The organism is Variovorax paradoxus, assembly GCF_029919115.1.
In the GTDB taxonomy this organism is placed as follows: Bacteria; Pseudomonadota; Gammaproteobacteria; order Burkholderiales; family Burkholderiaceae_C; genus Variovorax; species Variovorax paradoxus_O.
In genome coordinates this window covers 4972984-5083621 of the sequence record NZ_CP123990.1, presented here as the reverse complement: position 1 = coordinate 5083621, position 110638 = coordinate 4972984, and the positions used below count along the sequence as shown (strand labels likewise).

General features: G+C 65.8%; 102 protein-coding genes, 1 tRNA gene and 1 pseudogene (1 of these 104 cut by a window edge). 54 read left to right on the top strand and 50 right to left on the bottom strand.

Annotation, left to right across the window (positions count from 1 at the left end; genetic code table 11):
* Window positions 1-68: 68 nt before the first annotated feature.
* The 4 genes from QHG62_RS24305 to QHG62_RS24290 form a co-directional block, all read right to left on the bottom strand.
* Window positions 69-1082, bottom strand: a complete 1014-nt coding sequence (locus QHG62_RS24305; RefSeq protein WP_281148176.1) for a Bug family tripartite tricarboxylate transporter substrate binding protein — start codon at window positions 1080-1082, stop codon at window positions 69-71.
* 27 nt (window positions 1083-1109) lie between these two features.
* Window positions 1110-1493 carry a cupin domain-containing protein gene (locus QHG62_RS24300; protein WP_281148175.1) on the bottom strand — a complete coding sequence of 128 codons (384 nt, stop codon included), beginning with the start codon at window positions 1491-1493 and terminating at the stop codon, window positions 1110-1112.
* Window positions 1494-1500: 7 nt separating this feature from the next.
* A complete protein-coding gene (locus tag QHG62_RS24295; protein WP_281148174.1) occupies window positions 1501-2238 on the bottom strand; it encodes an IclR family transcriptional regulator in 738 nt (245 codons plus the stop codon).
* Window positions 2239-2344: 106 nt separating this feature from the next.
* The gene (locus tag QHG62_RS24290; RefSeq protein WP_258502482.1) at window positions 2345-3265 is read right to left on the bottom strand and encodes a 2-hydroxyacid dehydrogenase; all 921 of its coding nucleotides are present in this window, start codon (window positions 3263-3265) and stop codon (window positions 2345-2347) included.
* Window positions 3266-3410: 145 nt separating this feature from the next.
* On the opposite strand from QHG62_RS24290, the gene QHG62_RS24285 reads away from it, so the two are divergent.
* Window positions 3411-3725, top strand: coding sequence for an EthD family reductase (locus tag QHG62_RS24285; RefSeq protein WP_281148173.1), 315 nt, complete (start codon window positions 3411-3413; stop codon window positions 3723-3725).
* Window position 3726: 1 nt separating this feature from the next.
* Here QHG62_RS24285 and QHG62_RS24280 read toward each other — a convergent pair whose 3' ends face one another.
* The 6 genes from QHG62_RS24280 to QHG62_RS24255 all read right to left on the bottom strand — a co-directional run bounded on the left by QHG62_RS24280 (window position 3727) and on the right by QHG62_RS24255 (window position 12208).
* A complete protein-coding gene (locus QHG62_RS24280; RefSeq protein ID WP_281148172.1) occupies window positions 3727-5730 on the bottom strand; it encodes an acetyl-CoA carboxylase biotin carboxylase subunit in 2004 nt (667 codons plus the stop codon).
* Window positions 5723-6394 carry a DUF4126 domain-containing protein gene (locus tag QHG62_RS24275; RefSeq protein ID WP_281148171.1) on the bottom strand — a complete coding sequence of 224 codons (672 nt, stop codon included), beginning with the start codon at window positions 6392-6394 and terminating at the stop codon, window positions 5723-5725. The genes QHG62_RS24280 and QHG62_RS24275 overlap by 8 nt, the downstream gene beginning before the upstream one ends.
* A 9-nt stretch (window positions 6395-6403) precedes the next feature.
* The gene (locus tag QHG62_RS24270) at window positions 6404-7195 is read right to left on the bottom strand and encodes an enoyl-CoA hydratase/isomerase family protein (protein ID WP_281148170.1); all 792 of its coding nucleotides are present in this window, start codon (window positions 7193-7195) and stop codon (window positions 6404-6406) included.
* A 385-nt stretch (window positions 7196-7580) separates the two neighbouring features.
* A complete protein-coding gene (locus tag QHG62_RS24265) occupies window positions 7581-9206 on the bottom strand; it encodes a carboxyl transferase domain-containing protein (protein WP_281148169.1) in 1626 nt (541 codons plus the stop codon).
* A complete protein-coding gene (locus tag QHG62_RS24260) occupies window positions 9203-10885 on the bottom strand; it encodes an AMP-binding protein (RefSeq protein WP_281148168.1) in 1683 nt (560 codons plus the stop codon). The genes QHG62_RS24265 and QHG62_RS24260 overlap by 4 nt, the downstream gene beginning before the upstream one ends.
* Window positions 10886-11035: 150 nt before the next feature.
* Window positions 11036-12208, bottom strand: coding sequence for an isovaleryl-CoA dehydrogenase (locus QHG62_RS24255; protein ID WP_157616060.1), 1173 nt, complete (start codon window positions 12206-12208; stop codon window positions 11036-11038).
* Window positions 12209-12348: 140 nt separating this feature from the next.
* Here QHG62_RS24255 and QHG62_RS24250 point away from each other — a divergent pair, with 140 nt between their 5' ends.
* The 6 genes from QHG62_RS24250 to QHG62_RS24225 all read left to right on the top strand — a co-directional run bounded on the left by QHG62_RS24250 (window position 12349) and on the right by QHG62_RS24225 (window position 20062).
* Window positions 12349-13377 (top strand): AraC family transcriptional regulator, encoded by a 1029-nt coding sequence (locus tag QHG62_RS24250; protein WP_281148167.1) that lies wholly within the window; start codon window positions 12349-12351, stop codon window positions 13375-13377.
* A 469-nt stretch (window positions 13378-13846) separates the two neighbouring features.
* Window positions 13847-15373 carry an ABC transporter ATP-binding protein gene (locus tag QHG62_RS24245; RefSeq protein WP_281148166.1) on the top strand — a complete coding sequence of 509 codons (1527 nt, stop codon included), beginning with the start codon at window positions 13847-13849 and terminating at the stop codon, window positions 15371-15373.
* Window positions 15366-16511 (top strand): ABC transporter permease, encoded by a 1146-nt coding sequence (locus tag QHG62_RS24240; protein WP_281148165.1) that lies wholly within the window; start codon window positions 15366-15368, stop codon window positions 16509-16511. The genes QHG62_RS24245 and QHG62_RS24240 overlap by 8 nt, the downstream gene beginning before the upstream one ends.
* 1 nt (window position 16512) lies before the next feature.
* A complete protein-coding gene (locus QHG62_RS24235) occupies window positions 16513-17433 on the top strand; it encodes an ABC transporter permease (RefSeq protein ID WP_281148164.1) in 921 nt (306 codons plus the stop codon).
* A 50-nt stretch (window positions 17434-17483) separates the two neighbouring features.
* On the top strand, window positions 17484-18659 hold the full coding sequence (locus QHG62_RS24230) for a BMP family ABC transporter substrate-binding protein (RefSeq protein WP_281148163.1): 1176 nt from the start codon (window positions 17484-17486) through the stop codon (window positions 18657-18659).
* A gap of 218 nt (window positions 18660-18877) precedes the next feature.
* Window positions 18878-20062: an amylo-alpha-1,6-glucosidase gene (locus QHG62_RS24225; RefSeq protein ID WP_281148162.1), complete on the top strand. Its 1185-nt coding sequence runs from the start codon at window positions 18878-18880 to the stop codon at window positions 20060-20062.
* A 1-nt stretch (window position 20063) separates the two neighbouring features.
* Here QHG62_RS24225 and QHG62_RS24220 read toward each other — a convergent pair whose 3' ends face one another.
* A complete protein-coding gene (locus QHG62_RS24220) occupies window positions 20064-21077 on the bottom strand; it encodes a zinc-dependent alcohol dehydrogenase family protein (RefSeq protein ID WP_281148161.1) in 1014 nt (337 codons plus the stop codon).
* A 140-nt stretch (window positions 21078-21217) separates the two neighbouring features.
* Here QHG62_RS24220 and QHG62_RS24215 point away from each other — a divergent pair, with 140 nt between their 5' ends.
* A complete protein-coding gene (locus tag QHG62_RS24215) occupies window positions 21218-22120 on the top strand; it encodes a LysR family transcriptional regulator (protein ID WP_281148160.1) in 903 nt (300 codons plus the stop codon).
* Between the two features lie 44 nt (window positions 22121-22164).
* Window positions 22165-23709: a serine hydrolase domain-containing protein gene (locus QHG62_RS24210; protein WP_281148159.1), complete on the top strand. Its 1545-nt coding sequence runs from the start codon at window positions 22165-22167 to the stop codon at window positions 23707-23709.
* Between the two features lie 14 nt (window positions 23710-23723).
* Here QHG62_RS24210 and QHG62_RS24205 read toward each other — a convergent pair whose 3' ends face one another.
* Window positions 23724-24962: a glycosyltransferase gene (locus QHG62_RS24205; protein WP_281148158.1), complete on the bottom strand. Its 1239-nt coding sequence runs from the start codon at window positions 24960-24962 to the stop codon at window positions 23724-23726.
* Window positions 24959-25603, bottom strand: coding sequence for a TetR/AcrR family transcriptional regulator (locus QHG62_RS24200; RefSeq protein ID WP_281148157.1), 645 nt, complete (start codon window positions 25601-25603; stop codon window positions 24959-24961). Before QHG62_RS24200 ends, QHG62_RS24205 begins: the two co-directional genes overlap by 4 nt.
* Before the next feature lie 146 nt (window positions 25604-25749).
* Here QHG62_RS24200 and QHG62_RS24195 point away from each other — a divergent pair, with 146 nt between their 5' ends.
* Window positions 25750-27450, top strand: coding sequence for a PAS domain-containing protein (locus QHG62_RS24195; protein WP_281148156.1), 1701 nt, complete (start codon window positions 25750-25752; stop codon window positions 27448-27450).
* On the opposite strand, the gene QHG62_RS24190 is transcribed toward QHG62_RS24195, so the two are convergent.
* Window positions 27437-28333: an amidohydrolase family protein gene (locus QHG62_RS24190; protein ID WP_281148155.1), complete on the bottom strand. Its 897-nt coding sequence runs from the start codon at window positions 28331-28333 to the stop codon at window positions 27437-27439. The genes QHG62_RS24195 and QHG62_RS24190 overlap by 14 nt on opposite strands.
* A gap of 108 nt (window positions 28334-28441) precedes the next feature.
* Here QHG62_RS24190 and QHG62_RS24185 point away from each other — a divergent pair, with 108 nt between their 5' ends.
* Window positions 28442-29503, top strand: a complete 1062-nt coding sequence (locus QHG62_RS24185; protein WP_281148154.1) for an adenosine deaminase — start codon at window positions 28442-28444, stop codon at window positions 29501-29503.
* On the opposite strand, the gene QHG62_RS24180 is transcribed toward QHG62_RS24185, so the two are convergent.
* Window positions 29464-30774, bottom strand: a complete 1311-nt coding sequence (locus QHG62_RS24180) for an MFS transporter (protein WP_281148153.1) — start codon at window positions 30772-30774, stop codon at window positions 29464-29466. The genes QHG62_RS24185 and QHG62_RS24180 overlap by 40 nt on opposite strands.
* A gap of 95 nt (window positions 30775-30869) precedes the next feature.
* Here QHG62_RS24180 and QHG62_RS24175 point away from each other — a divergent pair, with 95 nt between their 5' ends.
* Window positions 30870-31814 (top strand): LysR substrate-binding domain-containing protein, encoded by a 945-nt coding sequence (locus QHG62_RS24175; protein ID WP_281148152.1) that lies wholly within the window; start codon window positions 30870-30872, stop codon window positions 31812-31814.
* 88 nt (window positions 31815-31902) lie between these two features.
* Window positions 31903-33003, top strand: a complete 1101-nt coding sequence (locus tag QHG62_RS24170) for a BMP family ABC transporter substrate-binding protein (RefSeq protein WP_281148151.1) — start codon at window positions 31903-31905, stop codon at window positions 33001-33003.
* Here the strand turns inward: QHG62_RS24170 and QHG62_RS24165 are convergent.
* Window positions 33000-33881: a LysR family transcriptional regulator gene (locus tag QHG62_RS24165; protein ID WP_281148150.1), complete on the bottom strand. Its 882-nt coding sequence runs from the start codon at window positions 33879-33881 to the stop codon at window positions 33000-33002. The genes QHG62_RS24170 and QHG62_RS24165 overlap by 4 nt on opposite strands.
* A 104-nt stretch (window positions 33882-33985) precedes the next feature.
* Here QHG62_RS24165 and QHG62_RS24160 point away from each other — a divergent pair, with 104 nt between their 5' ends.
* From QHG62_RS24160 to QHG62_RS24135, 6 genes are all read left to right on the top strand, one after another.
* Complete coding sequence (locus QHG62_RS24160) at window positions 33986-34591, top strand: short chain dehydrogenase (protein ID WP_281148149.1); 606 nt, start codon at window positions 33986-33988, stop codon at window positions 34589-34591.
* On the top strand, window positions 34588-35571 hold the full coding sequence (locus QHG62_RS24155; protein WP_281148148.1) for a hypothetical protein: 984 nt from the start codon (window positions 34588-34590) through the stop codon (window positions 35569-35571). The genes QHG62_RS24160 and QHG62_RS24155 overlap by 4 nt, the downstream gene beginning before the upstream one ends.
* A gap of 77 nt (window positions 35572-35648) precedes the next feature.
* Window positions 35649-36935: a guanine deaminase gene (gene guaD / locus QHG62_RS24150; RefSeq protein WP_281148147.1), complete on the top strand. Its 1287-nt coding sequence runs from the start codon at window positions 35649-35651 to the stop codon at window positions 36933-36935.
* A 78-nt stretch (window positions 36936-37013) separates the two neighbouring features.
* Window positions 37014-37580, top strand: a complete 567-nt coding sequence (dcd, locus tag QHG62_RS24145; RefSeq protein ID WP_281148146.1) for a dCTP deaminase — start codon at window positions 37014-37016, stop codon at window positions 37578-37580.
* 149 nt (window positions 37581-37729) lie between these two features.
* Window positions 37730-38608: a KPN_02809 family neutral zinc metallopeptidase gene (gene ypfJ, locus QHG62_RS24140; RefSeq protein ID WP_281148145.1), complete on the top strand. Its 879-nt coding sequence runs from the start codon at window positions 37730-37732 to the stop codon at window positions 38606-38608.
* A gap of 131 nt (window positions 38609-38739) precedes the next feature.
* Window positions 38740-40206, top strand: coding sequence for a DEAD/DEAH box helicase (locus tag QHG62_RS24135; protein ID WP_157615040.1), 1467 nt, complete (start codon window positions 38740-38742; stop codon window positions 40204-40206).
* 98 nt (window positions 40207-40304) lie between these two features.
* Here the strand turns inward: QHG62_RS24135 and QHG62_RS24130 are convergent, their stop codons facing one another.
* The 4 genes from QHG62_RS24130 to QHG62_RS24115 are packed head-to-tail and all read right to left on the bottom strand — an operon-like array spanning window position 40305 to window position 44768.
* On the bottom strand, window positions 40305-41930 hold the full coding sequence (locus QHG62_RS24130; protein ID WP_281148144.1) for a rhodanese-related sulfurtransferase: 1626 nt from the start codon (window positions 41928-41930) through the stop codon (window positions 40305-40307).
* Complete coding sequence (locus QHG62_RS24125; protein ID WP_281148143.1) at window positions 41927-42547, bottom strand: cysteine dioxygenase; 621 nt, start codon at window positions 42545-42547, stop codon at window positions 41927-41929. The genes QHG62_RS24130 and QHG62_RS24125 overlap by 4 nt, the downstream gene beginning before the upstream one ends.
* Entirely contained in the window at window positions 42544-43527 is a 984-nt protein-coding gene (locus QHG62_RS24120) for an ABC transporter substrate-binding protein (RefSeq protein WP_281148142.1), read from the bottom strand. Before QHG62_RS24120 ends, QHG62_RS24125 begins: the two co-directional genes overlap by 4 nt.
* The gene (locus QHG62_RS24115; RefSeq protein WP_281148141.1) at window positions 43524-44768 is read right to left on the bottom strand and encodes an acyl-CoA dehydrogenase family protein; all 1245 of its coding nucleotides are present in this window, start codon (window positions 44766-44768) and stop codon (window positions 43524-43526) included. The genes QHG62_RS24120 and QHG62_RS24115 overlap by 4 nt, the downstream gene beginning before the upstream one ends.
* 109 nt (window positions 44769-44877) lie before the next feature.
* On the opposite strand from QHG62_RS24115, the gene QHG62_RS24110 reads away from it, so the two are divergent.
* The 8 genes from QHG62_RS24110 (at window position 44878) to QHG62_RS24075 (ending at window position 53068) form a co-directional block, all read left to right on the top strand.
* Window positions 44878-45882, top strand: a complete 1005-nt coding sequence (locus QHG62_RS24110; RefSeq protein ID WP_281148140.1) for an ABC transporter substrate-binding protein — start codon at window positions 44878-44880, stop codon at window positions 45880-45882.
* A 35-nt stretch (window positions 45883-45917) separates the two neighbouring features.
* Window positions 45918-47027, top strand: coding sequence for an LLM class flavin-dependent oxidoreductase (locus tag QHG62_RS24105; RefSeq protein WP_281148139.1), 1110 nt, complete (start codon window positions 45918-45920; stop codon window positions 47025-47027).
* A 147-nt stretch (window positions 47028-47174) separates the two neighbouring features.
* Window positions 47175-47999 (top strand): class II aldolase/adducin family protein, encoded by an 825-nt coding sequence (locus tag QHG62_RS24100; RefSeq protein WP_281148138.1) that lies wholly within the window; start codon window positions 47175-47177, stop codon window positions 47997-47999.
* A 25-nt stretch (window positions 48000-48024) separates the two neighbouring features.
* The gene (locus QHG62_RS24095; RefSeq protein WP_281148137.1) at window positions 48025-49026 is read left to right on the top strand and encodes an ABC transporter substrate-binding protein; all 1002 of its coding nucleotides are present in this window, start codon (window positions 48025-48027) and stop codon (window positions 49024-49026) included.
* A complete protein-coding gene (locus tag QHG62_RS24090) occupies window positions 49023-50105 on the top strand; it encodes an ABC transporter permease (RefSeq protein ID WP_281148136.1) in 1083 nt (360 codons plus the stop codon). Before QHG62_RS24095 ends, QHG62_RS24090 begins: the two co-directional genes overlap by 4 nt.
* On the top strand, window positions 50099-50887 hold the full coding sequence (locus QHG62_RS24085; protein ID WP_281148135.1) for an ABC transporter ATP-binding protein: 789 nt from the start codon (window positions 50099-50101) through the stop codon (window positions 50885-50887). Before QHG62_RS24090 ends, QHG62_RS24085 begins: the two co-directional genes overlap by 7 nt.
* Before the next feature lies 1 nt (window position 50888).
* A complete protein-coding gene (locus QHG62_RS24080) occupies window positions 50889-52052 on the top strand; it encodes a c-type cytochrome (protein WP_281148134.1) in 1164 nt (387 codons plus the stop codon).
* A 35-nt stretch (window positions 52053-52087) separates the two neighbouring features.
* Window positions 52088-53068 carry an ABC transporter substrate-binding protein gene (locus tag QHG62_RS24075; RefSeq protein ID WP_281148133.1) on the top strand — a complete coding sequence of 327 codons (981 nt, stop codon included), beginning with the start codon at window positions 52088-52090 and terminating at the stop codon, window positions 53066-53068.
* Here the strand turns inward: QHG62_RS24075 and QHG62_RS24070 are convergent, their stop codons facing one another.
* Complete coding sequence (locus tag QHG62_RS24070; RefSeq protein ID WP_281148132.1) at window positions 53069-54550, bottom strand: PLP-dependent aminotransferase family protein; 1482 nt, start codon at window positions 54548-54550, stop codon at window positions 53069-53071. It abuts the gene before it with no gap.
* Between the two features lie 114 nt (window positions 54551-54664).
* Here QHG62_RS24070 and QHG62_RS24065 point away from each other — a divergent pair, with 114 nt between their 5' ends.
* On the top strand, window positions 54665-55381 hold the full coding sequence (locus tag QHG62_RS24065) for a GNAT family N-acetyltransferase (protein ID WP_281148131.1): 717 nt from the start codon (window positions 54665-54667) through the stop codon (window positions 55379-55381).
* Window positions 55382-55402: 21 nt separating this feature from the next.
* Here QHG62_RS24065 and QHG62_RS24060 read toward each other — a convergent pair whose 3' ends face one another.
* Complete coding sequence (locus QHG62_RS24060; protein ID WP_281148130.1) at window positions 55403-56245, bottom strand: symmetrical bis(5'-nucleosyl)-tetraphosphatase; 843 nt, start codon at window positions 56243-56245, stop codon at window positions 55403-55405.
* Between the two features lie 23 nt (window positions 56246-56268).
* Here QHG62_RS24060 and QHG62_RS24055 point away from each other — a divergent pair, with 23 nt between their 5' ends.
* A complete protein-coding gene (locus tag QHG62_RS24055; protein ID WP_281148129.1) occupies window positions 56269-57579 on the top strand; it encodes a hemolysin family protein in 1311 nt (436 codons plus the stop codon).
* Window positions 57580-57626: 47 nt separating this feature from the next.
* On the top strand, window positions 57627-58298 hold the full coding sequence (locus tag QHG62_RS24050) for an FABP family protein (RefSeq protein ID WP_281148128.1): 672 nt from the start codon (window positions 57627-57629) through the stop codon (window positions 58296-58298).
* A 23-nt stretch (window positions 58299-58321) separates the two neighbouring features.
* On the opposite strand, the pseudogene QHG62_RS27845 reads toward QHG62_RS24050, so the two are convergent.
* A pseudogene (locus QHG62_RS27845) lies at window positions 58322-61680 on the bottom strand (autotransporter outer membrane beta-barrel domain-containing protein).
* A gap of 266 nt (window positions 61681-61946) precedes the next feature.
* On the opposite strand from QHG62_RS27845, the gene QHG62_RS24030 reads away from it, so the two are divergent.
* Window positions 61947-62291, top strand: coding sequence for a hypothetical protein (locus QHG62_RS24030; protein WP_281148126.1), 345 nt, complete (start codon window positions 61947-61949; stop codon window positions 62289-62291).
* Window positions 62292-62315: 24 nt separating this feature from the next.
* Here QHG62_RS24030 and QHG62_RS24025 read toward each other — a convergent pair whose 3' ends face one another.
* Both QHG62_RS24025 and QHG62_RS24020 read right to left on the bottom strand, forming a co-directional pair.
* Window positions 62316-62807 carry a GNAT family N-acetyltransferase gene (locus tag QHG62_RS24025; protein WP_281148125.1) on the bottom strand — a complete coding sequence of 164 codons (492 nt, stop codon included), beginning with the start codon at window positions 62805-62807 and terminating at the stop codon, window positions 62316-62318.
* Between the two features lie 54 nt (window positions 62808-62861).
* Window positions 62862-63911: a LysR family transcriptional regulator gene (locus QHG62_RS24020; RefSeq protein WP_281148124.1), complete on the bottom strand. Its 1050-nt coding sequence runs from the start codon at window positions 63909-63911 to the stop codon at window positions 62862-62864.
* 109 nt (window positions 63912-64020) lie between these two features.
* Here QHG62_RS24020 and QHG62_RS24015 point away from each other — a divergent pair, with 109 nt between their 5' ends.
* From QHG62_RS24015 to QHG62_RS23995, 5 genes are read left to right on the top strand one after another with little or no spacing between them, the layout of a single operon-like run.
* Entirely contained in the window at window positions 64021-65064 is a 1044-nt protein-coding gene (locus QHG62_RS24015; protein WP_281148123.1) for an SAM-dependent methyltransferase, read from the top strand.
* Window positions 65061-65612 carry a DUF2878 domain-containing protein gene (locus QHG62_RS24010; protein WP_281148122.1) on the top strand — a complete coding sequence of 184 codons (552 nt, stop codon included), beginning with the start codon at window positions 65061-65063 and terminating at the stop codon, window positions 65610-65612. Before QHG62_RS24015 ends, QHG62_RS24010 begins: the two co-directional genes overlap by 4 nt.
* Entirely contained in the window at window positions 65605-66411 is an 807-nt protein-coding gene (locus QHG62_RS24005; RefSeq protein ID WP_281148121.1) for a DUF1295 domain-containing protein, read from the top strand. Before QHG62_RS24010 ends, QHG62_RS24005 begins: the two co-directional genes overlap by 8 nt.
* Window positions 66408-67049: a DUF6134 family protein gene (locus tag QHG62_RS24000; protein ID WP_281148120.1), complete on the top strand. Its 642-nt coding sequence runs from the start codon at window positions 66408-66410 to the stop codon at window positions 67047-67049. The genes QHG62_RS24005 and QHG62_RS24000 overlap by 4 nt, the downstream gene beginning before the upstream one ends.
* Before the next feature lie 45 nt (window positions 67050-67094).
* Window positions 67095-67505 (top strand): DUF2177 family protein, encoded by a 411-nt coding sequence (locus QHG62_RS23995; protein WP_281148119.1) that lies wholly within the window; start codon window positions 67095-67097, stop codon window positions 67503-67505.
* A gap of 9 nt (window positions 67506-67514) precedes the next feature.
* Here QHG62_RS23995 and QHG62_RS23990 read toward each other — a convergent pair whose 3' ends face one another.
* Window positions 67515-68171 (bottom strand): ChrR family anti-sigma-E factor, encoded by a 657-nt coding sequence (locus QHG62_RS23990; protein WP_281148118.1) that lies wholly within the window; start codon window positions 68169-68171, stop codon window positions 67515-67517.
* Complete coding sequence (locus tag QHG62_RS23985) at window positions 68168-68728, bottom strand: sigma-70 family RNA polymerase sigma factor (RefSeq protein WP_281148117.1); 561 nt, start codon at window positions 68726-68728, stop codon at window positions 68168-68170. Before QHG62_RS23985 ends, QHG62_RS23990 begins: the two co-directional genes overlap by 4 nt.
* Window positions 68729-68953: 225 nt before the next feature.
* On the opposite strand from QHG62_RS23985, the gene QHG62_RS23980 reads away from it, so the two are divergent.
* Genes QHG62_RS23980 through QHG62_RS23970 form a run of 3 tightly spaced genes read left to right on the top strand, consistent with a single transcriptional unit; the run spans window position 68954 to window position 72419 of the window.
* The gene (locus tag QHG62_RS23980; RefSeq protein WP_281148116.1) at window positions 68954-70330 is read left to right on the top strand and encodes an NAD(P)/FAD-dependent oxidoreductase; all 1377 of its coding nucleotides are present in this window, start codon (window positions 68954-68956) and stop codon (window positions 70328-70330) included.
* Entirely contained in the window at window positions 70327-71121 is a 795-nt protein-coding gene (locus tag QHG62_RS23975) for a DUF1365 domain-containing protein (protein WP_281148115.1), read from the top strand. Before QHG62_RS23980 ends, QHG62_RS23975 begins: the two co-directional genes overlap by 4 nt.
* Window positions 71118-72419, top strand: a complete 1302-nt coding sequence (locus QHG62_RS23970) for an SAM-dependent methyltransferase (RefSeq protein ID WP_281148114.1) — start codon at window positions 71118-71120, stop codon at window positions 72417-72419. The genes QHG62_RS23975 and QHG62_RS23970 overlap by 4 nt, the downstream gene beginning before the upstream one ends.
* Here the strand turns inward: QHG62_RS23970 and QHG62_RS23965 are convergent.
* Together QHG62_RS23965 and QHG62_RS23960 are read right to left on the bottom strand one after the other, a co-directional pair.
* Window positions 72391-72738 (bottom strand): GFA family protein, encoded by a 348-nt coding sequence (locus QHG62_RS23965; protein ID WP_157615012.1) that lies wholly within the window; start codon window positions 72736-72738, stop codon window positions 72391-72393. The two genes, QHG62_RS23970 and QHG62_RS23965, sit on opposite strands and share 29 nt — an antisense overlap.
* A gap of 64 nt (window positions 72739-72802) precedes the next feature.
* Window positions 72803-73567 (bottom strand): helix-turn-helix transcriptional regulator, encoded by a 765-nt coding sequence (locus QHG62_RS23960; protein WP_281148113.1) that lies wholly within the window; start codon window positions 73565-73567, stop codon window positions 72803-72805.
* Between the two features lie 75 nt (window positions 73568-73642).
* On the opposite strand from QHG62_RS23960, the gene QHG62_RS23955 reads away from it, so the two are divergent.
* Window positions 73643-74203, top strand: a complete 561-nt coding sequence (locus QHG62_RS23955; protein ID WP_281148112.1) for a peroxiredoxin-like family protein — start codon at window positions 73643-73645, stop codon at window positions 74201-74203.
* Here the strand turns inward: QHG62_RS23955 and QHG62_RS23950 are convergent.
* Both QHG62_RS23950 and QHG62_RS23945 read right to left on the bottom strand, forming a co-directional pair.
* Window positions 74175-75134: a Bug family tripartite tricarboxylate transporter substrate binding protein gene (locus QHG62_RS23950; RefSeq protein WP_281148111.1), complete on the bottom strand. Its 960-nt coding sequence runs from the start codon at window positions 75132-75134 to the stop codon at window positions 74175-74177. The two genes, QHG62_RS23955 and QHG62_RS23950, sit on opposite strands and share 29 nt — an antisense overlap.
* Before the next feature lie 74 nt (window positions 75135-75208).
* Window positions 75209-76126: a dihydrodipicolinate synthase family protein gene (locus tag QHG62_RS23945; RefSeq protein ID WP_281148110.1), complete on the bottom strand. Its 918-nt coding sequence runs from the start codon at window positions 76124-76126 to the stop codon at window positions 75209-75211.
* Window positions 76127-76236: 110 nt separating this feature from the next.
* Between QHG62_RS23945 and QHG62_RS23940 the strand changes: the two genes are divergently transcribed.
* Together QHG62_RS23940 and QHG62_RS23935 are read left to right on the top strand one after the other, a co-directional pair.
* Complete coding sequence (locus QHG62_RS23940; protein WP_281148109.1) at window positions 76237-77139, top strand: LysR substrate-binding domain-containing protein; 903 nt, start codon at window positions 76237-76239, stop codon at window positions 77137-77139.
* A 54-nt stretch (window positions 77140-77193) separates the two neighbouring features.
* Window positions 77194-78387, top strand: a complete 1194-nt coding sequence (locus tag QHG62_RS23935) for an acetate/propionate family kinase (RefSeq protein WP_281148108.1) — start codon at window positions 77194-77196, stop codon at window positions 78385-78387.
* 47 nt (window positions 78388-78434) lie between these two features.
* Here the strand turns inward: QHG62_RS23935 and QHG62_RS23930 are convergent, their stop codons facing one another.
* Window positions 78435-79931, bottom strand: a complete 1497-nt coding sequence (locus tag QHG62_RS23930; RefSeq protein ID WP_281148107.1) for an MFS transporter — start codon at window positions 79929-79931, stop codon at window positions 78435-78437.
* Between the two features lie 63 nt (window positions 79932-79994).
* Here QHG62_RS23930 and QHG62_RS23925 point away from each other — a divergent pair, with 63 nt between their 5' ends.
* A complete protein-coding gene (locus tag QHG62_RS23925; protein WP_281148106.1) occupies window positions 79995-80963 on the top strand; it encodes a LysR family transcriptional regulator in 969 nt (322 codons plus the stop codon).
* A 16-nt stretch (window positions 80964-80979) separates the two neighbouring features.
* Here the strand turns inward: QHG62_RS23925 and QHG62_RS23920 are convergent, their stop codons facing one another.
* From QHG62_RS23920 to QHG62_RS23895, 6 genes are all read right to left on the bottom strand, one after another.
* A complete protein-coding gene (locus tag QHG62_RS23920; RefSeq protein WP_281148105.1) occupies window positions 80980-81909 on the bottom strand; it encodes an SMP-30/gluconolactonase/LRE family protein in 930 nt (309 codons plus the stop codon).
* Window positions 81910-81978: 69 nt separating this feature from the next.
* Complete coding sequence (locus QHG62_RS23915; protein ID WP_281148104.1) at window positions 81979-84984, bottom strand: transglycosylase domain-containing protein; 3006 nt, start codon at window positions 84982-84984, stop codon at window positions 81979-81981.
* 171 nt (window positions 84985-85155) lie between these two features.
* The gene (locus QHG62_RS23910) at window positions 85156-86124 is read right to left on the bottom strand and encodes a bifunctional enoyl-CoA hydratase/phosphate acetyltransferase (protein WP_281148103.1); all 969 of its coding nucleotides are present in this window, start codon (window positions 86122-86124) and stop codon (window positions 85156-85158) included.
* Between the two features lie 29 nt (window positions 86125-86153).
* Window positions 86154-86453, bottom strand: a complete 300-nt coding sequence (locus QHG62_RS23905; protein ID WP_038107555.1) for a helix-turn-helix domain-containing protein — start codon at window positions 86451-86453, stop codon at window positions 86154-86156.
* A 338-nt stretch (window positions 86454-86791) separates the two neighbouring features.
* A complete protein-coding gene (locus QHG62_RS23900) occupies window positions 86792-88669 on the bottom strand; it encodes a DUF2075 domain-containing protein (protein WP_281148102.1) in 1878 nt (625 codons plus the stop codon).
* A 1-nt stretch (window position 88670) separates the two neighbouring features.
* Window positions 88671-89084, bottom strand: coding sequence for a nucleotide pyrophosphohydrolase (locus QHG62_RS23895; protein WP_348638672.1), 414 nt, complete (start codon window positions 89082-89084; stop codon window positions 88671-88673).
* Window positions 89085-89317: 233 nt separating this feature from the next.
* Here QHG62_RS23895 and QHG62_RS23890 point away from each other — a divergent pair, with 233 nt between their 5' ends.
* Window positions 89318-90517 (top strand): restriction endonuclease, encoded by a 1200-nt coding sequence (locus QHG62_RS23890; RefSeq protein WP_281148101.1) that lies wholly within the window; start codon window positions 89318-89320, stop codon window positions 90515-90517.
* Between the two features lie 217 nt (window positions 90518-90734).
* Complete coding sequence (locus QHG62_RS23885) at window positions 90735-91139, top strand: very short patch repair endonuclease (RefSeq protein WP_281148100.1); 405 nt, start codon at window positions 90735-90737, stop codon at window positions 91137-91139.
* On the opposite strand, the gene QHG62_RS23880 is transcribed toward QHG62_RS23885, so the two are convergent.
* The 3 genes from QHG62_RS23880 to QHG62_RS23870 are packed head-to-tail and all read right to left on the bottom strand — an operon-like array spanning window position 91136 to window position 95362.
* Window positions 91136-92308 carry a PP_RS20740 family protein gene (locus QHG62_RS23880; protein ID WP_281148099.1) on the bottom strand — a complete coding sequence of 391 codons (1173 nt, stop codon included), beginning with the start codon at window positions 92306-92308 and terminating at the stop codon, window positions 91136-91138. The genes QHG62_RS23885 and QHG62_RS23880 overlap by 4 nt on opposite strands.
* Window positions 92308-94263, bottom strand: coding sequence for an ATP-binding protein (locus tag QHG62_RS23875; protein ID WP_281148098.1), 1956 nt, complete (start codon window positions 94261-94263; stop codon window positions 92308-92310). The genes QHG62_RS23880 and QHG62_RS23875 overlap by 1 nt, the downstream gene beginning before the upstream one ends.
* A 1-nt stretch (window position 94264) precedes the next feature.
* Complete coding sequence (locus tag QHG62_RS23870) at window positions 94265-95362, bottom strand: DNA cytosine methyltransferase (protein WP_281148097.1); 1098 nt, start codon at window positions 95360-95362, stop codon at window positions 94265-94267.
* Between the two features lie 302 nt (window positions 95363-95664).
* Here QHG62_RS23870 and QHG62_RS23865 point away from each other — a divergent pair, with 302 nt between their 5' ends.
* Window positions 95665-95841, top strand: a complete 177-nt coding sequence (locus QHG62_RS23865; protein ID WP_281148096.1) for a YodC family protein — start codon at window positions 95665-95667, stop codon at window positions 95839-95841.
* 127 nt (window positions 95842-95968) lie between these two features.
* On the opposite strand, the gene QHG62_RS23860 is transcribed toward QHG62_RS23865, so the two are convergent.
* The 6 genes from QHG62_RS23860 to QHG62_RS23835 all read right to left on the bottom strand — a co-directional run bounded on the left by QHG62_RS23860 (window position 95969) and on the right by QHG62_RS23835 (window position 102617).
* Window positions 95969-96044 (bottom strand) — tRNA-Thr (locus QHG62_RS23860).
* Between the two features lie 25 nt (window positions 96045-96069).
* On the bottom strand, window positions 96070-97089 hold the full coding sequence (locus QHG62_RS23855) for a class 1 fructose-bisphosphatase (protein ID WP_281148095.1): 1020 nt from the start codon (window positions 97087-97089) through the stop codon (window positions 96070-96072).
* 23 nt (window positions 97090-97112) lie between these two features.
* Window positions 97113-99827, bottom strand: coding sequence for an aminopeptidase N (gene pepN, locus QHG62_RS23850; RefSeq protein WP_281148094.1), 2715 nt, complete (start codon window positions 99825-99827; stop codon window positions 97113-97115).
* Window positions 99811-100500 carry an HAD family hydrolase gene (locus QHG62_RS23845; RefSeq protein ID WP_281148093.1) on the bottom strand — a complete coding sequence of 230 codons (690 nt, stop codon included), beginning with the start codon at window positions 100498-100500 and terminating at the stop codon, window positions 99811-99813. The genes pepN and QHG62_RS23845 overlap by 17 nt, the downstream gene beginning before the upstream one ends.
* Before the next feature lie 3 nt (window positions 100501-100503).
* Window positions 100504-101608, bottom strand: a protein-coding gene (prfB, locus tag QHG62_RS23840; protein ID WP_125964635.1) for a peptide chain release factor 2 whose coding sequence is annotated in 2 segments (ribosomal slippage) — window positions 100504-101526 and window positions 101528-101608 — 1104 coding nt in all. Because the reading frame shifts where the segments join, the coding sequence is not laid out codon by codon here.
* 190 nt (window positions 101609-101798) lie between these two features.
* Window positions 101799-102617 carry a MetQ/NlpA family ABC transporter substrate-binding protein gene (locus QHG62_RS23835; RefSeq protein ID WP_281148092.1) on the bottom strand — a complete coding sequence of 273 codons (819 nt, stop codon included), beginning with the start codon at window positions 102615-102617 and terminating at the stop codon, window positions 101799-101801.
* Window positions 102618-102855: 238 nt separating this feature from the next.
* On the opposite strand from QHG62_RS23835, the gene QHG62_RS23830 reads away from it, so the two are divergent.
* From QHG62_RS23830 to QHG62_RS23815, 4 genes are all read left to right on the top strand, one after another.
* Entirely contained in the window at window positions 102856-103728 is an 873-nt protein-coding gene (locus QHG62_RS23830) for a methionine ABC transporter ATP-binding protein (protein WP_281148091.1), read from the top strand.
* Complete coding sequence (locus QHG62_RS23825) at window positions 103721-104383, top strand: methionine ABC transporter permease (protein WP_047783086.1); 663 nt, start codon at window positions 103721-103723, stop codon at window positions 104381-104383. Before QHG62_RS23830 ends, QHG62_RS23825 begins: the two co-directional genes overlap by 8 nt.
* A gap of 46 nt (window positions 104384-104429) precedes the next feature.
* The gene (locus tag QHG62_RS23820; protein ID WP_281148090.1) at window positions 104430-105251 is read left to right on the top strand and encodes a MetQ/NlpA family ABC transporter substrate-binding protein; all 822 of its coding nucleotides are present in this window, start codon (window positions 104430-104432) and stop codon (window positions 105249-105251) included.
* Between the two features lie 72 nt (window positions 105252-105323).
* The gene (locus tag QHG62_RS23815) at window positions 105324-106031 is read left to right on the top strand and encodes an aspartate/glutamate racemase family protein (RefSeq protein ID WP_281148089.1); all 708 of its coding nucleotides are present in this window, start codon (window positions 105324-105326) and stop codon (window positions 106029-106031) included.
* A 13-nt stretch (window positions 106032-106044) separates the two neighbouring features.
* Here the strand turns inward: QHG62_RS23815 and QHG62_RS23810 are convergent, their stop codons facing one another.
* The gene (locus tag QHG62_RS23810; protein ID WP_281148088.1) at window positions 106045-106974 is read right to left on the bottom strand and encodes an alpha/beta fold hydrolase; all 930 of its coding nucleotides are present in this window, start codon (window positions 106972-106974) and stop codon (window positions 106045-106047) included.
* A 115-nt stretch (window positions 106975-107089) separates the two neighbouring features.
* On the opposite strand from QHG62_RS23810, the gene QHG62_RS23805 reads away from it, so the two are divergent.
* The 4 genes from QHG62_RS23805 to QHG62_RS23790 are packed head-to-tail and all read left to right on the top strand — an operon-like array spanning window position 107090 to window position 109709.
* Complete coding sequence (locus tag QHG62_RS23805; protein ID WP_281148087.1) at window positions 107090-108151, top strand: aldo/keto reductase; 1062 nt, start codon at window positions 107090-107092, stop codon at window positions 108149-108151.
* Between the two features lie 22 nt (window positions 108152-108173).
* On the top strand, window positions 108174-108665 hold the full coding sequence (gene ybaK / locus QHG62_RS23800) for a Cys-tRNA(Pro) deacylase (RefSeq protein ID WP_281148086.1): 492 nt from the start codon (window positions 108174-108176) through the stop codon (window positions 108663-108665).
* Between the two features lie 41 nt (window positions 108666-108706).
* Window positions 108707-109342 carry a glycerol-3-phosphate 1-O-acyltransferase PlsY gene (gene plsY, locus QHG62_RS23795; RefSeq protein WP_281148085.1) on the top strand — a complete coding sequence of 212 codons (636 nt, stop codon included), beginning with the start codon at window positions 108707-108709 and terminating at the stop codon, window positions 109340-109342.
* Window positions 109343-109355: 13 nt separating this feature from the next.
* Window positions 109356-109709, top strand: coding sequence for a RidA family protein (locus QHG62_RS23790; protein ID WP_042582160.1), 354 nt, complete (start codon window positions 109356-109358; stop codon window positions 109707-109709).
* A 12-nt stretch (window positions 109710-109721) separates the two neighbouring features.
* On the opposite strand, the gene QHG62_RS23785 is transcribed toward QHG62_RS23790, so the two are convergent.
* Window positions 109722-110363 carry a retropepsin-like aspartic protease family protein gene (locus QHG62_RS23785; RefSeq protein ID WP_281148084.1) on the bottom strand — a complete coding sequence of 214 codons (642 nt, stop codon included), beginning with the start codon at window positions 110361-110363 and terminating at the stop codon, window positions 109722-109724.
* A gap of 7 nt (window positions 110364-110370) precedes the next feature.
* A protein-coding gene (locus QHG62_RS23780; RefSeq protein ID WP_028259207.1) for a YajQ family cyclic di-GMP-binding protein crosses the window boundary here: on the bottom strand, window positions 110371-110638 show its 3' portion. The gene runs 218 nt beyond the window's last position; only the last 268 of its 486 coding nucleotides appear in the window; the start codon falls outside the window, past its right edge; its stop codon occupies window positions 110371-110373.

Sequence of the window (110638 nt, the reverse complement as noted above, 5' to 3'; positions counted from 1 at the left end):
GATGGATACGCCGCGTGCCCCCACCCCCGCCCTCCCCCGGGAGGGGAGGGAGAAATTCAACAGCACGGTCATTCCGGTTGAATGCCCGCGGCCTGGATCAGCTTCTTCCACTTGCCCAGCTCCGCCACAGTGAACGCCCCCAACTCCTCCGGTGTGCTGCCGAACGCATCGAAGCCTAGCTTCGCGACGCGTTCCCGGAACACCGCACCGTTCGCCATTTCCGACAGCGCCTTGTTGAGCTTCAGCACAACGTCCCGCGGCGTTCCGGCCGGCGCGAACACGCCGTTCCACGAAGTGATGTCGAAGCCCTTGAGCTCCGGCGTGTCGGCCAGTGGCGGCAGCTCAGGAAAGAGCTTGGTGCGCTCCTGCGTGGTGACCGCAATCGCGCGCATCTTGCCGGCCTTGACAGTGGCGAGCCCCGCGGCCAGGTCGACCACCATCATCGACACCTGCCCGCCGATCAGGTCGGCGATGGCCGGCGGCGTGCTCTTGTAGGGCACGTGCAGCATCGGCACGCCGCTCATGCGCGACAGCGTGGCGCCGCTCACGATGCCGGTGCTGTTGCCGCTCGCATAAGTGAGCTTGCCCGGATGGGCCCGGCCCCATGCCAGCAGCTCGGCCACGCTCTTCACCGGCAGGTCGTTGTTCACCACCAGCATGAACGGCAGGTTGCCCATGCGGCTCACGGGCGCGAAGTCTTTCACGGGGTCGTAGGGCAGCGACTTCATCAGGCTCGGGTTGGCCGAGTGCGTGGTGTTGGTCGTCATGAAGAGCGTGTAGCCGTCGGGCGGCGCCTTGGCCACGAACTCGGCGGCAATCACGCCGTTGGCGCCCGCGCGGTTGTCGACGATGACCGAGGTCTTCAGCGCCTCGCCCAGCATCTGCGCGGTGATGCGCGCCACCGCATCGGTGCCGCTGCCGGCCGCAAAGGGCACGATGAGCTTGATGGGCTGCTTCGGATAGCCCTCTTGCGCAAAGGCCCACGGCGCCACGCCGGCAAGGCCCGCGGCGGCTCCGATGGAAATGAAACGGCGGCGGCTTGCCACCGCGACTGTTTCTGTCGCGTTCTTCGTCGTCTGCATGTTGTCTGTCTCCGGGGTTGTTGTCGGTCAGGGCCGGATCACGCGCTCCGGCAATTCCTCGTACGGCGGGCTGTAGATGACCAGCACGCGCACCGGCTCGTCGCTCACCACCGTGAAGGTGTGCATTGCGTCGGCCGGGAAAAAGCAGCTGTCGCCGGGGTGCAGCTCTTGCCGCTGGCCGCCCACTTCGGCCACCGCGCGGCCTTCGAGCATGTAGCAGACCTGCTCGATGCCGGGGTGGGCGTGGGGCAGCGCGCCCTTGCCCTTCCGGATATGCCCGACCAGCACCTCGAGCTGCTTCGCGCCGACGGTCTCGGGGCCGATGAGCCGCTTGTTCAGCGTGCCGGTGTGATTGGCCGGGTGGTAGCCGTCAATCTCGCTTTCGCGGACGAAGTAGCGTGGAGAGGTCATTTGTTTTTCAACCTTTGTGTTCGATGGCCAGGCAGGCCGAGCGCAGCATGGCGGCCACGTCGTCGATGCGGGGCTCCAGCCGGTAGCGCGGGCCCGCCACAGAGATGGCGTAGGCCTCGCCGCCGATGCGCAGCGGCCATGCAAGGCCGACCAGATCGGGAATGCTTTCGCCCAGGTTGCCGTACCAGCCGCGTGCGGGCGAGCGCTCGAGCTCTTGTTCGATGGCTTCGGCGGTGGTCAGCGTGGCATCGGTCAGCGGCTGCAGCCGGGTCGCTTCGAGCAGCTTGCGGCGCGCCTCGGGCGCGAGCGTGGACAGCAGCGCGCGGCCCATCGAGTTGGCATAGGCCGGGCGGGTTTCGCCCGACTCGGCGGAATAGCGAATGCTCTGCGGCGCGCTGAGCACCTCCAGGTAGACGACCGTGTTCGGGTCGCGGAACTTGCCGAACAGCACGGTTTCGCGCGCGCCGTCGCGCAGTTCTTCGAGCGCAGGCCGCACGCGGTCGAGCACCGGGTCGTGCGCCGCGATGATCTGCGCCATGGCGAGCAGCCGGCCGGTGGGGTAGTAGCCCTGGCGCCGCCCGGTTTCGTACATGTAGCCCTGCTCTTCGAGCGTGCGGATCAGCCCGAGGCAACTGGACACGGGCATTTCGAGCAGGCGCGCCATTTCGGACAGCGCCAGCGGCTGCTTCTCCCGGGCGAAGAGCTCGACGATCTCGATCACGCGAAAAGCAGTTTTCACAACCATGAAGGAATTTTCTCGTATGTGAAAAACAATCGCGTCGGGGTTTGCCCTGCCTGCCCCTCCTTTCGCCGGATTGCCGCCACTTCTGGCGGGCGGCGAACGCAGTCGGTCAGTAGCCCCGAACGGGATCGACCACGCCGCTGACCGGCAGGCCCTGCTCCATCGCGCGGATCTTTCCGGCGATCTGGGCGATGGATTCCTCACGCAGCGTGCGCGCCGAGCCATGCGGCGTCACCGTGATCTTCGGATGGCGCCAGAAGGCATGGTCGGCCGGCAGCGGCTCGACCTGGAACACATCGAGCGTGGCGCCCGCCAGCTGGCCCGCGTCGAGCATCGGGATCAGGTCGTCTTCGACCAGGTGCGCACCGCGCGCGATGCTGATGAGATAGCCGCCCGGCCGCAGCTTGCCGAGCGTGTTGCGGTTGAGAATGCCGCGCGTGGCATCGGTCAGCGGCAGCAGGTTGACCAGCACGCGCGTGGACGACAGGAACTCGTCGAACTGCGCCTCGCCGCTGAACACCTTCACGCCGTCGATGGCCTTGGGCGAACGGCTCCAGCCCAGCACCGGAAACTCGAACTGCGCCACGGCCTTGGCAACTCTTTCACCCAGCACACCCAGACCCATGATGCCGACCGGAAAGTCGCGCCGCAGCCGCGGCTTGCGGTAGCTCCAGCGCCCTTCGCGCGCATCGGCTTCGTAGACGTCGAATTCGCGGAAGTGCCGGATCAGCGTGTGGCACACGTACTCGGCCATCTGCACCGACATGCCGGCATCGTCGAGCCGCACGATGCGCGTCTGCGCCGGCACCTTCAGCTTGAGCAGCGCATCCACACCCGCGCCGATGTTGAAGAGGCCACGCAGCTGGGGTTGTTCGTCGAGCAGTTGCTGCGGCGGCGCCCACACCACGGCATGGTCGGCTTGGGCAGCACCCGGCTGCCAGGTCTCGATCTGCGCTTCAGGCAGCTCGGCCTTGAGGCCTTCGATCCACGGTTCGGGGCGGTTGTCGGTGAGGGAGACGATGATTTTCATGGCCCAATCTTAGAGGGGCCGTTAGAGGGGGCCGGCCCCTCGGCCGCATGCCGGCCCATACCAATGGCCGCTTGTGGCGCCCCTGGCCTTCTTCTATGCTGGTGCGCGACCACCGAAGACATCGAAACACCAGGAGACCGAAGCAATGATCAAAGTCAGCGTGATGTACCCCTACACAGAGGACGCCCGGTTCGACCACGCCTACTACCGCGACACGCACATGCCGCTTCTGAAGGCCCGCATGGGAGACGCCTGCAAGTCGTACACCATCGACAAGGGCCTGGCGGGCGGCGCACCCGGTACGCCGCCGGCCTATGTCGGCATGTGCCACGTGTTCTGCGAATCGACCGAAGCTTTCCAGGCGGCCTTCGGCCCGCACGCCAAGGAGATCCTCGGCGACATCAGGAACTATACGGATATCGCGCCTGTGATGCAGATCAGCGAAGTGGTGGTGGGCTGACTCAAGCCGCCGCCGCGGCCATTCGCAACAACTCGTCGCCTTCGGCCACCTGCTCGCCGGGCGAGAACATCAGTTCTTCCACGGTGCCGTCGGCCGGCGCGGCGATGGTGTGCTCCATCTTCATGGCTTCCATCACCGCGAGCGGCTGGCCGCGGCTGACCTTGTCGCCGGCCTTGACCGCGAACGACACGACCTTGCCGGGCATCGGCGCAGTGAGCCGGCCGCCTTCGGCATGGGTGTCGCCGGCATGGGCCAGCCGGTCGACGGCCGTGATCCTGGTCGCGCCCTTCGACGCGAACACATGGGCCGTGGCACCGTCCAGATGCACATCGAGCGTCTGCCGCGTGCCCGCGAACTCGACTTCGAACTCGCCCGTCGGGAACTGGCCCACGACCAGCGGGCCTTGCACGCCGCCGGCTTCGAGCCACAGGCTTCCGTCTCGCTTGTAGGTCAGCAAGGCGGTCTGCTCGGCACCGCGGAATTCGAAGTCGAAGTGGCGGCGGTACTCGCCCATCGCGCGCCAGCCGTCGCGACGCTCGAACGGGTCGGGGGTACCGGCCGGACGTTCGGTGATCAGCGTGCGGGTGATGGCGGCGGCAGCGGCCAGCGGCAGCCCCAGTGCCTCGCGGTCGAACAGCACGGTGCGCTCGCGCTCGATCAGCGCAGTGTCGAGGTTCGCCTTCGAGAACGATTCGGTCGCCAAGATGCCGCGCAGGAACTGCACGTTGGTCGAAACGCCGACGATCTGTACCTGCGCCAGCGCCGCATCGAGCCGCGCCAAAGCCTCGTCGCGCGTGCTGCCGTGCACGATGAGCTTGGCAATCATCGAGTCGTAGAACGGCGATATCTCGCCGCCCTCGCGCACGCCGTCGTCGATGCGCACGCGGCTGCGCTGGAAAGCCGTGGCCTGCGGCTTGCGGTACACGCGCAATGTGCCGGTGGCGGGCAGGAAGCTGTTGTCGGGGTTCTCGGCGCAGATGCGCGCCTCGATGGCATGGCCGTGAATCTGCAACTCCTGCTGCTTTGCGGGCAGCGGCTCGCCCGACGCCACGCGCAGTTGCCACTCCACCAGATCGAGGCTCGTGATGGCCTCGGTCACCGGGTGCTCCACCTGCAGGCGCGTGTTCATCTCCATGAAGAAGAAGTTCATCTCGCCGCCTTCGCGCTGCTCGACGATGAATTCGACGGTGCCAGCGCCTACGTAGCTGACGGCGCGCGCCGCAGCCACGGCGGCCTCGCCCATCTGCTTGCGCATGGCTTCAGTCATGCCGGGGGCGGGCGCTTCCTCGAGCACCTTCTGGTGCCGGCGCTGCACCGAGCAATCACGCTCGAACAGGTAGACGTAGTTGCCGTGGGTGTCGCCGAACACCTGAATCTCGATGTGGCGCGGGCGTTGCACGTACTTTTCGATCAGCACCGCATCGTCGCCGAAGCTGTTGATCGCCTCGCGCTGGCACGAAGCGAGCGCCGCCGCAAAGTCTTCCGCCTTGTCGACCGCGCGCATGCCCTTGCCGCCGCCGCCCGCGCTCGCCTTGATGAGCACCGGGTAGCCGATGCGGTCGGCCTCGCGCTGCAGCAGCGCCGGGTCCTGGTCGTGGCCGTGGTAGCCGGGCACCAGCGGCACGCCGGCTTTTTCCATCAGCTGCTTCGACTCGGCCTTCAGGCCCATCGCCTTGATCGCCGAGGGCGGCGGGCCGATGAAGACGAGCCCTGCGTCGGCGCAGGCCTGCGCGAATTCTTCGTTCTCGCTCAGGAAGCCGTAGCCCGGATGCACGGCTTCGGCGCCCGTGGCCTTGGCGGCTTCGAGGATCTTCTGCCAGCGCAGATAGCTGTCTTTCGGTGCACTGCCGCCCAGGTGCACGGACTCATCGCAGGCGCGTACGTGGTTGGCATGCGCGTCGGCGTCGGAGTACACGGCCACGGTGCGGATCGCCATGCGGCGGGCAGTCGCTGCAACACGGCAGGCAATCTCGCCTCGGTTGGCGATCAGGATCTTCTTAAACATTCGGAGTGTCTCCCGGAGGATTCTTTTTCAGTTGAAATGCAGGGACGACGCCCGGATCGGGTCGGCCGCTGAAGATGCGCGCAACGCGGCTGAACAGTGCCCTCAGAAAGCGCCAGCTCTTGCGGATGAGCCACGCGCTGAGCACAAGCACCAGCACGAAAAGCACCAGGAAGACCAGCGGATGCGCCACCGCCAGCCACAAGCCGGCGGGCACCATGCTGTCTTCGACCAGCGAAGCGCCTACGTTGGAGAACGGCTCGGGCGATGTATTGATGGCCGCGCGCGTGGTGGCCTTGGCGGCATGCGCGGTGGCCGCAAAGCCGCCGCCGAGCAGCGCCGCAACCACGGCCATCGCGCCATGGTCGGCGCCGAACACGCTGGCCGCGAGCGCCGCGCCGGCCGGAATGCGGATGGCGGTGTGCACCACGTCCCAGAGCGAATCGAGGCCGGGAATCTTGTCGGCGAAGAACTCGATGAACACCATGAAGCCGCTGGCCGCAATGACGACCGGATGCGCAAGCATCTGCAGTCCGCCGGGCAGAGGCACCCAGCCGAAGTAGCCGGCCAACCCCGTGAGCAGCACGACCAGGTACAGCCGCACGCCGCTGGCCCAGCCGACCGCAGCGGCCAGGGCAAGCAGTTGGGGCATGTCGAGCGCGTTCATGGCGTGCACTCAGCGGCCGAGCCAGGACGGCTTGCGCTTCTGCAGGAAGGCCTGCACGCCTTCGCGGCCTTCGTCGCTCGCGCGGATGTCGGCAATGCCCTCGACGGTCTTGGCAATCAGCGCATCGTCGATCTCGCGTCCGTCCACATCTGCGATCAACTGCTTGCAGGCGCGCACCGCGGCCGGGCTGGCACTGGTGAGCGCCTTCACCAGTTCATCGACCTTGGCATCGAGCGCGTCGGCGCCCGCGACCACTTCATGCACGAAGCCGATGCGGTGCGCCTCGGCGGCGGTGAAGCGCTCGGCCGTAAGAAAGTAGCGCTGCGATGCGCGTGTGCCCATGGCGCGCAGCACATAGGGGCTGATGGTTGCCGGCACAAGACCGATCTTCACTTCGCTCAGGCAGTACCAGGCTGTGTCGACGCTCACCGCCATGTCGCAGGCCGCCACCAGGCCCATGCCACCGGCGTACACATCGCCCTGCACGCGCGCAATGGTGGGCTTGGGACATTCGGCAATGGTGCGCAGCATGGTGGCCAGCTTGCCCGCGTCGGCGATGTTCTCGTCGCGGGTGTAGTCGGCCATGCGGCGCATCCAGTTGAGATTCGCTCCGGCGCAGAAGGCCGGGCCGTTCGCGCCGAGCACGATGGCCTTGACCTGCGGCTGGGCGCCTGCTTCGGTGAAGGCCTGGGTCAGCTCGGCGATGACGATGTCGTCGAAGGCATTGCGTGCGTCGGGCTGGTCCAGCCAGATGCGCGCTACTGTGTCCTGGACTTCCAGTTTCAGTTTGGTGAAGGTCATTTATGTGATCCGTGGCGTGGTGCGCGTTTTTTCCATGGCGTGTGCAAAGGCCACCGGGTACTCCTCTCCGCGAATGTCCCCCGGGGCTGCGCCCCTCCTCCTTTATTTCGCTGCGCAAGGCACCCCGCCAGCCCTCCTCCTTTATTTCGCTGCGCGGAGCACCCGATGCCCTGTGCACTTGGGCACGCTGCTGGTGTACAGCCGATCAACGACCGACGTTCATCACGCACACGTCGATGGGGTGCCTTGCGCAGCGAAATAAAGGAGGAGGGGGAGGAGGCCGCAGGCCGGGGGACATTCGCGGAGAAAGGTACCCCGTCGGCGGGTGCGCCCCCCGAAAGGCGACGCCGATATCCACCCGAAGCGAAAGAAAGCCGTGCCATGGCTACATCCGGAAAATGCCGAACTTCGGCTCCGGAATCGGAGCATTGCGCGCAGCAGCAAGACCCAGAGCCAGCACCCGCCGCGTATCCGCCGGATCGATGATGCCGTCGTCCCACAACCGCGCCGTCGCGTAATACGGGTGGCCCTGGTCTTCGTACTGCTGGCGGATCGGCGCCTTGAAGGCTTCTTCCTCGTCCTTGCTCCAGCTGCCGCCCTTCAACTCGATGCCGTCGCGCTTCACCGTGGCCAGCACGCTCGCGGCCTGCTCGCCGCCCATCACGCTGATGCGCGCGTTGGGCCACATCCAGAGAAAGCGCGGGCTGTAGGCGCGGCCGCACATGCCGTAGTTGCCGGCGCCAAAACTGCCGCCGATGATGATGGTGAACTTGGGCACATTGGCCGTGGCCACCGCAGTCACCATCTTGGCGCCATGGCGCGCAATGCCTTCGTTCTCGTATTTGCGGCCCACCATGAAGCCGGTGATGTTCTGCAAGAACACCAGTGGAATCTTGCGGTGGCAGCAGAGCTCGATGAAGTGCGCGCCCTTTTGCGCCGACTCGCTGAACAGGATGCCGTTGTTCGCGATGATGCCCACGGGCATGCCCTCGATCTCCGCAAAGCCGCAGACCAGCGTGGCGCCGAAGCGGGCCTTGAACTCGTGAAACTCGCTGCCGTCGACGATGCGCGCGATGATCTCGCGCACGTCGAAGGGCTTGCGTGTGTCGGTGGGGATCACGCCGTAGAGCTCTTCGCGCGGAAACGCGGGTTCGCGCACGGCGGCCTTGTCGGCGCCTTCAGCGGCGGTCTTCGCATTGAGGTTGGCCACCGCCGAGCGCGCAAGCGCCAGCGCGTGCAGGTCGTTCTGCGCCAGGTGGTCGACGACACCCGACAGCCGCGTGTGCACGTCGCCGCCGCCCAGGTCTTCGGCTGTGACGACCTCGCCCGTGGCCGCCTTCACGAGCGGCGGGCCGCCCAGGAAAATCGTGCCCTGGTTCTTCACGATGATCGATTCGTCGCTCATCGCCGGCACGTAGGCGCCGCCTGCCGTGCATGAGCCCATGACCACCGCAATCTGCGGAATGCCCTGGGCGCTCATGTTGGCCTGGTTGTAGAAGATGCGGCCGAAATGGTCACGGTCCGGAAACACCTCGTCCTGGTTCGGCAGGTTGGCGCCGCCCGAGTCGACCAGGTAGATGCAGGGCAGGCGGTTCTGCTCGGCGATTTCCTGCGCACGCAAGTGCTTCTTCACCGTCATCGGGTAGTAGGTGCCGCCCTTCACCGTGGCGTCGTTGCAGACGATCATGCAGTCGACACCGTTCACGCGGCCGATGCCAGCGATGAGGCCGGCGCCGGGTGCCGATTCGGCCCCCTTGGCGTCGAGGTACATCGCATGCGCGGCCAGCGGTGCAATTTCCAGGAACGGCGTGCCCGGGTCCAGCAGCTCGGCCACGCGGTCGCGCGGCAGAAGCTTGCCGCGCGCAGTGTGCTTGGCGCGCGCGGCCTCGCCGCCGCCCTGCTCTACCTTGGCGAACTGCGCGTGCAGGTCGTCGACCAGTGCGCGCATCGCCGCGGCGTTGGCCTGGAAGTCGGCGGAACGCGCATTCAGTTTGGTTTCGAGTTTGCTCATGCTGTCTTTTCTTGCGTAAGACCGAGCTGCTCGGTCATGGCTTCTCGGATCTTGAATTTCTGGATCTTGCCGGTCACCGTCATCGGAAACTCGGAGACGAACTGGATGTATTTCGGCACCTTGTAGTGCGCGATCTGCCCCTTGCAAAAATCGCGTATCTCGGCGTCGGTCGCGCTCTGGCCGGGCTTGACGATGATCCAGGCGCAAAGCTCTTCGCCGTACTTCTTGTCCGGCAGGCCGACCACCTGCACGTCCTGCACCTTGGGGTGGCGGTACAGAAACTCCTCGATCTCTCGCGGGTAGATGTTCTCGCCGCCGCGGATCACCAGGTCCTTGATGCGGCCGACAATGTTGACGTAGCCCTCGGTGTCCATGGTGGCCAGGTCGCCGGTGTGCATCCAGTGCTCGGCGTCGATGGCCTCGCGGGTCTTGGGCTCGTCTTCCCAGTAGCCGTGCATCACCGAGTAGCCGCGCGTGCAAAGCTCGCCCGATTGGCCGGTCGGCACGATGGCGCCGGTCTCGGGGTCGACGATCTTCACTTCGAGGTGCGGCTGCACGGTGCCCACGGTCGACACGCGCTTGTCCAGAGGCGTGTCGGTGCTGCTCTGGCAGCTCACCGGGCTGGTCTCGGTCATGCCGTAGGCAATGGTGATTTCGCTCAGGTGCATTTCGTTCACCACGCGCTTCATCACCTCGATGGGGCACGGCGAGCCGGCCATGATGCCGGTGCGCAGCGTGGAAAGGTCGAACTCCTTGAAGCGCGGATGGTCGAGCTCGGCAATGAACATCGTGGGCACGCCGTGCAGCCCGGTGCATTTCTCGGCCTGCACGGTCTCCAGCACCGTGAGCGGATCGAAGCCGTCGTTCGGATAGACGATGGCCGAGCCATGCGTGAGGCAGGCGAGGTTGCCGAGAACCATGCCAAAGCAGTGATACAGCGGCACCGGAATGCACAGCTTGTCGGCGGGCGAGAGCTTCATGCACTCGCCGATGAAGAAGCCGTTGTTCAGGATGTTGCGGTGCGTGAGCGTCGCGCCCTTCGGAAAGCCCGTGGTGCCGCTGGTGAACTGGATGTTGATCGGGTCGGCGGCCTTGAGCGTCTTCTGCACCTCTGCCACACGCGGGTCGGCTGCATTGCCGCTTGCAAGCAACTGGCTGAAGCGCCGCATGCCGGGCTCATCCACATCGGCGGCCGCGTTGCCGTCGATCCAAAACGTGTGCTGCAGCTGCGGCAGGCGCTTGGGGCCCAGTTCGCGCAGCATGCCGAGGTAGTCGCTGGTCTTGAACCGCGCCATCGTCACCAGTACCTTGCAGCCGACCTTGTTGAGCGCGTATTCGAGCTCTGAAGTGCGGTAGGCCGGGTTGATGTTGACGAGGATGAGGCCGGCCTTGGCGGTGGCGATCTGCATCAGCACCCAGGGCGCGTTGTTGTGCGACCAGATGCCGACGCGGTCGCCGGGTGCGAGGCCGAGGTTCAGCAGCGCGCTTGCCAGCTTGTTGGATTCAGCCTGCAGCTCGCGGTAGGTGAAGCGCTTGCCTTCGTGGCGGCTGATGAGGGCTTCACGGTCGGGTTGCCTGGCGACCATGTCGTCGAAGAAGTCGCCGATGGTTTGCTCGATGAGGGGGACGTCGGTGGCGCCCTTGCCGTAGCTTTCGGTCAACGCAGCAGTCATGCTCATGTCCTTCCTTGTCTCCGTCTGGTCTTGCTCCTTCCCCCTCTGGGGGAAGGTTGGGATGGGGGCGAGCGGCGCTTGTTCGGTGCAGTGCTTCATCGAACGCCGCTTGCCCCCACCCCTGCCCTCCCCCAGAGGGGGAGGGAGAAAAACATCCTAGGCGGTTTCCGCAAACAGCTCGCGCCCGATCAACATTCTTCGGATCTCGCTCGTCCCCGCGCCAATCTCATACAGCTTGGCATCGCGCCACAGCCGCTCGACCGGAAACTCCTTGGTGTACCCCACCCCACCCAGCGCCTGGATCGCCTCTCCGGCCATCCATGTCGCCTTCTCGGCCGAATAAAGAATGGCGCCGGCCGCGTCCTTGCGGAATGTGCGCGCATGGTCGTTGCGGTCGCAGGCCTTGCCCACGGCGTACACATAGGCGCGCGTGGCCTGCCACGTCGAATACATGTCCGCCAGCTTGCCCTGCATGAGCTGGAACTCGCCGATGCTCTGGCCGAACTGCTTGCGCTCGTGGATGAAAGGCAGCACCGCGTCCATGCATGCGGCCATGATGCCCAGCGGGCCGCCCGAGAGCACGGCGCGTTCGTAGTCGAGCCCGCTCATCAGCACCTTGGCGCCCATGCCTTCGCCGCCGAGCACGTTTTCTTCCGGCACTTCGCAGTTGTCGAAGAACAGCGGATAAGTATTGGAGCCGCGCATGCCGAGCTTGTCGAGCTTGCTGCCGGCCGAAAAGCCCTTGAAGCTTTTCTCGACGATGAAGGCCGTCATGCCGCGCGCCCCCATTTCGGGCTCGGTCTTGGCGTAGATGACCAGCGTGTCGGCGTCGCCGCCGTTGGTGATCCACATCTTGCCGCCGTTGAGCACGTAGTAGCCGTTCTTCTTCTCGGCCTTGAGCTTCATGCTCACCACGTCGGAGCCGGCGTTGGGCTCGCTCATGGCCAGCGCGCCCACATGCTCGCCGCTCACCAGCTTGGGCAGGTACTTTTTCTTTTGCGCGTCGCTGCCGTTGCGGTGGATCTGGTTCACGCACAGGTTGGAGTGCGCGCCGTAAGAAAGGCCCACCGAGGCCGAGGCGCGCGAGACTTCTTCCATGGCCACGATGTGCGCCAGGTAGCCCAGCTCGGTGCCGCCAAACTCTTCTTTCACCGTCATGCCGTGCAGGCCGAGCTCGCCGAGCTTCTGCCACAGGTCGTGCGGAAACAGGTTGTCGCGGTCGATGTCGGCGGCGCGCGGCGCGATTTCGTTCGCGGCAAAGTCCTGGATGGCGCTGCGCAGCGAGTCGATGTCCTCGCCCAGGTCGAAGTTCAGGCCGGGATCGTGCATGTGTGTTGTCTCCTCTGAGGGGGTCGGCGCGCAGAGCTACCCACGCGGATTGGCGCTTGGAAGAACGCAGCTTACGCCTCGCCGCGCCGCAATTGGCGCCACAATGGTTGCAAATTGCGCCACGCACGCCTCGCTGAATCATGACCTCGCCCGCCTTCCTGAAGCCCGCCCGAGCGGTCACCCCCATGGCCTTTGTGAGAGCCATCGTGAAGGGATACGAGCGCTACGGCGTCGACGCGGCCGAGGCCTTGAAAGCGGCACAGATCACGCCGCGCGAACTGGTGCGGCCGGGCGCGCGGGTCACGGCGGCGCAGTTCGAGGCACTCTCGGAACATGCCATGCAGGAGCTGGACGACGAGGCGCTGGGCTGGTTCTCGCGGCGCCTGCCCTGGGGCAGCTACGGCATGCTGTGCCGCGCATCGCTGAGCTCGCCCGACCTGGGCGTTGCCATCAAGCGCTGGTGCCGCCACCACCGGCTGCTGACCGAGGACATAGGCCTCGCGCTCGAGGTGGCGGGCGGCGTGGCCACGCTGCGCATCACCGAGAACCACGCGCTCGAGGAGGCTTTCCGCGAGTTCTGCCTGGTAACCAGCCTGCGCTTCATGCACGGCTACATGTGCTGGGCCATCGACTCGCGCATTTCCCTGCGCAACGCCACCTTTCCGTTCGCAGAGCCGCCACACCGCGACGCCTACGCGCCGATGTTCACGCCGGAGGTGCGCTTCGACGCGCCGCAGGCCACGATCAGCTTCGACGAGCGCTACCTCGCCCTACCGCTGCAGCGCGACGAACGGGCGTTGCGCGCCATGCTCAAGCGCGCGCTGCCACTGACCATCCTGCAGTACCGCCGCGACCGCTTGCTGGGTCAGCGTGTGCGAGAGTTGCTGCGTTCGCGCGCCGGCGAGGCCACCACGGCGGAGGCGCTGGCCACGCTGCTCAATGTGTCGGGCCGCACGCTGCACCGGCAGTTGCACGAAGAAGGCACATCGCTGCAGGTGCTGAAGAACGAAGTGCGCCATGAGATGGCGGTGGAGCAGCTGCGCCGGACCAATCGTCCGATCAAGCAGGTGGCACTGGCGGTGGGGTTTCGCAACGAGAAGAGTTTTTCGCGCGCGTTCCTGCAGTGGACTGGGCACGCGCCGCGTGACTTTCGGGCGCTGGGGTTGTAGGTTTTTTGCTGCTGTGCGAGGGGTGTTGTGCGAGGGCTGTTTTTCAGGGCGCGTGCAAAGGCCACCGGGTACTCCCCTCCGCGAATGTCCCCCGGGGCTACGCCCCTCCTCCTTTATTTCGCTGCGCCCCCCCCCCCAACGCCGAGTGGCCCGCCCTGGCATGCCTTCCCTTCGGGTTGGCCGGCAAAGGGGTCGTCTGCGGCGTTGCCCGCGCTTGCAAGTCACAAGCCTTGCTGCGCGAGGGCGCCTTGCATCCAACCCCTTTGCCGGCCAACCCGAAGGGAAGGCATGCCAGGGCGGGCCACTCGGCGTTGCGCTCCTTGCCTGTGCGGACGCACAGGCGGCGTCGCGCGCCTTGATTGGCCCGCCCTGGCATGCCTTCGCGGAACCGAATATAGCGCTTACAGGCCCTAAACTCATAGCTGCCCCGCTTGTTGCTGTTGAACGAGACAAACCCACGAAACCCGGCATGACAACCCCCAGACTCCAGCTCGCGAACATCACCAAGCGCTACCCTGCGGTGGTCGCGAACAGCGACATCTCGCTGGCCGTGGCGCCAGGCGAAATCCACGCCGTGCTCGGCGAAAACGGCGCGGGCAAGTCGACGTTGATGAAAATCATCTACGGCTCGGTCAAGCCCGACGAAGGCACCGTGGTCTTCGACGGCCAGGCCGTCAACCTGCGCAACCCGCAGCAGGCGAGGGCGCTGGGCATCAGCATGGTTTTCCAGCATTTCAGCCTGTTCGACACGCTCACCGTGGCCGAAAACGTGTGGCTGGGCCTCGACAAGTCTCTGCAGCTGGCCGAAGTGGCCCGCAGCATCACGGCCAAGGCGAGCGAATACGGGCTCGACATCGATCCCTCGCGCCCGGTGCACACGCTCTCGGTGGGCGAGATGCAACGCGTGGAAATCATCCGCGCGCTGCTCACCAACCCCAAGCTGCTGATCCTGGACGAGCCGACCTCGGTGCTCACGCCGCAGGCGGTCATCAAGCTGTTCACGGTGCTCAACAAGCTCGCCTCCGAAGGCTGCAGCATTCTCTACATCAGCCACAAGCTGCACGAGATCCGCGAACTGTGCACGGCCTGCACGGTGCTGCGCGGCGGCAAGGTCACGGGCGTGTGCAATCCGCAGAACGAGAGCAACGAGTCGCTCTCGCGGCTGATGATCGGCAGCGAGCCGCCGCCGCTCAAGCACCGGCCGGTACATGCGGGTGCGGTGGCGCTGCATGTCGACAGGCTTTCTCTTGCGCGTGAAGACCAGTTCGGCGTCGACCTCGACGGCATTTCGTTCGAAGTGCGCGCCGGCGAGGTGGTCGGCATTGCGGGCGTGTCCGGCAACGGCCAGAAGGAGTTGCTGTACGCGCTCTCGGGCGAAGACGTGCGTGCCGAGCCCGCGATGGTGCGGGTGTTCGACAAGCCGGCCGGCCGGCTCAGGCCCCGTGCCCGGCGCGCGCTCGGCCTGCACTTCGTGCCCGAGGAGCGGCTCGGCCGCGGTGCGGTGCCTACGCTCGGCCTTGCGCACAACCTCCTGCTCACGCGCGGCAATGCGGTGGGCAAGGGCGGTTGGATCCGCACCTCGGCGCTCGAAAAGCATGCCCGCGGCATCATCGAGCGCTTCAACGTGAAGGCCGGCGGACCGAACGCTGCGGCGCGGTCGCTGTCGGGCGGCAACCTGCAGAAGTTCATCGTCGGCCGCGAGATCGACGCCAACCCCAAGCTCTTCATCGTCGCGCAGCCGACCTGGGGCGTGGACGTGGGCGCCGCCGCGCTCATTCGCAGCGAAATTCTCGCGCTGCGCGATGCGGGCTGCGCCGTGCTGGTGGTCAGCGAAGAGCTCGACGAGCTGTTCGACATCAGCGACCGGCTGCACGTGATTGCCAAAGGCCGGCTTTCTCCCTCGATCGACCGCGCGGCCGCCACGCTGCCGCAGATCGGCGAGTGGATGAGCGGCCTCTGGGAGAAGAACAACAACAAGGAGGCGGCCCATGCTTAAGCTCGAACCTCGTCCGGAGCTTTCGCGCTTCTGGACCTTCGCCTCGCCGATCCTGGCGCTGCTGATCACCGTGCTCATCGGCGTGGCCCTGTTCGCCGCACTGGGCAAAGACCCGGTCAAGGGCCTGCTCGTGTTCTTCTATGAGCCCATCAAGAGCGGCTACGCCATCGGCGAGCTCACCATCAAGGCCACGCCGCTGCTCATCATCGCGCTCGGCCTGGCGGTGTGCTTTCGCTCGAATGTCTGGAACATCGGCGCCGAAGGGCAGTTCGTGTTCGGCGCCATTGCGGCGGGCGGCGTCGCGCTCATGGCCGACAAGACCACCGGCTCATGGATCGTGGTGGCCATTTTGGTTGCGGGAACCCTCGGCGGCATGGTGTGGGCCGGCATCGTCGCGTTCTTGCGCGACAAGTTCAACGCCAACGAAATCCTCGTGAGCCTGATGCTGGTGTACGTGGCCACGCTGCTGCTCGGCTACATGGTTTTCGGCCCCTGGAAAGATCCGCAGGGCTACAACTTTCCGCAGTCGAAAACCTTCGAGGCCGTGACCCAGATTCCGCGGCTCTTCAAGGGCTCGCGCGTGAGCATCGGCCTGATCATCGCGCTGCTGGGCGTGGGCGCGCTGTGGGTGTTCCTGTTCCGCACCCGGGCCGGTTTCGCGCAGCAGGTCGGCGGGCTTGCACCGGCGGCCGCGCGCTACGCGGGCTTCTCGGCCCGGCGCGCCATCTGGATCGCGCTGCTCACCTCCGGCGGCGCCGCAGGCCTGGCCGGCGCGCTCGAAGTGGCCGGCCCGCTCGGCCAGCTCACGCCGTATGTGCCGGCGGGCTACGGCTTCGCGGCCATCATCGTGGCCTTCGTCGGCCGGCTGCATCCGGTCGGCATGGTGTTCTCGGCCATCCTCATGAGCATGTTCTACATCGGCGGCGAGCTCGCCCAATCGCGCCTCGGCCTGCCCAAGTCGCTCACCGGCGTGTTCCAGGGCCTCCTGCTATTCACGCTCCTGGCCTGCGACACGCTCATTGCCTACCGCATCCGCCGCAAGGCAGCCGCCAAGGCCGCCATCCACACGACGAGCTCGCTGCAAGCCAGCACGCCGCTCACGGCCCCGCCCGCGCGGTCGACCGAAGGAGCCCTCTGACATGGACAGCTACGCACTCCTGCTGGGTTCCACCCTCAGCGCCGGCACCGTGCTCGCCATTGCGGCACTGGGCCTCCTCATCAACGAGAAAGCCGGCATCGTCAACCTCGGCGCCGAAGGCATGATGCTCTGCGCCGCCATCGCGGGCTTTGCGACCGTCGTCATCACGCACAACCCGTGGCTCGGCTTCCTGGCCGGCATGGCCGCCGGCGCGTTGCTCGCGGCCTTTTTCGGCGTGCTGGTGATCTGGCTCAACACCAACCAGTACGCCACCGGGCTTGCGCTCAGCCTCTTCGGCGTCGGCTTTTCCGCGTTCGTGGGCATCAACTTCGTGCAGGCCAAGTTGCCCGAAAGCGTGTCTTACGCCATACCGGTGCTCAGCGACATTCCGCTCGTCGGACCCGCGCTGTTCCGGCATCACCCCATGGTGTACTTTGCCGTGGTGCTGACCTTCGGCCTGATCTGGTTCCTGTACCGCACCCGCTCCGGCCTGGTGCTGCGCTCGGTGGGCGAGTCGCCCGAATCGGCGCATGCGCTCGGCTACCCGGTGCGGCGCATCCGCTTCATGGCGGTGATTGCGGGCGGCGCACTGTGCGGGCTGGCGGGCGCGTACCTCTCGACCGTCTACACGCCGCTATGGGTGGAGGGCATGGTCGCGGGCCGCGGCTGGATCGCGCTGGCGCTCACCACCTTTGCCACCTGGCGGCCGATTCGCGTGCTGCTGGGCGCCTACCTCTTCGGCGGTGTCTCCATGCTGGGCTTTCACCTGCAGAGCAGCGGCGTCGACGTGCCGCCGCAGTTCCTCAGCATGCTGCAGTACATCGCGCCCATCGTGGTGCTGGCGCTCATCTCGCGCAATCCGGCCTTCATTCGCGTCAACATGCCGGCTTCCATCGGAAAGCCGTTCTACCCCGGCTCATAATCTCGTTTTTCGTTTTCCGCCAACCTGTCCTTTTTTGAGGATTTCCGACAATGAATGATCTGAACAAGCGCTCTTCCCTGCTCAAGCTCGCCGCCCTGACTGCGGTGGCTTCGGCAGCCCTGATCGGCTGCGGCAAGAAAGAAGAGGCGGCGCCACCCGCTGCGGCCCCTGCGCCCGCCCCGGCGCCTGCTGCCGCCGCACCCGCGCCGGCTGCACCGCTCAACATCGCATTCGCATACATCGGCCCGGTGGGAGACGGCGGCTGGACCTTCGCGCACGACAACGGCCGCAAGGCGCTCGAGAAGGAATTCGGCGACAAGATCAAGACCACCTTCGTCGAGAGCGTGCCCGAAGGCGCCGACGCCGAACGCGTGTTCCGCGACATGGTCGGCCAGGGCAACAAGCTGATCTTCGGCACCACCTTCGGCTACATGGAGCCCATGCTCAAGGTCGCGGCCGACAGCAAGGACGTGAAGTTCGAGCACGCCACCGGCTACAAGACCGCCGAGAACATGCGCACCTACGACAGCCGCACCTACGAAGGCGCCTACATGGCCGGCGTGATTGCCGGTGCCATGACCAAGACGAACACGCTCGGCGTGGTCGGCTCGGTGCCCATTCCAGAGGTGCTGCGCAACATCAACAGCTTTACGCTCGGCGCCCAGTCGGTCAACCCGAAGATCACCACCAAGGTGGTGTGGGTGAACGAATGGTTCAGCCCGCCCAAGGAAACCGAAGCCGCCACCGCCCTCATCAACGGCGGCGCCGACGTGCTGTTCCAGAACACCGACTCGCCGGCCGTGCTCAAGACCGCACAGGAAAAAGGCAAGCGCGCCTTCGGCTGGGATTCGGACATGACCGCCTACGGCCCCAAGGCCCACCTGGCCTCGGCCACCATCAACTGGGCGCCGTACTACATCAAGGCCACGCAAGATGCGCTCGACGGCAAGTGGGCCACCGGCCAAAGCTGGTGGGGCGTGAAGGAAGGCGCCATCGACATCGTCTCCATCGCCGAAGACGTGCCGGCCGAAACCAAGGCCAAGGTCGAAGAAGTGAAAAAGGGCCTGAAGGACGGCAGCTTTGCGATCTGGAAAGGCCCGATCCTCGGCCAGGACGGCAAGGAAGTGGTTGCCAAGGATGCCGTGGCCGACGACAAGTTTCTCTCTGGCGTGAACTTCTACGTCAAGGGCGTGGAAGGCAAGGTGCCGGGCGGCGACAAGAAGTAATCGCTTCGAGCGTTGCGCTAAAAAAGGGTCGCCGCAGGCGGCCCTTTTTGTTTTTGCGCAGCTAGAGGTCAACTCGCGCACGCGCTTAACGGCCCGCTGCTCGCGCTGGACCCTGGCCGCGTCGGCCTGCTGAGGCGACAGCGGGTGGCTGCTCCGCATGCTGTTACGGACAGCACTGCCAGCGCTGTAATACTTGCCTCTGCAAGCCTATCGAACCCATGACCAAACTTGACGCTACCGCCCTCGCGCTGATCGACAACTGCGCCCGGGCTTCGATCCAGCTCCTGGAGCGCAACCTCACGCCGCATGGCATCCTGGCCGCGAGCCCTACAGAGGCCGCGGTGGCGCGGCGCTACACGCGCATCTTCGGGCGCGATGCCGCAATTTGCGTGATGGCGATGTGCGGCAGCGGCGTGCCCGCGCTGGAGAAAGGCGCGGTCGCCAGCCTCGATGCACTGGCGGCGCAGCAGGCCGCCAACGGGCAGATTCCAAAATACGTCGACCCCGAAGGACTCGATGCCGACTTCTGGTACCTGGGCTGCATCGATGCCACGCTGTGGTGGCTGATTGCGGTGGACCACGTGCGCCGCCACGGCCAGGTGGGGGCCTCGCACTGGAGCGGCGAGGCGGAGCGCGCCATCGGCTGGCTGCTGGCGCAGGAGCACCAGCACTTTCGGCTGCTGCAGCAGAACGAGGCCAGCGACTGGGCCGACATCATGCCCCGCTCGGGCTACGTGCTGTACACCAACGCACTCTGGTACGACGTGAAGCGCCGCTTCGCGCTGGAGCACGCCGAAGCCACCGAGCATCACTTCAACCACCTGTTCAATCCGTTCCAGCAAGACCTGCCCGAGTACCACCGCGCAAGATTGCTGCGCCACTACGCGCGCCGCGGGCGGGACGACCCGGGCCTGTATCTCAGCTTCGTCAACCTTTCGTTCGTGGGCAACGAGGGCGACGTGTTCGGCAACGTGCTGGCCATACAGAGCGGGCTGGCGGATTCTTCGATGGCGCGGCGCATCGTCAAGACCATTGCGGCGGCGCGCGCCTGCGAGCCTTACCCGGTGCGCGTGGTGCTGCATCCGCTCACGCGCGAGCATGCGCTGTGGCGGCCGTACATGGCGCGCCATCAGCAGAACGTGGTGCACCAGTATCACAACGGCGGCATCTGGCCCTTTGTGGGCGGCTTCTGGGTGATGGCGCTTGCACACATGGGCCTGCATGACCAGGCCTGGCCCGAGCTCGCGCGCCTGGCGCATGTGAACCAGCTCGGCGACTGGCGCTTTACCGAGTGGTTCCATGGCCGCACGCTGGTGCCGATGGGCATGGCGGGCCAGAGCTGGAACGCCGCCACCTTCCTGCTTGCGCATCGGGCGCTGCAGGGCGGCGAGGCGGCCTGGTAGATCAGACCGTGAGAACGACCTTGCCGACGTGACCTGCGCGCTCGAGGTACTGGTGCGCTTGCACCACATCGTCGAGCGCAAAGCCGCGGTCGATGCGCATCTGCAAGGCGCCGCTGGCCAGGCCCTCGTTGACGAATCCCAGCCCGCGGCCAAAGGCGTCCTGGTCGCGCGGCAGGCCCATGGTGGGCGAGCCGATGAACTCCAGCACCGTGTAGACATGAAAGCGCCAGCTCTTGCGAAACTGCGCAAGAACCGGGTACCTGAGCTCCGCGCCGCCGGAGAGCCCGTACAGCACATACCAGCCGCGCTGCGCGACCACGCCGCCGAGACGCTCCAACTGCGCGCCGCCCACGCCGTCGTACACCAGGTCGACGCCGCGGCCGTCGGTGAGCGCCAGCACGCGTTCGACCACGTCTTCGTCTTGCGTGACCACCACATGCGCCGCGCCCGCATCGAAGAGCGCCTGGCGCTTGGCCGCCGTGCGGGTGGTTGCAATGGCAATGATGCCGGCCGCGCGCGCCATTTGCAGTGCCGCAATGCCTGTGCCAGATGAAGCGCCCGTGATGAGCATCGTCTGCCCGCGCCGCAGCCGCGCCATTTCGAACATGGGAAAGTAGCCCGTCAGGTAGGCCATGTAGGCGCCGGCGGCTTGCGCCGGGGAGAGCTGCTCCGGGTAGCGGACCACGTGGGTTGCGGGAAACAGGATGCTGTCGCCATACGTAGGGTAGCGGCCCTGATTGGCTCCCGGCAGAACCGCAACCCGGTCGCCGATGGAGAAGCCGCTGACACCCGGGCCGACCGCATCGATGGTGCCGGCCGCCTCGTTGCCCAGGCCGGCGGGCAGGGTTGCGTCTTCGATGTACAAATTTTGCCGCCACAGCGCATCGGCCCAGTTCAGGCCGATGGCCCGCACCGCGATGCGAACCTCGCCGGCTCCGGGCTGCGGCGTTGCCACCTGCTCGAGCTTCAGCACCTCGGCACCGCCGAACTCGTGAAAGCGAACCATCTTGCTCATACAAAAACACTCCTTGAAAGAACGGGGGGCTGCAACACCGGAGCAACCGTCCAGGCCAATCTAGTGGCCACTGGACAATCAAGGAAATCGATTCATACGATAGTCGGTATGCACGCGATCGATAGCTTGAAAGCACCTGGATGAAACCCATCGAACTCAGCCGAATCGACTTGAACCTGCTCACCGTGTTGGCGGCGCTCATGCGCGAGCGGCATGTGAGCCGCGCCGCCGAGCGCCTGAACCTCGGGCAACCCGCGGTGAGCCACGCGCTTGCAAGGCTGCGCGATCTCACGGGCGATCCGCTGCTGGTGCGCCAAGGGCGGGTCATGGAGCCGACCGAACGCGCGCTGGCGCTGATGCAAGGGCTAGGGCCGGCGCTCGAGCAGATCGAGGCAACCTTCCGCGCGCAGGCGGAGTTCGTGCCCGAGCGCGCCGCGCCGGTGTTTCGCATCGGGCTCACTGACGACCTGCAGATTGCCATGCTGCCGCGGCTGCTGCGCGCGCTCAGTGCCGAGGCGCCGCGCGCCAGGCTGGTTACGCTCACGGTCTGCTACCGCAACGCTGCGCAGCATCTGGACGACGGGCAGGTCAGCGCGGTGATGAGCTTCCTGAAAGACCTGCCCGCGGGTGCGAAGGTCCGCAAGGTCCGCACGGCGCGTTTCGCCTTGCTGCGCGCCGACACCGCCGCCGGAAGGCTCACGATGGACGACTACTGCCGCCGCCGGCATGTGCTCGTGACCTATGCGGGCGACCTCTGCGGCACCGTCGACGAAACCCTGCACAAGATCGGCAGGCAGCGCGACGTGGCCTTCTCGGTGCCGCAGTTCGGCAGCCTGCCTGCGGTGCTGGCCGGCACCGAGTTGCTGGCCACGGTGCCCGAACACGTGGCGCAGGCGCTGTCGGCGCAGGGCGGCCTTCGCTACGAGGCCTTGCCGTTCGAAAGCCCGAGCTACCAGATCAAGCTGGCCTGGCGCGCCGTGACCGACAAGGACTCGGCGGAGTCCTGGTTGCGCAAGGCCATGCTGCGGGCCTTCGGCGATTGAAGCAACGCCGATATGATCTGCGCCAAACTCACTGGGAGACCGGTATGCGTGCGCACGGCAACACAAACCTCCTGGCCAGCATGGCCGCCGCGCTGCTCTTTGCAGGCCTGCCGCTCAGGGCCGCGCCGGCCGATGAACCGGCCGTCTGGCCAACCGCCGGATGGTCGGCAAGCCCACCCGAGGCGCAAGGCATGGATTCAGCCGCGGTCGCCAGGCTGGTCGACTTTGGCGCCGCGAACGCGATGGACAGCCTGCTGGTCACGCGCCACGGCAGGCTGGTTGCGGAGGCCTACTATGCACCCTACCGCGCCAATCTCAAGCATGCGGTGAACTCCACCACCAAGGCCGTCGTTGGAACGCTCACCGGCATGGCCATCCAGGACGGGCTGCTGGCTTCGCGCGACCAGCCGGTGATCGACTTCTTTCCCGAGCGCAGCATTGCGAATCTCGATGCGTCGAAGAAGGCGATGACCATCGGGCACCTGCTCGACATGACGTCGGGCATCGACTGGAAGGAAAAGCTCGACGATTCGGTGCCCGAGACAGCACTTCAGTTCGGGCGCAGTCGCGACTGGCAAGGCTTTGTGCTCGACCGCCCGATGGCGCAGCCGCCCGGCGGCGGCTTCAACTACAACAGCGGCAACACGCATCTGCTGTCGGCCATTCTTGCCAAGAAAACAGGCGGCAGCACGCTGGCCTATGCACAGCGCAGGCTGTTCCAGCCGCTGGGCATCGGCGACGTTCGCTGGCGCAAGGACCCGCAGGGCATCGAGACCGGCGGCTTCGGTCTTTACCTGCATCCGCGCGACATGGCCAAGATCGGCTACCTCTACCTGCGCAAGGGCCAATGGGAAGGGCGCCAGCTGCTGCCCGCCGCATGGGTCGACCAGGTGTTCAACGCCTCGGTGAACATGGAGTTTCGCGATGGGCCCGTGTTCCGGTATGCGAATGGCTGGTGGACCATTCCGGAAAAGCGCGCCTACATCGCCGCGGGCATGAACCGGCAGCTCATCATCGTGATGCCGGACATCGACGTGGTTGCGGTCGTCACGGGAAGGCGCAACTACCTGCTGCCTCCGTTCATCGACATGATCGCGGCCTCTGCCCGTTCGGCCGGGCGGCTGCCCGATGACGGCACTGCGCAGGCCCTGCTGGCCGATCGCATTCGCGCTGCGTCCGTTGAAAAGCAAGGCCCGGTGGCGCCCGCGCCCGAACTTGCGGCAGCGGTTTCCCGCAAGGTCTGGCAGTTCGATCGCAACGTCCTGGGCGTGAAGCGGCTGATGCTCGACTTGACCGCGGCCAGCCCGAGCTACGAAATACTCTTCGACAACGGACGCGCCGACGCCGAGCCTGTGACCGGGCCGCTGGGGCTCGATGGCTACTACCGCGTCAACGAGAAGATTGCCGATGCGCCGATTGCGGTGAGAGGCGAGTGGATCGAACCGCAGGGCTTCCGTATTTTTTCGCGGTCGCTGAGCGATGGCGACGTGTCGATGTACCTTCTGCGCTTCGATGGCGCCAGGCTGAACGTGGCTTTCGAAAACAACCGCGGCTTCAAGGCCCAGGTGCAGGGCAGGGCCGCGGACTAGCGGCAACCATCGAATCAGCCAGCAGTCGCCACGATTTTCTCGATGGACCCCACGGCCCGCGCCAATCCGTTTTCCGCACGCATCTGCTCGCCCAAGGCATGCGCCCTGGCACGCACCTCCGGGCGATCTGCAAATGCAATGGACCGAGCCAGTTCATCCGCTCCCAGGCGGCTGCCTGCAACCGCCTTCGACGCAATGCCCGCCAGCGCCAGCCGGTGCGCCCAGAAGAACTGATCGCCCGCAAAGGGCACCACCACCGACGGCACTCCGGCGCGTGCGGCCGAATGCGTGGTGCCCGAACCGCCGTGATGCACCACCACCGACATCCGCGGAAACAGCCAGTCGTGCGGCGTGTCGCCCACCACGTGGAAGTTGGCGGGCAGCAACTGCACGTCGATGCCGCTCCACCCGGGGTTGAGCACGGCGCGCCGGCCCGCGACGGCATCGACCACGACTTGGCGCATCCGTCCAGCGTCGAATCCGGTCATGCTGCCGAAGCCGATGTACACCGGTGCCTCGCCCGCGGCGAGGAAGGCACTCAGCGACTGTGGCGGTTGCCACTCCGGTTCAGGTGGAATCCATTGGCCGCAAACGGCTGCGTTCGCGGGCCAATCGGCCGGCCGCGGCACAAGGCTGGGTGAAAAGCCGTAGAGCGCCGGGTGCGTGCTCCAGATGCGCCGGCGCGGTGGCAGGCCGCACACTTCGGCGCGTGCCGCATTCAGCGCCGGCCGGAATGCACGCCACAGCATTGCGGTGACCAGATGATGGCTGGCGCGGTTCAGAAAGCGCGGCACGCGCGAAGGCGGAAGGAAAGGCGATGCGAACTCACGGGTCGGAGTGAGCGGGAACATGCCGGCACCGATAGCCGGCACATCGAGTGATTCCGCCGCCGACAGCCCCACGAAAGCGGCGAGCCCCGCACACACGATGGCATCGCACCCGCGCGCGGCCTCGACCGTTTGCCGCAGCCAGGCCGCGGCTTGCACGTTGGCAATGTCCGCAAGCGCCTTGGCCGCCGCCCCGGGCCGGTCGCTCTGCGCCACCACGTTGGCAATGGCCCCGCCGGAGCCCAGCGCACCGCGGATGTCGCCTGCCAATGCATGCGAGCGCACGCCGAGCCGCTGCGCCGTGCCCAGCGTGGATGCGTCCGCCAGCAGCACCGAGGCGTGGCCCGCGTCGTCGAGCGCATGGCACAGCGCCGCGAGCGGACGGGTATCGCCCTCGGTGCCATAGGTAACGACGGCGATCTTCATGCGCGCTTTCTCCGCAGTGGCTTGCCGGCGGCACGGGCGCCGCTGACAAAGATTTCGACAATGACCGCAAACTCGTCGCCGAGCACCAGGCCCGGCTGCGTGAGCCATCGCATCAGCGCGCCGAAGTACAAGTGGTGCAGCAGCGAAGCCAGGTGCTCGGCCGGAAGGTCGGCGCGCAGCGTGCCGTCTTGCTGCGCCTGTTCGATCAGCAGCGCAAAGAGCCCTGCAAGGTCGCGCGGCCCCTCTCGGGCCTTTGCGGTGTCGAGCTCGTCTTCGATGTTGAGAAATCGAAAACGGAAGTAGTCGAGCAGGTAGGCGCGGTAGCGCTCCGACCATTCGGCGGACGCTTCGAGCAGCTGCATCAGCCGCGCTTCGAAGCTGCCGGGCTTCTCGATCAGGCGCCCGAGGCGCTGCGTGTCGGCGGCCAGTTCCATGTGCACCCAGTGCGCAAGGATCGCTTCCTTGGTTGGAAAGTGGTTGTAGAGCGTGCCCTTGGCCACGTCTGCCTGCAGCGCGATCTGCTCCATGGTGGTCGCGTTGTAGCCGTTGGCTTCGAAGAGCTGCATGGCCACCATTGCCACGCTGTCGAGCGTTTGGGCGCGGCGCCGTTCGCGCCTGCCCGGGAGTTCCGAATCTGCCAAGCTGGATCGATAAAAATGAACTTCGTACAAGTTTATACGATGTTCATGTTTGGTGTGCGGCGGTCGGGCGGCTGCGGGGAGAGCCAATGCTGGTGTCCGCCCGCGGCCCGGGATATAAGACATTTTTTCTCGGGAGCCGCATCGCCATGCCAAGCCAAACCGCCTCGGTCGCAAGCGCAACCCTTTCGCAGGACACGGTGCCGATCATCGAGCAGTTGCCCGCCGGTGTTTTTCGCAAGGACGCCGCCGGGCGGTTCGTCTTCGTGAACGAGCGGTTTAGTCAGCTCAAGCGCACTCCGGCGGACCGGATCCTCGGCCGCACTGCCACCGAGATCGCGTCTGCCGAAGCGGCACAACGGCCGGACTCGCCTTGGCGGCCGGAACTCGCAGAACGGGAAGACAGGCAGCACGCGCAGATCGTGCAGACGGGGCAGCAACTCGAGCGCGAAGAAGTTCTTTCTGGCGCGGGCGGGCAGCCCCAGACCTGGCAGGTGGTCGAATCCGCGGTGCTGGGGCCGAGCGGAGCGGTCATCGGCAGCCAGGGGGTCGTGCTCGAGGTGACCCGGCGCCACCAGGAAGACGAGATGCTGGCCAACGAGCGGGAACTTCTTCGCGCGCTGCTGGACAACTCCCCGGACCATATCTACTTCAAGGACGCGCAGTCCCGCTTCATCAAGACCAGCACGGCCCAGGCCCTTGAATTCGGAATGTCCACGCCCGAGGGGCTTGTCGGCAAGTCCGATTTCGACGTCTTCTCCGAAGACCATGCACGGCCGGCCTTCGAAGACGAGCAGGAGATCATCCGCACCGGCCTGCCGATGATCGGCAAGGTCGAAAGAGAAACCTGGATCGACGGGCGGCCCGACACCTGGGCCCTGACCACGAAGATGCCGCTGCGCAACCGTGCGGGCGAGATCGTCGGAACCTTCGGCATCACCAAGAACATCTCGGACCTGAAGGAGGCCGAGCGCCAGATTGCCGAGGTGCACAAGCAGCTGGTCGAGGCCTCGCACCTGGCGGGCATGGCCCGCATTGCCACCAATGTGCTGCACAACGTAGGCAATGTGCTCAACAGCGTGAACGTCTCCGCCGCGCTCGTTCTTTCGCGCGTTCGTGCCTCCAAGGTGGCCGGGCTCGCGCGGGCGGTGCAGTTGCTGGACGAGCATGCGGATGACCTGGGTGCGTTCCTGGCGTCGGACCCCAAGGGCAAGATGCTTCCCGCTTACTTGCGCCAGCTGGCTTCCGCGCTGGTGGCGGAGCAGAACGACGCCATCAAGGAGCTTGCTGCATTGAGCAAGAACGTGGAACACATCAAGGAGATCATTGCCGCGCAGCAGGCCCATGCCGGAGCTTCGAGGCTGCTGGAGAAGGTGCAGATCCGCGACCTGGTCGAAGATGCACTGCGCATCAACGAAGAGGCTTTGAAGCGGCGCCAGATGGTGATCGACAAAGAGATCGCTTCCGTTCCCGAGTTGATGCTCGATCAAGGGCGAATACTTCAGATCCTTGTGAACCTCATCAGCAACGCCGAGCAGGCGATGGACGGCGTGAGCGACCGCGAGCCGAAGCTCACGCTGCGGGTGGACCTGACGCCCGCGCAGCGGCTTCGCATCTGCGTAGCGGACAACGGGGTGGGCATAGAGACGCAGGCGCTGACCCAGGTGTTCGTGCACGGCTTCACCACCAAGAAGACCGGCCATGGCTTCGGCCTGCACAGCGCGGTGATTGCCGCACATGAGATGGGCGGCACGCTCACGGCGCACAGCGACGGGCCCGGCACCGGTGCGGCGTTCACGCTCGAGCTGCCGGTCGAGGCCAAGGCAGCGGCCCCGCTCAGCGCAGGCTGAACAGCGCGGCCGCGTTGCCCCACGCAATGCGTTGCGCCACGTCGGGCGGCAGGTCGCCAAGCCAAGTGCGGTAGCCGCGCATGATCTCGTCGTAGGCGCTCCAGCGCTGGTTGACCCAGGTGTCGGAGCCGACCACGAAGCGGTCGGGATACTTGAGCAGCAGCGCGCGCCATTCGGGGCACAGCTTGCCGGCCTCGCAGGTGAGGCCGGGCCGGTAGGAGAGCTCGCCCATCAGCAGCGGGTAGCGTTCCAGCAGCGCCTGCACCCGCTCGATCGGCGCGCCGCCGATGCCGGTGTGCGCCCAGATGAGGCGCAGCGATTGGCCTTTCGAAGGCGCATTGGCCATCAGCAGGTCGATTGCCACATCGTCGACGTGCGCAAGCACCGCGAGCTTCTGCCGCTCCGCCAGCGCAATGAGCTTCTTGGCGACGGGGCCATTGGCGTTGGCGCTCTCGTACAGGTGGAATTCGCCGATGCCGCGGTAGGGCCCGCTTGCGGTGCCGCGCGCCAGTTCGGCCTGCACCATCTCGTGGATGGTTTCGTCGCGGAACCAGTTGCTGTAGTCGTCGCGGTTGCGGTACAGGCGCACGAAGGGCACCACGGCAACGCCCGCCTCGCGGGTTTCGCGCGCCGCCGCCAGGGTTTGCGTGCCCGCATTGGGGCGCGAGTTGGCGATGATCGCCTTCACGTTGTTGCGCTGCATGCGCGCGAGCGCCTCGGCCGGCGGATACGGCCCGGCATTGCCGTCCCAGGCTTCCTGGTTGTAGTGCAGGTGCGTGTCGAACAGCGGACCGGCGTAGGGTGTCTGCGCAAAAGCGGAAGGTACGGCAACCGCCGAGCAGGCGGCCAGGAGCAGGGCTGCAATGGGCGCAATGGCTCTCATGGAATCCTCATGCGGGTGGAAGCGCGATTATCCGGGCCGCGGCGGCCTCGCGCACGGGCGCGGCTGCGCTTATGCTGTGCGCAATCACAACGCCAGATTTGCCCCACCATGACCGACTACCGACCCGTCTTCGACAAGAGCTTCGGCAACATTGCCGCCGACCGCCTGCCCGAGCTGCTGCGCGCCATGCCCAAGGCCGAGCTGCACATGCACATCGAAGGCTCGCTCGAGCCCGAGCTGATCTTTGCGCTCGCACAGCGCAACGGCGTGAGCATTCCCTACGCGAGCGTGGAAGACCTGCGCCGCGCCTATGCCTTCACCAACCTGCAGAGCTTTCTCGACATCTACTACGCCGGCGCCAGCGTGCTGCTGAAGGAGCAAGACTTCTACGACATGGCCTGGGCCTACCTGGAGCGCGCCGCGGCCGACAACGTGGTGCGCACCGAGATGTTCTTCGACCCGCAGACGCACACGGCGCGCGGCGTGCCGATGGAGGTGGTGGTCAACGGCCTGCACCGTGCGTGCACCGATGCGCTGCCCAAGCTGGGCGTGAGCGCGGCGCTCATCCTGTGCTTCCTGCGCCACCTGAGCGAAGAAGAAGCCTTCGAAACGCTGGAGCAGGCCCTGCCGTACCGCGACAAGTTCATCGGCGTGGGGCTCGATTCGAGCGAAGTGGGCCATCCGCCCGAAAAGTTTGCGCGCGTGTTCGCGCGCTGCCGCGAGCTGGGCTTGCATCTTGTCGCGCATGCGGGCGAGGAGGGGCCGCCAGAGTACGTGTGGAGCGCGCTCGACGTGCTGAAGGTGGAGCGCGTCGACCACGGCGTGCAGAGCGCGAAAGACCCGGCGCTGATGAAGCGGCTTGCGCAAGAGCGCATTCCGCTCACCGTGTGCCCGCTGTCGAATCTCAAGCTCTGCGTGTTCCCCGATCTGGCGCAGCACAACCTCGGTGCACTGCTCGATGGGGGGCTGGTCGCGACCGTCAACTCGGACGACCCGGCGTACTTCGGCGGCTACATGAACCAGAACTTCACGCAGACCTTTGCTGCCACCGGGCTGAATGTGCAGCAGGCCTGGCAACTCGCGGCCAACAGCTTCGAAGGCAGCTTCATCGACGCCAGCGCCAAGCGCGCCTACGTCGACCGGCTCAACGCCGTCTTCGCAACCTTCTGACCGGCATCCGCGGCGGCAGGTTGCCGCGGAACCAGCAGCGGCATTGCCACCAGCGCACAGGCACTGGCCGCAAGCCACACCAGCGCCCAGCCTTGCAGCGCGAGCAGGTGCGGAATGGAAAAGGGCGTGATAAAGCACACCAGGAACACGCTGGTGTTCGCCATGCCCAGCGCGGTGCCGGCACGGGCCGCACCGGCCAGCGTGGCCAGCTCCGTGTAGGCCACGCCGTGCCAGGCGGATACGCAGACACCGCTCGCGGCCAGCAACACCACCAGCGCCACGCGCAGCGCCGCCGAGTCGGCCGTGTGGGTGCCCGCCGCCATCACCAGCCCGGCAAGGCCGGCAAACAGCAGCACGCTCAGTGCGCTGCAGGCACGCAGATAGGCGGGGCGGTTGCGGCGGCGGTCGGTCCAGCGGCCGCTCCATACGCGCATGACCATCGCGCCGACCTGCACGAACACCATCGTGGCGGTGATGGTTGCAAGCCCGGCATGGCCGAAGTCGTGCAGGAACACCGTGCCGAAAGACAGCACCGCGAACTGCGGCGCGCACAGAATGCCGATGCCGGCCACGATGCGCCAGACGCGCGCGTTGCGCAGCGGGCCGCTCTGCGGTGAAGCCGACGCTTGTGCAGTGCCGGCCTGGCTGCGCGGTGCAATCGGCGGCTCATGCACCCAAGCCCAGCTCATCACCGCACTCAGCAGGCAGAGCACCGCCAGCAGGCCGTAGAGCGTGGCAAAACCGAAGTGCAGCGCCACAAAGGGCAACACCAGCGCGCCGATGCCGCCGCCCAGCGGCACGGCGGTCTGGCGGATGCTCATGGCAAGCCCGCGCTCGCCCGCATCGAACCAAGTCATCACCGCCCGGCCGCTCGCACCGTTGACGCTGCCGCCGAGCAGGCCCACCAGCAGCAGCCCCGCGCCCAGCCAGCCCAGGCCGGGAATGTGCTGTGCGCTGGGGGCCGCCCAGAGCGCCATGGCCAGCAGTGCAATGGCGGTGCTGCCCAGCCCGGTCAACAGCACGGGCCTGTCACCCCAGCGGTCGGTCAGCAGGCCCCACGGCAGCTCGCTCACAGCAATGCCCAGGCCCATCAGGCCCAGCACCAGGCCCAGCGTGGCGTTGTCGAGCTGGTAGCCGGTGCGCATGAGCACCGCGGTCATAGGAATCCCGCTGAAGGCCACGGAGAAAGCTGCGTTGGCGGCCACGCCCGCGGCCAGCACCTTCCAGCGATGACTGGGTGGGAATGAAGAAGAGGAGGTCGATGGGTTCATTTGCGGCGGAGTTTCCGCGGTTGCAAAGGTTTTGAAAATCAGAAAATAATAATGCAACCGTTCGAAAAAACAGGACGATTGCGAAAGGTGAATCCATGTCCCAGGTGATGTTCGATCTCGATGTGCTGCGCAGTTTTTCCACCGGCATCGCGCTCGGCAGCTATGCGCGCGCAGCCGACCGGCTGGGCCGCTCCACGTCGGCGGTGAGCGCGCAGCTCAAGAAGCTGGAGGCGCAGGCCGGCACGGCGCTTTTCCGCAAGGCCGGCCGCGGCCTGGAGCTCACAGATGCGGGCGAAACATTGCTCGCCTACGCCCACCGCATGCTCGAGCTCAACGAAGAAGCCGGCGCCGCCATGCGCGGGGCCGACTTGCAGGGCTGGGTGCGGCTCGGCCTGCAGGAAGACTTCGGCGAGACACTGCTGCCCGCCGTGCTCGGGCGCTTTTCGCGCGCGCACCCCAAGGTGCGCATCGAGGCCTGCGTGGCGCGCAGCGCGGAGCTGCGCGAGCGGCTCGAACTCCGGCAGCTCGACCTGGCGCTGGTGTGGGACACCGGCGATCAGATGACGCCGCACGGCGAGCGCGTGGCGCGGCTGCCGCTGCAGTGGATTGGCCCCAAGGTGCCCGATGCGCTCGACGCGCCCTGGTGGAAGGAGCGCGAGCGCCGCAGCGGCGCCCGCAAGACCAGGGAGCCGCTGCCGCTGGTGCTGCTCGATGCGCCGTGCCCGTTGCGCGAGATCGTCACCGCCGCGCTCGATCGCGCGGGCACTCCGTGGCGGCATGCGTTCACCAGCGCCAGCCTTGCGGCCTTGTGGGCGGCCACCTCGGCGGGCCTCGGCCTTTCGGTGCGCACGCCCTTCGGCCTGCCTGCGCATGTGCGCCCGATCGACCGCACGGCTGTGGGCCTTCCGGCGCTGCCGCAGATGTCGCTCATGCTCTACCGCGCGCAGGCCGCGGCCGAGACGCCGGTGGAGCGGCTTGCCACGCTGTTGCTGGAGGCCGTGCGCCAGCATGTGCAGCTGGAGCCTGCGCAGCTTCACTGAACGGCCCCCGCTAGAATCCGCACCCCGCAGCAGGGCGTCCCGGCCGGCTGCGGGTTTCTGCTTTTCCGGGGCCATGTAGAGGACCACCATGTACAAAAACCTCGCGGGCCGCGCCGTTCTGGCGTGGGCAGCCGCCTGTTTTTTATCTCCCGCTTTTTCGCAACCGCAGGCTCCCAAGGAGCCACTGAAGATCGGCTTCGTCTACGTGACGCCGGTCACCGATGCCGGCTGGGTGCGCCAGCATGAAGAGGGCCGCAAGGCCGTCGATGCGGCACTCGGCGGCAAGGTCAAGACCACCTTCGTCGAGAACGTGCCCGAAGGGGCCGATGCCGAGCGCGTGATCCGCGACCTTGCACAGCAGGGCAACCGGCTGATCTTCACGCCCAGCTTCGGCTACATGGAGCCGACGCTCAAGGTGGCGCGCGACTTTCCCGATGTGAAGTTCGAATCGGTCACCGGCTACAAGGCCGCGCCCAACGTGGCAACGGCCAATGCGCGCTACTACGAAGGCCGCTACCTCGCAGGCATTGCGGCCGGCCGCATGACGAAGACGAACGTGGCCGGCTACGTGGCGGGCTTTCCGATTCCTGAAGTGCTGCAAGGCATCAACGCCTTCACGCTCGGCATGCGTTCGGTCAACCCGAATGCCAAGGTGGTCGTGGTGTGGCTCAACGAATGGTTCGACCCGCCGAAGGAGCGCGACGCGGCCATGGCGCTGTTCAACCAGAACGCCGACGTCGTCGCCTTTCATACCGGCTCCACCGCGGTGATGGCAGCGGCGCAGGAGCGCGGCAAGATGGCCGTGGCCTACCACTCCGACATGCGCAAGATTGCGCCCGATGCGCAGATCGTCGCCGTCACCCACCAATGGGGCGGCTACTACACGCAGCGCGCGCAGGCAGTGCTCGACGGCAGCTGGAAGAGCGGCAACATCTGGGGCGGCGTAAAGGAAGGAATGATCCGCGTCGGCGACTTCGGCGCCAAGGTGCCGAAGGCCGTGCAGCAGGAGGTGCTGGCGCGCCAGCAGGACATTGCCGCGGGCAAGCTGCAGCCGTTTCGCGCGGTGGCCGCTGATGTGCGCGACAACGAGGGCCATGTCGTCATTGCGAAAGGTGCGCAGCTCAGCGACGAGCAGATCCTGAAGATGAACTGGCTGGCCGAAGGCGTGCAGGGGCGCGTCGCGCGTTAGCCCAGCCGCTTGACGACAAGGTCGACGAAGGTCCGAAGCTTGGCGCTGGGCCGGGCTTCGGGCAGCCGCATGATATGGACCTGCCGTGTCGGCAGCTCCCACTTGGGCAGCAACCGGACCACCTGGCCCGAAGCCAGCGCAGGGCCGAGCAATGCGTCGGCCTGCACGATCACCCCGACGCCCGCAATCGCCGCGGCCAGCAGCGCCTGTCCGTTGTTGGTGTTGAGCGGACCGCGCACGGGCACCAGCACCGTCTGGCCGTTTCGCGTGAAGCGCCATGAGTGATTCGGCCCCCACGCCGCGAAGCCGAGCAGCGGGAAGGCCTCCAGCTCGGACGGGTGCTTCGGGAGTCCATGGCGCGCAACCCATGCCGGGCTTGCCACCGCGAACATGCGCGCCAGTGCCAGCGGCCGCGCGATCAGCCGTTCATCGACCGCGGCGCCCGAGCGGATGCCGCAGTCGAAGCCCTCTTCGGCCAGGTCGACCACGCGGTCGTTCAGGTTCAGGTCGACCTTCACCTGCGGATAGGCGGCGATGTACTCCGCAATGACGGGCGTGAGCCGATGCGCGCCGTAGGCCACAGGCGCTGTCACGCGCAGCACGCCCTGCGGCATGGCGCGCAGCGACTCGGCCACGCCGTCAGCCGTGTGCACGCTCGCGAGCACATCGCGGCAACGCTCCAGGTAGGCGGCACCGATTTCGGTGAGCGCGTGGCGCCGCGTGGTGCGCTCCAGCAGGCGGGCGCCGAGCTGATCTTCGAGCGCGCGGATGTGCTTGCCGACCATCACGGCCGAGAGATCGAGCACCTCGGCGGCGGCGGCAAAGCTGCCCGCGTCCACCGTGGCGACGAAGACTTCCATCGCGCGCAGCTTGTCCATATTGAGAACTCAAAGTTTCGAATTGCAGAACCGGATGGCAATTTATCAAACTATCGATTCGCAAAACAATGACGCCTTCCTGATTCATTTTGGCGAGGTTTTCCATGAAGGTTCTTGTTGTGGGCGCGACTGGCGCAGTGGGCAGTGCCGTGGCACAGGCGCTGGCCGCGCGCGGGCACGAGGTGGTGCGTGCGGGCCGTACGCGCGGCGATCGGCAGGTCGACATCACGAGCGATGCCAGCGTCGAGGCGCTGTATGCCGCGGTAGGGCAGGTCGATGCGATCGTCTCGGCGGCCGGCGGGCTGTTCTTCGGGCCGCTGGCCGCAATGCGGCCGGCCGATTTCAACATCGGCCTGCAGGACAAGCTGCTCGGCCAGGTACGCCTCGCGCTGCTGGGCCAGCACGTTCTGGCAGATGGCGGCTCGATCACGCTGACCACGGGCGTGGCGGCCGACGATCCGGTTCGTGGCGGCGCCAATGCGGCGGCAGTGAATGCGGCAGTCGAGGGTTTTGTGAAAGGCGCAGCCATCGAGCTGACGCGCGGCTTGCGCATCAATGCGGTCAGTCCGACACTGCTGACCGAATCGTTGGAAGCGTATGGCTCGCTCTTTCCGGGCGTCGAAACCGTGCCGGCCGCACGCGTGGCGCTGGCCTATGTGCGCAGCGTCGAAGGCCCGCTGACGGGGCGCGTGTTCCGCGTGTGGCAATGAGCACGCGCACGCAATGGGCCGGCGCGCTGCTCGCGCTCGCCGCGGCGGCCGCCATGGCTGCACCGCCCGCCGTACAGGCGCTGCCCGAAGACTGGTATCCGGAAAGCGTGGCCATTGGGCCCGACGGTGCGTTCTACGTCGGCAGCTGGCGCCAGGGTGCCGTCGCCCGGTTGAAGCCGGGCGTTGCGCCGAAGGCCGAAGTGCTCGTGAAGCCAGGCGCCAATGGCCTGGCGAACGGGCAGGGCGTGCTGGTGGATGCGAAACGCCAGGCCCTGTGGGTCTGCTCGGGCAACAGCGGCTTCACCACCGTGCCGCAGACACCGAGCGCGCTCAAGCGCTACGACCTGGCAACGGGCGCGCCGCGTGCAAGCTATGCCATGCCCGATGCGGGTTACTGCAACGACCTCACGCAGGACGCGCGCGGCAACATCTACGTGACCGATTCCTTTCACCCGCGCGTGCTGCGGCTCACGCCCGATGCCACGGCGCTCACGGTCTGGAAGGAAAACCCGGCATTCGCCGGCGAGGGGCCGTACAAGGGCTTGAACGGCATTGCAATCGATGAAGGCCAGGGCATCTATGTGAGCCTCGTGGCCGCCGCATCGCATCTGCTGCGCATCGGTTTGAACGCCGACGGCGGGGCCGGCCAAGTCACCCGTATCGAGGCACCGCGCGTGATGAAGAACGTCGATGCGATCCGCGCCTGGAAGCCCGGTCGGCTGGTGCTGTTCGAGAGCAATGCCTTCGGCGACGGACCCTACGGTGGGCAGGTCACCGTGGCGAGCGTCGACGGCGCGAAGCTGGCGCTGCAGACGGTGGTGGCGGGGCTCAACGACCCGTCCTCCGGAGCGGTGCTCGGCAACCGTGTCTATTTCATCGAGTCGAAATACGCGCTGCTGCTCAAGCACAAGGACGACGACGGGGCCGTTCCACGCGGCGTGCCTTTCGACATCCAGTCGCGTGCCTTGCCGCCGGATTGAAGTACGTTCGCCATATAGCACTCATACGCGCATGGAAATTGCGGCGCTGCGGGGCTGGTTTACCCTCCGCAGCAACGATGAAAAAAGCCTACCGCGCCTCCCTCCTGCGATTCGACGATGCGGGACTGCCCGTTTTCGATGAAGACGGCCTGCTGGTCGTCGCCCCCGACAGCGCCGGCCGCCAGCGCGTGCTCGACGCCGGCAGCCATGCCGCGGTGTCGCCGCGCCACCCCGATGCCGAGCTGACCCACCTCCCGGGCCGCATCCTCGCGCCCGGTTTCGTGGACATGCACATCCACTTTCCGCAGACGGACATCATCGGTTCGCCCTCGCCGGGGCTCCTGCCCTGGCTCGAGAACTACACCTTTCCGGCGGAAGCAAAATTCGTCGATCCGTCGCATTCGAACGAAGTGGCCGACGTGTTCTTCGACGAGCTGCTGCGCAACGGCGTCACCACGGCGCTGACCTTTGCCACGTCGCATGTGGCGTCGGTCGATGCCTTTTTTGAAGGCGCCCAGCGCCGGGGCCTGCGCATGATCAGCGGCAAGGTGCTGCAGGACCGGCATTCGCCCGACGGCGTGCGGGACGAAACCGAGCAGAGCCTCATCGACTCGGAAGCGCTGATCCGCAAGTGGCACAACACCGGCCGCCTGGGCTACGCCATTACCCCGCGCTTTGCGCCCGCGAGCACCGACGCGCAGATGCGCGGCGCCGGCGAGCTGGCCGCCAAGTATGCGGACACGTGGATCCAGTCGCACGTGGCCGAAAACCGCGACGAGGTGGCGTGGGTGCGCGAGCTGTATCCGCAGGCGCGTTCGTACCTCGATGTGTATGCCGGCTTCGGCCTGATGCGCGAACGCGCCGTGTATGCGCACTGCATCTACCTGGACGACACCGACCGCGAGCTGCTGCGCGACACCCGAACGGCCGCTGCGGTAAGCCCGACCAGCAACCTGTTCCTGGGCAGCGGCTTCTTCGACTTCGGCGCGGCCGACCGCGTCGGCTACCCCTATGGCCTGGCCAGCGACGTGGGCGGCGGCACCAGCTTCAGCCCTTTCCACACCATGATGGCGGCCTATTACGTGGGCCGCGAGGGGCAAACCAAGACCGGCCTGAGCATTGCGCCTTCGCAGCTGTGGTGGCGCCACACCGGCGGCGCGGCGCGCGCGCTGGGGCTCGAAGGCGTCATCGGCAACCTGCAGCCCGGCTGCGAGGCCGATTTCCTGGTGCTCAACCCGCAGGCCACACCCTTGATGGCGCGCAAGGCCGCCCGCGCGAACAACCTGGAGGAGCTGCTGTTCTCGATGATCGTGCTGGGAGACGACCGGCTGATCGAGCGGACGGTGATCTCGCAGGCGGGATAGATGCGGGATAGGGATGGCTCGGTGGCACATGCCACAATTCGTGCCATTCCTCCCCCGCAGCAGCATCAGCGACCGCATATGAGCATCAAGAGCGACAAATGGATCCGGCGCATGGCCGAGCAGAACGGCATGATCGAGCCTTTCGAGCCCGGCCAGGTGCGCGAGGCCGCCGGCCACAAGATCATCAGCTACGGCACTTCGAGCTACGGCTACGACATCCGTTGCGCGCCTGAATTCAAGGTTTTCACCAACATCCACAGCACCGTGGTCGATCCGAAGAACTTCGACGAGAAGAGCTTCGTCAACATGCACGGTGACTACTGCATCATTCCGCCCAACAGCTTTGCGCTGGCGCGCACGGTCGAGTACTTTCGCATCCCGCGCAACGTGCTCACCATCTGCCTGGGCAAGAGCACCTATGCACGCTGCGGCATCATCGTCAACGTGACCCCGTTCGAGCCCGAATGGGAAGGCTACGTGACGCTCGAGTTCAGCAACACCACGCCGCTGCCCGCCAAGATCTACGCGGGCGAGGGCTGCGCGCAGGTGCTGTTCTTCGAGAGCGACGAGGTCTGCGAAACCAGCTACAAGGACCGCGGCGGCAAATACCAGGGCCAGCGCGGCGTCACGCTCCCCAAGACCTGAGAGGCCTCGCGGGGGGTACCCCTCGCGTTCCTCCGCTTCCGACGGCGTCACCACAGGCATGCAAATGCCTGTTTTGCTTACAAGGCACCGGCGCGGACAAAGTACCATCCAGCGACGCTCCGGCACAACTGCCCGGCAAGGAGACTGCGATGAGATGGGAAGGCAACGAACAATCGGACAACGTCGAAGACCGCCGCGGTGAGGGTGGCGGCGGTGGCGGCTTCATCGGCGGCCGCGGCATCGGCATTGGCACCATTGCGGTTGCGCTGGTTGCCGGCTGGATTTTCGGCATCAATCCGCTCACGGTGCTCAGCCTGCTGAGCGGCGGCGGAGACCCCGCCCAGGTGCAGCAGCAACAGGGGCCGGCACCGAAGCCGCCAACGGGCGACCGCGAGGCGGCCTTCGTATCGACGGTGCTCAAGAACACCGAGGTGGTCTGGACCAACGTCTTCCGGCAGAACGGCGGCAGCTACCAGCCGCCCCGGCTCGTGCTGTTTCGCGGTGCCACGCCCACGGCCTGCGGCACCGGGCAATCGGCCATGGGGCCGTTCTACTGCCCGGGCGACAAGAAGGTGTACATCGACCTCGGCTTCTACGACACGCTCAAGAACCAGCTCGGCGCGCCGGGCGAGTTTGCGCAGGCCTATGTCATTGCGCACGAGGTCGGCCACCATGTGCAGGACGAACTCGGCGTAACCGCCAAGGTGGACGGCATGCGCGGCCGGCTGAGCCAGTCGCAGAACAACGCGCTGAGCGTTCGCGTCGAGCTGCAGGCCGACTGCTTTGCCGGCATCTGGGCGCACCATTCGCAAGAGTCCAAGAAGTGGCTCGAGCCGGGCGACATCGAGGCGGCCATGAACGCCGCGCAGAAGATCGGCGACGACGCGTTGCAGCGTTCCGCAGGCCGCGCCGTGGTGCCCGACAGCTTCACCCACGGGTCGAGCGCGCAGCGCCAACGCTGGTTCGGCGCGGGGTACCAGAGCGGCGATATCAAGTCTTGCGACACTTTCAACGCGCGCACTCTTTGAGCCTCGGTGCGCCGCAGGCTGCATGGTTGTTGCAGGTCGCGCTATAAAATAAATAGCAATGTGGCCGTCGCGGACGTTGTCACGGCGCCGTCACTGCCATTTTTTGCGGCAATGCGACAATAGAAGGCTTAATGACAAGCTCCTTCTCCAATCTATCGCTGGCGGAACCGCTGGCGCGCGCCGTAGCCGAAATGGGCTACGAGACCATGACTCCCATCCAGGAGCAGGCCATTCCGGTCGTGCTTTCGGGGCAGGACGTGATGGGGGCCGCGCAGACCGGCACCGGCAAGACCGCGGCGTTTTCGCTGCCGCTGCTGCAGCGCATGCTCAAGCACGAGAACGCCTCTACCTCGCCCGCGCGGCACCCGGTGCGTGCGCTGGTGCTGCTGCCCACGCGCGAGCTGGCCGACCAGGTGGCCCAGCAGGTCAAGCTGTACGCCAAGTACACCAACCTGCGCAGCACGGTGGTGTTCGGCGGCATCGACATGAAGCCGCAGACACTCGAGCTCAAGAAGGGCGTCGAAGTGTTGGTGGCCACGCCGGGCCGGCTGCTCGACCACATCGAGGCCAAGAACGCGGTGCTCAACCAGGTGGAGTACGTGGTGCTCGACGAGGCTGACCGCATGCTGGACATCGGCTTTCTGCCCGACCTGCAGCGCATCCTGAGCTACCTGCCCAAGCAGCGCACCACGCTTCTGTTCTCGGCCACCTTCTCGCCCGAAATCAAGCGGCTGGCCAGCAGCTACCTGCAGAACCCCGTCACCATCGAGGTGGCGCGGCCGAACGAAACGGCCTCCACCGTCGAGCAGCACTTCTACAGCGTGAGCGACGACGACAAGCGCCGCGCGCTCAAGCAGATCGTGAAGCAGCGCGGCATCACCCAGGCCTTTGTGTTCGTCAACAGCAAGCTCGGCTGCGCACGCCTCGCGCGCTCGCTCGAGCGCGACGGCCTTCGCACCACGGCGCTGCACGGCGACAAGAGCCAGGACGAACGCCTGAAGGCGCTTGCCTCGTTCAAGGCGGGCGAGGTCGACCTGCTGGTGTGCACCGACGTCGCGGCCCGCGGCCTCGACATCAAGGACGTGCCGGCGGTCTTCAACTTCGACATTCCGTTCAACGCCGAAGATTACGTTCACCGCATCGGCCGCACGGGCCGTGCCGGCGCGTCGGGCCTGGCCGTGAGCTTTGCCAGCGGCGGCAACGATGCGCGCCTGGTGGCCGACATCGAGAAGCTGATCAAGAAGAAGATCGAGCTGGAACCCGTCGAGTTCGAAGAAGACAAGCCGCGCGGCCGCATCAACGACGGACGCCGTCACTGGCGCGAAGAGGGCGAAGCCGGCGACGCACGCGACGTGCTCGATCAGCCGCGCGAGCGCAGCAGCATCGGCGCCGATGCGCGCCGCGGCGGCGGACGCCCGCATCGGGCACCCTCCGCCCCGCGCGATCCGTTCTTCGACAAGCCCTATGAGCCGGGTGAGCGCGAAGCCGCTCCCGACTGGGAAGCCGCCGCCAAGGCTGCGCCCGCGCGTGGCATCTCGAGCAACATCAAGACCAAGCGCAAGGTTGCGGCGCTGTTCAAGAGCGCCGAGACCAACTGACAGGGCTCAGGGCCCTGCTTTGGCGAGGCCTCCCGTCCACAAAAAAAGCCGGCACTGCCGGCTTTTTTCTTTGGGCCCATCGGCCCAAGCGCAAACGCTCAGATCACGTGAAAGTGATGCGTCCCGTCGCGCGCCAGTTGCGCCACCAGCCCGAATTCCCAATCGAGATACGCTTGCATCGCTTCGGCGGGCGCATCGGTGCCTTCGTAGGGGCGGCGGTAGCGGTCGGTGCGCGGCGTGGCCAGCCGCGTCTCGCCGGATTCGGCCTCAAGGCCCGCAGCAAACCACGCGGCGTTGCCGCCAGCCAGCACCAGCACTTCCGCATCGCCTTGGCCGCGCGCATCGAGCAGGGCGCGCAAATCGGCTGCGGCATAGCGCGCGAGCAGGCTGCTGCCGCAGGTGAGCACATAGCGCTGCGATGGTGGGATTGCAGTGCCGATGGCCTGCGCCAGTTGCGCGCGAATGGCATACCAGGCGCCGGGAATGTGCCGCTTCACGTAGTTGGCGCTGGTGGTCACGTCGATCACCGCGGTGCCGGGCTGCGAGAGCAGCGCTGCCAGCGCCTTCGGCTCGATCTCGGCGACGGCTGGCGCAACAGGTGGATAGACAGGCGCAGGCGCCGCAGTTTCAGTGAACGACGAAGCCGCGGGCACCGCATCGGGTACGTACACCTCCCAGCCCATCTGCGCGAGCCACGATGCGCTCATCGATGCGCGCACTCCGTCGTCGTCCGCCAGCACGATGCGTGCGCCGCGCACCGGCACCTGATGGTCGGTTTCCTGCACCAGCTGCCCGCCGGGTGCGCTTGCAAAGCCGGGCAGGTGGCCGGCCTCGTACTCCTCGGGTGTGCGCACGTCGAAGCGGTAGAGCGTGCGATCCGGTGCTTCGAGCGTGTGCAGCGCGTCGAGCGCGATGCGGCGCACGCCGGCCTTGTCGGCCACGCGGCGTGCATCGGCCTGCGCCTGTGCGCGGGTCGCATCGGTCACCGTACCGGGCGCGCGGCGGCTGGCGCCGTGGTCGAGCACCTGTCCCGCGAGCTTCCAGCCGATGGTGCCGTTGCGCAGGGCTGTCACCGGATTCGGAATGCCCGCGTTCACCAGCGATTGCGTGCCGATGATGCTGCGCGTGCGGCCCGCGCAGTTGACGATCACTTGCGTGGCCGGGTCGGGCGCGAGCTCCCGCACGCGCAGCACCAGCTCCGCGCCGGGTACGCTGGTGGCCGAGGGGATGCTCATGGTCTGGTATTCGTCGAAGCGGCGCGCATCGAGCACCACCACGTTCGCCTTGCCCTCGACCAGTGCCTTCACTTCGGGAGCGGAAAGCGATGGCGTGTGACGCTCATGCTCGACCAGTTCGCCGAAAGACTTGCTCGGCACGTTCACGTCGCGAAACAACTCGCCGCCGGCCGCGCGCCAGCCTTCGAGTCCGCCTTCGAGCAGGTGCACGTTGGTGTAGCCGAGCGCGGCCAGTGTTTGCGCGGCAAGCGGCGCCAGGTCGATGCCGCCGTGCGTGCCGTAGAGCACGATGAAGGTGCTGCGCCGCGGAATGCGCCGCCAGGCTTCGATCTCGATGCGCGAGAGCGGCAGGTTGGCGGCCCACAGCGGATGTTCCTGCGCGAAGGGATCTTCTTCGCGCACGTCGAGCAGCGCGGTTTCTTCGCGTGCGAGCAGGCGCGCGCGCACGGCGGCAAAGGGCAGCAGGGGAAAGGTGGCAGTGGTCGTCATGCGGATGTCGATCGGAGTTCGGCGGAGCGGTCCCACAGGTTGGGAAGAAGCGTGTTGGAGTAACCCGAAACGAAGGGCTTGCGTCCGCCCTCGGCCGGGTAAGTATGCCGCCGCACGGCGCCGATGTTGGCGCCGTACACGTGGATGCTGATGGAAACGCGGTCTTCATGCGCGTTGTGCACGCGGTGCAAGTCGCCCACGGTGGGCGACACCGCCTCCACGGCACCGGCGTCGAGCCGCACCGCCTCGCCTTTCGGCCGGGCCTGCCCATCGCTGCCCACCGCATAGCCCTGGCTGTATTCGGCGCCGCGCAGCATGCCGATCAGGCCCCACACGGTGTGGTCGTGCACCGGCGTCGCCTGGCCCGGCCCCCACACAAAGCTCACGACCGAAAAGCGCTCGGTGCTGTCGGCATGCAGCAGGAACTGCCGGTAGTGCACCGGGTCGGGCTGCGCGAACGCGTCGGGCAGCCAGTCGTCTCGCGCGACCAGCGTGCGAAGCAGCGCGCGGCCTTCAAGAAGAATGCGCGGCTCATCGGGCGCGCTGTCGAGCAGCCGGCCGAACGCGCCAACAAAATCGCGCAGCGGCGCGATGGCGGCAACTTCGGGTGCCGTCATGCGGGCCGTTTCCAGAGTTGCGCATCGGTGATGGCGCGCACGTCCACGCGCACCGGCAGGATGCCGTCGCGCGCCGAGCGGTCGGCCACCGCCTGCAAGGCAACGATGTCGGCTTCGGCCACGGGCCGGCCCGTGACCGAAGCACGCGCCGTGATGATGCGGGCCGACTCGATCGGAAGCCGCGTGAGTTGGCTGTAGGCCTGCGCGTAGGCCTCGGGGTTGGCCAGCGCCCATTCGCCCGCACGCGCCAGCCGGTCCAGGAACTGCACGATGGCAATGCGTTTGGCGGGGTCCGCCAGCGAAGGTTCGCTGGCGGTGATGAAGCCCAGGGCCGTGTTGATGCCGCGCCCGTCGCGCAAGATGCGCCCGCCCTGCTGCAGCGCGATGGTGTAGTAGGGGTCGAAGACGGCCCACGCGTCGATCTGCTTCGAGGCAAAGGCTGCGGCCGCATCCGTGGGCAGCACGAACTTCACGGTGACCTCGCTGCGCGGCACGCCGGCTTCTTCGAGCGCACCATACAGCTGGTACTGCGAGATGCTGCCGCGCGCGGACGAAACGATGACCGTCTTGCCGCGCAGGTCGGCCACGGTGCGCAGCGGTGAATCGGGCTGCACCACAATGCCCAGCGCATCGGCCTTGCCCACACGCGTGGCGACGATCTTCAGCGGCGTGCGGCCGACTGCGGCAGCCAGCACCGGCAGGTCGCCGGCCACCGCGGTATCGACCGCCGCACTGCGCTGCGCTTCGAACAGCGGCGCCGCGCCCTGGAAGTTGGCCCAGCGATAGGCGAAGGGCACGCCCTCCAACGCCTTCGATGCCTCGAAGAGGGCGCGCAGGCCTCCGGCCTGGTCGCCGAGGACCAGCGTGGTCTGCGGCTGTTGCGCGAAAGCGTGCATGGGGACGGCAGCCGCCAGTGCGAGTGCGGTGCCCTGCTGGAGCCAATTGCGGCGCGAAGCCTTGGAGAAGAGAAGGTCGGTCATGCGGCGGCTCTCGAAGATTGCAATGCGCGAGCGCCCGCCGCAATCAGGATGGCGTCGTTCTGCGGGGTGTGGATGCGGCTGCACAGCACGTCGCGGTGGTGCCGCTCCAGCGGGTTCTGCCGCGCAAGGCCATGGTTGCCGCTCAGCTGCAGCGCGATTTCGACTGCGCGCACTGCGTTGCCGGTCACGGTGTACTTGAGCAGTCCGCTCTCCGTGGCCGGCTGCGCGTGGCCTTCGTCGACGGCGCGGGCCGCATCGTCGAGCAGCACGCGGTTGGTGCGCAGCAGCGCGGCAATTTCTCCCACGTGCTCCTGCACGCGCGGCAGGCTCGCAAGCGGCGCGCCCAGGCTGCCGGGTGCGCGCTGGTTCAGGAAGCCGGTCAACCAGCCATTCGCGGCCTGCGCCACCGCGTCGTACAGGCTGCCGAGCAGCACGGTCATCCAAGCCTGCTGCGTGGCGTGTGCGTCGATGTCCGTCTGGCTGCCGGCATCGGGCGCCCAGTCGGCCGGCGCGCGCAGGTCGACTGCGTGGTCGAGGTCGATCGCCACGCTCTCGAACACCACTTCATGGCTGCCGGAGGCTCGCAGGCCCAGGTGGTCCCAGCTTGCGATCACGCGCACGCCGGGCGCATGGCGCGGCACCAGGAAGATGCCGGTGCGCGGCGCGGCTTCGTCGGTGCGTGCCCATACGGCGAGCCAGGAGAGCCCTTCGATGCCGGTCGTGTAGAGCTTGTGGCCGTCGATCTTCCAGCCGTTGCCTTCGCGGCGTGCGACGGTTGCGGGCAGCCCGCCACGCGCCGGGGAGCCCAGCGCGGGCTCCACGCGCAACGCATTGATGAGCGCGCCGTGCTCCACCGCATCGCGCAGCACGCGTTCGCGCAGATGCAGCGGCCAGCGGCTGTCGCTGCGCGCAAGCGCGTGGTGCTGCAGGTAGGTCATCGTGAGGATCAACGCAGTGGCAGGTTCACCGCGCGCCACGGCCGCAATCACGCGCCGCGCAGTGGCCAGGCTGGCGCCGGCACCTCCGTACGCCGCGGGGGCCACGAGGCCGATGAGGCCGTGCCATTGCAGTGCCTCGAAGTTCTGGCGCGGAAAGGCGCCGCTGCGGTCGTGGTCGGCCGCAGTCGCCGCGAACTGGGCCGACAGGCGCGCGAGAAGGGCGCCGTCGACCGCGGCCGAAGCGGCGCTTGATGTGGGGAATTCATTGGTGGCCGGCGGGCGGCGCAAGGGGAGTGCACTCATGGTTGCGCACAGTACCGGCCCCGTGCCGCGCCGGAAACGACGCATCCCGCATATGCAAACTCGTTTTTCTGCGTTCGCTTTTGCCGGGCGCGCCGGTACGGTCCGGTGCATGAAAACTGAATTCCCACTCGATCGGCGCCGCCTGCTGCAGGCCGCCGCGGCCTGGAGCGCCATGGCTGCTGCAACCGGCGCTTCGCGGGCCGCGGCACCGGCACGCGACCTCTCCGGCGTGACCCTGCGCGTGGGCACCTACAAGGGCCTGTGGCGACCGTTGCTCACGGCCTCGGGCCAGGCCGACACGCCCTACAAGATCGACTGGCGCGAGCTCAACAACGGCGTGCTGCACATAGAGGCTATCAACGGCGACGCACTCGACCTGGGCTCGGGCAGCGAGATTCCGCCGGTGTTCGCGGCGCGCCAGAAGTCGAGCGTGAGGCTCGTGGCCGTGACGCATGAAGACCTGAACAACCAGGCCACGCTGGCGCGCAAGGATTCGCCGATCCGCAGCATTGCCGATTTCAAGGGCAAGCGCGTCGGCTATGTGCGCGCCACCACCTCGCACTACTACCTGGCCAGGCAATTGGCCGAGGCAGGGCTCTCGTTCAGCGACATACAGGCTGTGAGCCTCACGCCGTCGGACGGCCTCTCGGCCTTTGCGCGCGGCGATCTCGATGCATGGGCCATCTACGGCTACAACGGCCAGCTGGCGCGCACGCAGTACGGCGCGCGCACCATCAAGACCGGCGTGGGCTATCTCTCGGGCAACTTTCCAATCTACGCCAACCCGCGCGCGCTGGACGACGCACTGCGCCGCGCGGCATTGAGCGACCTGCTGCAGCGCCTGCAGCGCTCGTTCGCATGGATCAACGGCAACTTCCTGGCCTATGCGCGTGCGCAGTCGGCCGAAACGCGCGTGCCCGTCGGCGATCTGGTCGAACTCTTCAATGGCCGCAGCGGCGACTACAGCCTGGGCCCCGTCACCGATGCGGTCGTGCGCAGCCACCAGCAGGTGGCTGACACCTTCCTGAAGATCGGCGTGCTCGACGGCCCGGCCGACGTGAAGCCCCTGTGGGACCGCAGCTTCGAAAGCGTGCTGCGCCCGTCCGCCGCCTGAACAACCACGCATCCACCTGAAAACACGAGGACACCATGAGCCAGAACGACGTTGAATTCATCGGCATGATCCAGGGCCAGAAGGTCTCGGAAATCCACGCCGCCAAGGGCCCCGCCATCGACCGCGACTATGTGCGCGCCTTTGCGCAGGCGCACGAGAACGCGGGCTTCGACCGCGTGCTGGTGCCGCACCATTCCACCAGCCCCGATGCAACGTTGACCGTGGCCTACGCGGCCTCGGTCACCGAGCGCATCCACTTCATGCTGGCGCATCGCCCCGGCTTCGTCACGCCCACGCTGGCGGCGCGACAGTTCGCCTCGCTCGACCAGTTCAGCGGCGGCCGGCTCGGCGTGCACTACATCTCGGGTGGCTCCGACGAGGAGCAGCGCCGCGACGGCGACTGGCTCGACCACGACCAGCGCTACGCGCGCACCGATGAATACCTGGAGGTGCTGCACAAGGTGTGGACCAGCGAGAAGCCCTTCGACCACGAGGGCGCGCACTATCGCTTCCAGAACGCATTCTCGGAAGTGAAGCCGGTGCAGACGCGCAACGGCAAGCCGCATGTGCCGGTGTATTTTGGCGGTGCCTCGGAGGCCGCGATTCCCGTGGCCGGCAAGTACGCCGACGTGTATGCGCTGTGGGGCGAATCGCTCGACCAGGCGCGCGAACTCACCACCCGCGTTCGCGCCGAAGCGGCGAAGCACGGGCGCAGCGTGCGCTTCTCGGTGTCTTTCCGGCCCATCCTGGCGGAGACCGAGGAAGCCGCATGGGCGCGTGCGGACAACATCCTGGCCGAGACAAAACGCCTGCGCGTGGTGCAGGGCTACAACCGCGGCGGTCCGCAGCAAAGCGAAGGCGCCAAGCGCCTGCTGGCTGCGGCCGAGAAGGGCACGCGGCTCGACAAGCGGCTGTGGACCGCGGTGGCGCAAGAAATTGGCGGCCGCTCGAACAGCACGGCGCTGGTCGGCACGCCCGAGCAGGTGGCCGATGCGTTGCTCGACTACTACGACCTGGGCGTGACGACGTTCCTGATCCGAGGCTTCGATCCCTTGGAGGATGCGACGGACTACGGCCGCGAGCTGATTCCGCGCACGCGTGAGCTGGTGGCCCAGCGCGCAGCCTCGGTTCGCAAGGCTGCCTGACCCGATTTTCTCCCTCCCCTTCCGGGGGAGGGCAGGGGTGGGGGCAAGCGGCGTTCAACACGCCGCGGCCTTGCAAGCGCCGCTTGCCCCCATCCCAGCCTTCCCCCAGCGGGGGAAGGAGCAATACCCAACACGAGGACATCTTTCATGAGTGCAGTTCTGTCGATCGACTGGGACGCCGGCTTCGCGCTTCGGCGCAACCCGAACCCACAGCAAAAGTACTGGTTCGACCCCATCCCGCCGCGCACCAGCCTGCAGGCCGAGCGCCGCCACCGGCAGGAGCGCCTCGCCGGCGCCTTCCGCCTGTTCGCACGCTTCGGCTTTGCGCAGGGGCTTGCCGGCCACATCACCGCGCGCGATCCGGAGCTCACCGACCACTTCTGGGTCAACCCGCTGGGCATTCACTTCTCGCGCATCAAGGTGTCCGACCTGCTGCTGGTCAACGCCAAAGGTGAAACCGTGATCGGCGACAAGCCGCTCAACAAGGCCGCCTTTGCCATTCACGCCGCCATCCACGAGCACAACCCGAAGATCGTTGCCGCGGCCCACACGCATTCGACCTACGGCAAGGCATGGTCCACGCTGGGCCGCAAGCTCGACACCATCACGCAGGACAGCTGCGTGTTCCACGAAGATGTGGCGCTGTTCGACGACTTCACCGGCATGGTGGTCGACACCAGCGAGGGCGAGCGCATTGCCCAGGCGCTGGGCGACAAGAAGGGCGCCATCCTCAAGAACCACGGCATCCTGACAGCGGGCCCCACGGTGGAGGCTGCCGCGTGGTGGTACATCGCGCTCGACAACGCCTGCCGCACCCAGCTTCTGGCCGAAGCCGCCGGCAAGCCGCAGCCCATCGACGAAGCAACAGCACGCCATACCCACAGCCAGATCGGCGGCTCGGAGGGGGCCATCCATTCCTTCGACAGCCTCTATCAAGGCCTTGTCGAAGCGGAACCCGAACTGCTGGACTGAAGATAAAAAACCAACGGAGTTCTCGATGACCGCATCCCTTACACGCCGCAGCGTCTTGCGCGCCGGCGGCGCCGCCGCCGTGGTCGCCTCGGGCGGGCTGATCGCCTCGCAGGCCTTCTCGCAGCAGGCGCGCAAGCTCACCTTTGCCTGGAACGCTGCCGCGTTCTGCCTCTCGCCCGTGGTGGTGGCGCAAGAGCGCGGCTACTTCGAGCGCAACGGCCTGCAGGTGGACCTGATCAACTACACCGGCTCCACCGACCAGCTGCTGGAATCGCTGGCAACGGCCAAGGCCGATGCGGCCGTGGGCATGATCCACCGCTGGCTCAAGCCGCTGGAGTCGGGCTTCGACGTGAAGATCGTCGGCAGCTCGCACGGCGGTTGCGTGCGGCTGGTGGGCGCGAAGAGCGCGGGCGCGACCAGCCTTGCAAGCCTCAAGGGCAAGATCATCGGCGTGTCGGACATTGCGAGCCCGGGCAAGAACTTCTTCTCGATCCTGCTGACCAAGAACGGGGTCGATGCCGAAAAGGACGTGACCTGGCGCCAGTACCCGGCCGACCTGCTCGACATTGCCGTTCAGAAAGGTGAGATCCACGCCATTGCCGATGGCGACCCGAACGTCTACCTGATCGAGAAGCGCAACAAGGGCGCCTTCGTGGAGATTGCAAGCAACCTCTCCGGCGAATACAAGGACAAGGTCTGCTGCATCGTCGGTGCCCGCGGCGAGCTGGTACGCAAGGACAAGCCGACCGTCGCTGCGCTGGTGCGCGCCATTGCGCAGGCCTCCGACTACGTGGCCGAGAACCCGAACGAATCGGCCAAGCTCTTTGCCAAGTATTCGCCCAAGGTGCCGGTGGAAGACCTGCGCGCGCTGCTCGGCACGCTCACGCACAACCATCATCCGCTGGGCAAGAACCTGCGCGACGAGGTGGAGTTCTATGCGCGGGATTTCCGAAGCGTGGGTGTTCTCAAGAAGACCACCGACCCGGTGCGCTTTGCCGAACACGTTTCCTTCGATCCGCTGGCATGAGCACCCCCGACCCCGCATTGGGCTTCGATTCCCTCCCCTTCCGGGGAAGGGCCAGGGTGGGGGCCGCGGCGCCCGAACGCCCGCTGGCTCCTGCTTCGACACCGGCCCCCACCCCAGCGACCCTGCCCACATGGCGCATCGGCTTCGCCGCCGCTGCGACATGGCTCGCGCTAGGCCTGCTCACCGTCTACTGGCCGAACCAGGCCGTGGGCTTCAGCGACTGGGCCTACACCGACGAATTCGGCATTGCCGCCATTGCCGTCGGTGCGCTGCTCCTTGCCGTCGCATTGCTTGGAACGCGCGCCGGCCGCGCCGCACGCCTGCTGCGGCCTGCCGGCCCCTGGCTGGTTGCGCTGCCCGTGCTCTTCGCCATCTGGGAGATCGCCACGGCCAAGCTCGCGCTGCTCCCCACGCCGTTCTTCGCACCGCCGCAAAGCCTGGTCGAAACCTACATCGACGACTGGCGCCGCCTCGGCGAAAGCCTGCTGCACTCGGCGCGGTTGCTGGCGCACGGCTTTGTGCTGGGTGCGCTCGCCGGCTTTCTCACGGGCGTGACCATCGGCTGGTCGCGCATCGCGGGCTACTGGGTGCACCCGGTGCTGCGCTTCCTGGGGCCGGTGCCGGCCTCGGCACTGCTGCCGCTCGCGTTCTTCTTCTTTCCGTCGAGCTATGCGGCCGCGGTGTTCCTGATTGCGCTGGCCACCGGCTTTCCGGTGGCGGTGCTCACCTGGTCCGGCGTGGCGGGTGTCAATCGCAACTACTACGACGTGGCGCGCACCATGGGCGCGAACGAGCGCTTCCTGGTGCTGCGCGTGGCCATTCCGGCTGCGCTCCCGCAGGTGTTCGTGGGCCTTTTCATGGGGCTTGGTGCCGCGTTCTCCGTGCTCGTCACGGCCGAGATGATGGGCGTGAAGGCCGGGCTCGGTTTCTATCTCTCCTGGGCTCAGGGCTGGGCTTCGTACTCGAACATGTACGCCGCGCTGATCGTGATGGCCGTGCTGTGCTCTGGCCTGATCACGCTGCTGTTCAAGGTGCGCGACCGCGTGCTGTCGTGGCAGAAGGGAACCGTCAAATGGTAGCCACTGCCGATGCAGGCGTGCGCCAAGCCGGCGCGCACATCGACATTCGCGGTGTGAGCCATTGGTTCGATGTGCCGGCGGGGCCGCTGCAGGTGCTCGACGACATAGACCTTACCGTGAAGCCCGGCGAATTTGTCGCGCTGCTGGGCCCGAGCGGTTGCGGCAAGTCGACCTTGCTGCGGCTGGTGGCTGGCCTGGAGCCCGCCACGGCCGGGCGCATCACGCAAGACGATGCACCGATCACCCGGCCCGACCCGTCGCGCATCGTCGTGTTCCAGGACCCGACGCTCTATCCCTGGCGCAGCGTGTGGGACAACGTGGCGCTCGGGCTGCAGGCGCGCGGCGTGCTCAAGGCGCAACGCGGGCGTGTCGACGAGGCGCTGAAGCTCGTGGGGCTCACCGACTTCGCCAAGGTGTTCCCGCATCAGCTTTCGGGCGGCATGGCGCAGCGCGTGGCATTGGCACGCGCGCTGGTCAACGACCCGCAGTTGCTGGTGCTCGACGAGCCGCTCGGCAAGCTCGATTCGCTCACGCGCATGGCAATGCAGAGCGAGTTGGTCAACTTGTGGCAACGCGCGGGCTTTTCGGCACTGCTGGTCACGCACGACGTGGAAGAGGCGCTGTTCCTTGCCAACCGCGTGATCGTGCTCAGCGACCGACCGGCGCGCGTTGCGGCAGAGATCGTGGTCGATCTGCCATATCCGCGCCACCGCGGCCATGCGAGGCTCGCCGAGTTGCGTCACGAGGCGCTACGGCACCTGGGGCTCGACGCCACCTGGTGAGATGAACAGCACGCCCGAGGCCGATTGGCTCAACCTGCTGATCGGCCTGCTGCAAGGCGCCCAGCTCCAGCTGCTGCGCGTGCTCGATGCGCTCGGGCTCGCACGGCAGGTGCACGGCCAGCCGGCCTGGCCTTGGACGCATCGCCTCTCGGGCGAGAACCTGCTGATCGACCTGGGCCAGGCGCGCAGCCTCGCGTGGACGCTGGTCTTTGTTGCCGCGGCGCTGCTTGCGCTGCTGCTCGCGTTGCTGTGGCGGCGCCCGCGCTTCTACTTTCTGGCATTGGTACCGATGCTGCTGATCGCCGCACCGTGGCCCGATGCGCATGTGGTGCTGGTGCCGGCAACGCCCACGAGTTTCCAGGCATCGCCGACCGGCTTCACGGCCGCCTCCATTGCCAAGGGCCGCGCGCTCTACGAACAGAACTGCGTCGCGTGCCACGGCGCGGATGGCAGGGGCCAAGGTCCGCTCGCGGCCTCGCTGGCGGTGTGGCCGCCGAGCCTGAGCGGCCCCTTGCTATGGCGGCGTGCCGACGGCGACCTGCTCTGGCGCATTCTTCACGGCACGCGCGATGCGCAGCATGGCAGGGCCACGATGCCGGGCTTCGGCGCAAAGATCGACGAGGCCGAGGCGTGGGCGCTCATCGACTACATGAAGGCGCTGGGCGCCGGGCAGAGCCTGCGCGCGCTCGGCAACTGGCCGCAGCCCATCGGCCTGCCCGACATGGCGGTGCGTTGCGGCTCGCAACCTGCGCGGTCGCTCGCAAGCTGGCGCGGGCAGCGTGTGCGCATCGTCGCCGGCAATGCAGCACCGGCTGAAGACCCGCGGCTCGTGACGGTGCTGCTCGTGCCGCCGCCGCCGATCGCCTCGACCGCCACTGCCGATTGCGTTGCGCAGTCCGCCGCCGCATGGGAGGCGCTGGCCTTGATCACCGGGACCGACCGCCTTGCCGGCACGCAACTCATCGCCGACCGCGACGGCTGGCTGCGCGTGCGCGGCGAGCCCGGCAAGGCGGGCTGGTCCGACGACGACCTGGTCTGCCGCAGCGAACGCGCCACGGCGGCGCCAGGGCAGGGCGCCGCATTCCCGACCGACGGGTTGGGTGCGCTCATTGCCCGCATGGACGCCGAGCCGGTGCGCTTCGTCAAGGGCGGCTTCATCCATTGACCGGATTTTTCAACTTCAACGAACACGGAGAACCCATGCACTCACCACACCCCGACAGAGCGCGCCGGCGGCTGCTCACGCACAGCTTCGCTGCCGCCACGGCCATCAGCTTGCCTGCCATCTCGTTCCAGGCCAATGCACAAGGCCGGCAGGTGCTCAAGGCCGGTGACCAGAAGGGCGGCCTGCGTGCATTGCTCGAAGCGGCCAACGGCCTTGAGGGCCTCGGCTACGACATCCAGTGGTCCGAGTTCCCCGCGGCCGCACCGCTGGCCGAGGCGCTGAACGCCGCCGCGGTCGATTCCGGTCCCATCGGCGATGCGCCGCTCATCTTTGCGCTGGCCGCCGGCACGCGCGTGAAAGCCATCGGCGCCAACCGTTCGGACTCATACGGCACTGCAGTGCTGGTGCGGCCCGACTCACCGCTCAAGACCGCGGCCGATCTCAAGGGCAAGAGCATTGCAACCAACCGCGGCTCCATTGGCCACTACGTCACTCTCAAGGCAATCACCGCGGCAGGGCTCAAGCCCGAAGAGGTGAACATCCGCTTTCTTGCGCCTGCCGATGCCAAGCTCGCGCTCACGCAGGGCTCGGTCGATGCATGGGCCACCTGGGAGCCTTACACGGCCATGGCGGAGGTGAGCCAGCATGCGCGCGTGCTGGTCAGCGGGCGCGGGCTGCTGCCGGGCCTGAGCTACCTGGCGGCCACCGATGCGGCCATTGCCGCCAAGCGCCCGGTGCTGCAAGACTTCTTGCAGCGCGTGGTGAAGGCGCAGCTCTGGTCATACCGCAACGTCGATGCCTACTCGGCCGCGCTCGCACGCATCATCGGCATTCCGCCCGAGGCGGCCAAGCTGCAGTTCGAGCGGCGCCGGCAGAAGTGGATACCGATCGATGCGCAGGTGATTGCCGACCAGCAGGGCACGGCGGATTTCTACCGGCAGGTGGGGCTCATCAAGCAGCCGCTCGATGTGAAGGGCACGTTCGACACGGGCTTTGGCGTGGCTGGCCAGGGCTGATCAAGCCTGGCCGCGCTCCGCGGACCGCACCAGCTGCGACAGGCGCTTGACCAGCGGCTCGAAGAGTTCCGCCGAGGTGTTGCCGTAGCCCAGCACCAACCCGTTGTCCGCCGCCCTGGGTTGTATTGCAAAGCTCGACAGCGGCACGGGCGCGATTTGATGGCGCAGCGCTTCGGCGGCGATCCGCCGGTCGTCGAAGCGGGCAGGCAGCCGCACCGTGAGATGCAGTCCGCAATAGCCGCCGTCGATCTGGTGCGGCACCTTGAGGTGCCGGGTCAGCGCCACCCGAAGCGCTTGCTGCCGCTCGCGGTAGAGCCGGCGCATGCGGCCCAGGTGCCGGCTGAACTGCCCGCTCTCGATGAAGTCGGCCATGGCCAGCTGTTCGTGGCGGTGGCCGCCGCGCAGCATTTCACCAAGCGGCGTCTGCGCCACCGCCATGAGCTGCCGCGGCAGCACCAGAAAGCCGAGCCGCAGCGACGGGAACATCGTCTTGCTGAAGGTGCCGACGTAGAGCACCGGTGCATCTTCCACCAACCCCTGCATGGCTCCTATGGGTTCGCCGGTGTGGCGGAACTCGCTGTCGTAGTCGTCCTCGATGATCCAGGCGCCGTGCCGGCGGGCTTCCGCGATGAGTGCCAGGCGGCGCGCAATGCTCAGCACGGCACCGGCCGGGTACTGGTGCGACGGCGTGGTGTAGACCAACCGGGGCGGGTGCTTCTGCCAATCGCTTGCGCTTGCGCACAGGCCCTCGGCGTCGACCCGCACGGGCACGATGCGCATGTCGCCGGCATGCATGGCTGCCTTCGCACCGCGATAGCCCGGGTCTTCGACCCAACCCGTTTCGCCGGGGTTCGCCAGCAGCCGCACGCACAGGGAGATGGCTTCCTGCGCGCCTTCGGCGATGACCACCTGCGATGCCTCGCATCGGACCCCGCGCGCAATGGCCAGGTGCCGTGCGATGGCTGCGCGCAGTTGCGGTTCGCCCAGCGGATGTCCGTAGCCGAGCGTTGCGGGGCTGGCCGCGCGCATGGCCCGGTCCAGCGCACTCCGCCAGGCTGCGGATGGAAAGTGCGACAGCGCAGGCACGCCCGGGCGCAGCGCCGCATCGGGAACGGTGAAGGGCGTGCTCGGCTTGATGCCGGCCAGGCGACGCGCGGTGGCTGGGGCGCCGGCGGATTTTCCCGGGCGCCCCGGCAACGCCGGCGAGGCCAGTTCGATGACCCGCGTGCCCTGGCGGTCGGGCCGCACGTAGCCCTCCGCAGCCAGATGCTCGTAGGTTGCGGTGACGGTATTGCGCGAGACAGCGAGCGATTCGGCCAACGCGCGCGATCCGGGCAACCGGTAGCCCGGCGCCAGGCTGCCGTCAAGAATTGCTCGCTTCAGGCGCTCGTGCAGCTGGCGCTGCATCGAGCCGGCTTCGCGGTCCCGCGCCAAAGGGGATTCGAACAGCGCGGCCGCGTCAAGGTGGGGAATGTTGCTCATGAGCGAAAACGTGGCACCATGAAATGAACATGGTGTGGTACTTCCGATGGCGCCACGCGGCACGTACTTTACCGTTTCCCGGCACTGCCGCTACTTGCCTCCGAAAGTCTCCCCATGTCAGTTCGCCACAACGAATACGGCCAAGCCATCGGTCCCCTGGTGCCCGAATGGACCCCCCGTTCCAAGCCGCCGCGCCGCCCCATCGTGGGGCGCTGCTGCGTGCTCGAACCGCTCGACGCCGCCAGGCACGCCGACGACCTCCATGCCGCCTATGCAATGGCGCCCGACGAACGCGACTGGACCTACCTGTTCTTCGACCGGCCCGCCGACGCGGCAAGTACCAGGGCCTACATCGAACGCGCCGCGCAGGGCGCAGATCCCATGCACTTCGCGGTCATCGACCTGCAGAGCGGCCGGGCCGTCGGTACGCTGGCGCTGATGCGCATCGACCCGGCCCACGGCAGCATCGAGGTGGGCGCCGTCGTTTTTTCTCCGCTGCTGAAGCAGACGCCCATGTCCACCGAAGCCCAGTACCTGCTGATGAAGCTGGCCTTCGACGAGCTCGGCTACCGCCGCTACGAATGGAAATGCGACAGCCTCAACGAGCCTTCCAGGCGCGCTGCCTTGCGCCTGGGCTTCCAGTTCGAAGGCATCTTCCGGCAGGCGATCGTCTACAAGGGCCGAAGCCGCGACACCGCGTGGTTTTCGATTGTCGACAGCGAATGGCCGGCGTTGCGCACGGCGTTGGAGCGCTGGCTTGCGCCGGAAAATTTCGACGCCCGAGGCACGCAGCGCATGGCGCTCGACCGCTTTCGCCTGCCGCGCAGCTGACGGCTTGCGGGCCTGACAGGTTCAGCCGGGCTTCTGCGCCTGCTCGCACTTCACCTGGATCAGCTCGCGCTCGTCCAGCGTGGCGCCGATGCGCACCGCGCTGAGGCAGCCGCCCCAGACGCAACCCGTGTCGGTAGAAAGCAGGTCGGGCCGCGAAAGCCAGCCCAGCGTGGACCAATGGCCGAACGCGACGGTGGCATTCGCGGTTTTGCGGCCGGGCACGTCGAACCACGGCATGAAGCCGTCGGGCGCGGTGGCGGCGCCGTCCTTGGTTTCGAACTCCATCACGCCCTCGGCCGAGCAGAAGCGCATGCGCGTGAGCGCGTTCACGATGGCGCGCAGCCGCGCGCTGCCGGTGAGCGTATCGCTCCACTGCGCGGGCTCGTTGCCGTACATGGTGAGCAAGAACTCACCGAGCGCCGGCCCGCGCAGCACCGATTCGACCTCGGCCGCCAGCACCAGCGTCTCGCCCACGGTCCACTGCGGCAGCACGCCGGCGTGCACCATGAGCAGGTCGCCGCCGCCGATCTGCATGTGCAGCGCCATGTGCTGCTGGCGCACCCATTCGAGCAGGGCTTCGCTGTCTGGCGCTTCGAGCAGCCCCGCCAGCGTGTCCTTGCGGCTTGGCTTGCGCGCACCGTGCGCCACGCCCAGCAGGTGCAGGTCGTGGTTGCCCAAGAGGCTGAGCGCCGAGGCGCCGTAGCCCTGCACGCGGCGCAGCACCGCGGCCGAATCGGGACCGCGGTTGACCAGGTCGCCGAGCAGCACGACGGTGTCGCGGCTGGGAGAAAAACCGATCGTGTCGAGCAGTTTCTGGAGGGCGCTGTCGCAGCCCTGGATGTCGCCGATCAAGTAAAGTGCCATTTCCTTATTTTCACCCCCTGTTCATGGATGTTCTCCTGCTGGCTTTGCTGACCACGCTGAATGCGTTGTTCGCAATGTCCGAAATGGCCCTTTCAACCAGCCGGCGCGCGCGCCTGGCAGCGCTGGCCGAGACAGGAGACGCCGGCGCCGAGGCCGCGCTCCGGTTGATGGAGGAACCGACCCATTTCCTCTCGACCGTGCAGATCGGCATCACGTCGATCGGCATGCTCAGCGGTATCGTGGGCGAAGCCGCCTTTGCCGCTCCGCTCGCAGTCTGGATGGAAAACCTCGGCATGGGCCGCGGCACGGCCAGCGTGGTTTCCACCGCCGTGGTGGTCACCGGCATTACCTTCTTCACCATCATCTTCGGCGAGCTGGTGCCCAAGCGCATCGGCCAGCTCTACCCCGAACCCGTGGCGCGCTGGGTGTCGCGCCCCATGCGCGGGCTGGCCAAGGGCGCCAAGCCGTTTGTGTGGCTGCTGGCGGGCGCCACGGCCACCGTGCTGAAGCTGCTGCGCATCGACGCCAATGCCGCCCGCTCGATGACCGAGGAAGAAATCTCGGCCAGCCTGGAAGAGGGCGTGGACGCGGGCGTGATCGAGCAGCACGAGCACCAGATGGTGCGCAACGTGTTCCACCTGGACGACCGGCGGCTGTCGTCGCTGATGATCCCGCGCGCTGACATCGAATGGCTCGACGCGTCTGACACCGTGGCGCAGGCGCTGAAGAAGGTGGCGGACGCGGGCGCGCTCAACATCGTGCATTCGTGGTACCCGGTGTGCCGCAATTCGCTGGACGACGTGGTGGGCGTGATCAGCGTGGCGCATCTGCTGAGGCTGGGCACGGAGCACGCGGGCGTGCTCGGGCAAGAGGCCGCGCCGGCGGTGTTCGTGCCCGAAACCCTCACCGGCATGGAACTGCTCGAGCAGTTCCGCGAACGCGGCGGCCGCCTGGTGTTCGTGGTCGACGAGTACGGCGTGGTGCAGGGCCTCATGACGCCGCGCGACATGCTCGAAGCCATTACCGGAGAGTTGCAGCCCGGCACGCTCACCGACGCATGGGCCCGCGAGCGGCCCGACGGCGTATGGGAGCTCGACGGGCTGATGCCGGTTTCGGAGCTGCGCGCACGGCTTGGCATTCGCGAGCTGCCCGAGGAGGAGCGCGGGCGCTACAACACAGTTGCCGGTTTGCTGATGGCCGTTTCGGGCCATCTGCCAGAAGCGGGCGAGGTGATCGAATGCGTGGGCTGGCGCTTCGAGATTGCCGCGCTCGAGGGGCGCCGGATCGACCGGGTGCTGGCCGCGCCAGACAAACCGGCTGGGCACGGCGCCTAGCGCCTGCTCGCCCCATCAGAAAAATTCAAAACCCACCGTTCGATCGCATGATCGACAGCCCCACCATGACCGAAGACATCTACACCGAGCCGAATGCCGACCCCGACACCCTTGCCAACCTGGGGCCGCTGCGCGCCATGGCCGGCATCTGGGAGGGCAGCCGCGGCGTGGACGTGAAGCCCAAGCGCGAAGGCCCCAAGACGCAGGTCTACGTCGAGCGCTACGAGCTGCAGCCCATCGATCCGCAGACCAACGGCCCGCAGCTGCTGTATGGCCTGCGCTATCACACCTACATCCACAAGCCCGGCCTCACCAAGATGTACCACGACCAGGTGGGCTACTGGCTCTGGGAGCCGGCCACCGGCACGGTGCTGCACACGCTGGCCATTCCGCGCGGCCAGGTGGCCATGGCCAGCGGCCATGCGAAGGCCGGCGACACGCGCTTCACGCTCAGCGCCGAGCGAGGCAGCCTGGTGAACGGCATCGTGTCCAACCCGTTCATCGAAGAGGCCTTCACCACGCTGGAGTGGAACATCACGGTCACCATCAACGCCGACGGCACCTGGTCTTACGACCAGGACACCGTGATGCAGATCCAGGGGCGGGCCGAACCCTTTCATCACACCGACCGCAACACGCTGACGCGGGTGGCCGCGCCCGGGCTCAACCCGCTGGCCATGCCCGATGCGCCTGCGGCGGTGGTGGTCTCGCCTAGATAGGTGCCAGGTGGCGGCGGCAGGTCCTACCAGCGGATCTTCACGCCCACGCTGCCGTTCAGGCCGCTCTTCGTGCGCGAGTCGCCGCCCGATGCCCAGAACTTGCCCAGCTCTCCATACAGGCTCATGTTCTGGGTGAGCCGCAGCGTGGCGCCCGCCGCAAGCTCGGTGCTGGTGCCGCCGGTGCGGGTGGCAATGTCTGTGTAGCCCGCCGGACCGACGAAGCGTGCCACGTCGGTGCCGCTGCTGCTGCGGTACACGTTGAGCCGCGCATAGGGCTGCAGCGGCCCGGCGCTGGTGGTCAGCTCGCCCTTGATGCGCACCCCTGCGCGCACCAGCCAGCCGCTGTGGCTGTCTTGCTGCACCACGGCGCCGACAATGCCGGTGTCGTCCAGGCTCACGCGCTGGTGCACCAGTTGCAGCTGCGGCTCGACGATCCATTCCGGAGAAATGCGGAAGGCCTGGCCCACCTCGATGGAAGCCAGCAGGCTGCGGCCCTTGCCCGAGCTGGAAGCGCCCAGGTCCGTGCCCGCGGTGTAGCGGTGGCGTCCGGCTTGCAGCACGCCGTCCACGTACAGGCCGTCGTCGTTCTTCCAGGTGGCGTAGGCGCCCAGGTACTGGCTTCGCAAGTCGTTGGAGCCGGCGGCGTAGCCCGGTATCCCTCGCGCAAAGCCGCTCACGCGCACGTCGCCCTCGAGCTGGCCCACGTACAGGCCGATGCGCCAGTTCGGATCGGCCCACAGGTCGTTGCCGGCCTGGAAGCCCGTGAGGCGCCCTTCGCTGGTGGGGCCCACGGTGCCGGCCTGGCTGATGGTGCGGTCCATGCTGATGATGCGGGCCCAGCCCTGGCGAAGGCCCTGGCTGGACGCGGCAGGGCCGGTGGGGACCATGCTCTCGTCGCCGACGCGTTGGTGGAGGTTGCCCACCATGGCCAGGTTGGACTGGCGGAACTGCTCCGGCAACGCCGCATACAGCGGCACTTCGGCGCGGTAGGTGGGCACGGTGATGCCTGCCGGGTTCTGTGAGCCGTCATTGCGCAGCGGGTCGCCGTTTTCAGGTGCGGGCGCCGGTGCCGGAGAAGGCGATGGCGATGGCGAAGGCGAAGGCGAAGGTGCTGGTGGCGCCGGCGGCGGTGGTGGCGGAGGTGGCGGCGCAACGATGATGCCGGACCGCAAATACCAGTTCTCCCCCGCCCCCGAGGCATCGGCCGCATGCAGCCGGTACTCATAGGCCCCCGCACAAATACCAGTTCTCCCCCGCCCCCGAGGCATCGGCCGCATGCAGCCGGTACTCATAGGCCCCCGCATCCACATGCCCGCCGGCCAGGCGGAACGCATCGCGCGTGGTCTGCGCCGTGGTCGTCGCCCCGTTCATCGCCGTCACCACCTCGATGCCGCTGCCCACCGTCAGCGCCCCCAGCCCGCCCAGGTTCGTCACCTGGATGGTCGTCGTGCCGCTCGCAATCGCCGTGCAGCCGCTCAAAATCAGCCGGTCGCTCAGGCTGCCGCTGCCCCCCAGCGCCGTGCCCAGGCGCAGCGTGCCGCCGTTGCCCACCCACGGCCCCTGCACCGTCAGCGTCGCCCCCGGCACACCGCTCAGCAGCGACACCGTACCCGCGCTGGCCATGCCCGCAATCGTCTGGCTGTGCCCCGCCAGGTCCAGCACCGCCCCGGCCTCCACCGTGAACGCGCTCGCGCTGCTCAAGGTGCCTGCCGCCCCCGCGCGCAGGCTGCCCGCCGCCACCTGCGTGGCGCCCGTGTACGTGTTCGCCCCGCTCAGGGTCAATGTGCCCGCCCCCACCTTCACCAGCGCGCCTGCGCCCGAGATCGGGCCCGACCAGGCCAGGCCGTGGCCGTCGGTGTCGAGGGTGCCCGTGCCGCCCAAGAGCAGCGCATTGCCCAGGTCCAGCCCGTCCGCGCCGGCCACGATCCGCGCGCTCGCGCCGCTGCCGATGGCCACCGCGCCCAGCATCGTGCCGCCCGCGTTCAAGAGCAGCCGGTTGCCGCTGCCGCCGGTGAAGGCCACCGCCGGTGCGCGCGTGAGCCCGTCGCCGCCCAGCCCGCCGGCCAGGGTGCCGCTGTTCTGCAGGTCCAGGTCGGCGCCCGTGACACCGGCGCCGCCGGCCCCGGGCAGGCCTGCGGCCCCGCCGTTGCTGTTGGCCCCGCCGGTGCCGCCTGCTCCGCCCGCGAGGGTGCCGGTGTTGACCACCGTGACGCCTGGGGCGACAGAAGCCAGCCCGGCCCCGCCGTCGCCGCCTGCACCGGGTGCTCCGGTGCCTCCCACCCCGCCGCCGCCGGCCCCGCCCGCACCGCCAGCGCCGCCCAGCACCTGGCCGGTGTTGACCACCGTCAGCGCGGCGCTGCCCGCCAGCGCGACGCCCGCCCCACCGGCCCCGCCACCGCCGCCCGCGGCATTGCTGCGCGCCGCCGGCAGTTCAGAGCCGCCCGCACCGCCGGCCCCGCCTGCGAGGGTGCCGCCCTGGGTCAGCGTGAGGCCCGGAGTGGCCGTGCGCAGCCACAGCCCGGCGCCGCCCGCCCCGCCGCCTCCGCCCTGGGAAAAAGCATTGCCGCCCGCGCCGCCGGCCCCGCCGGTGAGCACGCCGCTGCTGGCGGCATCGGCCACAGGGTCGAGCAGCGTGGCGCCCGCGCCGCCTGCACCGCCGCCGCCGGCGGCCCAGTAGCCGTTGCCGCCCGTGCCGCCCGCACCGCCGGTGGCCGAGAAGGTGGCCGCGGTGGTGGCCGGGCCCATGGCATTGCCGGCATGGCCGCCGCCGCCCCCGCCGCCATAGCCGTTGCCGCTCGTAAAGTCGCCGGTCTGCGATTGGCCGGCGGCACCGGCGTCGCCCTGCCAGGTGCCGGGGCCCACCAGGGTGGTGGCAGCGCCTGCGGCGCCGCCGGCGCCGGGGGTGGCGCCGGCGAAGCTGCCGATGTCGGCGCTGCTGCCTGCGCTGGCGCCGGCCTCGGTGGAGGCGCCGCCGTCGCCGCCGTGGGCGTTGACGGTGGTGTCGTTGAGCCCGCCGCTGCCGCCCTGGCCATCGCTGCCGCCGCTGCCGGCGTGCAGGGAGGTGTCGCTCGTGGGCTGGCCGCCGCTGCCGCCGGCGGCGCCTGCGGGCAGGGCCAGGGCCGCGGGAGGTGTCGCTCGTGGGCTGGCCGCCGCTGCCGCCGGCGGCGCCTGCGGGCAGGGCCAGGGCCGCGCCGAGCAGCAGCACGGACAGGGCGATGGCGTGCAGGGGCAGGTCGGCGCGCGTCAGGGTGCGAGCGCGGTCCTCGTTATGGCTGGCGCCGCCGCAGCCGCTGACTGCCCTGGCGTGGCCGCACGAGATTTCAGGCGTGGCAACCCAGGCGCCGAGCGAAGGATTCCAGAGGCTTCGAAAAATTCTGTTCATGGCTTTACCCTTTTGGCGGCTTGTTCCCCCCGGTGACCTGCCAACGAGGGCGTCGCCTGGTGTCCATGCCGGACCGCAAGCGCTCTTTTGCCGTGAAGCCAATGTAAAAATTCACGCGCTTTCAGGCATGAGCGGTGCGCCCCTTTTCCGGGGAGACAAACGTCCCCGCGCACCTTTGTGCGGGCCATGACAAATCGCCTGCCGATGCGGGCAGGCCTGCCTCTCGTCCTACAGGGAGATCGCCCTCAAGCCCCCAGGATGGGGCCATGAGCAAATTGACCTTTGCAAGCGTGAGCGTGGCCGCCTCCTTTGTGGCCATTACCGCAACGGCCGAGCCCGTACGGGTGCCTGTCGACAGTGACGAGAAGGGCACCATCTACGTGGCGCCGAACGTCAGCCCTACCGAAACCTCGGCCTATACCAAGGGCGCGACCATCGGCGTCGAGCGGCCCGACGGCAGCGGCACCTATATAGGCACCGACACCTCCACGCCGCGGCCGACCTACTCGCTGGGTGCGAGCACGGGCGGCAATGTGTCGCTCACGGGCGGTGTGCTGAGCGACGGCAAGAACAACAACGGCGTGAAAGCCGGCGTCACCATCAAGTACTGATGCGCAGCCTCGGCGGGCCGTCGGTCAGACGAGCGTGCCGTACACGATGAACCCATCGTGCGAGGCCACCTTGTCGTAGAGCGTGCGCCCTGCGGTGTTGGTGACGTGCGTTTGCCAATACACCCGGTGGGCGCCCACGCGCTTCACGTGCGCGTACACACCTTCGATCAGCTGGCGCCCCACGCCACGGCCGCGTTCGGACTCCAGCGTGAACAGGTCTTGCAGGTAGCACGTGGGCTCGATGCGCGTGGTGCTGCGGTGAAAGAGGTAGTGGGCAAGGCCCACCAGCCGGCCATCGCGCTCCGCCACCAGTGCGTGCACCGGCTCGTAGGCGTCGAAGAAGCGCTGCCAGGTTGCCTGCGTGATCTCGTCGGGCAGTGCCGTGGGGCCCTCGCGCTTGTAGAAGGCGTTGTAGCCGTCCCATAGCGGCTTCCAGGCTGCGTAGTCTTCCGGCGCCGGAGGGCGGATGAGAAGCGATGAAGAAGTAGAAGAAGACGGGGGAGAAGAGGTCGTCATGCGTCGGCTGCCTGCACGTTCAAAACATGCGATTGCAACACGACTGCACCCGGCTCAGCGCCCGAAGAAGGAGTTCAGCGTTTCTTCTTCTGCAGGTGATTTGCGCTTGGGACCCCCGAGTGCCGGTGCTGGTGCAGGCGCAACGGCAATCTTTCTCGGGGCAGAAAGCGCGCACGCAGCGGGCATTACGCTCGGCATCGGCGGAAAGACCGGCGGCTCTCCGGCCGGCCCCATCGACTGCTCCAGAAAGTCGAGCATCGCGCGCATGGCGGCGCTGTTGTGCCGGCGCTGCGAATAAGCGGCATAGAGCCAGTGGTCCTTGGGCATGTGCTCGCGCAACACCGGCACCAGCGCGCCGCGCTCCAGGTGCGACTGCGCCAGCGGCTCGGGCACATAGGCCACGCCGGCCCCGCGCAATGCCAGCTCGATGAGCGCAATCGCATCGTTGGCTTCCATGCGGCTGTGCACCTGCACGTCGACCGGCTTGCCCTTGGTCTCGAAGGGCAGGTGGGTGGTGGGCTTTGCCGAATAGCTCAGCACGTCGTGGCGGGCCAGGTCTTCGGGCACCTTGGGAATACCGCGCTGCGCCCAGTAGGAAGGGCTTGCGCACACCACCATGTCGAACGGCACCAGCCGGCGCACGATCAGGTTCATGTCGTCGATGCGCCCGCCCGTCAGGTGAATGTCGATGCCTTCCTCGATCAGGTCGATCTCGCTGTTGGTGAACACCAGGCTTACATACACGTCGGGGTACAGCTTGATGAATTCGGCAATCACGTCGGACAGCCAGCCCGCAATCAGCCCGTGCGGCGCGCTCATGCGAAGGCGCCCGCGAGGGTGCGAGCCATGCGCCTGCAGGTCGTTCAACGTGTTTTCCGCCATGGCCACCAGTTCGGCGCTGCGGTCGAGCAGCACTTGCCCCGCATCCGTCAGGCTCAGCGACCGGGTGGAGCGGTTGAGCAGGCGCACGCCGCTGCGCTCTTCGAGTTCGGCCACATAGCGGCTGACCGTGGCTTTCGACATGCCCAGCGAAATGGCTGCGCGGGAGAAGCTGCGCCTGAACGCCACTTCACGAAATGTTTTGATGAGGTCGAGACCGTCCATGGTGGCTGCATTGTTTCAGTTTCCCGCGAGGGCTGCAGATCCAACAGGCGGATTCCCGCGTATAGCCCCGGCAGGCTCCCTTCGGCGCCGCGAACAAGGATTCACGCGCATGCCGCAAACCACTGATGCAGCCATCCGATCGGTCGAGCGGGGCCTGGTGCCCGACACCCTCGTGCGGCTGGGCATTCGGCGCCTGCTGAGGGCCAGGCTGGCCGAACTCGAAGGCGGCGCCGCGGAAGAAACCGCGGACCTCACCGAAGTGTTCTTGCGGGAGATGCGCTCGGCCCCGCTCGCGCTGCTGCCGCAGAAAGCCAACGAACAGCACTATGAAGTGCCCGCCGGCTTCTTCGGTGCCGTGCTGGGGAACCACCGCAAGTACAGCAGTTGCTACTGGCCCGACGGCACTAAAACGCTCATGCAGGCCGAAGCGGCCGCGCTCGAGGCCACCTGCGAGCGTGCGCAGCTGCGCGACGGGCAGCACGTGCTCGAACTCGGCTGCGGCTGGGGCTCGCTCACGCTGTGGATGGCCGAGCGCTATCCCGCGAGCCGCATCACGGCGCTTTCCAATTCGCACTCGCAGCGCGAATACATCGAGGTGGAAGCTACGCGCCGCGGGCTGCACAACGTTCGCGTTGTGACGCGCGACTTCAACGACTTTCATACCGCCGACCGGTTCGACCGCATCGTCTCCGTCGAGATGTTCGAGCACCTGCGCAACTGGCCGCGCGCGTTTGCCAACGTGGCGCGTTGGCTGCGGCCCGAGGGCCGGTTCTTCATGCATGTGTTTGCGCACCGCGACGCACCCTATGCTTTCGAGGAACGCGATGCGAGCGACTGGATGAGCCGCCATTTTTTCTCGGGCGGCATGATGCCGTGCGACAGCCTGGCGCTGCGCTGCCAGGACGACCTGCGTGTGCTCAAGCAATGGCGCTGGGACGGCACGCACTACCAGCGCACCGCCGAAGCGTGGCTCACCAACATGGACGGGCGCCGCATGATGCTGTTTCCGCTCTTCAGGAGAACCTATGGCGCCGACGCCGAACTGTGGTGGACGCGCTGGCGGCTCTTCTTCATGTCCGTGGCCGAGCTCTTCGGCTATGAGAGCGGCCAGCGCTGGTGGGTGAGCCACTACCTGTTCGAGCGCCGCGCATGAGCCGGCCCACGCGCGCCGTCCAGCTGGCGAACCTGGTGGTGTTCCAGCTGGCTTGGTTTGCGGCGGTGCTGGGCGCGGCGCACCAGTGGCCGCTCGCGGGCACCGCCTGCGTGGCCGGCGCCATCGGGTGGCATCTGCTCGTCTCGGCCCGCCCGGCACGCGAAGCACGGCTCGTGGCGCTGGCCTGCCTTGTGGGGTTCGTCATCGAGACGGCGGTCGTGCTGCAGGGCCACATCGTCTATCCGTCCGGGCAGCCCGTGCCGTACCTGGCCCCTTATTGGCTGGTGTCGCTATGGGGCCTGTTCGCCATTGCGCTGAACGTGACGATGCGGTGGCTGCGCGAGCGGCTGTGGCTGGCATGCGTGCTCGGTGCCATCGTCGGCCCGTTGTCTTTCGCCTCGGGCGTGCGGCTTGGCGGCGCCGAGTTTGTGCATGCACAGCCGGCGCTGCTCACGCTGGCTGTGGTCTGGGCCGTGCTCGTGCCGGTGCTGGTGCGGCTTTCGATCCGGTTCGACGGCGTCGGCGTTCCGGAGTTGCGCCATGGGTGAGAACCCGGGTTTCATGACCGTGGCCCTGGCCGGGCTCGCGGCCACCGCCGTTCTTGCATTCGCGACCTGGCTCGCCAGCCTGGCACGGCGCGACGCCAGCCTGATCGACCGCGTATGGTCGCTTTGCATACTGGCCGCGGCCGGAACCTACTTTTTTTTGCTGCCGCCGCAAGCGTCGGCGCGTGCGCCTTGCATGCTGCTGATCGCCGCCGCGTGGGCCGTGCGGCTCAGCGCTTTCATCAGCTGGCGCAACTGGGGCCACGGTGAAGACCGGCGCTACCGCCAGATCCGCGGACGCAACCAACCGAACTTCGAGCTCAAGAGCCTCTACCTGGTGTTCGGCCTGCAGGCCGTGCTGGCGTGGATTGCCTCGGCGCCTTTCCTGGCCGGCATGTCGGCGGGGGCGGCGATGAATGTGCTCGATGCCATCGGCATTGCGCTGGCGGTTTTCGGCATTGCATTCGAGAGCATCGGCGATGCGCAGATGGCGCGCTTCAAGGCCGATGCGGCGAACAAGGGGCAGGTGATGGACCGCGGCCTCTGGCGCTACACGCGGCATCCCAATTACTTCGGGGAGGCTTGCGTCTGGTGGGGGTTGTGGCTCATGGCCATGGCCGGGGCCGGGTGGGGCGGCGCGTGGGCTGCGGTGTCGCCGGTGCTCATGACGGTGCTTCTCCTGAAGGTGTCCGGCGTGAGCCTGCTCGAGAAAGACATTGCCGAACGTCGCCCGGCGTACCGCGACTACATTGCACGGACCAATGCCTTCGTCCCCGGTCCTTCGCGTGGAGAGCCACGATGAGAACAGCCTGCCGCCGCGCGGTGGCGTGTCTTGCCGTCGCGCTTGCGGTGTTGCCAGCCGCAGCGGCAGCGGCCGGCGAATCGACCTTCAGCGTGTTCCTCGATGACACGCCCATCGGCGAGCATCGCTTCAGCATAGGCGGCACCGAAGACGCGCGCAGCGTGGTGAGCGAGGCCAGCTTTACCGTCAAGCTGCTGGGCCTCACCGTGTACCGCTACCGCCACCGGGCTGTCGAAAAATGGCGCGGGGATTGCCTGAGTGAACTGACCGCCACGACAGATGACGACGGCAAGGCCAGCCGCGTGCGCACCGAGGCCGAAGGCGACGGGCTCGCCGTGGTCACCGAAGCGGGCCGTCAGGCGCTCAAAGGCTGCGTCATGAGCTTTGCCTACTGGAACCCCGCCATCCAGCGCCAGCCGCGCCTGCTCAATGCGCAGACCGGCCGCAGCGAGAGCGTGCAAGTCAGCCGCGCCGGCGGCGGCACGGTCGAGGTGCGTGGGCGGCAGGTGGCAGCAACGCGCTGGCGCATCGACGGACCGGCGCAGCCCATCGACGTGTGGTATTCGGCACAGGGCGAATGGGTCGGGCTCGACTCCATGGTCGATGGCGGGCGCAAACTGATCTATCGGCTGAAGTGATCCGGCGGTCTTTCATCCCAACCAACTAGAGAGCGAGAAACATTCATGTCCATCCGGCAATTCGCCATCGCCTATGCGGCGTCGGCCGTGGTCTTCCTGGTGCTCGACGCCATCTGGCTCACCGTCATGGCCGACAGGCTCTATCGGCCCGCGCTGGGCCACTTGATGCTGGAGCGTTTTGCGCTGGGTCCGGCCGCGGCCTTCTATGCGATCTACCTGACTGGCGTGGTGGCGTTTGCCGTGTCGCCTGCGCTCGGCAGCGGCCGTTGGTTAACTTCGCTCGGGCTGGGCGCGCTGCTCGGGCTCATGGCCTACGCCACTTACGATCTGACCAATCAGGCCACGCTGAAAGACTGGTCCTGGACGGTGACCGTCGCGGACCTGTGCTGGGGCACTTTCGTTACCGCGGTTTCGGCGGCAGTCGCAGCCAAGGTGACATTGGCTGTGAGCCGCTGACGCGGCCGGCTACATGCCCACCAGCGCGCCCAGCGTGCGTGCCACCACGCCGTTGAACAGCACCCGGCCGCGCACCGATGCAAGGCAGATGCATTCGCCGCCCGCCTGCACCACCGGCTGGTGGTGAAAGCTGCCGTCCGCTTCATCGAAATCACCCGGGCCGAACAGCGCCCGCCCGTCATGAAAGGTGCCGTAGAGCACTTGCGTGAGCTCCGAATCGCTGTGCGTGTGCATCGGCAGGTTCTTGCCTGCGCCAATGCGCAGCAGAAACACATTGGCCGCCGGATCATCGGGCAAGGTGACGCGGCTCCAGCGCATGCCCGGCCCAAGCCAGCGCCAGCGGGTGGCGGAGCATCCGCTGAGCGAGCGCGGCCAGCTCATGCCGGGCGGGAGCACCGGGTGCGGTGCCTGCGCCGGCATGGCAAGGGGTTGGGGCGATGCGTCGATGGCCGCCATCGTGCGCGCAAGCGCATCGGGCGCCATGGTTGCGGCCGGCAGTTCGTCCAGCAGCACGCCGCCCACGGCCTCGAAGACGCGCATGCGCTCTTGGCAATGGGCGCAGTTTTCTACATGGCTCGCAACGACCACCGAATGGCCGCGCTCGAGGCTGCCTGCCGCATGGGCCAGCAGCAGGTCGTCGTCTGGGTGATGTTGAATCGTCGTCATGGTTCGAGTCCATCGAGCAGCCGCCGCAAATGGCGAACGGCCAGGCGCACGCGCGACTTGACGGTGCCGAGCGGCAGGCCCAGCGCCTTTGCAATCTGCGAATGCGGTTGCTCCTCGTAAAAGGAAAGGCGCAGCACCTGCGCCTGTTCGTCCGGCAATTGCGCCATGGCCGCACGCACGCCGGCCTCGCGCTGCCGCGTCAACATGAGTTCGTCCGGCTGCGGGAGCGTGTCGGGCATGTCGTCGCCATCGAGTTCATCCGCCTCGGCCGTGCGGTTGCCAATGCGCCTGAAATGGTCCACCCGCAGGTTGCGCGCAATGGTGAAGATCCATGTCGAAACATTGGCGCGGGCCGGGTCGAAGCTGGGCGCCTTGCGCCAGACGCTCACCATGGCTTCTTGCGCCAGTTCCTCGGCCAGCCCTTCGGAGGTGCCCAGCCGTATGAGGTAAGACTTTACGCGCGGCGCGAAATGCTTGAAAAGCGCGGCAAAGGCCTGCCTGTCGCCGTTGAGCGCCACGGCCTGGGCCAGGTGATTGAGTTCTTCGCTTGTCGGCATCGCGTTCCGGCCTTGATGCAGTGTCACTATCGACAGCCAGGGCGCTCGCGCTCGAACGCGCGAGGAGACCGGTGCCTGGGTTTGTCGGACGGTGTTCATGCTGCTCTTACGCACCGCCGGCGGGATTAGATCACAGCGGTTCGTTTCAATGCGGCCAATCCACACCGGCAATCCAAACCGCCTACTCATGCGTACAAGTTGCCACACATTCTTTTCGGAGCCCCCATGACGATTGCCGCAGCCCCCCATGCGCCCGCACCGCCCGGCCTGGCTTCCGGCGGACCGGCGCTCGACATCGCGGTGATCGGCAGCGGTATTTCAGGGCTTTCGGCCGCCTGGCTGCTGTCGCAGCGGCACCGGGTCACGCTTTACGAGGCAGACAACCGGCCCGGCGGCCACAGCAACACCGTGCAGGTCTCAAGCGGGGCGGGGGTGACCCCGGTGGACACCGGCTTCATCGTCTACAACGAATCGGCCTACCCCAACCTCACGGCACTGTTCGCGCACCTGGGCGTGGCAACCCAGGCGGCCGAGATGTCTTTTGCCGTGAGCCTGGACAACGGCGCGCTGGAATATTCAGGCAGCGGCCTGGGCGGCCTGTTCGTGCAGCGCGCCAACCTGGTGAGCCCGCGTTTCTGGTCGATGCTGTACGACCTGGTGCGCTTTTACCGGCAGGCGCCGGGCGATGCGGCGCAATACGGCTTGCTGCCCCTCGATTGCTACCTCGACGCGCGAGGCTACGGCCAGGCCTTCAGGCAAGACCACCTGTACCCGATGGCAGCGGCCATCTGGTCGACCCCGGCCGCGCGCATTGGCGACTACCCCACAGAGGCCTTCGTGCGTTTTTGCGAAAACCACCATCTGCTCAACCTTGGCGGCCGACCGCTGTGGCGCACCGTGGCGGGCGGCAGCGTGCGCTATGTGCAGCGGCTCACCCACGGCATGGGCGACAGGTTGCGGCTGGACACCGCCGCCGTGCAGGTGCGGCGCGAGGCCGGCTCCGTTCTTGTGCTGACCGAAGGCGGCGGGGCGCCAAGGCGTTTCGACCATGTGGTGCTGGCCACCCATGCCGACCAGGCGCTGCGCCTGCTGCCCGATGCAAGCAGCGCGGAAACGCGGCTGCTGGGCGCCTTCGGCTACAGCCGCAACCGCGCGGTTCTGCACAGCGACCCGAGCCTCATGCCCCGGCGCCGCGCGGTGTGGTCCAGCTGGAACTACCTGGCCGACCGCAGCCGCGGCGGCGCCTTGTGCGTGACCTATTGGATGAACAGGCTGCAGGGCATTCCGGAAAGCACGCCGCTTTTCCTTACGCTCAACCCCGTGCATGAGCCGGCGCGCGAGCACCTCATCGGCAGCGAGGTATACGAGCACCCGGTGTTCAACTCGGCCGCCATGCGCGCGCAGGACGAGCTCTGGTCGCTGCAGGGGCAGCGCCGCACATGGTTCTGCGGCGCCTACTTCGGGTCGGGCTTCCATGAAGACGGGCTTCAGGCCGGGCTTGCAGTTGCAGAGGCACTGGGCAGTGTGCGCCGCCCATGGAATGTGCCCAATGAATCGGGCCGCATCAAGCTGCGCCCGGCCGCTGCGGCGGAGGCTGCTTGAAGCAAGGCTCCGCCCTTTATCTCGGCCGCGTAACGCACCAGCGGCTGCGCCCGGCGCGTCACCGGCTGGGCTACGGCGTGTTCTCGCTGCTGGTCGACGTCGACGAACTGCCGGCGCTTTCGCGCAGGTTGCGATTGTTTTCATTCAACCGCTTCAACCTTTTCAGCCTGCATGAAAGCGACTACGGCGCGGGCGACGGCATGGCGCTGCGCGGGTATGTGGAGCGGCAGCTCGATGCCGCGGGCCTGCGCGCAGGCGGTGCCATTCACCTGCTCAGCATGCCGCGCATCCTGGGCTATGCGTTCAATCCGCTCAGCGTGTATTTTTGCGGCCACCCGGACGGCGGCCTGCAGGCCGTGCTCTACGAGGTGAGCAACACATTCGGCCAGCGCCACAGCTACCTGATTCCGGTGAACGAGGCCGAGCGCCACGGCGATCGCATCGCGCAGCAATGCGCCAAGCACTTTCATGTGTCTCCGTTTCTCGATCTCGACATGCGCTACGACTTTCGCGTGGAGCCGCCCGAAGCCGCTCGCAAGGGCCTTCGCATCGGCATTACCACGTGCGACACCGAAGGCGCGGTGCTCACCGCGAGCTTCGTTGCGAAGCGCCGCCCGCTGGGCGATGCGGCCCTTGCGATGGCGTTTTTCTCGCACCCGCTGCTGACCATCAAGGTGGTGGCCGCCATTCATTGGGAAGCACTGCGGCTGTGGATGAAGGGCGCGCGCTTTCGCTCTTGCCCGCCCGCGCCCGCCAAGCCGGTCACCATTGCTGGAACCAAGGACTCATGAGCAATTCATCTTCTTCCACGTCCACCGGCCTCGAGGCTGCCGCGCTCGGCGCGCCCGTGGGGCTCGCCCCGGCGTCATGGATTCGGCAGCCGCTGCGCCGGCTGCTGGCGCGCCTGCTGCGCAGCGTGCATTGCGGCGCCATTGCGGTGGAGCTGCCCAACGGCGAGCGCTTGGAAGGCCGCGGTGCGGCCGAAGGCCCGCATGCCTCCATCAGGCTGCACCGCTGGCGGCCGCTCGCGCGCATGCTGCTGCGCGGCGACATCGGTTTGGCCGAGTCTTACCGCGACGGCGACTGGTCGAGCCATGACCTGGCGGCGCTGCTCGAATTCGGCATTCGCAACGAGGCCGGTTGGGGCCGCGTGTTCGAGGCTTCGCTGCCCGCTAAATGGTTCGGCCGCGCCGTGCACCGCATGCGCGACAACACACGCAGCGGCAGCCGGCAGAACATCTCCTTTCACTACGACATGGGCAACGACTTCTATGCCCAGTGGCTCGATGCCGGCTTGATCTATTCGAGCGCGCTGTACGCAACGGGCGACGAATCGCTCGAAGAAGCGCAGGCGGCCAAGATCGACCGCATTGCCCAACTGCTCGCGCCGTCACCCGGCAACTCGGTGCTCGAAATCGGCTGCGGCTGGGGCGCCCTTGCACTCGCGCTGGCGCAGGGGCACGGTGCGCGCGTAACGGGCCTCACGCTTTCGGCTGAGCAGCTTGCGCATGCACGGCAGCGCGTGCAGGAAGAAGGGCTCTCAGCGCAAGTCGACCTGCGCCTGCAGGACTACCGCGACGTGCAAGGCAGCTACGACCGCATCGTGTCGATTGAGATGCTGGAGGCTGTTGGCGAGCGCTACTGGCCGGTGTACTTCAACACGCTGCGGCGGCGGCTTGCGCCGGGCGGAACGGCCGTGGTGCAGGTCATCACCATTGCGGACCAGCACTTCGAGCAATACCGCCGCAGCCCCGACTTCATCCAGCGCTTCATTTTTCCGGGCGGCATGCTGCCGACGGTGCGCGCGCTCGAAGCCGAGGCCGCGCGCACCGGCCTTGCGCTGGAGTGCGCCGAATCGTTCGGCGCCAGCTACGCGGCCACGCTCGCGGAATGGCGGCACCGCTTTCTTGCAGCATGGCCGTCCATCGAACCGCTGGGGTTCGACGCCTCGTTCAAGCGGCTGTGGGAGTACTACCTCTGCTACTGCGAGGCGGGCTTTCTGTCGCGGCGGGTCGACGTGGGGCTCTTCACGTTGAAGCACGTGCAGAGCCAGGCTGGCGCTATACCGACCGGCCGTCGAACTGCGTGACCGGAATCGCCTGCAGGTCGATGCCTTCGATGCAGCGGAGGTTGATGGCCGCCATCGGCTCGCCCGACGGAGCCTTGGCCTCGCCATAGGGATGAATGCCGCACTCGGGGCAGAAGCGGTGCTTGATCACGTGCTTGTTGAAGAGGTAGACGCTCGTGTCTTCTTCGGGCGTGAGCAATTGCATGTTGCCCCGCGGCACAAACCACATCAGCGTGCCCTTGCGCTGGCACATGGAGCAATTGCACGACAGAGCCGAAGTGATCTCGCCTTCGGCCTCGAACTTGATGCGGCCGCAGTGGCAGCTTCCCTGGTATTTCATGCGCGGTGTCCTCTCATTAATAGTAAACCAATGGGTTGAGTATTGAGCGGGTGCGGCGGCATTGTCAAGTGGCGGCGGCGCGCTTCAGCTCGGCCGGCGCGTGCCCATAGGCCCTGGAGAACGCCCTCGAAAAAGCCGCGGCGCTGCCAAAGCCGGCTCGCCGCGCGGTCAGCTTCACGGCTTCTCCCGCCGCCAGGTGCCGGCGCGCCAGCGTGAGCCGCCAGGAGCTCAGGTAGGCCATGGGCGTCATTCCCACGGTCGCGCGAAACGCCGACATGAAAGCGCTCCTGGACATGGCCGTTCGATCCGCCAGGTCGTCCACCGTCCACTGCCGCGACGGCGCCTCGTGGATCGACACCAGTGCCCGATGCAATGCGGGGTGCGCAAGCCCGGCAAGCAGACCCGGCTTCTGCGCACCGGTGTCGATCGCGCTTCTCAGCACCATCAGCATGAGCACTTCGGCCAGCCGGTTCAGGGCTGCGCTGCGGCCACAGCGGCTTTCAATCGCCTCCGAGAGAAATGCCCTGGCGGTGGCTTCCAGCGCGAGGGATTCGCGCAAGGGCACCGATATTTCGTCAGGGATGGCGCTCATCAGCGGGTTGGTGTCGTTGTCGAAATCGACGTGCGCCGCAACACGCACATCGGGCGGCAACGCGCCAGCGCCGTGCAAGCGAAAGACGACCCTGGCATCGGCTTTGCCGTCCGCGCCTGCAAGCAGCAAAACCGGCCCGGGGGAATGAGGCTCGGCAAGCACGGCAACCCGCAGCTTGAACACCTCGATGAACGCCGCGAGGCGGTCGGCCTTGGCAGGGTTTGGACTTTGAATCATGGAATCTGGACTCTTCATGATCGCAAGCATGCGATCTTCGAGGCTCGTTTGCAACCACCTCAAAGGAACACCCACATGCTGATGCCACGCCAACAAGCCCCGGAACTCGTGGTCGATACCCTTGCGGCCGGCACCTTTCGCCTGGCCGCCGAAGCACCCGGGCGAATGACGCTGCTGTGCTTTTACCGGGGCCTGCATTGCCCGATTTGCGCCACCTACCTGAAAGAGCTGGAGCGGCTGACGCCCTCATTTGCCGAGCGCGGCGTCAGCACCATCGCCATCAGCTCTGACGGCGAAGAACGCGCACGCGCCATGGCCGAGAAAATTGGCGCGGCCAGCTTGCGCATCGGCTACGGGCTTTCGCTCGCAAAGGCCAGGGAGTGGGGCCTGTACGTTTCGGCGTCTCGCGGCAAGACGTCCATCGGCATCGAGGAGCCGGCGCTTTTTTCAGAGCCGGGCTTGTTTCTCGTCAGGCCCGACAACACCGTTTACTACCTCTCGGTGCAGTCGATGCCCTTTGTGCGCCCCAATTTTGCGGAGATGGTCCAGGCGCTGGATTTCGTCATCAAGAACGACTACCCGGCACGGGGCGAGTACACAGGGCCGCTTATTCCGCAGCAATGCCCGCAGTCTTGATGATCTGCCCCCAGCGGTTCAGTTCGGCCAGCTGGAACCGCGCGAGTTCTTCGGGCGTGGAAAGCGCGGCCTCCATGCCGGCTTGCTCGACCAGCTTTTGCACCGCAGGCGTCTGGATGGCACGGTGCATGAGCGCGTTCAACCGCTGCACCACCGGGGCCGGTGTGCCGGCAGGTGCATAGAGCGCGTTCCAGTAGCCGAACTCATAGCCCGGCAATGATTCGGCAATGGCCGGAACGCCCTGCACCAGCGGCAGGCGCTTGGGGCTGCTCACGCCCAGCGCGCGCAGCTTGCCCGCCTTGACGTGGGGCAGGGTGGTGGCAAGGTCGGCAATCATCAGCTCGGTTTGGCCGGCGACCAGGTCGAGCACGGCAGGCGGATTGGCCTTGTAGGGCACGTAGTTGAAGCGGGTGCCCGTCATCTGCTGGAACAGCTCGGTCGCCACCTGCGCGGACGAGCTGCCCGAGCCGTAGTTGAGCTTGCCCGGCGCAGCCTTGGCGGCGGCAATCAGTTCGGCCACGTTGTTGGCCTTGACCTGCGGGTTGACCACCAGCAGCTGGTAGCCCTTGGTCAACAGCGATACCGGCGCGAAGTCCTTGATGGGGTCGTACGAAAGCTTTTTCTGCAGGTGCGGGTTGGCCGATTGCGTGGTGTTGGTGGTCATGAACACCGTGTAGCCGTCCGGCTGGGCCCGCGCGACAAACTGCGCTGCAATGCCGCCGAACGCGCCCGCCCGGTTGTCGACGATCACGGGCTGGCCCGTTTCCTTCGTCAGCTCCAGCCCGATGGCGCGCGCCAGTCCGTCGGTGGCGCTGCCGGCGCTGGAGCCCACCACGATGGTGATGGGCCGGGCAGGAAAGTTCTGCGCGCTGGCGGCGCCGCAGAGCGGAAAGAGCATGGCAAGTGCCAGGAGCGATCGGCGATGGTTCATTGGTTTGTCCTTAATAGTTATGGAGAAAGAAAAGGAGAGGGCGGCAACGGCCAGCCCTGCGTGGCGCGAAAAGATCAGCGCAGCAAATTCCAGCCCGACATGAGCGCATGCAACTGCCGGTGCTGGTGGTCCGTCAGCGGCCAGGCCGAAGGCGGGCGGGTGGCACCGCAGTCGTTGCCCATCAACTGCAGCGCGGTCTTCACCACCGTTACGTTGGTGCCGTTGTTCTCTTGGGCGCGAAGCTCTTCGAAGGGCAGCATCTCGCCGATGAGGCGCATGGCCAGCGCATGGTCGGCGGCTTCGAGCGCGTTGTAGATGGCCACCGAGCGCTCCGGCAGCACGTTGATGAGGCCCGACGTAAACCCGCGCGCACCCACGGCGTAGAACGGCGGTGCCCACACTTCGGCCAGGCCGCCCACCCACGCCAGCTGGCGGTCTGCGGTGCGGCGCATGGCCTCGGCCAGCACCAGCGGCGTGGGCGAGGCCCACTTGACGCCCACGATCTCGGGTATGCGGCACAACTCCTCGATGGCGGCCAAGCCGATGTTCTCGTTGCGCAGGTACAGCACCATCGGCAAGCCATCGGCCGCATCCGCAATCTTTCGGAGGTACGCCACCACGCCGCGCGGCGCAACAAAAGGATCTGGCGGCTGGTGCACCATGAGCGCGTCGGCACCGGCCTCGCGCGAGGCGCGCGCCAGGGCGCAGGCTTCATGAACGCTGCGGCCCACGCCGGCCAGCAGGGGCACGCGGCCCGCAATGCATTCGGCTGCGGCATGCACCATGCGCTCGGCCTCGTGCGCCTGCAGGCCGTAGAACTCGCTGGTGTTGCCGTTGGCAACCAGCACATGCACACCGGCCTGCACGGCACGGCCGACCACCGGCTCGAGCGGCGCAACGCTGATTGCGTCGTCGGCGTCGAAGGGCGTCACCAGAATGCCGGAGATGCCGTTGAGTGCATCGCGCAACGCGCGGCCTTGGAAAGAACTCATGTCGAATACAGGATTGGAAAATGGATGAAGCGCGGAGAACGGCTACTCTAGGAGCCACCGGCAACAGCGTCCAATCCATACATGGGATGCCGCCATTCAAGATTTGAATCGTGTTTCAGCTCACCCAACTCCGCTGCTTTGTGGCCGTTGCCACCGAACTGCATTTCGGCCGCGCCGCCGCATCGCTGAACATGACGCAGCCGCCGCTCACGCGGCAGATCCAGCTGCTGGAGCATGAAGTGGGCGTGCTGCTGCTCGAACGTGCGGGCGGCAGCGTGCGGCTCACGCCCGCCGGCGAGGTGTTTCTGCGCGAGGCCGAAGACATCCTGCGCCGCAGCCAGGCCGCCACGCTGGCCGCTCGCCGCGCCATGCGCGCCGACGCCGGCAGCGTGACCATGGGGTTCATTCCCGCTGCAAGCTTCACCATGCTCCCGCAGTTGCTGGCCACGGTGCGGGCCCAATTACCAGACGTGCAGGTCATGCTGCGCGAGATGCAGACCGCCGACCAGATCGAGGCGATGGGTGCCGACCGCATAGAGCTGGGCATCGTGCGGCCGTTTGCGCCGCGCAGCTTTACCGAATCGGCCGCCATATTCCGCGAGCCCTTTGTGCTTGCGATACCCGCGGAGCACCCACTGGCGCAGCTTGAATCGATACCGTTGGGCGCGCTCGAAGGACAGGCCTTCATCGAGTTCTGCCCGTCGGAGTCGCGCTACCTTTACGAGCTGGTGGCAGGGCGGCTGCGTGCCGAAGGCGTTGCGCCCGAGGTGGTGCAAACGCTGAGCCACACGCATTCGATACTGTCGCTGGTCGATGCGGGCGTGGGCGTGGCGGTGGTGCCGCATTCCGCGCACAGGCTGCGCTATGCCGGCGTGGTGTTCAGGCCGCTGCAGGATGCGAACGGCTTCGACGTCGAGCTTCACCTGGCGTGGCGGCGCGGCGGCCGGCATGGCGTTGCCGATACCCTGCGCATGCTCATCCAGCAGGCCTATCCGCCCCCTGCAAGGCCGTAGGGCTTTCTTGTACGATCTTTCGTCAAAACGGGCCCGCCTCACCTCTCTCTTTTCATGACCGATTCGCTGCTCACGCTGAATGCCGGCTCGTCATCGATCAAGGTCGCGCTGTTCGACGCGGCCGAGGGCGGCGGCTCGCTTCCCGTCGCGCGCTGGTCGGGCCAGGCCGACGGCCTTGGCGCGGGCCTCAAGCCCAGGCTGCGGGTGCACGATGCAAGCGGCGGCATGCTGCACGATGCCGCGCTCGAAGGCGGCCAGGCTTCGCACCAGGGTGCGCTGGCGGCGCTGCTCGAGTGGCGCGCCAGGCAGCACGATGCCAGCCGCATTGCCGCAGTAGGGCATCGCATCGTGCACGGCGGCGGCAGCTTCATGGAGCCGGTGCGTGCCGACGAAGCGGTGCTTGCCGAACTGGCCGAGTTGGAGCCGCTGGCTCCGCTGCACCAGCCGCACAACCTTGCGGGCGTGCGCGCCGCCATGCAGGCCTTCAGCGGCGTGCCGCAGGTGCTGTGCTTCGACACCGCGTTTCACGCCACACAGCCCGATGTGAACCGCCGCTTCGCGCTGCCGCGCACGCTGCACGATGCGGGCGTGCGCCGCTACGGTTTTCACGGCCTGTCCTATGAATCCATCGTGGCGCAGTTTGCCGAGCATGCGCCGCAGCTCGCGCAGCAGCGCGTGATCGTCGCGCACCTTGGCAACGGGGCCTCGATGTGCGCCATGGCGCAGGGCCGCTCGGTCGCAACGACAATGAGCTTTTCTCCGCTCGACGGCCTCACCATGGGCACGCGCTGCGGCCGGCTCGACGCGGCCGTGGTGCTGTACCTGATGCGCTCGCGCGGCATGTCTGCGGACGAGGTGGAAAAGCTGCTGTTCCGCGAATCGGGCCTGCTGGGGCTTTCGGGCGTTTCAAGCGACATGCGCGAGCTAGAGGCTTCAAACGTGCCGGAGGCTGCAGAGGCCATCGCGCATTTTGCGGAACAGGTACTTCAGCACATGGGCAGCCTTGCCGCGGCGCTGCGCGGTGTCGATGCCATCATCTTTACGGGTGGCATCGGCGAGAACGCCACTGCGCTGCGCGAGCGTGTTCTTGAAGAATGCGGCTGGCTGGGCATGGAGTTCGATGCGGCAGCCAACGCGAAAGGCGCAACGCAGCTGACTACGCCCGCGAGCCCCGTGAGCGCCTGGGTGTTCAAGACCGACGAAGAGGCGGTGATTGCGCGGCACACCGCGCGTGTGTTGCGCCGGTAGACGGAGCATCCGCTGCGCTGATGATCGGGGCCCGATCAGGGCTGCCTTCAAGAGGTGGCTTCGAGAGCACCGGCTTTCGCCAGCCCTTCGCGCGGTTGTTTCTGCACCAGCCAGTTTGTAGCAACCAGCGCAAGAAACACGGCCGCGGCGGCGCAACCGAATACCGATTGCAGCCCGTGGGCGAGCGCCGCCGCTACCGCATCTGCCGTTGCACCGTGCGCCAATGTTGTGGCAAGTTCGCGCTTGATCAGGTGCGCCAGCAGCGCCGCCAGCAACGCCACGCCGGCCGCGCCGCCAAGGCTGCGCAGCATGATGGGCGCCGCCGTGGCAATGCCCATGTGCTGAGCGGGCGATACGCGCTGCGCCACCACAGTGACGATGGGAAAGAGCAGCCCGAGCCCGAGCCCCAGCGGCAGCAGCGCGGCCGAAAGTGCCAGCGGCGTTGCGGGCAGCCATTGCAGCACGCCCGTCATCAGGCCGAAGGACAGCAGCATGAGCAAGCAGGCCGCACGCGCTAGTGAAGCGGCAGGCCTTTGTGCGCGCAGCAGCTTGCCGCTGGTGATGGCTGCCAAGGTAATGCCGGCCATCAACGGCAGCAGATGCCACGCGGAACCGGTGGGCGACAGGTGCAAGCCAATCTGCAGGTACTGCGGCAAGAACACCACTGCGGCGTAGAGCGCAACGCCCGTCGCCGTTCCGATGAAGCTGACCGCCGCGTAGGCCGGGCGAGCGAACAGCGACAACGGCAGCAGGGGGTGCGCGGCGCGCTTCTGCCGCCACAAAAAACCCAGCGTGAATGTGGCGCCCAGCGCCAGCAGAAGCCATAGCGAAACCTGCTCGGGCAGGTTCAACTGGCCGTGCTGGGTGGCCAGCAAAAGCAGAACAAGAGCGGCGGTGAGCAGCGCCGCGCCAAGCCAGTCGATGGCCAGGCGCTGCCGCGCTTGCGTGACCGGCGCTTGTGCGGCGGTTGGGGTGCTCGGCTTCGATGGCAGGGTCGATGCCAGCACCCCCCAGGCCAGCGCCGCCGGCGGAACGTTCATCCAGAAGGCCCAATGCCACGACAGGTGCTCCACCAGTGCGCCGCCCATCAGCGGGCCGAACATGGTCGAAACACCATAAGCCGCGCCGAGCAGCGCCTGGTAGCGCCCGCGCTGCTCGGGTGCGAACAGGTCGGGAACCGTGAGCATGGCCAGCGTCATCAGGCCACCGCCGCCCGCGCCTTGCAGCGCCCGTGCAAGCACAAGTTGCCGCACGTTCTGGCTTGCCCCGCAGGCCAGCGAGCCGGCCAGGAACAGGCCGATGGCCAGCAGCAGCATCGGCTTTTTGCCAAGCACGTCCGCCAGGCGCCCATACAGCGCAATGACCACCGTCGCGGCCAACAGGTAGGCCGAGAACACCCATGCCAGCGGCCAGCCGCCCGGCAGCTCGCGTGAAATGACCGGCACCGCGGTCGAAAGAATGGTCTGGTCGAGCGCCGCCAGGACGAGCGTCAGCACGAGCATGGCAAAGGGGAGCAGGGGCGAAGAGGTGCGCGGGGCTTTCATGGGCGCAGTGTCCGCAGCCGCAATCATTTTGTACAGTGCAACATATTGAACATATGATTTCAAATGGCGAACACATACGATCTCAACCTGCTGACAGCGCTCGATGCGCTGCTCTCCACCGGCAGCGTAACGGCCGCTGCCGCGCGCATGCACCTGAGCACGCCCGCCATGAGCCACACCTTGGCGCGCATTCGCGAATCGTTCGCAGACCCGATCCTGGTGCGCGCCGGCCGCAAGCTGGTGCCCACCCCGCGCGCGCTTGCACTGGCAGAGCCCGTGCGCGCATTGCTTGCGCAAGCGCAGGCGTTGCGCGCACCGGCAGATGCGCAAAGCCTGGCGGCGGTGCGGCGGCGCTTCGTTGTTCGCGCACCGGAAGGCATTGCGGTGGTGTTCGGCGCCAGCGTGTCGCAGACGCTGGAAAAAGAAATGCCGCTGGCCTCGCTCCAGTTTCTGCCAGAAACCTATGCCGACCCCGGCGCGTTGCGCGAAGGCCGCATCGACCTGGACGTGGGCAGCTTCAAGGGCACCGACCCAGAAACCGAAACCCAGGTGCTGTCAGAGCAAACATTGGTGGGTGCGGTGCGCGCGGGGCACCCGCTGCTCAAGGGCTTGAAGAAAACCCCGATGACGGCGGCGCGCTATGCAGATGCGCGCCATGTTGGCGTTACGCCGCGCGAAGGCGAGCCGTCGCCGGTGGATACGGCGTTGGGCCAGTTGGGCCTGCAGCGCCAGTTGACGTTGCTGGTGCCCAGCACTTTTTCGGCATTGATTGCAGCCTCTCGCACAGAGCTTGTCGCCAGTGTTCCCGAGCGCACCGCACGGGGCATGGCCGCCTCGCTGGGGCTCACCATTTTCGAGTTGCCTGTTGCAGTGCATTCGGAGCCGTTGCGCATGGCATGGCACCCGCGCCACCATGTCGATCCGGCGCATCGGTGGCTGCGCGAAAGCATTCGGCGGCTGCTGGATGACCGGCGCTGGATTGTGCCGTCCGTCACCTCGCTGACCGGCGCTGCCAAGAAGCGCGTGGTGTAGGCAAGGGCCGCGCGCGTCAGCCCTGAAAGTTCAGCCTGAGCCCCGGCGTCGGCCAATCGTCGATGGCAATCAGCCGCCCGCTGCCCGACAGCGTGACGTAGGCCGTGCGCATGTCGCGCCCGCCAAAGCAGATGTTGGTGGTGTAGCGGTCGGGCAGCGGCACGTGCTCGAAGGTGCTGCCGTCTGGCGCGACGATGGTGATGCCGCCGTGCAGCAGCGTGGCCACGCACAAGTTGCCCAGCCCATCGGCCGCCATCGAATCGAAGCGCTGGTAGTGCCCGCCGGGCGATGCGCACAACATGCGCCCGCCGTGCGGCGATGGCCAGCCGTCCTTGCGCAGCCGGCCCGGTGCCGTGATGTCGAAGGCCCAGAGCCGCGCGCCTTCGGTCTCCGCGTAATACAGCGTGCGGCCGTCCGGCGAAAGCGCGATGCCGTTGGGCGTCATGGCCGGCCGCACCACGGCATGCACGGCGCTGCCATCGCTGTGGCCATGGAACACGCCGCCCCTGTCCATGTCGCGCTCACGCGTCTTGCCCAAGTCCGTAAAGTAGAAGCCGCCTTGCGCATCGAACACGATGTCGTTCGGCCCACGCAGCGCATAGCCGTCGACCGTGTCGTACAGCCGCTCGGCGCGGCCGGTGGCAAGGTTTACGCGCTCGATGCGGCCGCCCGAATAGTCTTCGGCCTGGCCCACTGGGCGGTGGCAACCGTCCGCCTCGGTGTGCCAGCGAAAGCCGCCGTTGTTGCACACGTACACCGCGCCGTCGGGCCCCATGGCGGCGCCGTTGGGCCCCCCACCCAGGTCGGCCACCACTTGCACCAGCCCGTCGTGCCGCACGCGCGTGAGCGTGCCGCGCGCAATTTCGACCAGCAGCACGGAGCCGTCGTCCATGGCAATGGGCCCTTCGGGAAACTGCAGGCCGGTGGCGAGTTCGCGGATTTGCATTGGAGGCCCTTTCTCTTGCGGGGCCGTCTTTTTACACCCGCTATACCCCGCTACCCCCGCGCTCGCGCGTCAGTCGCCGCCGCAGCCGTTGCGCTCCAGCACCGGCAGCAGCTGCGGCCCCAGCGACTTGAGCAGCTGCGTTGGCAGCGCGCTGGTGAACTTGTAGCGCGCGGCGTAGGGCTCGCCCACATAAGCCATGATGGTGCCGAAGTAGCGGTCGCCAATGGTGAACACGAACGTGGCCGAGCGGCTGATCTTGCGCTCTGCATTCTTGCTGCCGCCGCCGCCCACGTGCCCGTAGCGGTGGTCGCCGGTGCCGGTCTTGCCGCCCACTTCGAGCACGCGGCCGTTCGCATCCACCAGCACGCCCTTCAGGCGGCGGGCGGTGCCGTCTTGCACCACCTCTACCAGCGCGCGGCGCAGCGTGGCGGCCACCTCGGTGGGCAGCACTTGCTCTGTGCTTGCATTGCGCGGCTCCAGCCGTGTCTCATAAGGCGTTTCGCGCGCAAAGTGCAGCGAGCCCACGCGCTGCACCGGGCGGCGCATGCCGTCATTGGCGATGATGCCCATCAGCTCGGCCAGCGCGGCCGGCCGGTCGCCCGATGCGCCAATGGCGCTTGCGTATGAAGGCGTGAGCGATTCGAACGGATAGCCCAGGCGCTGCCACGAGCGGTGGATCTGCGCGAAGGCGTCCAGCTCGATCAGCTCGCGCAGGCGTGTGTCTTGCGCGCTCTTGTGCCGCGTCTTGAACAGCCAGGCGTATACCTCTTGCCGTTCGTTGGCGCTCGCGTTCAACACTTCAGTGAGCGTGGCGCCGGGGTGCTTCCGCAAAAAGCCCACCAGCCACAGCTCCAGCGGATGCACGCGCGCCACGTAGCCGCGGTCGGCCAGCGACAGGCCCGCGTAGGTGGTGCGCAGCGCCCGCAGTGCGCGCGGCGAGCCGTCGTAACTGCGGCCCAGCTTTTGCGCCAGCAGCTCTTCGAGCCGCTCGTCGCTGGCATTGGGCTCTATGGTGAACAGCACGCTCGCCACGCGCGGTGCAGAGGCCCCTGTGCGGCGCAGCAGCAGCGCCTCGGCATTGGCGGCCGGCAGGCGCTGGTACTTGCGATAGAAGCGCATCAGGTAGGCAGAGCCCTCGCGGTCGGCAAAGCGTGCGAGCAGTTCGCGCCGGCGCGGATCGGCCAGGTCCTTCAGCAACACCTCGGCATCTGATTCGCCGCCGAACATGCGGTGGCGCACCACATCGCGCATCAGGCGAATGAAGACCAGGTTGACCGAATGCTTGAAGCCTTCGCGCACCGTCATGAATTCGCTGTTGCGCGAGCGCTCGAAGTTTTCGAACTGATGCAGCCCGCCGCCGGTAAAAAACGCCTCGCCCGGGTTGGCCGAATACTTGCGTTCCATGGCCGCCTCGAGCATGGGCGCCAGGCGCTTGTCTTTGGTGCGCTGCAGGTATTGCCGCGCCCAGGCACCCAGTGGGTCGCGCGGGCTCGGCGCCAGTGCTGAAAGCTGCGCGGGGCCAAGGCCCGCCCAGCGGCCGTGCAGCTCGGCCACCAGCTCCAGGTAGCTCACCAGCGTGCGCAGCTTGGCGGTGGAGCCCAGGTCAAGCCGCGCGCCCTGGTTCACGTCGAATGGCTGGTCGATGTTGTCCGCCTGAACCCGCAGCAGGTTGGCTTGCGGGCCGCGCTCGAACAGCGTAAAGCTGTAGATCAGCGGGCTCGGGTCTGCGCCCGCATCGAGCAGGTGCGGGCCGTACAGCCCCGCCGCCTTGGCCGCGGCCGGTGTGCGCATGCTGGTCAGCACGCGCGCAGCCAGCGCCTGCGCTTCGCCGTCGAGGCTGGTTTCGGCTTCCAGGTCGAGCCGCTCCAGATCGTAGGCGCGCGGCACGTCGAGGAGGGTAGAGATGTGGGTGCGCAGCGCGCTTGTGGCCTTGCGCTGCACAAAGTCTGGCCGCGCCGTTGCGGGCAGCTCGGGCCGAAGGTGCAGGGGCGCTGCAAGGGCCGCATCGCGCAGCGCCGGCGGGATCACGCCCGCATCGGCCATCAGCCGCAGGTAGCTGTCGGTGAGCCGTGCCAGGCCCGCCCCGTCGCTCAGCAGGTGCTGCGACGGGCGGCGCTGCGCAATCATCAGCGACAGCGCCTGCTTGAAGGCCCCGGCCTGCCGCTGCAACGCATCGGGCGTGGGGGCTGCGCCTTCCGCATGGTCGGCGAGCAGGCGGTTCACCTCCCTGAAGTCGCGGCCATACCAGGCCCACAGCCCGTCGCCCATGCCGTGCACCTCGCCCATGCCAGGGCGCGCGGCCAGCGGCACCGTGTCGAGATAGTCGACCACGATCTGGCGGCGCCGCGCCAGCGTGTCGTCGCCGTCTTGGTAGGCCCGCACGGATGCCGACGCCATTTGCCGCAGCTTTTCGCGCACGGATGCGGTGCGCCCGTGCGGCGAGTGGCGGTACTTTTCGATTTGCGTGGCCAGCGTGCTGCCGCCCGTTGCCATCTGGCCGGGGCTGAACACCCGCAGCGCCTGCTCCAGCGCGGCCTTGGCGAAGCGCTCAGGGTCGAGCGCGGGGTTGCGCTGCGGCGGCTCCGCATCGAGCAGGTGGCGGTCTTCGACGAACAGCAGGCTGCTCACCAAGAGCGGCGGCACCTCTTCAAAACGCTCGTACGCGCGCTGCGGGGAGCGCGTGTGCAGCAGCGCCGCGTTGCGGCAGTCGCGCACCGTAAGGCCGGCCTGGTTCTTCTCGCGGTAGGGCGTAAAAAGCCCGTGCTCCTGCAGCTCGATGAGCCGCGGCGACATGCGCGCCTGCCGGGTGATGGTGAAGCCCTGCGGCTGCAGCTGCTCGATGAAGCGGGGCAGATCGTGATAGCCCAGCCGCTCGTCGTAAGGCCCCGTTTGCGGAAAGCGAATGGCGTTGCTCGGGCCCGAATCGACGCTGAAGGTGGCGCCGGCGGCAAAGTCGCGCCACATGGCGGATTGCAGCCGCGAAGTCTTCAGTTCGTCGACCACCAGAAAGGCACCGAGCGCACCCAGCACGGCGAGCCCAGTGCCGATCCAGAAGAACTTCTTGAACCTTGTCATGCTCTGCCTCGCACACAGTCTGCTACGCGGGTTCGCCCAAGGCGATGATGCGCCTTTGGCAGCAGTTTGTGTGGTGCGGGGCAGCCTGAAACGAGGGAGAACTACCTATTGGGAATTAGCGGTGCGCCGGCATACAAATGCGGGTTGCCGCGGGCTTCGAAAAAGCAGGCGTCAGCCCACCGCCTTGATGAGTCGCTCGCGCCCCGCCTTGGCCAGCATCGACGCTACCGCGCAAGAGGCCAGGCGCGCCGGCTCCGAGTCGGCCCGGCTGGTCAGGATGACCGGCACCCGGGTGCCCAGCACAATGCCCGCTGCATACGCCCCGCCCAGAAAGGTGAGGCTCTTTGCCAACATGTTGCCCGCGTCCAGGCTGGGCACGATCAGCACATTGGCGCGGCCCGCCACCGGCGACACGATGCCCTTGATGCGTGCCGCCTCCGGGTCGATGGCGTTGTCCATGGCCAACGGCCCATCGACCTCTGCCCCGGTAATCTGCCCGCGGTCGGCCATCTTGCACAGCACCGCCGCATCCAGCGTGGAAGGCACCTTGGTGCTCACCGTTTCAGTGGCCGAGAGAATCGCCACCCGCACCGCTGGCATCTGCAGCGCATGCGCAAGGTCGATCGCGTTCTGCACGATGTCGACCTTTTCATCGAGCGTGGGCGCAATGTTGATGGCCGCGTCGGAAATGATGAGCGGCTGAGGGTGCCCCGGAACGTCCATCACAAAGCAGTGACTGATGCGCCGCGACGTGCGCAGCCCGCCCTCGCGCCGCACCACCGCGCCCATCAACTCATCAGTGTGCAGGCTGCCCTTCATCAACGCATCGACCTCGCCGCGCAAGGCCATGGCCACGGCCGCGTCGGCTGCGGCGTGGCTGTGAGGGGCGTCGACGATGGGGATGTTGGAAAGGTCTGCATTCGCCTCGCGTGCCGGGGCTTCGATTTTTGCGCGAGGGCCGATGAGCGTGGGGGCGATGAGGCCGAGGGCGGCTGAAGCGAGGGCTGCTTCGAGGGAGACGGCGTTGGCTGGGTGGACGACTGCGACGCGGAGCGGTGGGAGGGCGCGGGCTGCGGTGATGAGGCGGTCGTAGTGGGGGTGGGTGGTGGAGGGGGAAGGAGAAGGGGAAGAGGGCGGCATGCGGGCTCCGGTGGACGGGCGTTCTTGGATCACGACATTGTCTTGATCAACTCAAGCGCACGACCACGCGCATCGGGCGCGAGCGCGTAGAAGGCGAGCAGCAGTTCTGCCGCATCGTCATCCGTGGCGTAGAAGTAAGCGACTGGGACGTTGAGCACAGCAGCCAGTCGCTCCACGGTCAACCAATCCGGCGCGTGTTTGCCCCGCTCATATTGGTTCATTCTGGCGCTCGATGACATCTCGTCGATGCCGGCCATGATTCCCAACTTCTCCTGAGACAAGCCGGCCCGAAGTCGAGCGGCCTTTAGGCGCTTTGCAAGTACCGACAAAAAAGCACCCCTAACAAATTCGATCAGGGATGCTCAAAGTTTCTGGCACTGGCTACACTAAGGATTGCTTAGTAAAAGCGGAGGCTTCCCTTGGACGCGTCAGACATTCTTGAGAACAAGGTGTCCCAATTGCAATCTCTGTTGAGTTGCTGCTATGGGGACGGGGGTGAGTGGTTCGAAGTGATCGGGGCGAGGCATCGGGACAACATCATGTGGATTGCTTCGGATCTGGCGACTGAGGTCGGCCGGCTCTCTCAGGAGATGTTGAAAGCAGCTCTCTCGATGGACCTGCCGAAGGCTCGAGAGCAGCGGCCGGTATCGCGGCCGAACGGCGATCCTCATGGCTGCACGGCGGCAAGCGCTTCCGCCGTTAGCCGCGAACGGAAATAACTCGCGGTCTCTTCGTCACTGCAGTAGACGTAGCACCCTTTGATGCCTCGTGTCATCAGCGTGCGGTATGTGTTCTTAATGATCAGGTCCGCCTCCGCGGTAGCCTTCTTCGGATCTGCCTTAAGCCGAACCTTGTAACCACGCAAGGTCTTGTCGTGTCGGTCCCGCGCACTCGGCACCGTCTTGACGAGCCCGTCACGCACGATCAAGTCTGGTCCGATGATCACGCCGATGTAGTCCACCTCAAGACCTTGGCAGGTGTGGATGCAGCCGACCTCGTTGATTGAGTTCGGCGCGATGATCCAAAGGCTTCCATCGACCTCCAGGTTCCATCGCTTGCGATATTCACCAATGACGATGTCGAAAGCCTTTGGGTCTTTCTTGCTGGTCCATGGCCAGCAATAACCAGCGACAACGCGGGCGGTGCCTGACTTGTTCTTCTCTGCGATCGATGCGTGAAGCTCATCGGGTGCGCTGAAGACCTTGAAGTCGAACTCAGCGGGAGTGAGCATCTTGTTTGCTGTTGGCCGAACGTCGAGCGTGTCGTCCAGCCACGCGATGTAGCCGTCCGAACCACTGCACCTGAACTGAGAGGCCAGCTCGTGTTCCGACACCTCCGCGCCCTTGCTGATGCCGAAATCGCGAATGGTTTTTTTGGTCCCGATGTCGCTCAACGTCACGCGTTGGTCTTCATCGATGAAAAACACAGTGCACTTGGCTGCGGCGATGAGTTCCTTGACCTGGTTTTCACCGAGGTTGCCATACAGACCGCTCTTCTCGTTCAGGCGGTGGGCCTCGTCCACGATCAGCACATCGAACGTGTCGCTGGGCGTCTCGATGAAGCCACCCGAGCCGGTGAAGAGATTCGAGTAGCGAGTGCGAGTCATCGTGCCTGCGAGCTTAGTTTCGTAGACGCGTCTCGGCGCGGCATTCTTTGAAACGTACTTGCAGTTCAAGCCTTTCGTTGTCAGCGCGACAAGCGCATTGATGGCCAGCACGGTCTTACCTGTTCCCGGCCCACCTTCGACGATCACCACTTTCGGGTTTGCAGTTGAGGCTGCTTGTCCTGCAGCAAGGATGTGTTCGTAGACCTCTTTCTGGTCATCGATCAAGATGAACTCAGTGTTGCCCTTTAACAATCCGGCGAGACTGTCGCTTAGTGCCTTCGAGGGTCTGATTCTTCCGTTCACTAGTTCATACAGAACGCCGGGATCGCCAAACCTAATGTGCTGCTTGATGAAGTTACGCAGCAAGATCCGTTCGGCGTCGCCTCGCAGAAAGAGTGGCGCCTTGGCAATGTAGCTGGCGTAGTGATCAGCGTCGATTACGCCATCGCGCTCATAGTTATGTAGAGACGCGCAGGCTCGAACTGAAATATCGCCGCAGTGGACGGCTTCGTTGAAGCCCTCTAACAGCGATGCGTAAGACCAAGCCTGATAGGACGGGTGGACTACCTCTCGCATTCTGCTGCCGAGGTAGGTGTTGACAATCGCGTCCTTTGCCGACTGCTGCACAGTGGTCCATTGTTTCAACTCGACGATCACGATGTTCTTCGAGTCGTCATGGCCCCGCCCCGTCAGACTGATGTCGATGCGTTTGGAGCTTTGCGGAATATGCAGCTCAACCGCGATGCCGATGTCATTCGAGATATCTGGGTCGCTAAGAATTTGCGACATGTACTTCAGCGATTCTTTCCACGACTTCACTTCCGAGACGGACACCTTTCGTCCTGTCGCGCTCGTGTATTTAGCCAGGATGACGTCCTCGATCTCCCTGTCGTTGTTGTCGCTGAGAAACTGCTTCTTATCGGCTTGGTAGACGATCACGTCAGTCCTTCCCGGACCCGCCAGATTCGGGTTGGCCGTGCTTCTTGCTGCTTCCCCGCACTTTGTCAGCGGGATATCGCTTGGCGTTGGCCTCTAGTTTTTGCTGAACCGCAGCGTTCAGGTCGACATCCAAAACCGAAGAGAGCCGAACAAGGTAGAGCAGAACGTCCGCAAGCTCGTCCTGAATGGCCTTCGCGGTCTGAGCATCGCGGCCAGCCTCTTTGGAGGCCTCCTCGGACATCCACTGAAAGATCTCGTTCAGTTCTCCGACTTCGCCGGTCAAGGCCATCACCAAATTTTTCGGGGAATGGAATTGGGTCCAGTCGCGCTCAGTGGCGAATTGCTCGAGCTTCGCGGCCAGCCGTGTCACATCGACAAGGGGAGCGCTTCGCTCTGCGCTGGTTTCTTCAGTCACACGAGTTCTCCTGGCCGCCTTGAGTTCGTGTGGAGGCCGGAGCGGGCTTCAAAACGGGTTTCATGAAACAAGTGTATCTAGAGCCGATCGATGGCTGCAAAAATTACCTATGTCATGCCATGAGTTAGGCTGCGCGAGTTCACGATTGTCAAACGACGCGGTTGGGTCTTGGCAAGGACAAGCCCGAACTGCCTCTGACGCTTTCGCATCTAGACCTTGCCCACTCCTTTTTCATGACCCGCATATTCAGCTTCGAGGATCTACCGACCGCGGATCTCGTGGTGGATGCGATCTATGAGGGCGGAAGCGCTCGCAACACCGGCAGCGATCCGATCGCCAAACTGCTGCCGGGCGCGGGCAATCAAGGCGGTTTTCGTGCATCGGGCGCGGGAACGAGGAAGAAGTTCGTCGTTCTCTACTCCAGCGGCGAAGAAGGGGATTGGCCGGATCGCTTGGACCTCAACACTGGTCAGTTCGTGTACTACGGCGACAACCGCACGCCGGGGCACGACCTTCATGACACGACGCGTCGCGGCAATCTCATCCTGAAGGCGGCCTTCGAGAATGCGCATGGAGACGCGGCCAAAAGATCGCAGGTCCCTCCGTTCTTCGTTTTCACCAAGTGCCCGACAGCGAAAAGCAACCGCTCCGTCCAATTCAAGGGGCTTGCCGTGCCCGGATTTCCAGGGTTGCCCATGACGGAGGACTTGGTGGCCGTGTGGAAGACGACTTCAGGCGAGCGGTTTCAGAACTACCGGTCGGTGTTCACGGTGCTCAATGCGGCCACCATTCCGCGCCAGTGGATCGACAGCCTTGCCTCTCAAGAAATCTCATTGGCAACCGCACCAAGTACGTGGCGCTCTTGGGTTGAATCGGGCGCATACAGCCCGCTGACCTCCGAGCCCACGAAGGTGATTCGGACGGAGGGTGAGCAGACGCCGGACACATCGCTCAAGGCCGCGATTTTGGAGCGCGTCTGGTCTCACTTTAAAGACTCGCCTCTCGCCTTCGAATCGTTCGCTGCACGGATATATCAGTTGACGGATAGGCGCGTGATCATTGACGAGATCACCAGAGGCAGTGTCGATGGCGGACGAGATGCAATCGGTCGATATTTGTTAGGCCTGAGCGCTGATCCCGTATACGCAGAGTTCGCGTTGGAGGCGAAGTGCTATCGGCCTAGTTCTGGAGATGTGTCGGCAAACACAGTGGGTGTACGCGAGGTCGCGCGGTTGATATCGCGCATCCGGCATCGCCAATTCGGCGTATTGGTCACGACGTCCGTGATCGCTCGGCAAGCCTACACCGAGGTACGGGATGACCGGCATCCCATCGTTCTCATTAGTGGGCGAGACATCGCTGAAATCCTGATCCAAGCGGGCTATGGCTCAGTTGAGCGGGTTGGTGAGCTGCTTGGTGAATGGCCCGCCTGACGGACTCGTAAACTTCTGCGAGGCAGAAGCTAAAGCGTCCCCATTCCGCGATCGCAAAGTCTGAGCTTGAATGAAGCTGGGGGTTGATTGCATCCATCGTTGGCCCGAAAAGATTATTAAGGGGCTTCACATTCAAGGCGCACCACATTCGACGCATTGCAGCCGCCGGTGGACGGTCTTCTTATATCTCTATCTGAACTATTTTAGGAGTAGTTAAATGGATACGATGACGCCGGCTGAACGGTCCGCATTAATGAGCCGGATAAGAAGCAAGAACACGAAGCCCGAGATGGTAATTCGTTCGCTACTGCATCGAATGGGTTTCCGCTTCCGGCTTCATCGCAAGGATCTCCCCGGTCGACCCGATATCGTGCTTCCACGCCACCGCAAGATTGTGCTGATTCAAGGGTGCTTCTGGCACGGCCATACGTGCCGTTTGGCATCTAAACCGAAGTCAAACGAAGGTTATTGGAGCGTCAAGATCGAAGCAAATCGTGCGCGCGATGTGCGAAACCTTGCCGCACTAATTGATCAAGGTTGGACTGTGCTAGAGCTATGGGAGTGCGAAATTCGCCGCCTTGATGGTCTAGAAGAAAAACTGCAGGCCTTCATGCAGCATTAGGGTGCCTGAACCCATAGCTTGAATGCCTCAACGTCATAACGGGCGAGGCTCAGCAAATGCGTCGTCGCATCAACCATTTTTTTGTGTAGTTCAGCGTCACTTGCCAGTTTTTTGTCGGCATCAATACGTTTGGCAACTCGCCGCAGCGCCTTGGTCGCCATCGAGCCTTCGTCCGGTCTGGGACCTGGCGGGTTCGCCAGTCCCAAAGGGTCTCCTGCAGGAATGAATGTTGGAGTAAATTTCAATGCGAGCGAAACCAGATCTTCGTGTTCGGCTTCCTTTTCGACACGATATCCAAAAACGCTGAGCAGCTCGACGGAGGTTGGCGGTTGGTTCTGCAAAGCAAGTGCCACAAACCACTTACAAAGACCAGTCAAAAATACCGGAAGCAACCCTCCTGCTGTTCCGATTGCAGCCGTCAAAGCGATTTCAGTTTCAATCGCGAAATGGTCGCGCGATGCCTCACGAAAAGGCACACATTCCGTCAAGTTAGCCAAGTACTTTGCTAGAAGTGCCTCAAGAACCTTGTCATTAATATTGGGCTTGTCGGCGCGGGTTGTAAGTAGAAGAAGCCAAGGAGCCTTCGTACGCGCCTGCAGCGAGAACAAGGTAGTTACCGCGTCGTAGTAGCTGTTGTCTAGTGTACCGGGTGCTTGGGCGCCGAACCCATCGCATAAATCAAGGTTAATGACATCGTAAGGCCCTAATTCACACGCCTTAGCAAATGCAATCGATTTGTGATTGGCGATTCGCGCGAAATTATCACCAAGCACATGCGACATTGGATCGACACGGGGAAGACGCATGACCTCGTCTAGCGAGATGTTTAATTCGGTGTGCGCCTTGCTTCGAGGTTGAGCGCTGCTGTTAAATCCGAGAAAGCGCAGGTTTACATCATTCGCTTCGCATACCGCTGAGTGAAAATGCCGAAGATCGAGTAGATCAACGCCTGGGAGGCCCAGGTATTTAAGAACCCCGTCCGCAAGTGGCTTATCCACAATGAGCTTGATGACTTCGTGGCACCACTGATGATGCCGTACATACTGCTTGCGGGGGCGGTGCCAAGGCAAGAACTCTCCCTTAGTTGCCATTGGCGTCGGCGCTTCGTATTCACCCAATCCGACAATATCGTCTGCGTGATTTTCAGCCTCTGGCACTGCGTCGCTCATCATTCTCCTGGCGCGTCAAGAATTTCATAAATGGCCTTGAGCAGCTTTTCTTGCTTGCGCTTTGGTACTGAATCCAGCAGTCCAAACGATGCGAGAACCTGCGCAATGGCTTTCAGTTTTTCTTCAAGAATGGCATTTCGCGCCTTGGTCTTTGCAGTCTGAGCTCCTCGCGGTCGCTCCGGGACGATCGCGGCGCGTGAGTACACGTACGCCTCTCCTGTCGCTTCCGTTTTTCGGCCGGTCGTTGATAGTTCGATAGCCGGAGGATGCGCTCCGGGATCATCGGCTTCTTGGCTCCAAATCTTGCTGGCGACGCTCTGGATTGTTGAAACAGCTACGCCTTTGCTCTCATCGCGCGTTTGTCCTCGGACTTCGCTTGCGAGCCGCTTCTGCGCTGAGGCAAGCTGCCTCAAAGCGCTATGAAGCCATTTCGTCAGGTAAACAGAGTGAGGATGTGCGTGATTGAATGACTCTCGATCGATGTTTAGCGCGCTGTCTAGCCCTTCACTCACAAAGATCTCGCAGGTAATCTGCCGTAACCGGGTCTGTTCCGACACCTGGTAGCGCATAAAGGTAGAGTCAAACAGCGTGCCGCTGGATCCGTGGATACGTACTAAGGAGCCCTGATGTTCGACAGGTGCGACCTTTGGTGTCCAGAAAAGATAGGCCTCGAACGCAAGCGGGCCACCGCTCAATGCCCTCGGTACTTTTTTGAACTCCTCCCTGCACTTTCCGATGAACACCAGTGGGTGCTTGAGAGCATTGTTTGTTGCCGGCAGGCCCCTGAATTTGACTGGCCTCGCCAACTGCAGATCATCGAAGAACACTTCGAATTTCCCGATCGATCCGACCGGATCTTCAAGTCCTGCCTTCTTCCGAAGGGGTGCACCCCCAGCGTCCAGTTTTGTCGCCGAGCCTTTTGGTTGATTGGACAGCGTGAACGCTTCGGCCCAGCCATTGAGATCCATGTCGAACAGGTGGCCGTCAACGTATGGAAGCGGGACCGCTAAGCTCAATTGCCACACCATGCGCAGGTAGTAGTCAAAAATACGATCAAGCTGCGGGTTCGGCGTGGAGTGCTCCGCCTCCTCCCAAACACTTTGCGCCAGTTTCGCGAATGCTTCATCTGGCGGATCCCCTTTTTTCCAGGGAAGCGCAGACAGCTCCCCTGCGGTTTCCTTCAGCAAATCCCCGCTTTCATCGACGCGGCCGATGTGGAAGCGCGGAGGATCAATAATCGACTGCTCTTCGGCGTCAGACTGCGATTCGTTTTGGTCGATTGCACTCCAGATGTCGCGGCTGCGCAAAGTATCGCGGGCTTGCGGACGGATACTAGTCAGAATAATCGTCGTACCATGAATTTCCGTATCTGCGGCCTTTTCGCGCCAGATGTTCACCTTGCCTGATTCGAATTTCTTCTCACCGTCCTGATCCGGAACGATGTCTTCGTCTGCGTACTGGCGCAGGGCCACCGTGGCGACAGTTCGGTGGTCATCGCCTTTGACCTTCGTGATGATCTGAAATGTGTGCGTGAGCTGCGAGACCGAGAAGAGGCCAATGCCAATCTTGCCGATCAAACGTCGGCCTCCAGGACTTCGCGTCGGATCGTCAGCTGCCGTGACGCCCAATGATGAGCCGAGTTCGTTCCGCTTTGCGCTTCCGCCGATATGCAATAGCAGATGAGCTAAGGCCTCTGGCTCCATGCCATGTCCGTCGTCTTCTACGGAAATACGCTCGAACCGCGGAGCGTCTGTCTTGATGATTACGCGCGTGGCGTCGGCGTCGTAGGCATTCGAAATGAGTTCACGTAGTGCTGAACCAGGTTGGCGGTAGATGCCATCCGTGACCCGCGCGATAACTCTGTCGTCTGTTTTCAGAACAGCAGGGACAATGCTCTCAGGCCCATGGCTTGCACGGATGCGTTTAACGAGCGCCTGCTCGGGAGTGAGCGCCATGCTACCCGCCCCGCATCGCTCGCTTCACCGCGGTAGCAACACTGTGCGCTAGCGGGGGAGGAACAGCATTGGAGACTTGCTCAACTTGCTCTGATAAATTGCCTACAAGAACGAATGTCTTAGGGAAGCCTTGCAATAGCAGCGCTTCATAGATACTGAGCCTACGCCGACCATCTGGATGTACATGGATTTCTCGATGTCCGAATGCGATGGTTGGACTTGCTTTATTCCAATTCAGACGTTTGAAGCTGCGTCCGTCGGCCGCCTCTGCGTCCGGATTGTCAAAGCGCGGAGATCTTGGCTGCATCGTCCAATGGTTAGGATGGACAGGAATATCCTCTGGTTTAAGCCCATATTTGAAGTACATGGGCTGCTCTAAGCTTCCGATCGCTTGGCGAACAGTTTCCAAACCCTTGCGCTTGCGTGGTTTGACGGTCGCGTAACCCTGTCCGCTCCGCATCCCAGACAGGATGATGCGTCGGCGGTTTTGAGGCACTCCGAAATCAACGGAACAGAGTTCTTTTTCTGTCACATCGAAGCCAAGCCCGGCAATGCCGTCTTTCAGTGCCTTATAGGTTTTTGCATGCTTCTTGTCGCGGATGCCGAGCACATTCTCAAATACGATGAACTCAACCGTATACAGTGCTTGAAGTGCTTCCACGATCTGAAGATACAGCTTCGGAAGCTTGTTGCGAGGGTCACTAGTTAGTGCCCCGGTGTTCGCTCGCGAGAAGCCTTGGCATGGAGGCCCTCCAATCACCGCGATGGCTTGCCCAGGTTTCAGCTTCTTTTGAACCAGCTCGACAACTCCGGCAGGCTGCAACTTAACGAGGTCTCCTACCTCAGCCTTGGTGCGGGGAAAGTTCTGCTTGTGTGTGCGAATCGCGGCGTCGGAAGCATCAATCGCAACCGAGATGGTGAAGCCTGCCTTTTTGAATCCTAGATCGAGTCCGCCGGCGCCAGAGAAGAGGCTGACGATCTTCGGAAGTTTTTTCTGCGAAGCTGGAGGCTTCTGATGTTCGATTCGCGAACTGGATGTGTCTGGTGCGCCGCAGCGTGACTCAGCCTCCGTGGCTTTGAAATCTTCGGAGCGCATCATTTACCCTTGGTTTTCTTGGCATCGCGTCCGGTAACGGTTGAGCTAGAAACCGACGTAAGTTGTTCTTCTTCTCCGAAAGGCCGCTGTGATGCTTGTCGGGTTGCCCAAACGGTAGGGCCGAAGGTCTCAACCGCCTTTCCCAACGCAGCATGCAGCTCTTCAGGAGCAGAGACTGTAGTGCGAATGGACTTGGCCATGTACATGGGCACCCTATGAAAGTTGCATCATCTTACATCACCGTGGGGGTTGGCCGGCTCGCATCTAGGGCGGATACTATTTGGATCCTAGATCGAGAGACCTTTATGACAATCGAAGTCGGTGACGTAGTAATTCTGAAAAGTGGTGGCGAAACGATGACTGTGCAGGAGGTTGATGGTACGGACATCAGCTGCGTCTGGATGATCAAAGGAGAGGTAAAAGCCGCTACCTTTGACTCAAGACTTCTGAAGCTCATCCCAACGGCAGGCGGCGCAAGCTAGAGCTAATGGAAACTAGGCATTGAGCCCCCAAGGGGAAAAGCCGTCGCTCTGCAACCTCAATTGTTGCGTGGCGGTGACCGGGCAGACGAAAAAAAGCCCGTAGTCTCACGACTACGGGCTTTTTATTTGGTGCCGGAGAGATGAATCGAACACCCGACCTTCTCATTACGAATGAGCTGCTCTACCGACTGAGCTACACCGGCGAAGCCTCGGATTATAGCAACACCGTCAGGCCTTTTCGGTGTGGTACTTGGTCAAACGCTCGACTTCGTTACGCGAACCCAACATCACGCTCACGCGCTCGTGCAGTTTGGTGGGCTTCAGGTCCAGGATGCGCTGCTTGCCGTTGGTGGCGGCGCCGCCGGCCTGCTCCACCAGCCAGCTCATGGGGTTGGCCTCGTACATCAGGCGCAGCTTGCCGGCCTTTTCGGGCTCGCGCTTGTCCCACGGGTACATGAACACGCCGCCGCGCATCAAGATGCGGTGCACGTCGGCCACCATGCTGGCAATCCAGCGCATGTTGAAGTCTTTGCCGCGCGGGCCTTCCTTGCCGGCCAGGCATTCGTCGATGTAGCGCTTCATGGGCTCGTCCCAGTGGCGCATGTTGCTCATGTTGATGGCAAATTCCTTCGTGTCGGCCGGAATCTGAATGTCTTCCTGCGTGAGCACAAAGCTGCCTTGCTCGCGGTCTAGCGTGAACATGGCCACGCCGTTGCCCACGGTGAGCACCAGGGTGGTTTGCGGGCCGTAGATGCAGTAGCCGGCGGCCACTTGCTGGGTGCCGGGCTGCAAAAAGTCGGCTTCCTGCACGCCGGGGGTGTCGTCGGGCTTTTTCAGCACGCTGAAGATGGTGCCAATGCTCACGTTCACGTCGATGTTGCTGCTGCCGTCGAGGGGGTCGAACATGAGCAGGTATTCGCCCTGCGGGTAGCGGTTGGGCACCACGTAGATGCTGTCCATTTCTTCGCTGGCCATGGCCGCAAGGTGGCCGCCCCATTCGTTGGCTTCAATGAGCACTTCGTTGGCGATGATGTCCAGCTTCTTCTGGATTTCGCCCTGCACGTTTTCGCTTTCGGCGGTGCCGAGCACTCCGCCCAGCGCGCCCTTGTTGACGGCCTGGCTGATGCTCTTGCAGGCGCGGGCCACCACTTCGAGCAGCAGGCGCAGCTGGCCGGGAATGAGGCCGTCGGCGCGCTGTTGTTCGACGAGGTAGCGGGTGAGGGAAATCTTCTGTTGTTGATAAGCCATGTGCTTGTGTGTTCCTTGCTTGGTTAGTTACCGGCCAGGGCGCGGGTAACGACTTCGTGGGTGTCCTTGCTCAGGTCGGGCTTGGCGGCCACGCGGGCAATGGCTTCGCGCGCGGCGCTGCGGTAGGGCTCGGCCAGCTTGCTCCAGCGGTCGAGCGCGCGGGCAAGGCGGGCGGCCACCTGGGGGTTGATGGCATCCAGCTCTATGACGCGCTCGCTCCAGAACACGTAGCCGGCGGCGTCTGGGCGGTGGAATGCGCCGGGGTTGGCGCTGCAGTAGCTGAAGATCACGCTGCGGGCGCGGTTGGGGTTCTTGATGGAGAAGTCCGGGTGCTTCATCAGCTGCTTTACCAGCGGCAAGATGTCGCCGCCGCGGTCGGGCGCGCCGGCCTGCAGCGAAAACCACTTGTCGATGACCAGCGCTTCGTCCTTGAACAGCGCATGAAAGCGCGCGAGCGCCTGCGCAGCCAGGGTGTGGCCCGACGACACCAGCGCATTGAGCGCGTTGAAGCGGTCGGTCATGTTGCCGGCGTCTTTGAAGCGCTGCAGCGTCTTGCCGGGCCACACGGTGTCGCCCGAAGAGCGCGCCGCCAGGCACAAGAAGTTGAGCGCCATGCCGGCCAGCGCGCGGCGGCCTGAAGAGGTGGGGTCAGGCGTGTAGGCGCCGGTGTCGTGGTTTTCTTCGTAGACCTGTTGCCAGTCTTGGAAGAGGGCGGTGGCCAGCTGGGCGCGCATGGCTTCGCGCACCAGGTGCACGCGCTGCGGGTCGACCACTTCGAGCTGCTCGGAAATATAGGTTTCCGATGGCAGCGTGAGCACCAGTTCCTTGAAGGCGGCGTCGAGCTTCGGGTTGCGCAACACGCTGCGCATGGCGTCCAGATACGCGTCGTTCAGCACCGGGGTGGTGTCGGTCGCCAGCGCCGCAATGCCCTGCAGCGCGGCGCGCAGGCCCAGGCGCTGGCCGGCTTCCCAGCGGTTGAAGGGGTCGGGGTCGTTGGCCAGCAGGGTGAGCAGTTGGGCGTCGGTGTATTCAAAGTCCAGGATCACCGGCGCGCTGAAGCCGCGCAAGATGGAAGGCACGGGCTCCGAGTCGAGCCCCACAAAGGTAATTTGCTCGCCTGCGCGCGAGAGCACCACGGTGCGCGTGCACGGGGTGCCGGGCGCGCCGCGGGTTACTTCGCTTTCGCCTTCTAGCTGCAGCGGCAGTTCGCGCCCGCTGGCGTCCAGAAGGCCAATGTTCACCGGAATGACGAACGGCTCTTTGGTGGGCTGGCCCGGCGTGGGCGGGCAGCTTTGCACAATGCTCAGGGTGTAGCTGCGCGCTTGCGCGTCATACACGCCGTGGGCGGCAAGGCGCGGCGTGCCGGCCTGGCTGTACCAGCGCTTGAACTGCGGCAGCAGGCGGGCCAGCTCCGAATCGGGGTTGGCGTCGGCAATGGCCTGGGCAAAGTCGTCGCAGGTTACGGCCTGGCCGTCGTGGCGCTCAAAGTAAAGGGTCATGCCCTTTTCAAAGCCCTTGCGGCCGACCAGCGTCTGCATCATGCGCACCACCTCGGCACCCTTTTCATAGATGGTGACGGTGTAGAAGTTGCTGATCTCGATGTAGCTGTCTGGCCGCACCGGGTGGGCCATGGGGCCGGCGTCTTCAGGAAACTGGGCGGTGCGCAACACGCGAACGTCTTCGATGCGCTTCACGGCGCGGGCCGAGGCATCGGCGCACAGGTCCTGGCTGAACTCCTGGTCGCGGAAGACGGTCAGGCCTTCTTTCAGCGAAAGCTGGAACCAGTCGCGGCAGGTTACGCGGTCGCCGCTCCAATTGTGAAAGTACTCGTGGCCGACCACGCTTTCGATGTTGCTGTAGTCGGCGTCGGTGGCGGTGGCCTGGTTGGCCAGAACGTACTTCGTGTTGAAGATGTTCAGGCCCTTGTTCTCCATGGCGCCCATGTTGAAGTCGCTGGTGGCAACAATCATGAAGCGGTCCAGGTCCAACGGCAGGCCAAAGCGGGCTTCGTCCCACAGCACCGAGTTGACGAGCGAGTTCATCGCGTGCTCGGTCTTGTCCAAGTCTCCGGCGCGCACGTACACCTGCAGCAAGTGCTCCTTGCCGTTGCGCGCGGTAATGCGCTGCTCGCGCGCCACCAGCTTGCCGGCCACCAGCGCAAACAGGTAGCTGGGCTTCTTGAAGGGGTCGACCCACTTGGCAAAGTGGCGGCCCTCGGGCAGGTCGCCTTGCTCGACCAGGTTGCCGTTCGACAGCAGCACGGGGTAGGCGGCCTTGGCGGCGCGCAGCGTTACCGTGTACATCGCCATCACGTCGGGGCGGTCCAAAAAGTACGTGATGCGGCGGAAGCCTTCGGCCTCGCACTGCGTGAAGAAGGTGTCTTCGCTCACGAACAGGCCCATCAGCTTGGTGTTCTTGATGGGGCAGCAGGTGGTGAAGATTTCGAGTTCGAAGGCGTCGGGCAGGCCGTCGATCACCAACTGCTCGCCTTCCATGCGGAATGACGCGCCCTGGCCGTTGACCAGCACGCGGGCCAGGTTCAGCTCGTCGCCGTCCAGGCGCAGCGGCTGGGCCGGCACGTCGGGGTTGCGGCGCAGCTGCATGCGGTTGAGCACGCGGGTCTTGGCGGGATCGAGGTCGAAGGTCAGGTCGACGGTGTCGATCCAGAATGCCGGAGCGGCATAGTCTTCGCGGCGAATGGCAATCGGTTGCCCTTGGGCGTCACGCTGCAGCAGCATCGAGTGTCTCCAGAAAATTCGAATGGGCGAGTTCGTCGTAGTCGCGAACGGCGGCAATCACATGGGGGCCGGCAAGCTCGGCGGCGGTATGGGTGCTGCACACGGCCACGGCACGCATGCCGCCGCGGCGCGCAGCCGCTATGCCGAAGGGCGCATCTTCAAACACGATGCAGCGCTCGGGCGCCACGCCAATGCGGCGCGCGGCTTCCAAGAAAATCTCGGGCGTGGGCTTGCCGGCAAAGCCTTCGTCGCCGCCCACAATGGCCAGCGGCAGCGGGTCCATCTTCAGGCGCGACATCGCAAATTCAATGTTGTGCTTGTCGCCCGCGGTGCCCACGGCCACCTTCAGGCCGCGCGCCACGGCGGCCTTGGCAAAGGCGGTAAAGCCGGCAACCTCGGTGAAGTTGTCGCTGAACATGGCGCGGTAGATTTCTTCTTTTTCGTGCACCAGGGTTTGGCACTCGGCGTCTGAAAGCTCGCGCTCGAACAGCTCGCGCATGCACTCGGTGCCGGTGCGGCCCGTGGTGCGCGCAAGAATGTCGGTCACGTCGAGCTTGAGCCCGTGGCGCGCCACAAACTCGACCCACGACCGCGCATGCCACGGCATGGAGTCGATCATGGTGCCGTCCATGTCGAAGATGAAGGCTTCGACCTTGTCGTGGGTCAGGCTCATCGATTACACGCCTTGCTTCAGCGAGGCTTCGATGAACACGTCCAGGTCGCCGTCGAGCACCTTTTGCGTGGCCGAGACTTCAACGTTGGTGCGCAGGTCCTTGATGCGGCTGTTGTCCAGCACGTAGCTGCGGATCTGGTGGCCCCAGCCCACGTCGGTCTTGCTGTCCTCGAGCTTTTGCTGCTCTTCCTGGCGCTTGCGCATTTCGTGGTCGTACAGGCGAGAGCGCAGGCGCTTCCACGCCACGTCGCGGTTGCTGTGTTGGCTCCGGCCGTCCTGGCACTGCACCACAATGCCGGTCGGTATGTGCGTCAGGCGCACGGCCGAGTCGGTCTTGTTGATGTGCTGGCCGCCCGCGCCGCTTGCGCGGAAGGTGTCGGTGCGCACGTCGGCCGGGTTGATCTCGATCTCGATGGAATCGTCGATTTCCGGGTACACGAAGATGCTGGCAAAGCTGGTGTGGCGCCCGCCCGACGAGTCGAACGGCGACTTGCGCACCAGGCGGTGCACGCCGGTTTCGGTGCGCAAGAGGCCAAAGGCATAGTCGCCTTCCACCTTGATGGTCGCGCCCTTGATGCCGGCGGTGTCGCCCGGGGTTTCGTCTTCGATCTGCGTCTTGAAGCCCTTGCGCTCGGCGTACTTCAGGTACTGGCGCAGCAGCATGCTGGCCCAGTCGCAAGCCTCGGTGCCGCCGGCGCCGGCCTGGATGTCGACAAAGGCGTTGAGCGGATCGGCCGGGTTGTTGAACATCCGGCGGAATTCGAGCTGCTTGATGTCGGCCTCGAGCGCGGCGGCGTCGTCGGCAATGGACTGCAAGCCGTCCATGTCGCCGTCTTCCTTCGACATTTCATACAGCTCGGTGTTGTCCGAGAGGCCGCTGGTGAGGCGGTCGAGTGTCACGACCACGTCGTCGAGCGATTTCTTCTCGCGGCCGAGTTCCTGGGCCTTCTTGGGGTCGTTCCAGACGTTCGGGTCTTCGAGCGATGCGTTAACCGTCCTCAGACGTTCGGCTTTGGCATCGTAGTCAAAGATACCTCCGTAGATCGGCCGTCCGGGCGCTCAGGTCCGCGAGGGTTGCGCCGATTTGGTTGATTTGTTCTGCGTCCATGGGGTGTCCTGACTGTGTTCGGGGGAAACCGGACATTTTCTCATGGACCGATAACCCGCCTAGGAACTGCGCCGTATTGCTCCTTCCCCCTTTGGGGGAAGGCTGGGATGGGGGCGGGCAGGGCGCCCATTTCGAGCGCCGCTTGCCCCCACCCCAACCCTCCCCCGGGAGGGGAGGGAGTAAGGCAAAGTCAGAAGGCGGGGACCAGCGAGCCCTTGAACTGGCTCTCGATAAAGCTCTTCACCTCCGCCGACTGGTAAGCCGCGACCAGCCGCTTGGCCCAGGGCTTGTCCTTGTCGGCGCGGCGCACGGCAATCAGGTTGGCGTACGGGCTTTTCGGGGCTTCCTTGATCACGGCGTCCTTGGCGAGCGAAAGGCCGGCTTTTTCGGCGTAGTCGTTGTTGATGGCGGCGATGGCCAGGTCGTCGAGCGAGCGCGGCAGTTGGGCGGCGTCCAGCGCAACCAGCTTCAGCTTTTTCGGGTTGCTCACCACGTCGAGCGGCGTGGCGTTGTTGTTCTTCACTGCATCGGGCTTCAGCGTGATGAGGCCGGCCGTTTGCAGCAGCAGCAGGGCGCGGTTGCCGTTCGACGGATCGTTCTGGATGCCGACCGAGGCGCCGTCGGGCAGCTGGTCGATCGACTTGATCTTGCGCGAGTAGAAACCCAGCGGCGCCGTGATGGTGAGGCCCACGGGCACGATGTCGAAGCCGCGCGCCTTGTTCTGGTTGTCCAGAAAGGGCTGGTGCTGAAAGGCGTTGGCGTCCAGGTCGCCCGAGGCGAGGGCGGCGTTGGGCAGCTGGTAGTCGTTGAACACCACCACCTGGATGTTCAGGCCGTCCTTGGCGGCGACCTTCTTCACCACTTCGAAGATCTGCTCGCCGTTGCCGACGGAAACGCCCACCTTGATGGCGGTCTTGTTGTCTTGCGCGAAGGCGGTGCTGCCGGTGAAGAAAAGTGCGCCCGCAATGGTTGCAAGGGCGAGGGTGCGGCGGCGAAGGGTGCTGTGCATGTTGTTGCGCGAAATCAAAAAAAGTAAGGCCGCGAATGTGGCATTGCCCCGCCGGTTTGGGAACGAACCAATGCGCATATCGATATGGCATTGCTCGCCGGGCTTCTTCAATGCTTATGCGTTTTCATGCATAAGCAAGCGCCGATTTGTTCGTTCCCTTTTGACGATTTTGTTTTCATACTCGGCACCTTTTTGCGAACTCCGCGGCCTGCCTTGACGCGGGCCGTGCCTCCTCTCCATGACCAACCATTCGCCTGATGCGGCCCGCGGCAACGCGGCGCCGGTCATCCGACTTCAATCGGTGCAGAAGTCTTTTGCCTTGCCCAGCGGCGAGGTGTTCGACGCCGTGCAGTCGCTCTCGCTCGACATTCACCAGGGCGACGTGTTCGGCCTGATCGGCAAGAGCGGCGCGGGCAAGTCGACCCTGCTGCGCCTCATCAACCTGCTGGAGCGGCCCGATGCGGGCAAGGTCTTCGTCGGCGGGCGCGACCTGACGACGCTCTCGCGCCGCGAACTGCGCGACATGCGCCAGAACATCGGCATGATCTTCCAGCAGTTCAACCTGCTGCAGAACGCCACGGTGTTCGACAACGTGGCGTTTCCGCTGAAGATCCACGGCCGCCATTCGAAGGCCGAAATCGACGCCCGCGTGCGCGAGTGCCTGGCCCTGGTGGGGCTGGCCGAGAAGATCGACACATACCCGGCCCAGCTTTCGGGCGGGCAGAAGCAGCGCGTGGCCATCGCGCGTGCGCTGGCGCCGCGGCCGCAAGTGCTGCTGTGCGACGAGCCCACCTCGGCGCTCGACACCGAAACCACGCGCGCGCTGCTCGAAACGCTGCGCGACATCAACCAGAAGATCGGCGTGACCATCGTCATCGTGACGCACGAGCTCTCGGTGGTCGAGGTGCTGTGCCGCAATGTCGCCATCCTGGAAAAGGGCCGGCTGGTGGAGCAGTTTGCGGTGCTCGATGCGCCGACCCAAGAGCGCAAGACCGCACTGGGCCGTGAAATCGACGAACTGGTGCGCCGCCGCGAACGCGAGGCGCGCGAACCCATCACGCCGCGCCCCTTGCCGGCGCAGCGCAGCGCGCAGGAGGTGGCCTATGTTTGAAAACATCGCGCCCATCCTCCCCGAGCTGTGGGTGGCCACGGGCCAGACCTTTCTGATGCTGGCCATCGGCCTCTCGGCCGCGGTGCTGATCGGCGGGCCGCTGGGCATTCTGCTGTTCTTGCTGGGGCCGGGCCAGTCGCTCGAAAACAAGCCGGCGTTCCTCGTCCTGAACTGGATCGTGAACACCGTGCGTTCGTTTCCTTTCATCATCTTGCTGGTGGCGCTGGTGCCTTTCACGCGGGTGATTGCGGGCACCTCCATCGGCCCGCTGGCGGCCGCGGTGCCGCTGTCGTTTGCGGCCATTCCGTACTTTGCGCGGCTGGTGGACCAGTGCCTGCGCGAAGTGCCGCGCGGCGTGATCGAGGCGGCGCACGCCATGGGCGCCTCGGAGCTGCAGATCGTTTGGCGCGTGCTGGTGGTCGAGGCGCGCTCGGGTCTTGTGCTGGCGCTGACGGTGCTGGCGGTGAGCTTTCTCTCGTACTCGGCCATTGCCGGTGTGGTGGGCGGCGGCGGCATCGGCGACCTGGCCATTCGCTACGGCTACTACCGCTTTCAGACCGATGTGATGGTGCTCACCGTGGCGCTGCTCGTGGTGCTGGTACAGATCCTGCAGTTCGTGGGCAACACCACGGCGCGCAGGCTGGACAAGCGTTGATTTTTTGTTTTTCTCTTTCCTTTCTCTTTTCTCTCCTGCTCATTCCATGAAAACCGCACTGCTGCGCCGTTCCGTTCTCGCCCTGTCCCTGGTCGCCCTTTCGTTCGGCGGCCTTTCGCTGGCACAGGCGCAAGAAGCCAAGAAGAACCTCGTCATCGGCGGCACGGCCGGCTCGAACATCGACCAGCTGAAGGCCGGCATCGTCCCCATCCTTGAGAAGAAGGGCTACAAGGTGAAGCTGGTCGAGTTCAACGACTACGTGCAGCCCAATCTCGCGCTGGCCCAAGGCTCGCTCGACGCCAATTTCTTTCAGCACCAGGTCTACCTGAAGAAGTTCTCGGCCGACCAGAAGCTGGACCTTGCCGAACTGGTGCAGGGCCCCATCGCGCCGCTGGGCGTGTACTCCACCAAGCGCAAGAGCCTGGCCGAACTGAAGGAGGGCGACCGCTTCACGCTGCCCAACGACCCGAGCAACCTGGCCCGTGCGCTCGTGCTGCTGGAGCAGAACAAGCTCATCACCATCAAGCCCGGCGTCGATCCGCTGCGCGCGTCTGAAAAAGACGTGGCCGAGAACCCGAAGAAGCTGAAGTTCATTCCGCTCGAAGCCGCGCAACTGCCGCGCTCGCTGGGCGACACCGAATACGCCATCGTCAATGGCAACTTCGCCATCTCGTCGGGCCTGAAGCTCACCGAGGCCGTGGTGCTCGAAAAGACGCCCGACTACTACCTGAACGTGGTGGCCGTGAAGAGCGCGGACAAGAACGCGCCCTGGGCCAAGGACATTGCCGACGCCTACCGCTCCAAGGAGTTCAAGGCCGTGGTGGACACGAAGTTCCAGGGCTACGCAAAGCCCAGCTTCCTGCAGTAAGCCGGCGTAAAAGGGCGCCACACAGGCGCCCCATGCTGGCGCAGCCGGGCCGCAGGCTTGTAGCATGCGGGCATGACCCAGCACATCGGAATCGTCGGATGCTCCGCCGAAGGCGCGGCGCTCTGTTACCAGACCATCTGCGTGGAAGGGGCCCAACTCCTCGGCCCTCATGCGCATCCTGAAGTGTCGATGCACACGCCGTCGCTTGCCGACTACATGCAGCACATCTACCGCAACGACTGGCGCGGCGTGGGCGAGGTGATGCTGGCTTCGGCCAACAAGCTCGCGAAGATCGGCGCCAGCTTTCTGGTCTGCCCGGACAACACCATTCATCAGGCGCTGCCGTTCATCGAGGCGCGCTCGCCGTTGCCATGGCTGCACATTGCCGAATGCGTGGCCGAGGAGGCTGCGCAGCGCGGGTTCAAGCGCCTGGCCATTACCGGCACGCGCTGGCTGGTCGAAAGCGAGGTCTACCCCGAGAAGCTCTCTGCCAAGGGGCTCGAATACGTTCGGCCTACCGCCGATGAGCGCGAAGAAATCAACCGCATCATCATGGACGAACTGGTCTGCGGTGTTTTCACGCCCGATGCGGTCACGGCGTTCCGCCGCGTCATCCAGCGCATGAAGGACGAGGACGGCTGCGACGCGGTGGTGCTCGGCTGCACCGAGATTCCGCTGATCATGAACGACGTGAACTCGCCGCTGCCCACGCTCGATTCGACGCGGCTGCTGGCGCGCGCGGCGCTGCAGCGCACGGTGCAGGGCGGCGCGGCCAATTGAAAGCTGGCGGCTCTCAGCCGGCCAGGAACTGCTCGATCAGCCCGGCCACCCGCTGCGGCTGGTCGTGATGCAGCATGTGGCCGGCATCGGCCACCTGCTCGATGCGCACCGAGGGCACGGACTTCAAGCGCTCGTGAAACTCTTCGAGCGTGTAGCGGTTTTTCCACCAGCCGTGCAGGCTGTCGTCGGCGGCTTCGACCATGAGCGTGGGCGCCGAAATTCGCGCATAGAGCGCGAGCGTTTCATCGACCCGGAAGATGTTGGCATTGATGATCTTGTGCGCGGCTTCGCCCAAAATCTGCCAGCGCTGGCTGCCGTCGGGCTGGGTTTGCGCGGCCGACCAGTGGCCGGCCAGCCAGTTGGCCTTGTCGGGCGTGAGGCGCGGGTTGGTCTTCATGAGCCGGCGCGCCACGCCATCCACAGACGAGTAGCTGGCAAGCGCCATTTCGCCGCGGTGCAGGCGCTTGAGTTCGTCGATCCACTGCCCGTAGCGCGCGGGTGCTTCCTCGGGCTTGCGCGCGGGCATGCCGAAGCCTTCGCAATTGACCAGGCGGCGAATGCGCGCGGGCCTTGCCCCCGCATAGTGCATGGCGACGTTGCCGCCCATGCTGTGGCCGACCAGGTCCACCGGTTGTGCCGCATCGCCTTCGCCGGCGTAGTGGTCGAGCAGCCATTCCAGGTCGGCCAGGTAATCGGGCAGCCAGTAGTTGTCGACGCCGCCGCCATCTGTCAGGCCAAAGCCGCGCCAGTCGGGCGCAATGATGAAGCGCTCTTCGGCCAATGCATCGACCACGAACTGCCACGACGCCCCCACGTCCATCCAGCCGTGCAGCAACACCAGCGGCGGCCGCGCCGCGGAGGGCTCGCCCCACACGCGCACGTGGTAGCGGAGGTTGCGCACGGGCACGAATTCGGTGCGCGAGGGGCGAAGGGCTTGGTACATGGGCGCTGATGATACGGAGCCGCGGGCCGCGGCGCAGTCCGCCACAAGACAGCGCTCGCTCGGGTTTTGAGCCCGCGGCCAGCGCACCGTGGAGGAGGGCGGTAGCATTCCGCGCATGAAAAAAATCCAACTCGGCCAGAGCAGCCTGCAGGTCACCCCGATCTGCCTTGGCACCATGACATTCGGCGAACAGGTGGACGAGCCCACCTCGCATGCCATCTTGAGCCGCTCGCTGGAGCGCGGCGTCGATTTCATCGACACGGCCGAGATGTACGCGGTGCCCACGCGCAAGGAGACATACGGCGCCACCGAAACCATCATCGGCAACTGGTTTGCGGCCAACCCCGGGGCGCGCCGGAAGATCACGCTGGCCACCAAGGTGGCCGGCCCTGTGCGCGCCACGCCCTGGGTGCGCGAAGGCACGGGCATGACGGCGGCCGATATCGTGGCCTCGTGCAATGCCAGCCTGAAGCGGCTGAAGACCGACGTCATCGACCTGTACCAGATCCACTGGCCCGAGCGCCACGTGCCGGCCTTCGGCGCCCTGTACTACGACCCGGCCAAGGAGACCTCGCAAACCCCGATCCACGAGCAGCTCGAAGCGCTGGGCGGGCTGGTCAAGGCCGGCAAGGTGCGCGAAATCGGCCTTTCGAACGAAACCCCGTACGGCGTGCACGAGTTCGTTCGGCTGGCCGAGCAGCACGGCCTGCCGCGCGTGGCCTCGGTGCAGAACGTCTACAACCTGGTGAGCCGCGGGCTCGAGAACGGGCTCGACGAGACGATGCACCGGCTCGGCGTTTCGCTGCTGGCGTATTCGCCGCTGGCCTTCGGCCTCTTGACCGGCAAGTACGACCAGGGCGGCATCGAGGGGCCGGAGGCGCCGAAGGGCGCGCGCATTTCGAGCTACGAATCGGTGCGCAAGCAGCGCTGGGGCCGGCCCGATGCTTTGAAGGCGGCGCGCCGCTACAACCAGCTGGCGCGCGACAACGGCCTGACGCCGGTGCAGCTGGCGCTGGCCTTCTGCTACACCAAGTGGCAGGTGGCAAGCACCATCATCGGCGTGACCACGGTGGCACAGCTCGACGAAGACCTCGACGTGTGGGGCACCACGCTTTCGCCGGAAGTCCTGGCCGAGATCGACCAGATCCGCTGGGAAATCCGGGACCCGGCAACGTGAGCGCAGCGCCGGGAGTGCGCCGGTGAGCAAGAAGGCGCACGTTTCCGAAACGCCCGCCACGCAGCTGCTGCGCGAGCACAAGGTCGCCTTTACGGAGCACCCGTACGAGTACCTGGAGCACGGCGGCGCGCAGCACAGCGCCGAGGTGCTGGGGCTGGACCCCTTCACCGTGGTGAAAACGCTGGTGATGCAGGACCAGGACGCCAAGCCGCTCATCGTGCTGATGCACGGCAACCGCACGGTGTCGACCAAGAACCTGGCACGGCAGATCGGCGCCAAGTCGGTGGAGCCCTGCAAGCCAGAGGTCGCGCAGCGCCACAGCGGCTACATGGTGGGCGGCACCTCGCCCTTCGGCACGCGGCGCCAGATGCCGGTGTACATCGAGTCAAGCATCCTGGAACTGCCGAAGATCGCAATCAACGGTGGGCGGCGCGGCTACCTGGTGGGCATCGACCCGCAGGTGTGCGTAACGTTGCTCGGCGCCAAGCCGGTGCAGTGCGCGCTGGCAGAATAGCCGGCCCGAATAAGAACATCCATCCTTCGTGGAGCGCCGCCTTGAGCTTTCATTTGCCTTCCCTCCTTGCCATCGTGGCTTCGTACCTGATCGGCTCGCTGTCGTTCGCGGTCATCGTGAGCAAATCGCTCGGCATGGCCGACCCACGCAGCTACGGCAGCGGCAACCCCGGCGCCACCAACGTGCTGCGCTCGGGCAACAAGGGCGCGGCGCTGGCCACCTTGCTGCTGGACGCGCTCAAGGGCTGGCTGCCGGTGTTCGTCATCCGCCATTTCGGCGCCCAGTGGGGCCTGGGCGAAGGCGTGGCTGCGCTGGCGGGCCTGGCGGCCTTCCTGGGGCATCTGTACCCCGTGTTCTTCGGCTTCCAGGGCGGCAAGGGCGTGGCCACTGCGGCCGGGGTGCTGGTGGGCATTGCGCCCTGGCTGGGGCTGGCCACCGGCGTCACCTGGCTGATCATTGCGGTGTTCTTCCGCTATTCGTCGCTGTCGTCGCTGGTGGCGGCCTTCTTTGCGCCGGCGTATTACCTGATCGGCGGCAACATTGCGTGGCCGCTCGACCGCATGGTGCTGATTGCGATCATCATCATGAGTCTGCTGCTCGTCTGGCGGCACCGCGAAAACATCCGCCGGCTCGCGGCCGGCACGGAGTCGAAACTCGGCTCCAAGAAAAAGGCTTGAAGGAAAGAACACCATGGCAACCATCACCCGCTTCCACGTTGGCCCGCGCTTGTCCGAAACGGCGGTGCACAACGGCACCATCTACCTGGCGGGCCAGGTGCCCGACGACACCTCGCAAGATATCCGCGGCCAGACCACGCAGGTGCTGGCCATGGTCGACCGCCTGCTGGCCGAGGCGGGCAGCGACAAGTCGCGCATTCTCATGACGCAGATCTTCTTGGCCGACATCACCGACATCACGGCCATGAACGAGGTGTGGGACGCGTGGATTCCCGCCGGCAACACGCCGCCGCGCGCGACCGTGCAGGCCAAGATGGCCAATGCGGCCTACAAGATCGAGATCGTGGTCACGGCCGCGCAGGCCTGACACTCACAGGCTTCAGTAGCGCTTTTCCAGGACCATCTGGTCCGCGTCCCGGCGCATCGAGAAGCGGTTGATGAAGCTGTTGCCCAGCAGCACAAAGGGCATGGGCTGGGGCGACACGATGGCGTCGATGTCGTACACCTCGACATCGCCCACGCGCACCGACTGCAGCCGCAGCTTGTAGCCGCTGGACACGCCATTGGCGGTGTTCATCTGCACGCGTTGCCCCTTGCTGTAGTCGAGCCCGATGCGCTGTGCATCGGCGGCCGAAAGGGCAATGGACGTGGCGCCGGTGTCGAGCATGAAGGTGACCGGGCGGCCGTTGATGGCGCCCTGCGTCATGAAATGGCCGCGGCTGTCGGCCGGCAGCACGATGCGGCTGCCGCCGCCCGTGCCCGTGCCGCCGCCAATGCTCACCGGCGTGTCCATGCGCAGGTTGACGCGCTTGCCCTCGAGCTCGACCACGGCCTGTTCGGCCTGCAGCGACACGAGCTTGACGCCCTGGAAGGTTTCGCCCACCGCCACCGTCTTGGGCGGCGCGCCGTTCACGATGAGGATGGCCCGGCTGCCGATGGTGCCGGTCAGCATGACCGAGCTTGCCGCGTGCGCCCCGGCAGCGGCAGCCAGCAACTGCACCGCGACCACGAGGGATTTCATGCGGGGCTCAGTCGCGGAAGTTGTTGAACGAGAGGGGCATGTCGGGCACGTCCTTCTTGATCAACGCCATGGCGGCCTGCAGGTCGTCGCGCTTGGCGCCGGTAATGCGCACTGCGTCGCCCTGGATGGCGGCCTGCACCTTGAGCTTGCTGTCCTTGATGATGCGGGTGATCTTCTTGGCCTGCTCGGTTTCGATGCCGCTCTTGACCTTGATGACCTGCTTGACCTTGTCGCCGCCGATTTTCTGCACGTCGCCCTTGTCGAGAAAACGCACA

Excerpts from the sequence above, each read along its gene's own strand:
- QHG62_RS23925 (WP_281148106.1), top strand. The coding sequence starts at position 79,995 with ATGGCGAACACATACGATCTCAACCTGCTGACAGCGCTCGATGCGCTG.
- QHG62_RS23980 (WP_281148116.1), top strand. The coding sequence starts at position 68,954 with ATGACGATTGCCGCAGCCCCCCATGCGCCCGCACCGCCCGGCCTGGCT.
- QHG62_RS24055 (WP_281148129.1), top strand. The coding sequence starts at position 56,269 with ATGGATGTTCTCCTGCTGGCTTTGCTGACCACGCTGAATGCGTTGTTC.
- QHG62_RS23810 (WP_281148088.1), bottom strand. The coding sequence starts at position 106,974 with ATGTACCAAGCCCTTCGCCCCTCGCGCACCGAATTCGTGCCCGTGCGC.
- QHG62_RS23815 (WP_281148089.1), top strand. The coding sequence starts at position 105,324 with ATGACCCAGCACATCGGAATCGTCGGATGCTCCGCCGAAGGCGCGGCG.
- QHG62_RS24180 (WP_281148153.1), bottom strand. The coding sequence starts at position 30,774 with ATGAACCCATCGACCTCCTCTTCTTCATTCCCACCCAGTCATCGCTGG.
- QHG62_RS24135 (WP_157615040.1), top strand. The coding sequence starts at position 38,740 with ATGACAAGCTCCTTCTCCAATCTATCGCTGGCGGAACCGCTGGCGCGC.
- QHG62_RS24305 (WP_281148176.1), bottom strand. The coding sequence starts at position 1,082 with ATGCAGACGACGAAGAACGCGACAGAAACAGTCGCGGTGGCAAGCCGC.
- QHG62_RS24075 (WP_281148133.1), top strand. The coding sequence starts at position 52,088 with ATGCACTCACCACACCCCGACAGAGCGCGCCGGCGGCTGCTCACGCAC.
- QHG62_RS24190 (WP_281148155.1), bottom strand. The coding sequence starts at position 28,333 with ATGAGAGCCATTGCGCCCATTGCAGCCCTGCTCCTGGCCGCCTGCTCG.
- QHG62_RS23950 (WP_281148111.1), bottom strand. The coding sequence starts at position 75,134 with ATGAACCATCGCCGATCGCTCCTGGCACTTGCCATGCTCTTTCCGCTC.
- QHG62_RS24090 (WP_281148136.1), top strand. The coding sequence starts at position 49,023 with ATGAGCACCCCCGACCCCGCATTGGGCTTCGATTCCCTCCCCTTCCGG.
- QHG62_RS24050 (WP_281148128.1), top strand. The coding sequence starts at position 57,627 with ATGATCGACAGCCCCACCATGACCGAAGACATCTACACCGAGCCGAAT.
- ypfJ (WP_281148145.1), top strand. The coding sequence starts at position 37,730 with ATGAGATGGGAAGGCAACGAACAATCGGACAACGTCGAAGACCGCCGC.
- QHG62_RS23880 (WP_281148099.1), bottom strand. The coding sequence starts at position 92,308 with ATGAGCGACGCAGTGCCAGAGGCTGAAAATCACGCAGACGATATTGTC.
- QHG62_RS24065 (WP_281148131.1), top strand. The coding sequence starts at position 54,665 with ATGTCAGTTCGCCACAACGAATACGGCCAAGCCATCGGTCCCCTGGTG.
- QHG62_RS23910 (WP_281148103.1), bottom strand. The coding sequence starts at position 86,124 with ATGCCGCCCTCTTCCCCTTCTCCTTCCCCCTCCACCACCCACCCCCAC.
- QHG62_RS23955 (WP_281148112.1), top strand. The coding sequence starts at position 73,643 with ATGCTGATGCCACGCCAACAAGCCCCGGAACTCGTGGTCGATACCCTT.
- QHG62_RS24130 (WP_281148144.1), bottom strand. The coding sequence starts at position 41,930 with ATGACGACCACTGCCACCTTTCCCCTGCTGCCCTTTGCCGCCGTGCGC.
- QHG62_RS23990 (WP_281148118.1), bottom strand. The coding sequence starts at position 68,171 with ATGACGACGATTCAACATCACCCAGACGACGACCTGCTGCTGGCCCAT.
- QHG62_RS24070 (WP_281148132.1), bottom strand. The coding sequence starts at position 54,550 with ATGAGCAACATTCCCCACCTTGACGCGGCCGCGCTGTTCGAATCCCCT.
- QHG62_RS23790 (WP_042582160.1), top strand. The coding sequence starts at position 109,356 with ATGGCAACCATCACCCGCTTCCACGTTGGCCCGCGCTTGTCCGAAACG.
- QHG62_RS23920 (WP_281148105.1), bottom strand. The coding sequence starts at position 81,909 with ATGCAAATCCGCGAACTCGCCACCGGCCTGCAGTTTCCCGAAGGGCCC.
- QHG62_RS23890 (WP_281148101.1), top strand. The coding sequence starts at position 89,318 with ATGACCCGCATATTCAGCTTCGAGGATCTACCGACCGCGGATCTCGTG.
- QHG62_RS24230 (WP_281148163.1), top strand. The coding sequence starts at position 17,484 with ATGAATGATCTGAACAAGCGCTCTTCCCTGCTCAAGCTCGCCGCCCTG.
- QHG62_RS24030 (WP_281148126.1), top strand. The coding sequence starts at position 61,947 with ATGAGCAAATTGACCTTTGCAAGCGTGAGCGTGGCCGCCTCCTTTGTG.
- QHG62_RS24250 (WP_281148167.1), top strand. The coding sequence starts at position 12,349 with ATGACCTCGCCCGCCTTCCTGAAGCCCGCCCGAGCGGTCACCCCCATG.
- QHG62_RS24160 (WP_281148149.1), top strand. The coding sequence starts at position 33,986 with ATGAAGGTTCTTGTTGTGGGCGCGACTGGCGCAGTGGGCAGTGCCGTG.
- QHG62_RS23995 (WP_281148119.1), top strand. The coding sequence starts at position 67,095 with ATGTCCATCCGGCAATTCGCCATCGCCTATGCGGCGTCGGCCGTGGTC.
- QHG62_RS24175 (WP_281148152.1), top strand. The coding sequence starts at position 30,870 with ATGTCCCAGGTGATGTTCGATCTCGATGTGCTGCGCAGTTTTTCCACC.
- QHG62_RS24015 (WP_281148123.1), top strand. The coding sequence starts at position 64,021 with ATGCCGCAAACCACTGATGCAGCCATCCGATCGGTCGAGCGGGGCCTG.
- QHG62_RS23945 (WP_281148110.1), bottom strand. The coding sequence starts at position 76,126 with ATGAGTTCTTTCCAAGGCCGCGCGTTGCGCGATGCACTCAACGGCATC.
- QHG62_RS24155 (WP_281148148.1), top strand. The coding sequence starts at position 34,588 with ATGAGCACGCGCACGCAATGGGCCGGCGCGCTGCTCGCGCTCGCCGCG.
- dcd (WP_281148146.1), top strand. The coding sequence starts at position 37,014 with ATGAGCATCAAGAGCGACAAATGGATCCGGCGCATGGCCGAGCAGAAC.
- QHG62_RS23965 (WP_157615012.1), bottom strand. The coding sequence starts at position 72,738 with ATGAAATACCAGGGAAGCTGCCACTGCGGCCGCATCAAGTTCGAGGCC.
- QHG62_RS24265 (WP_281148169.1), bottom strand. The coding sequence starts at position 9,206 with ATGAGCAAACTCGAAACCAAACTGAATGCGCGTTCCGCCGACTTCCAG.
- QHG62_RS24255 (WP_157616060.1), bottom strand. The coding sequence starts at position 12,208 with ATGCACGATCCCGGCCTGAACTTCGACCTGGGCGAGGACATCGACTCG.
- QHG62_RS23935 (WP_281148108.1), top strand. The coding sequence starts at position 77,194 with ATGACCGATTCGCTGCTCACGCTGAATGCCGGCTCGTCATCGATCAAG.
- QHG62_RS24290 (WP_258502482.1), bottom strand. The coding sequence starts at position 3,265 with ATGAAAATCATCGTCTCCCTCACCGACAACCGCCCCGAACCGTGGATC.
- QHG62_RS23930 (WP_281148107.1), bottom strand. The coding sequence starts at position 79,931 with ATGAAAGCCCCGCGCACCTCTTCGCCCCTGCTCCCCTTTGCCATGCTC.
- QHG62_RS24195 (WP_281148156.1), top strand. The coding sequence starts at position 25,750 with ATGCCAAGCCAAACCGCCTCGGTCGCAAGCGCAACCCTTTCGCAGGAC.
- QHG62_RS23785 (WP_281148084.1), bottom strand. The coding sequence starts at position 110,363 with ATGAAATCCCTCGTGGTCGCGGTGCAGTTGCTGGCTGCCGCTGCCGGG.
- QHG62_RS23835 (WP_281148092.1), bottom strand. The coding sequence starts at position 102,617 with ATGCACAGCACCCTTCGCCGCCGCACCCTCGCCCTTGCAACCATTGCG.
- QHG62_RS24000 (WP_281148120.1), top strand. The coding sequence starts at position 66,408 with ATGAGAACAGCCTGCCGCCGCGCGGTGGCGTGTCTTGCCGTCGCGCTT.
- pepN (WP_281148094.1), bottom strand. The coding sequence starts at position 99,827 with ATGCTGCTGCAGCGTGACGCCCAAGGGCAACCGATTGCCATTCGCCGC.
- QHG62_RS23985 (WP_281148117.1), bottom strand. The coding sequence starts at position 68,728 with ATGCCGACAAGCGAAGAACTCAATCACCTGGCCCAGGCCGTGGCGCTC.
- QHG62_RS24020 (WP_281148124.1), bottom strand. The coding sequence starts at position 63,911 with ATGGACGGTCTCGACCTCATCAAAACATTTCGTGAAGTGGCGTTCAGG.
- QHG62_RS23885 (WP_281148100.1), top strand. The coding sequence starts at position 90,735 with ATGGATACGATGACGCCGGCTGAACGGTCCGCATTAATGAGCCGGATA.
- QHG62_RS24170 (WP_281148151.1), top strand. The coding sequence starts at position 31,903 with ATGTACAAAAACCTCGCGGGCCGCGCCGTTCTGGCGTGGGCAGCCGCC.
- guaD (WP_281148147.1), top strand. The coding sequence starts at position 35,649 with ATGAAAAAAGCCTACCGCGCCTCCCTCCTGCGATTCGACGATGCGGGA.
- QHG62_RS23865 (WP_281148096.1), top strand. The coding sequence starts at position 95,665 with ATGACAATCGAAGTCGGTGACGTAGTAATTCTGAAAAGTGGTGGCGAA.
- QHG62_RS24120 (WP_281148142.1), bottom strand. The coding sequence starts at position 43,527 with ATGACCGACCTTCTCTTCTCCAAGGCTTCGCGCCGCAATTGGCTCCAG.
- QHG62_RS24285 (WP_281148173.1), top strand. The coding sequence starts at position 3,411 with ATGATCAAAGTCAGCGTGATGTACCCCTACACAGAGGACGCCCGGTTC.
- QHG62_RS24240 (WP_281148165.1), top strand. The coding sequence starts at position 15,366 with ATGCTTAAGCTCGAACCTCGTCCGGAGCTTTCGCGCTTCTGGACCTTC.
- QHG62_RS24060 (WP_281148130.1), bottom strand. The coding sequence starts at position 56,245 with ATGGCACTTTACTTGATCGGCGACATCCAGGGCTGCGACAGCGCCCTC.
- QHG62_RS24165 (WP_281148150.1), bottom strand. The coding sequence starts at position 33,881 with ATGGACAAGCTGCGCGCGATGGAAGTCTTCGTCGCCACGGTGGACGCG.
- QHG62_RS24085 (WP_281148135.1), top strand. The coding sequence starts at position 50,099 with ATGGTAGCCACTGCCGATGCAGGCGTGCGCCAAGCCGGCGCGCACATC.
- QHG62_RS24245 (WP_281148166.1), top strand. The coding sequence starts at position 13,847 with ATGACAACCCCCAGACTCCAGCTCGCGAACATCACCAAGCGCTACCCT.
- QHG62_RS23845 (WP_281148093.1), bottom strand. The coding sequence starts at position 100,500 with ATGAGCCTGACCCACGACAAGGTCGAAGCCTTCATCTTCGACATGGAC.
- QHG62_RS24025 (WP_281148125.1), bottom strand. The coding sequence starts at position 62,807 with ATGACGACCTCTTCTCCCCCGTCTTCTTCTACTTCTTCATCGCTTCTC.
- QHG62_RS24295 (WP_281148174.1), bottom strand. The coding sequence starts at position 2,238 with ATGGTTGTGAAAACTGCTTTTCGCGTGATCGAGATCGTCGAGCTCTTC.
- QHG62_RS23825 (WP_047783086.1), top strand. The coding sequence starts at position 103,721 with ATGTTTGAAAACATCGCGCCCATCCTCCCCGAGCTGTGGGTGGCCACG.
- QHG62_RS23805 (WP_281148087.1), top strand. The coding sequence starts at position 107,090 with ATGAAAAAAATCCAACTCGGCCAGAGCAGCCTGCAGGTCACCCCGATC.
- QHG62_RS24115 (WP_281148141.1), bottom strand. The coding sequence starts at position 44,768 with ATGAGTGCACTCCCCTTGCGCCGCCCGCCGGCCACCAATGAATTCCCC.
- QHG62_RS23970 (WP_281148114.1), top strand. The coding sequence starts at position 71,118 with ATGAGCAATTCATCTTCTTCCACGTCCACCGGCCTCGAGGCTGCCGCG.
- QHG62_RS24205 (WP_281148158.1), bottom strand. The coding sequence starts at position 24,962 with ATGAAGATCGCCGTCGTTACCTATGGCACCGAGGGCGATACCCGTCCG.
- QHG62_RS24280 (WP_281148172.1), bottom strand. The coding sequence starts at position 5,730 with ATGTTTAAGAAGATCCTGATCGCCAACCGAGGCGAGATTGCCTGCCGT.
- QHG62_RS24270 (WP_281148170.1), bottom strand. The coding sequence starts at position 7,195 with ATGACCTTCACCAAACTGAAACTGGAAGTCCAGGACACAGTAGCGCGC.
- QHG62_RS23820 (WP_281148090.1), top strand. The coding sequence starts at position 104,430 with ATGAAAACCGCACTGCTGCGCCGTTCCGTTCTCGCCCTGTCCCTGGTC.
- QHG62_RS24110 (WP_281148140.1), top strand. The coding sequence starts at position 44,878 with ATGAAAACTGAATTCCCACTCGATCGGCGCCGCCTGCTGCAGGCCGCC.
- QHG62_RS24010 (WP_281148122.1), top strand. The coding sequence starts at position 65,061 with ATGAGCCGGCCCACGCGCGCCGTCCAGCTGGCGAACCTGGTGGTGTTC.
- QHG62_RS24080 (WP_281148134.1), top strand. The coding sequence starts at position 50,889 with ATGAACAGCACGCCCGAGGCCGATTGGCTCAACCTGCTGATCGGCCTG.
- QHG62_RS24105 (WP_281148139.1), top strand. The coding sequence starts at position 45,918 with ATGAGCCAGAACGACGTTGAATTCATCGGCATGATCCAGGGCCAGAAG.
- QHG62_RS24100 (WP_281148138.1), top strand. The coding sequence starts at position 47,175 with ATGAGTGCAGTTCTGTCGATCGACTGGGACGCCGGCTTCGCGCTTCGG.
- QHG62_RS24300 (WP_281148175.1), bottom strand. The coding sequence starts at position 1,493 with ATGACCTCTCCACGCTACTTCGTCCGCGAAAGCGAGATTGACGGCTAC.
- QHG62_RS23830 (WP_281148091.1), top strand. The coding sequence starts at position 102,856 with ATGACCAACCATTCGCCTGATGCGGCCCGCGGCAACGCGGCGCCGGTC.
- QHG62_RS24275 (WP_281148171.1), bottom strand. The coding sequence starts at position 6,394 with ATGAACGCGCTCGACATGCCCCAACTGCTTGCCCTGGCCGCTGCGGTC.
- QHG62_RS23855 (WP_281148095.1), bottom strand. The coding sequence starts at position 97,089 with ATGGCTTATCAACAACAGAAGATTTCCCTCACCCGCTACCTCGTCGAA.
- QHG62_RS23875 (WP_281148098.1), bottom strand. The coding sequence starts at position 94,263 with ATGGCGCTCACTCCCGAGCAGGCGCTCGTTAAACGCATCCGTGCAAGC.
- QHG62_RS23960 (WP_281148113.1), bottom strand. The coding sequence starts at position 73,567 with ATGATTCAAAGTCCAAACCCTGCCAAGGCCGACCGCCTCGCGGCGTTC.
- QHG62_RS24185 (WP_281148154.1), top strand. The coding sequence starts at position 28,442 with ATGACCGACTACCGACCCGTCTTCGACAAGAGCTTCGGCAACATTGCC.
- QHG62_RS24235 (WP_281148164.1), top strand. The coding sequence starts at position 16,513 with ATGGACAGCTACGCACTCCTGCTGGGTTCCACCCTCAGCGCCGGCACC.
- QHG62_RS24215 (WP_281148160.1), top strand. The coding sequence starts at position 21,218 with ATGAAACCCATCGAACTCAGCCGAATCGACTTGAACCTGCTCACCGTG.
- QHG62_RS23915 (WP_281148104.1), bottom strand. The coding sequence starts at position 84,984 with ATGACAAGGTTCAAGAAGTTCTTCTGGATCGGCACTGGGCTCGCCGTG.
- QHG62_RS24220 (WP_281148161.1), bottom strand. The coding sequence starts at position 21,077 with ATGAGCAAGATGGTTCGCTTTCACGAGTTCGGCGGTGCCGAGGTGCTG.
- QHG62_RS24210 (WP_281148159.1), top strand. The coding sequence starts at position 22,165 with ATGCGTGCGCACGGCAACACAAACCTCCTGGCCAGCATGGCCGCCGCG.
- QHG62_RS23870 (WP_281148097.1), bottom strand. The coding sequence starts at position 95,362 with ATGATGCGCTCCGAAGATTTCAAAGCCACGGAGGCTGAGTCACGCTGC.
- QHG62_RS24095 (WP_281148137.1), top strand. The coding sequence starts at position 48,025 with ATGACCGCATCCCTTACACGCCGCAGCGTCTTGCGCGCCGGCGGCGCC.
- QHG62_RS24125 (WP_281148143.1), bottom strand. The coding sequence starts at position 42,547 with ATGACGGCACCCGAAGTTGCCGCCATCGCGCCGCTGCGCGATTTTGTT.
- QHG62_RS24005 (WP_281148121.1), top strand. The coding sequence starts at position 65,605 with ATGGGTGAGAACCCGGGTTTCATGACCGTGGCCCTGGCCGGGCTCGCG.
- QHG62_RS24260 (WP_281148168.1), bottom strand. The coding sequence starts at position 10,885 with ATGAGCATGACTGCTGCGTTGACCGAAAGCTACGGCAAGGGCGCCACC.
- QHG62_RS24225 (WP_281148162.1), top strand. The coding sequence starts at position 18,878 with ATGACCAAACTTGACGCTACCGCCCTCGCGCTGATCGACAACTGCGCC.